This is a genomic window from Chryseobacterium sp. 27AL, from assembly GCF_057815395.1.
The window spans coordinates 57,672-140,391 of sequence record NZ_JBYRIW010000007.1 but is presented as its reverse complement, the minus strand read 5'-3'; the positions used below and the strand labels follow the sequence as shown (position 1 = coordinate 140,391).

Here is an 82,720-nt window from a genome sequence, read left to right as displayed (position 1 = left end):
CTATGCTACTGCTGATTTACAAAAAAGCAAATAATTTAGGCTACAAAACCGCAAAAAGGCGGATTACAATGGAGCTTCGAGATATGATTACTGCCATTCTAATCCTTTTTGCAGGAGGTGATCCTGCTAAAGTCTTCAAAACATAAACACAAAAATATGGCCGGAATTTCTTCCGACCATGACTAGGTTCGTCCCGGTTTTTTTATTGAATTGATATTTAACGAAAGTTTAACTAAAAACTTCTTCACTGCTTTTGTTGAATTAGTATTTTTGCTTTAAACAAGACACATTAAAATGATAAAAAAAATCTTACAAAAACCAATTTCTTTTCCGTATCCGGAATAAACTCCTGAAGAATCCAGAAAAATTAACTCTATTTAACGAATTTTAACTCTAAATAATATTTTCGTTATTTCTTCGTTCTGTGAATAAATGATATTTTTGAACCATAAAAATTAATAATCAAACTATGAAGAAAATGCTATCTTCATTTGCAGTGGTTTTCCTTTTTTCTGCAAATGCATTCGCACAGAATATTCCTATAGACCCTTCTGTAAGAATCGGTACTCTTTCAAACGGAATGAAGTACTACATCAAAAAAAATACATTACCCGAAAAGAAAGTAGATTTCAGATTGGCAATCAATGCAGGATCTATTCTTGAAGATGAAAACCAGCAAGGGCTGGCGCATTTCATGGAGCACATGAACTTCAACGGGACAAAAAATTTTCCAGATAACAAGCTGGTTGATTTTCTGCAGTCAATCGGAGTGAAATTTGGTCAGCACCTTAATGCTTACACAAGTTTCGACGAAACGGTATACATGCTTCCCGTTCCTTTGGATAAACCAGGAAATCTGGATGCAGGCCTTAAGGTAATGGAAGACTGGGCATTCAATGCAACACTTTCTGATGAGCAGATCAATAAGGAAAGAGGCGTTGTTCTGGAAGAATTAAGATTAGGTCTTGGTGCCGACAAAAGAATGTCTGACAAATATCTTCCTAAGTTATTGTACAATTCTCAGTATGCCAACAGACTTCCGATAGGAAAGAAAGAAGTGCTGGAAAATTTCAAGCCTGAAGTGATCAGACAGTTTCATAAAGACTGGTACAGACCCGATCTTATGGCAATCGTTGTTGTAGGAGATATTAATGTAGATGAGATTGAAAAGAAAATTAAAGATAATTTCAGCAAATACAAAAATCCTGAAAAACCAAGAGAAAGAAAAACCTTTGATCTGCCGAACCATAAAGAAACGCTGGTAGCTGTGGAAACGGATCCTGATGCGACAAGCTCAATGGTTCAGTTTATCATGAAAGATTCGGAAGCTTACCAGCCGGATGTTACAGTTGAGCAATACAATCAGAGCATCATCGAAAACCTTACTTCAACCATGTTGAATAACAGATTGAGAGAACTTGTAAATTCTACGAATCCTCCATTTACTTATGGATCAGTTTATCATGGAGGAACGTATGCAAGAAGCAAAGAAGGTTTCCAGGGATTTGCCATGGTTAAAGATGGTGGCCAGATGAATGCCCTCAAAGTGCTTTTGGAAGAAACAGAAAGAGCAAAAAGATTCGGATTCACTCAGACTGAACTCGACAGAGCAAAAGCTCAGGTTTTATCAAACTTGGAAAGATCTTACAATAACCGTGATAAAACGGAAAGCGATATGCTGGTCGATGAATATGTAAGAAACTTCCTGGAGCAGGAGCCGATTCCGGGTATTGCATGGGAGTATGAGGATACAAAGAAATTTTTACCTTCAGTAACACTCGCTCAAACGAACGAGGTTATTAAAAAATTCGTGAAAGACGATAGCAGGGTAGTCGTAATTACCGGTCCTAAAAAAGAAAATGTTCCGATGCCGACGCAGGCTATGGTTTTAAACATGTTTGAAAGTGTGAAAATGGCTGATCTTAAGCCTTATCAGGAGAAAGAAACGATTAAAAATTTAGTAAAGCCATTCAAATCAGAAGGAAAAATTGCCAAAACAGAAACTGATGCAAAACTGGGTACTACAACCTGGATATTAAGCAATGGAGCAAAAGTAACATTCAAAAAAACGGATTTTAAAGATGATGAAATTGTTTTCTCCGCAAGAAGTATGGGAGGAAGCTCTCTGATTAATGATGCTGATTACAATAAAACTCAGTTTGCTTTTCCTGCGCTTTCGGAAGCCGGAGTAAATGGCTTTTCAAAATCAGATCTTACGAATTATCTTGCCGGAAAACAGGTAAGTGTAAATCCTATAGTAAGTTCTTTATTTGAAGGAATTTCGGGACGTACGACACAAAAAGATCTTGGTACGGCGATGGAACTGATGTATGCGTATTTTACGGGACTTAATTATAATCCTGACGCATTCAACGCCTATAAAACAAAACAATCTGCTATGCTGGACAATCTGTTATCCAATCCTCAGTTTTATTTCTCAAACGAACATGCCAAATTTATGAATCAAAAAAATCCAAGATTTATAGGGATTGTTCCTTTAGAAAAAGAATGGGCCAATACAGATTACAAAAAAGCATACGATATTTATAAAGAGAAATTTTCCAATGCCGGAAACTTCCATTTCTATTTTGTAGGAAATATTGATGAAGCTAAATTTAAAAATGAAGTGCTGCAGTATATTGCCAGTCTTCCGTCTACAGGAAAATCATCCAACTTCAAGGATACGGGATACAGACAGATGACCGGAGATTTTACGAAAACCTATAAAAAAGGAAAAGATCCTAAAAGTATGGTGACGATCACCTATCTGGGCGAAGCTCCTTATAATGAAAAAGAAGCGCTTGCGCTGGAAGCTTTAGGAGAAGTAGCTACCATAAAAGTGATTGAAAAACTACGCGAGGATGAAAGTGGAATTTATGGCGGAGGAGCAAGAGGTGGAATGTACCGGGTACCTTACAACAATTACAGTTTCAGCATCAGTTTCCCTTGCGGACCTGAAAATGCGGACAAACTCACAAAAAGTGCACTTACAGAGCTGCAGAAGTTAATTGACAAAGGGCCTGAGCAAAAGGATCTTGACAAATACAAGGAAGGCGAATATAATGACCACAAAACAAGCCTGAAGGATAATATGTACTGGATGAATGCGCTTACTAAAAATCAGATGGATGGAAGCGATAAGTATGAAATCCTGAACTATGAGGAAAAAGTGAAAGCTTTAACGGTAAAAGATCTTCAGAATGTAGGTAAAAAATATCTTACAAAAGGCAGAATTGTAGCTACTTTAATGCCGGAAGACGGTTGGGAAAATGCTAAAAAAGATGAAGCAAAACCTGAAACAGCAGTAATTAAAGCCGGAGCTGCAAATTAATATTCGATTTAATATTCCAAATAAATCCCGTCCGATAAATCTACCGGACGGGATTTTCATTTATTGTCTATTAATTATAAAGATTAATGCTGATCTTTTACGCTATATGAATACGCATACACAAATCAACTCTCAAAACCCATTACGAGCCATATTCTTTCTTCCATTCTTCGGCAGCACCGCTCAGGACTTCATAAAATTCTTCTCCGTATTTTCTGATCAACGGTGTTTTCAGGAATTTATATACAGGTACCTGCAGTTCTTTTCCTAAAGTACAGGCGTCACTGCATACGCTCCATTCATGATAATTTAAAGCCGTAAAAGAAGAATATTCCGTTATACGGATCGGGTAGAGGTGACAGGAAATTGGTTTTTGCCAGTCTACTGCACCATCTTCGTAAGCTTTTTCGATACCGCATTTTGTAATTCCTTTTTCATCAAAGGTAACGTAGGCACATTCACGGTCTTCCACCATTGGTGTTACATACATGCCGTCCATAGGATCGGTGGTCCATGTCCCCTGTTCTTCCAAAGCTTTAATGCCTTCTGCGGTAAGATAAGGCCTAATTTTATCAAAAATATTATCTAAAATTTCCAGCTCGTCTTTATCCAAAGGAGCTCCTACGTCTCCTTCCACACAACAGGCACCTTTACATTTGGTAAGGTTGCAAACAAACTCTTCAGAAAAAATTTCTTCGGAGATCAATTTATCGTCTATCTGAATCATAATCTTTTAAAATAAATCAAAATAAGTTCCGGCTTTAAAACCGATTAAACTGAAAATTATTACCCAAAGGCTTACCTCCTGCATCCAGTACTTCGGTAAAAATCTCAACATCCGGCTGAGGATAATAGTAGAAGGAAATGCAAGAAGCAATAAATATTCATAATTTTTGTTCATATAAAGTACAATGGTAATCAGCTGGGCAAACGAAAAAACCAGTAAAAAAGTGTACTTGTATCTGCTTACCGGGCTTTTCTTATTATAATTTCTAAAGTGATCATAAACGGCGTAGATCAGCATCAGCACAATAGGAATCAATGGCAGCAGCCCTTCATAGTCCGTTACAAATTTCATCTTTCCGAAAGGGAAGTAATCCATATTCCATGAAGTGAAATCTAAAAAGAACATCACGGAGAAATAACTGAAAACAATCAGTAAAATTCCCAGCAAAAACCTGAAAATATTCAAGCCTATTCTTTCAGAAGTGGCAATAACATGGATGATCACAAAAACCGCCATCGGCCAGGTTGTCGGGAGAAAAATAAAATTCAAGGCTACAATAGATCCTACCAGAACATAAGATTTTTTTCTGATGTCTTCATTGGTGCTGGTAAGAAGCAGCAGAAGAAAAGAATTGGTGAGAAGTGCAATGGCCAGACCGATATCAAGCCTTCCGGGATATAATGCAAAAATAAAAAATGTATATAAAAATAAAGGTAAATGAGTCTGGTAATTCAGCGCAATGCTGTGAAAGCAAAAATATCCCAAAGCAATTCCCAGAAAGGTAATCACAGCGATAATTGCTTCATAGGTGTTGAAATTCAAAAAGTTAAAAGTTATTACTATTAACAGAAGAAAACCAATATAAACCGGTATTGAAAAAATATTGCTTTCTTTTGAAAGTAATTTAAACATTTTTTATAAATTTGTACAAAGTTAATTTAAAAAAGGAAAATAATGACGTCTTTCTTTCTATTCTTAAGCAAAGTTTTCAAATGGTCGTTTGGTTTTTTTGATGCATTCGGAAACGTATTAAACTGGATTTTATTTATTGTTTGCTGCGCATTGTTTACCTACTGGTGCTATGTATTGGTGGTTACACTTGGCAACAATAAAGATAAAGACTACTATTCTCCAACAGAAGGGAAGTTCCCTTACTATGATCCGAATATCTACAAAAAAGAAGGTTAATTAATTGGTTATATAGTAAAAAGCCGATCAAATTCTGTTTGATCGGCTTTTTTTATTGTTAACGATTAAAATTATAGCTATTCATGAATAGGCAATACCAGCACAGGAATATTAGAGTCTTTTGTAATTCCTTTTGTTAAGCTTCCCACAAAAACATCATATATCCCGCTTCTTCCGTGCGATCCCATCACAATGAAATCTGCTTTTTTTTCCTGAGCATGCTCAAGAATAATATCCTTCGCAATACCCTGTTTCAGAATATGTTCACAATCGACGTCATGGGCAAGAATCCTTTGCTGTATTTTATTAAGCTGTACCAGTTCTTCTCTGATCTCATTCTCTTCAACCTCCGGAAAATACTGGAATCCCATATCACCGATCGCAAAACCAATATCCGACGGCGCTACGTGGATAAGAAAAATTCTGCCGTTTACCTGCTTTGCAAATTTTACTGCACCTTCTATGAGCTGCTCTGTTTTGTCCCCAAAATCTACGGGCAATACAATATTTACCATAACCTTTAATTTTGTCTACTAAAGTTAAGAAAAATATGGCAGAAAACCGTATTAAATTATCTACAATATTCTGATATCAATCACTTTTTTATCCTCAAGATAAGCTTCCAGAATATCATTTTCTTCCACTTTACCAACGCCTTTTGGAGTTCCCGTAAAAATAAGATCTCCTACTCTTAAGGTAAAATATTGCGAAACAAAAGCAATAATATCATCAATACCGAACATCATATCTTTCGTATTCCCGTCCTGAACTTTTTCTTTGTTTTTTAATAATGAAAAATTCAAAGATTCAAGATTAAAATCCTCTTTTTTAAAGAAATTTCCAACAACTGCAGAACCGTCAAACCCTTTGGCCAGTTCCCATGGCAAGCCTTTTGACTTTAGTTCGCTTTGAAGGTCCCTTGCTGTAAAATCAATTCCCAAACCGATTTCCTCATAATGTTTATGAGCCGTTTCTTTCTGGATATATTTTCCTCCTTTTGAAACTTTTACGACCACTTCCAGTTCATAATGAACATCATTTGAAAACTCCGGAATATAAAAATCATTTCCCTTTAAAACCGCCGTGTCAGGTTTCATGAAAATGACTGGTCTTTCTGGGATTTCATTTCCCAGTTCTTTTGCGTGCTCGCTGTAATTTCTTCCTATGCAGATTATTTTCATAATTTTTTATTTTTGTCATTGCGAGAGAAAGCGACGAAGCAATCTCATCTCGACTTTATATTTTTAATTTTTTAGGAGCTATTTCCCGCTTTCCGCTCTATCTTTTGCTCCGCTCCGCTACACAAAAGGATGCCGCTGCAATCGGGGCTATGAGAGGTGAATAGTCAACTTTACGAATCATTTGTGAATTTTAACTATTCTGATAATTCACTTGCGAAGCAAAATCCACCATTCACTATTTTAAAAAGCACCCCGTCAAAAATTCTTCGAATTTTCGCCACCTCCAGAAGTGGGGAATTCTAGCATTCATTTCAATATTGTCTTTTTCATGACAAAGGTGTTACTCATTTGCTGAGTGAAACGCCATTGCGAACAAAAAACACACATTAAAACTAAAAAAACTTTGCGCCTTAGCGTTAAATATCATACCAAGCTTGTCAAGCATCAATGCGTAAATTCATTTCCGCAATAATAGCACACGAATTTATGGCTTGTCAGAATGGAAATACCAAAAAAGCTCGTCGCACTGTCATCCCTGTAAATATGATTAGATCCACATTTTGGGCATACAAAATCAAATTCTGGATCTGCAAGGGTATGTTCCACTTCCAGAGAAAATACTTCATTTTCTTTATAATCCTCCAAAACCTGATGCGCCTTTTCCAAGTCTTCTTCGAAAACCTGCAGCTGAATTCCTCCTACCGCCTGCGAAAGAAGCCAGTCTGACTGGATCAGCTGTTCATTGGCAATAAAGCTTTTGATGCCGACTTCAGCCAGAATCTGCTTGTCTCTGTTGGCCTGCAGTGCCGTTTCGTAAAATTTGAATTTAACAAGTTCACTCATTATTAAAATCTGCTTGATAATTGGATTTTAGTAAAGACTTTTTTAGTGTACAGCGGAAATTCTGCATTCTGAAGCCACCCGAAGTATCCCAGATCTTTCTTGAAAACAACTTTTACGCACTGTCCCTTATATTTTCCGAAGTTGAAAACTTCTTCTAGTTTTTCGTTATAACCGATAAATCCTGCAAGATCTGCATGTTTATTATGGAACGTAAATTCACTCAGCGGTCCGATCTCATTCGGAATATCATCATACTTTCCGACCTGTGCATCCAGCACTTCAAAAGTTGCCATCACATCAGCTTCAGCAGAATGGGCATTTTCTAATGTTTTGCCGCAATAAAACTGGTAGGCGGCGCTCAGATTTCTTGGTTCTTTTTTATGGAAAATAGTCTGTGCATCTACCAATCTGAATTTACTTAGATCAAAATCAATTCCTACTCTCAGTAATTCTTCTGCCAGTAACGGAACATCAAAACGGTTAGAATTAAAGCCCCCAAGATCACTTCCGGCAAGCATTTCCATAATTTTCGGAGCAATTTCTTTAAAAGTCGGAGCCTCTTTTACATCTTCATCATAGATTCCATGAATCTCGCTACATTCTTTTGGAATTGGCATTTCCGGATTTACCCTCCAGGTTTTGCTTTCTCTTGAAGCATCAGGATTCACTTTTAAAATACAGATTTCAACAATACGGTCTCTTCCGATGTTGGTTCCTGTTGTTTCTAAATCAAATATACAGAGTGGTTTATGTAATTTTAAGTTCATTTTTTTATAATTTGAAAATTTGAAAATGGGTTAATTTGAAAATGAAATCACGATAGAATCAATCCTATTTCAATTGTTTTTGAAAGATAAGTGAAATTAAGATATAATAAATGATAACTAAAGGAATTCCGACTGTTTTAAAAATAAGTAAAATAATGATAGCGCCGATTAATAATGCAATTTTTGGATAATTATCCTGCAGCTTCATCGATTTGAATTTCATTGCGATCATTTTGATCGGTGAGATCAGAAGCCATGATGAAAGTACTGTTAAAATAATCATTAACAAGCTGTTATTTAATAGAGAAGCAAAGACTTCTTCATGTCTAACAGTGTAATATAACCCAAAGATTAAAATGGTATTGCTTGGCGTATTCAATCCTTTGAAATAATATTTCTGCTCTTCATCCAAATTAAAAATAGCAAGTCGCAGGCAGGAAAACAGCGTAATCAGCAATCCGAAGTATTTAATTTCAAAAGGCAGTATAAATCCGGAAACAGTACTACCAAACGGTTGAAGAATTTTAAACATCGTCAAACCCGGAACCAGTCCAAAACTTACCATGTCTGCCAATGAATCCAGCTGAACGCCAAGATTAGAATTTGATTTTAAAGCACGGGCTACAAAACCGTCAAAAAAGTCTAATACCAAAGAAAAAATCAGGCAGATGGCCGTCGTCTGATAATCACCCAGAATAAGGTGAATGGCCCCTACACAGCCAGAAAACAAATTTCCCAGAGTGATAACGTTGGCTAAATTATTTTTAATAAAATTCATAGTCACAAAATTAATAAATTAATGTAACAATGTATCAATTTAACGGTGTATCAATTATTTCTTCACTTCCGAATCGTTGCACAGTTCCATTATTCCACTGGTACACTATTACATTGATATATCGATATATTGTTTAACTGTTGCATTATTTTGATAAATTTGCGCCATGAAATTGTTTAAAGAATTTAGGAAACAGGAACTTCTGGTATTGTTGTACCGGATTTTTTTAGCTTATTTTTTCTATCAGATTGCGCGGTTTTTATTTTGGTATTTTAACTGCGGATTGATTAAAGTTGATTCTGTATCAGATTATTTCAGTTTGTCTTTTCACGGAATTGCATTCGATACCACCGCAATTTTATATGTCAATGCACTTTTTATTTTGTTGAGTATTATTCCAATCATCATTAATACAAAAAAAGGATACCAGAAATTTCTCTTCTGGCTTTACTTTATCACCAACGGAATTGCTTATGCCATGAATTTCGGAGATATGGTTTATTTTAAATTTTCGCAAATGAGGCTGACTTCCGCCGCGTTTCAGGTCGCAAGGCACGAAAATAATATTTTTAAGGTTTTCACCTCATCGATTATTCAGAATCCTTTTGTACTCATTTGGTTTGTGATTTTGATGGCATTATGGATTTTCCTGTATAAAAAGGTAAAAATAACCGAACGCAGACCTGTAAAACTGGTTCCGTATTTTATTTGGTCAGTAATTGTACTTTGTATAACGACTGTTCTGGCAGTTGGAGGTATACGCGGCGATTTTAAACACAGCACAAGACCTATTAATTTGGTGGATGCCAACCGGTTTGCAAAATTGCCTTCCCAGGGAAATATGGTGCTGAACAGTACTTTTTCGTTTTTCAGGACTTTAAATACCAATAATTTTAAGGAAGTTCATTTTGTTGATGAGAAATTTATCGAAGAAAATATTCATCCTTATAAATTATATGAAAGAAAGGTTGCCGAGAAGCCTAACATTGTTATTTTTATTGTGGAATCTTTTGGCAGGGAGTATTCCGGAGCTTTTAATAAAGATAAAAATATTAAGGATTACGTTTCTTATACGCCTTTTATGGATAGCCTCGCCGGGCAGAGTCTTATTTTTCCTAATACTTTTGCCAACGGAAGGCAGTCAATTCACGGAATGAGCTCTGTTCTTGCAGGAATTCCGAGTCTGACGGACGCCTTTACAAGTTCGCCCTATTCAAACCAGAAAATACAGTCCATTGTATCTGTATGTAATGAAATGGGATATGACACCTCTTTTTATCATGGAGCACCGAATGGGTCAATGGGTTTTTTAGGCTTTGGTAATATTTTAGGCTTTAAACATTACTTCGGCAAAACAGAATACCAAAACGATAACGATTTTGATGGAATGTGGGCCATCTGGGACGAACCTTTCCTACAGTATTTTGCTAAAAATGTAGGAAAAGAACAGCCTTTCATGGCTACTGTATTTACGGCATCTTCTCACCATCCGTTTAAAATTCCTGAAAAATATAACGGGAAATTTAAAAAAGGTAAGAATCCAATGCATGAGCCTATTCAATATACTGATTACGCAATAAAAAAATATTTTGAAACCACCAAAAAGCAGCCTTGGTTTAAGAATACGATTTTTGTATTCACAGGAGATCATACCAATGAGGTATATTATCCTGAATATGAGAAAATTATGAATCGTTTTGCAGTTCCTTTACTATTTTATTCTCCAAATCCTGAATATCAATTAAAACGAGTGAATAATGAGTTTGCCCAGCAAATTGATATTTATCCTACTCTGGCGGATCTGATCGGGTACAATAAAAAATTCAGAAGCTGGGGAAGAAGTCTTGTTAGTGAAAAGCAAACTCCTCCGATCATTGCTAATTCAGATGGTTCCGTGGAACAATTTATTATCGGAAATTATATTTACCGTTTCGACGGGAAAGAAGTGATTGGAATTTTTTACAAGACAGATCTTGGACTGGAGAAAAACCTGATGGATCAACTGAAAAGCAATCAGGAAACTCAAAAAGGAATATTAATCGCTAAAGCATGGTATCAGGACTATATGAACAGGGTAATCAACAGAAAATTATATTGATCTGAAGGTTAAGTTTTATCAAGATCCGTTTTAACTATTTGACTTAAAGCATATCTATCTAATATATGTTCCGGATAATAAATGTTTTTGTTATTTGGAAATTAATTTCTATTTTTAGCATATATAGATAACGAAATTATTTTATTACAATTAAAACTATAAGAAAATGAGAAAATTATTATTAACCTTTATTCTTTCTTTCGTAGGTATCTTTTCATTTGCCCAGATTGAAGGAAAATGGAAAACGATAGATGACAAAACCAAACAGGCAAAATCTATTGTTGAGATCTATAAAAAAGGAGATCAGTACTATGGAAAAGTTTCACAGCTTTTAATAAAACCTGAAAATCCGAATTGTGTAGATTGTAAGGACGACAGAAAAAACAAGCCTATTCTTGGAATGGAAATCATCAGAGGTCTGAAAAAAGATGGAGATGAATTTACCGGAGGTACTATCACAGACCCTAAAGACGGAAAAACTTATAAGTGTACCATTAAAAGGGAAGGAGATAATCTGAATGTAAGAGGTTATATCGGTTTTTCTCTTATTGGAAGGACCCAAGTATGGCATAAAGTTAATTAATTACCATTAAATAAAATTAATAAACGGCATTTCAATAAATGAGATGTCGTTTTTGCTATGTGAATAATAAAAAAACACTATTTTTGTACTCTAAATTTTTCAAAAAGATATGGCAGAATATACTTTTCGTGAGGTAATTGCACAAGCAATGAGTGAGGAAATGCGTAAAGACGAATCTATTTATTTGATGGGTGAGGAGGTCGCAGAATACAACGGTGCATACAAAGCTTCAAAAGGAATGCTGGATGAATTTGGCCCTAAAAGAATAATTGATACACCAATCGCTGAGCTTGGTTTCGCAGGGATCTCTGTGGGAGCTGCAATGAATGGTAACAGGCCAATCGTAGAGTTTATGACATTCAATTTCTCATTGGTGGGGATTGATCAGATTATTAATAATGCTGCAAAAATCCGTCAGATGAGTGGTGGTCAGTGGAACTGCCCTATCGTTTTCCGTGGTCCTACAGCTTCTGCAGGTCAGCTGGGTGCAACGCACTCTCAGGCTTTTGAGAGCTGGTATGCCAACTGTCCGGGATTAAAAGTAGTGGTACCTTCAAACCCTTACGATGCGAAAGGATTGTTAAAAACAGCAATTCAGGATAATGATCCGGTTATTTTCATGGAATCTGAGCAGATGTACGGTGACAAAATGGAAATTCCTGAGGAAGAATATTATTTACCAATCGGAAAGGCTGATATAAAAAGAGAAGGAAGCGATGTAACATTGGTTTCTTTTGGAAAAATCATGAAACTGGCTATTCAGGCAGCTGAGGATCTTGCTAAAGAAGGAATCTCTGTAGAGGTGATCGATCTTAGAACAGTTCGTCCTTTAGATTACGATACGGTTTTAGCTTCTGTTAAAAAAACAAACAGATTAGTAGTTCTTGAAGAAGCATGGCCATTTGGTTCTGTAGCTTCTGAGATTACGTATATGGTTCAGCAGAAAGCTTTTGATTATCTAGATGCTCCGATCAAGAGAATTACAACTCCTGATGCGCCTGCTCCTTACTCCGCAGCTTTATTTGCTGAATGGTTCCCAAAACTTGAAAAAGTAAAAGAGGAAATCAAAAAAGCGATGTACGTGAAATAATTAACATAATTATAGAGAAAAACTTCCGAAAGGAAGTTTTTTCATTTATTATATTCATGAAGAAAAATTCTTAGGGTTGTAAATTTGATTTAAATTTGCGCGTTTAAAATAAAATTAGCTGATATGGCAGAAGTTACAGAAGGCGGTCATCATTTTGACATTAAGAAGCTTTCTTTTATTGGGGTCCTGGTTTCTCTGGGGATCGTTTTCGGGGACATCGGTACTTCACCGCTTTACGTAATGAAAGCAATCGTCAACGCAAGAGAAGGCGGAAGCACGATGCCTTTTAACGAATATATTGAAGGTGCTCTTTCCTGCATTATCTGGACACTTACTCTTCAGACGACAATAAAGTATGTTGTGATCGCTCTCAGAGCAGACAATAAAGGTGAAGGCGGGATTCTTGCGCTTTTTTCACTGGTTAAGAATCTGAAGAAAGGCTGGCTGTATCTCATCGCTATTGTAGGAGCTGCGGCACTTATTGCGGATGGTGTCATTACGCCTTCGCTTACCGTGATGTCGGCCATTGAAGGTCTTGAAATCTACAATCCTCATACGCCTGTTGTTCCTATTACAATCGCAATCTTAATCATTATTTTCTTTGTTCAGCAGTTTGGGACAAGCTTTATCGGGAAATTCTTCGGACCTGTAATGGTGATCTGGTTTGTGGTATTAGGCGGTTTGGGATTGTCTCATTTAAGCGAGAATATAGAAATTCTGAGATCATTCAACCCGTATTATGCTTATAAGCTTATTGTTAATTCACCAAGTGCCATTATCATTTTAGGCGCCGTTTTCCTTTGTACAACAGGAGCTGAGGCACTTTATTCAGATTTGGGGCACTGTGGTGCAAAAAATATCAGAGTAAGCTGGGGATTTGTAAAAATTATGCTGATCCTTAATTATTTAGGTCAAGGAGCATGGCTTTTAACGAATTATAATAAACCGGGCTTTTCGGTGGTTAATCCTTTCTTCGGAATCATGGAAGAATGGATGGTTATTCCTGGTGTTATTCTGGCAACAGCGGCAGCAATTATTGCGAGTCAGGCTTTAATCACAGGTTCATTCACCATTTTCTCAGAAGCAATGTCTTTGAATTTATGGCCAAACCAGAAAATTGATTATCCTTCGGGGGTAAAAGGCCAGATGTATATTCCGAGAATCAACTGGGGTCTTTTGTTATTCTGCATTATCGTGGTTCTGCACTTTAAGGAATCCGGGAAAATGGAAGCGGCTTACGGTCTTTCCATTACCGTGACGATGTTGATGACAACTGTACTTTTGGTATATTGGCTTTTAAAGCAAAGAGTGAGTAAAGTTTTAATTCTTGTATTTGCTTTGGTATACATGGCTATTGAGCTTGGCTTTTTCAGTGCCAATGTCATTAAATTCATGGAAGGAGGATGGATAACGGTGGTTCTGGCAGGTTCCATCGGAGTGTGTATGTATGCGTGGTACAATGGAAGGCTCATCAAGACCAAATTTATCAAATTTATCAAGCTGGAAAATTATATTCCTATCATTAAAGACATGAAACTTGATGAAACCATTCCTAAATATGCTACCAATCTTGCTTATCTCAGCAGAGCAAAGAGAAATGATGAAATAGAATCTAAAATAATTTATTCTATTATAAAAAAACAGCCGAAAAGAGCAGACCATTATTTCATTTTAAGTATTACCAATCAGGAAGATCCGTACACTTTTAAATATTCTGTTGATGAAGTGCTTCCGGGTACGATTTATAAAATCAATTTTATGTTAGGTTTTAAAATTGACCGAAGAATCAATGATTACTTTGATATGGTATTAAGGGATATGATGGCAGACGAAACAATCCCTTCAAGAAGTAGCCATCCTTCACTAAGAGCGCACAATATTCCGCCTGATCTGAAGTATGTGATCATAGATAATACCTATATCAACGATATACTTCTCACGGTAAAAGAGAAAATTATCCTTAATATTTATAATTTCGTTAAGTATATCGGCAGCGACGATTTCAAGGCTTGGGGGATCACTTCTCACAACGTAGAAGTGGAATCTGCGCCGATGACGGAAGATTGTGTAAGCAAGTCAAGAATAGAGCAGTGCGGTTTTATCCGTCATAATAGTTAAATTCTTTAACATTCGGGTACAATATGTATTTAAATAAAAATCAATAAATTTGTATATAATTTTTTTGATGGATACAATACAAAAAGAAAAAAATATTGCACTTATTAAAGATGTTTTAAGGAATTATTTGCTGGAAAAAGGCTTTCGCAATACTCCTGAAAGATATACAATATTAGAAGAGATTTACAGTATGGATCATCACTTTAATGTCGATGATCTGTACCTTTTGATGCTGCAGAAAAAATATCATGTTTCCAAAGCAACAATTTATAACACCATTGAGATTTTCCTTGATGCCGGGCTTATCCGTAAGCATCAGTTTGGTGAAAAAACGCTTACTTCTTCTTCCTATGAAAAGTCTTATTTTGATAAACAGCATGATCATTTGGTGATTTACAAAAAAGATTCTGATAAGGAAATTGAAGAAATTATAGAATTTTGCGATCCGAGAATCCAGGGAATTAAAGAAGCTATTGAAGAGGCATTTGGGGTAAAGATTGATTCTCATTCGCTGTATTTTTATGGTACAAAGAATGACTAACCTTTCCTTAAGGCTTTTCATCGGCCTTTTCGTTTGTATTTCTTCGCTTATTTTTGCACAGGACAATCAGAAACCTCTGCAGAAAGATCCCTATTTTACGCCTAAGACCGTTCCGCAGAAAAATGCCCCGCCTCCTGAAAAGGTAAAGCATATACACTCTGATGAATTGCGGAAGGATCCTGCCAAATACGACGGTAATAATTATTTTACGGGAAATGTACAGTTTGAGCATCAGGGATCTCTGCTGAATGCTGATCTTGTGATTGTTTATGAAGGTCAGAACTTTGTGAAAGCTGTCGGGAATGTAAAGCTGCAGAATGCGGATGGCTCAGTAATCACCGCTGATGAAATGGAATATGACGGCAATACCCAAAGAGGAATTGCAAGAAAAAACGTTGTACTTACAGATCCTAAAGGAACGGTGATCAAAACTGAAACCATGTATTACGACAGGATTTCCAATCAGGCCTACTACAATACCGGCGGGACAATCAATGACGGGAAAAGCACAACCTATTCGAAATCAGCAACCTATTTTCTTACAACAAGAACCATTGATCTTTCGGGAAGAGTAAAAATTGAAGATGCACAATATATTCTGGAAGGTGATAATGTTGTTCAGAATCAGAATACAAATATTGTAAACATCAACGGACCAACTACGATTATCAATAAAAAGAACCCTAAAAACCGTATTGTAACGGATAAAGGGAATTATAATACGAACACGAAAGAAGCTTTTTTATATAAGAATTCAAAAGTGTTTTATAATGATAAAATCCTTACCGGAGATGAAATGTATTACAATCAGCTTACCGGCTTCGGCAAGGCGACTGGAAATGTAACACTGGATGATCCTAACGAAAGAAGATGGATCAAAGGCGGGTATGGAGAGATTTTTGAAAAGAAAGATTCTGCCATGATGACTAAAAATCCCTACGCTGTAAAAGCTCTGGAAAAAGATTCTATGTATTTTGCGGCTGAAAAGATCATATCATTCCAAAAACCGGATTCTTCAGATGCTACCGTTAAAAAAAGTTTTCTGAGAGCATTCAGAAAAGGCAGATTTTATAAATCAAATGCCCAGGGTAGAGCAGACTCCATTGCCTTTAATGAAACAGACGGCGTGCTGCATATGTACAGAGAACCTATTCTGTGGAGCAACGGTAAACAAGTGACAGGTAATAAAATAGAGGCCTATTTTAACACGCAAAAGGAAAATATAGATTCTCTCAAAGTGATTGGAAATGCTTTTGCAATCAGTAAGGTAGATTCGCTGAATATGAAAGATGAATTCAATCAGGTGAAAGGAAAGCTGATGACGGTATATTATGGAGAAGGAAATAATATCAGAGAAGCAAAAGTAATCGGAAATGCCCAGGCAATTACCTATTCTGATGATGAAAATGCACAAACCAAACAAAAAGAGAGGATAGGAATTTCCGTAAGCACTTGTGGAATCATTGATGCGATCTTTGAAGAAAAGGCACTGTACGTGGTGGAGTGTAATATTGGTGCATCTTCAGATACATTTCCCATGAGTATGATAGAGCCCTCTAAGCGTAAATTCCCGGATTTCAACTGGAATACCAAAGACCGTATTTTAAAATGGCAGGACATTTTGGTAGACTCTCCGAATTATCCTGTAATAAAATATGAGTCGGATACTGCTTTGTATGATTCGGCACAAAAAGTAATCGAAGACGAAAAAGCCAAAGAGGAAGCCAAAAAGCCGAAACGCGTCAGAAAATAAGACTTTGTAAATAATAAGATAACCCGCTATTATAGGTAGTGGGTTATTTTTTTTACTTCAAAATTGATGAAATAGACTTTTGTAAGTTTCAGATTTTGTGTTAGTTATTTAAACATCTCTAAAATGTGATATCTTCATATTATTGCCGGTTTATTAGTATTTAAATAATTAAATCAATCATTTGCTTTAATTATGAATATTAAATTTTAATTTTTTTTATTAAATATGTATTTGAATTGTTTTTTTGCATATATTTGAATGAGAAAATAATTAAGCTATATTAATATTTTGTGATTTGGTGGTGTCGCTTACAGTAAAAGCTGTAAGCGATTTTTTTATTCTATCGGTTTAATTTCGGCATTTGATGAATGTTTTTTAGCTTTGCTGAAAAATTTTCAATGGATAAAATGCAACAGGATTTTTTTACATATCAGGCACAAACCACAAAATTTGCCGCAGGTTTTGAAGTGGAAAAGGCAGAAGGGAGTTATATTTACGGTACCGACGGAAAAAAATATCTTGATTTTGTAGCCGGTGTTTCTGCGAATACATTGGGACATTCGCATCCGAAAGTCATAAATGCCATTAAAGAGCAGGCAGATAAATATCTTCACGTGATGGTGTATGGCGAATATGCTCAGGAAAAGCCGGTAGCTTTATGTAAGCTTCTCGCAGAATCCACACCTGATCCATTAGAAATTACTTATTTGGTAAACAGTGGTGCAGAGGCTATCGATGGCAGTCTGAAACTTGCAAAAAGATATACGGGAAGAGAAGAAATTGTATCATTTAAGAATTCTTATCATGGGAATACTCACGGGGCATTAAGTGTTTCCGGAAATGAAAATCACAAAAGAGAATTCCGGCCGCTTCTGCCGATGGTGACATTTATTGAATTCAACAATGAAAATGATTTTGATAAAATTACCGAGAAAACAGCCTGTGTTATCATGGAAACTATTCAGGGAGCTGCAGGCTTTCTGGTTCCTGACCGGAATTATTTAATCAACCTTAAAAAAAGATGTGAAGAAGTCGGCGCATTGCTGATTCTTGACGAAATACAGCCCGGATTCGGAAGAACCGGAAAATTGTTTTCTTTCGAACATTTCGGAATTGTTCCCGACATCGTGGTAATGGGAAAAGGAATGGGTGGCGGAGTGCCGGTGGGCGCATTTATGAGTTCAAAAAAAATAATGGAAACACTCTCGCATTCCCCGAAATTGGGCCATATAACTACCTTTGGAGGAAATCCTCTGATTGCAGCTTCAAGCTATGCTACCCTTAAGGAAGTTTTGGAAAGCGGATTGATGGATGAAATTGAAGAGAAAGAAAAGTTATACAGAGAACTTTTAGTTCATCCAAAAATTCAAAATATTAATGGAAAAGGATTAATGTTGGCTGTAAATCTTGGTTCGCCGGAATATACTTTACATGTTGCAAAAAAATGTATGGAAAAAGGATTGATAGTTTTCTGGCAGCTCTACAGAAATGAATATCTCAGAATATCGCCGCCTCTTACAATTTCAAAAGAAGAAATTACCGAAGGCTGCAAAATTATCCTGGAAGTTTTAAACGAAAATTAACAAGAATTAATACGACAAGGACATCGAAGTTTTTCGATGTCCTTTGTTTTGCTTCTTATTCAAGCATTAATTATTTGATTTGCATATTTCTAAATATTTTTAGTTGTGAAATCATTCCGGAAAGTATATTTATGATATAATTTTAAGTAAAACAAATATTTGAAAATCTCTGACAAATGTCATGAAGATTGTGTAAAAAAATAAACACATTTTTGTGTAATAAAAAAATTAATTTATATATTGCGGGACGATTAAAACAAAGATTATATGGCGAAACATAAAGTCCATTACGAATTTCCAATGCATTGCTTATCAGAGATTTTATACGAATATCTGGCTACTGCAGAGGGATTGTCTGAATGGTTTGCGGATGAAGTAATAGAGAAAGGAGATGATTTCTTTTTTAGTTGGGGAGGAGGTCCTGCCGAGAAGGCAACTTTAATCAGATATAAGCCTGAAGGTTTCGTGCGTTTTAGATGGGAAGAAGATGAAGGGACGAAGCATTTCTTTGAAATGACAATTACAATCGACGATATTACAGAAGATCTTGCCTTAAATATTACAGACTTTTGCGAAGAAGGAGACGAAGAAGAAAACGCAATGTATTGGGAAAATCTTATCGAAAACCTTAGAATAAAATTAGGTGCCGCTTAAACGTAAGCAGTATTTGCAGATAAAACTGATGAACGATTTATCGTTCATTATTTTTTTATAATAAATCAGATTAAATTGGAGAATCAATATTTTACATCGGGAGAATTAAATATAGAGAACAGAGCATTCCTGCTTGGAGATGCGGTGAAGGTTTCATTCTTTATAAGAAATTCAAAGTTAATCATGGATGAAGAATGCTATTTTTTTCTGATGGCTTCCATGAGGAAAATGAGGCTCAATATTCCTTTGTCATACACGTTAGAATTTTTTCAGTCGATTTTTAATAAAGATATTATTGAAGGAAAAGGAATTGAGAACGGGATCATCAATTTTCAGGTCTTCAGAAATAGGGATGGTATTACTTTGTCCAAATCTTCCGTATCATATTATTATGAAGTTAAGGAAATGAGTGATGTTTTATCAATCCATGAAAGACTGCTGGAACTGGATTTAATCAAAGAAATTAGCGTTAATAACAATCTTCTGAGCAATATCCGTGTCCACAGTCCGGAAAATATTTACGGTGAAATTTACGCGCAGGAGAATGATCTTGATGACGTAATTTTCCTAAATCCGAACAAAAGAATTGCAAGGGCGATATCCGGTAATCTTTTATTTCTGGAAGGGGATATGATTAAAATACCGAAACAAACCGAAGGAGCATACATCTCGCCTTTGATGGAAAACTTTGTTACCTTTTTACATAAAAATAATCTTGCCGATATTCAGGAGCATGAAATTATTGCATTTGAATCTCAGAAGGCTGAAGAAATTCTTTTGATATCTGATGAAAAGGGGATTTTTTTGGTAGGTAAAATAAGAAATAAAACTTTTGGAAGTGCAAAGTTCTCAGGATTGGTAGAGGCCTGGAAAAACAGCTTTTAAAATTGACAAACCCGGTAAACAACAAAAAATTTTCAAAGTCCTTTACCGGGTTTTATTCCGAAATTATCAGAATTGTTTCTTATTTAGTATTCATTAAAAACTTCAATGAATTTTTGAGCAATTTCTTTTTGGCCGTTTTTGCTGGTTAAATACTCTCTGTCTTTTGTATTGTTCATAAAGCCCAGCTCTACAAGAACAGTAGGTGCTTTAGATTCTCTTAAAATGTGAAGGTTTTTTTCTCCCGCAATTTCACAAGGATTAAGTTTTTGAGAAATTTGCTGAGCCAGTTTTTTTGATGCTTCCGTACTTTGAGTGTAAACTTCCTTTCCAAATCTTACAGATTCCTGATGCGGACTGCTGTTCATGTGAAGAGAAACCACTATTTCAGGATTTAATTTGTTGATCAGGGCGCTTCTGTCAGCCAGTTGGAAATAGGTGTCATTATCTCTCGTTAAAATAACTTCGTATTTATCCTGTACACTATTGAATTCCCGAATTTCCTTAGCGATATTAAGAACAACATCTTTTTCGTAGATGCCATCTCTGTTAGTGCCCATGTCGTTACCACCGTGGCCGGCATCGATGATAATTATTTTTTTGTTTTCAGGAGTGAAAGATAGAAAAGCAGCAGAAAATACTGATATAGCGAGTAGTTTGATTCCTTTCATATCGGCTGAGTTTTTGGTTAAGCAAATAACGGAAATTATTTGCTTAAAATTGGTTAACGTATTCCCAAAAATTTGTTAAATTGTAAAGAATGAATTGTAACCTTTTCTAGTTGAGTGAGATATCTTCAGGGGAATTTGCCCAAAGTAAGTATTCGCCTCCCAGATTCTGCATGATAGATTTCCAAAGCGTCTGATCGTTCGGCAAAGTGTAGTCAAGATTATAGACGTCAACTACGGTCCACATTTTTCGCTGTATCTCGCTGTCGAGCTGCATTGATGTCCATCCTGAATAACCTGAAAATATTTTTACATCATTGATATTCAGTTCGCTGTTTAAAATGGCGCTGATAATATTTTCAATATCTTCTGTCAGATAAAATTCAGGAGTAATTTCTACAAAAGTTTCCGTTACTTTTTTCCCTTTAACGATAAAGAAAACCTTATCATTTTCCACGGGACCTCCATCGTAAACTTCAATCTTAAATTCAAACAGGTCTTTGAATTTGTCGCTCATCTGGCTGTTTTTTTTATTTAAGATTAAGCCGAATGCACCCTGTTCGTTATGTTCAATAACCAATACTACCGATCGGGAAAAAATATCACCGGAAATGTCAGGTGTGGAAATTAATATTTTACCTTTGTAGGAGTAATTCATACTCAAATTTAATAAAAAATATTTATGGAAAACCTGCACGATAAAAGAAAAGTGTACGAGAGATCCCAACTTATTGAAAGTGAGATAAAACAAAATCCCATTGAGCAATTTCGAGACTGGTTCATCGAAGCGAGCGATAATCCCAGTATTTCTGAGGCTAATGCAATGGCGGTTTCGACAATAGAATCAGATGGCTGTCCGCGTACGAGAATGGTGCTGCTGAAGGCATATACATACGAAGGATTTATTTTTTATACCAATTACGACAGCAGAAAAGGAAAGGCAATTGAGAATACACATAAGGCATGTCTGCATTTTTTCTGGCCAAATCTTGAAAGGCAAATCATTATTAAGGCAAATCTTGAACGTGTTGCTGAGAACCTGAGTGACGGATATTTTCATTCAAGGCCGAAAGGAAGCCAGCTTGGAGCGGTGGTCTCACCACAAAGTCAGGTAATTCCGGATCGTTTTTTTTTGGAAGAAAAACTAAAGGAGCTTGAAAAAGAATATGAGAATGCAGAAGAAATTCCAAGACCGGAAAACTGGGGCGGATATATTGCAAAACCGTATGAAATAGAATTTTGGCAGGGAAGGCCCAACCGTTTGCACGACCGGATTATCTATGAATTAATTGACAATCTCGACTGGAAAATTTCGAGGCTGGCACCTTAGGTATCATAAAGCCTTCAAAGCCATTTTCCACAAAAAAACCTCATCACATGATGAGGTTGCTTTTTTACTTAATCTGAATGATTATTTTTTCTTAGCTCCTGAAACTGCGTTTGAAAGGTCAGCTCCTGCTTTGAATTTAGCAACTTTTTTAGCGGCAATTTTGATTGGTTTTTTAGTTGCAGGGTTAATACCTTGTCTTGCAGCTCTTTCTGCTACTGAGAAAGTACCGAATCCTACTAAAGAAACTTTTCCGTCTTTTTTCTTTAAAGTAGTCATTACGTTATTGATGAATGATTCTAAAGCAGCTTTGGCTGCAACTTTAGTGATACCTGCATCTTTTGAGATTGCGTCGATTAATTCAGACTTGTTCATAATTTTTCTAATATTAAAGTTAGTTCGTAATAATAGCAAATATAATACTATTTTCTATATGTGCAATTTTTTTATAAAAAAATAAATAATTTTTTTGTTTTTACGTGAAAATGATTAAAATATGATAATTCGTTTTTTTACGTAAAATGTACGTTACACGTTACTAAAATCATGCCAAATGCTTATGTATATTGACTTTATGAGAATCTTGATATTATTTTCTGTATTTATTAAATCCTAAATTTTAACTAAAGTATTAACAGTTTTCGGATATATTTACTGATTTTACAATTAAAAACTCCAAAAATTATATTTAAAAAAATTAAAATGCTGTGGCTCTGACAGTTTTAAAATAAGTCTAAAAAATCGTTTTATTGATTTTTATTAATAAATTTGCAGTATGTTAATAGAAGTTTTTAAGTCTAAGATTCACAGGGTGAGAGTTACGGCTTCTGACCTTAATTATATCGGAAGTATTACCATAGATGAAGATCTTATTGAAGCAGCTGGTCTTGTCGTAGGAGAAAGAGTATATATCGTAAATGTAAATAATGGTGAGCGTTTTGATACGTATGTGATCAAAGGTAAAAGAAAATCAGGCGAAGTTTGTCTCAACGGTCCTGCCGCAAGAAAAGTGCAGAGAGACGACATCATTATCATCATTGCTTATGCGCAAATGACTCCTGAAGAAGCCAAAGATTTTCAGCCTAAAATTGTTTTCCCGGATGAAAAGACCAATCTTTTGACCTAAACTGATGGAGAAAAATACAAAGAGCCCTTTAAAATCAATTCTTACAATAGTAATTTCGCTTGCTTTTGCAGGCTTTTTTTTATGGCTTGCCCTGAAAGATTTTGATTATGAATCATTCCAGAAGTCTATCTCAAAAGCAAACTACTGGTGGGTTTTATTAGCAGCATGCTTCGGGATCGCGGCTTACTGGTTCAGGGCAATACGCTGGAATCTGATGCTGGAGCCCATGGGACATACAATCTCAAATTCCAACTCGTTGTGGTCTATTTCTTTTGGATATTTAATGAACCTTACCATTCCCAGAAGTGGTGAAGTCGCAAGAGCAACAGCTTTATACGGTGTAGAGAAAGTTCCTGTAGATCAGTCTTTCGGGACTATTATTCTGGAAAGGGTAGTGGATCTGGTTTGTATGGTGGCATTTCTGGGGCTGACTTTATTATTTAAAGGAGAAGCTATTTATTCTTTTTATAAAAATTCAGGAATAGAATTTAACCCTGATAAAATTTTAATCATTCTGGGAATTCTGATTGTCGGAACGGTTTTATTTTTTGTTTTTAAAAAAAGATTGGCAAATATTCCTGTTTTAGATAAGATCATCAGATTTATTGATGGGGTTTTTGAAGGTTTGACTTCCATATTTAAATTAAAGCAAAAAGGAAAATTTATTATTTATACTATTGGAATCTGGGTTTCATATTATTTTGCAGCCTACCTTGTATGTTTTGCACTACCGGAAACTTCAGATTTTACTTTTGATGACGGATTTTTAATTCTTGTGGTAGGAACCCTCGGAATGATCATCCCGGCAAGTGGCGGAATCGGTGCTTTCAATCTTGCGATGAAATATGGTTTTATGGCATTATTCATTTCCATGGGTAAGAGCGGCGCGTTAGGAGGAGAAATAGGATTAACCTATTCTTTTATTTCATTGCCGTTGCAGATCATTATCATGTTGACGATGGGACTTATCTCCATTCCGATGCTGGCCAGAGCGAGAAATAGTATGGTCTCAGAAAAAGAAATTGCCTTATAATTTTATATTCTAAAATAGAAAACGATCGCTTAAAAAAAGTGATCGTTTTTTTGACTTTTAATTTACATCCTCAGATATTTAATGTTTATATTAGAGCATTAAGGGTATCTAAATGGTAATTACCGATCCTTTATAAAACTTTGTACAATCATAAAGATCTGAAAAGTACTGATACATTTCCGGTTGTAAAGAAATTCCATATCTTTTTTCACTATACCCTTTTTCTGCCAGCGAGTAGAGCACATTGTGGTCTTGCTTTAAAAAATTGAACAGATATTTTTCTTCAGGATTTGCCATTCCCGTAAAAAAGATGGCATAAATCAAAAAATGGTTGAAAGCTTCGGAATTGATTTTGAAAGAAAGTTTACTTTGTAAATAATCTTCATATCCTGAAAGAATGTGTTGGAAATTTTCAATACATAGCGGATTTGAAATATCGTAAAATATATCAATTCCATGGATGAAAAGCTGAGTTTCCAGCTCTTCGGGATCGGAATTGTATTTGGTATTAAACCAATTAAAAATGCCGACAAATTCTTCCTTAGAAAAGTTCTCAATATTATCAAGTGCCTTTCTTTTTATGATCTCAAGACTTGCTTTTTTGTCATCTTCAAGGTAAGGAAGCATTCCGTTTTCTTCGTAGCAGAGTTTATTATAAAGATTGATCTTTGCGCTGACAGGATCTGTTTTTATAAAATATAGTTGATCTTTCATAATATTGTGCAGTACCTTGTTTTTTGATTTTATTAAAGGTAATGAAAATAAAATGAAGTTAATAACTAATATTCCTGACTTTTAACCATTATCTAATAATTTACAACTACATGCAAATTGAAGACTGATAACGGAAACAATTATGTCCCTATTATCAGTCTGATTTTATTAAAATGATTATCCAAAAGCTCGTTTAAGCAAACTTTCCACTTTCGGTTCGCTTCCTCTAAAGCTTTTGTACAGCTCCATCGGATCTTTTGTTCCGCCCGAAGAAAGCAGGATTTTATATTTTGCGGTAATGTCAGGATTGAAAATTCCATTTTCTTTAAAATACTGAAAAGCGTCAGCATCCAGAACTTCCGCCCATTTGTAAGAATAATATCCCGCAGAATATCCACCCTGGAAAATATGCGAAAAGCTTGGGCTCATCGCCGTTTTAGGATTTGTAGGGTAAAGTTGAGTTGCTTTTGTATACTCATCTTCAAACTCCTTAACAGTCTTATTCTCCAGTTCTTCAACTTTCGTATGGTAATTCATATCCAGTAATCCGAAACCAAGCTGTCGCAAGGTCTGATAGCCTTCCATAAAGTTTTTCGATTGTGCTATTTTCTCGATTTTTTCATCGGGAAGAACTTCACCGGTTTTATAATGCTTGGCAAAAGTTTTTAGAAATTCCGGTTCATAGCAGAAATTTTCAAGGAATTGTGATGGTAGTTCCACAAAATCCCATTTTACAGAAGTTCCGGAAAGGGTCGGATAGAGTGTATTGGCGAGCATTCCGTGAAGAGCATGACCAAACTCGTGGAATAAAGTGGTCACCTCCTGGAACGTCAGTAAACTTGGCGTATCTTTCGTTGGTTTGGTAAAATTACAAACAATAGAAATATGCGGACGGGAATTTTCTCCGTTCTTCTGATACTGGTTTTTATAGCTTGTCATCCATGCACCGGCTCTTTTGCCTTTTCGCGGAAAATAATCTACATAAAGTAAAGCTTTGAAATTTTTTTCAGGATGGGTACTTCCATCTTCTGACTTTGTGCCTCCTGCCTCAAAAACCTCATACACTTTTACGTCTTCATGATATTTTGGGATGTCATTTCTTTCCACGAAAGTAAGTCCGAAAAGCTTGTTTGCCAAGCCAAAAACAGCATCCTGAACCTGATTTAATGGGAAATAAGGCCTTAATTCTTCATCATTGAGATCAAATTTAGCTTTACGGAGTTTTTCGGCATAAAAAGCATGGTCATACGCCTGAATTTCATCGATTCCGTCTGCTTTTGCTAATGATTTTAATTCTTCGATTTCTTTGTCGGCATAAGGTTTTGCTTTGGTTAAAAGTTCATTTAGAAAATCAATAACTTTTGTTGGAGATTTAGCCATTCTTTCTTCCAGAACATAATCTGCATAGTTTTTATAACCTAATAATTCTGCCTTTTGCTGCTTTAAAGTAAGAAGTTCCTTAATTAAATTCTGATTATCAAACTCGCCACCATCAAAAGATTTCTTTCCATTGGCTAATGCCAGCTCTTTCCTTAATTCACGATTTTCTGCGTACGTCATAAAAGGAATATAGCTCGGATACTGCAGGGTAACTACCCAGCCTTCAAGATTTCTTTCTTTTGCTTCTTCGGCATATTGTTCCATGATAGCATCAGGAATTCCTGCGAGATCTTCTCTGTTGGTGATATGTTTGAAATAACTGTTGGTGGAAGCCAGCACATTTTGCCCGAACTGTAGGGATTTTACAGACAGCTCCATACTGATTTTTTTCAGTTTTTCTTTGTCTTCCTCATTGAGCAAGGCCCCGCTTCTTACAAAACCTTTATACGTCTCATTTAAAAGCATTTGTTGTTCGTCGTTTAGATTGTATTTCTCTTTTTCGTCGTAAACTTTTTTAATTTTTTTAAATAAAGCTTCATTTTGAGAAATTTTTGAAGAATATTCAGTCAGAATCGGCGAAACTTCCTGAGCGATTTGTTGTAATTCATCACTTGTTTCTGCTGAATTTAAATTGAAAAATATATTGGAAACCACGTCCAGTTGCTCACCAGAATAAGCCAGTGTTTCAATTACGTTTTCAAAAGTTGGCTCTTCAGGGTTACTGACAATGCCATCAATTTCTTCTTCTGATTTTTTAATTAATTCCCTGAAGGCAGGAAGATAATCTTCATTTTTAATTTGATTAAAAGGTGCTGAATGATATGGTGTATTAAACTTTTCTGTTAAAATATTCATGTTCAAAATTTTAATTCTTGTAAATTTAATGATTCTCTTGAATCGACAGCAAAATTGCTCAAAAATGATGCCTGAATAAGAAGATGTGACAGAATTACGGTAGTTGATAAATCTTGTCATATGCGAAGTGGAGATTATGGTGAATTGATTATTTTTAACAGCTATTTCAAACACTATCACTGAAAAAAAATTAATCTTAAATAATATGGCTATGAAAACAATTTTAAAAATTCTAGGTGTCATTATTCTTCTCCTTGTAGTATACGCAGTAATTGCCATAATTGCTTTTGGCGGTAATTATCACTATGAAAAATCTATGGTTGTTAAAGCTCCGAAAGAAAAAGTCTGGCAACAGATAAGTTCTATGAAAGCTTTTAATCAATGGAATCCATGGATGAAGCTGGATTCGAATATGAAAATTACGTATTCGGGAAACAGCGGTGAAATCGGTGATAAATACTGTTGGGACAGTAAAAATGATGACGCAGGAGCAGGTTGTCAGGAAATCAAAGATCTGGTAACAAACCAAAAACAGAAAACAGAAATGATTTTTAAAAGGCCTTTTGACGGGCAGGCCACTTCCGAAATTACACTTTCTCCTGAAGGAAATGCTACAAAAGTAACCTGGACGATGGACACGGAACAAGACGCCATGATGAAAATAATGAGACCAATGATGGATTATCAGATGCGGAAATCTTATGAAGAAGGTCTTACTAATCTTAAAAACTTAGTTGAAAAATAAAACTAAAGCCCTGCAAAACTTCTGCAGGGCTTTTTTAAGCGTATGGAATTTCAAAATATGTCTATAAAAACATCTGCTAATTCATAATCGCATAGGCACTTATTACAAGTTTTTAACATATTCAAAAGTATGAATTATGTAAAAAATATTATCTTTATATAAAGATTAGATGTATGGAGAAGACAGTATTTGAGAAAAATAACATAAGAGATTATGTAAAAACCGTGATTGCCGAAAAAATAGAAAGGCTAAAAAACTTTATCGAATTTACTTTAGAAGCAAGCCGCGATATTAAAAAAACTCCGAAATATGACAGCATGCGTGAGGAAATGCAGGAAGAAATTTACCAGATGCAACGTCAGTTAGGAGCCTTAAATGATCTTAGAAGAAATATGGCCAAAGTCCTGAACAATTCCACGGAAAGGGTTCAGCTCGGTTCTTTGGTTATCACCAATAAAGCAAGGTTTTACATTTCCGTTTCTTTGGGAGAATTCTTTTTTGAAGGCGACAGATTTTATGCGATTTCCGCTGAAAGCCCTATGGCAAAAAAGATGATGGGCATGAAACCTGGTGATGAATTTACCTTAAATAAGATTCACCAGAAGATTATAGAAGTCATTTAATTTCATTATCCAAAAAAAATAACTTCAATTTTATTGGAGTTTTATTTTTATTTAGTACCTTGCAATACATATTATATAACATAAACTATTATTATGAAATTCGAAAGACTAAGAACAAACACTTTCAATCAATGGATTATTATTCATTTACGTTATCTTGTGGGTTTTGCCTTTTTTCCTTCCGGACTTGTGAAGGTCATGGGAGAGAGATTTACAAGGGTTTCCACTTCAGAGCCTATCGGTTATTTTTTTGAAGCTTTATACCAATCGGGATTTTACTGGAATTTTCTCGGGCTTACACAAGTGATCGCAGGAATATTGCTGATGACCCAGCGTTTCGCAACTTTAGGAGCGCTTATGTTTCTGGCAATTTTGAGCAATATTTGGATTATTACACTTAGTTTGTCTTTTCAGGGTACATGGATTATTACTTCTTTGATGATGATCGCTATTCTTGTACTGCTGATTTGGGATAAGCATAAGATTTTGCCATTACTCAGCTATAATAAATCATATTTAGTAGAACAGTATTCCGATCCGGATCGTCTCTGGATCATTTCAGGAAGCATTTATGCAATTTGTTTCATCAGCCTTCAGCTGTTGGGGCCTGCCAATGCAAATGTATTCACCCGCTGGTTTTCTCTGTTTCTTGGTGTTGTGATACTTATAACTTTCTTTACAAGTAATATAATGGCTTACAGGAAAAGGAGATTGTTGTTGAATAATTAAAAAATAAGTAAAACATAAATAAAGTATCAGGGAACATATTGTAAATTTGTTGTTATGAATAAATCAGAAGTTTTAAAAGAAATCATAGCGCAAAGAAGAAGCATTTTCCCTAAAGATTATACAGATACTGAAATTTCTCAGGAAGTTATAGATGAAATTGTAAATTCGGCAGCCTTTGCACCCAACCACAAGCGTACAAAACCCTGGCGTTTTAAAATATTCAAAGGTGAGGAAAAATCAAAATTAGCCTCAGAAATGCAGGCTATTTACAAATCAACCCAGCCGGAACAGCTCTTTTTAGAAAAGAAATACAATGATATTGGTTTTAAAATCAATAAAGCGGATGCTGTGATTTCTATTGTGGTTAATTTCAGCGGAATGGTTCCGGAATGGGAAGAAATTGCTGCTGTTTCCATGGCGGTTCAGAATATGTATCTTACCTGTACGGCCAACGAAATCGGCTGTTACTGGAGTTCTCCTAAAATTGTAGATCACCTCAAAAATTCTTTAACGATCGAAGAAAACCAGAAGTGTCTGGGATTGTTTTATATGGGAAATATGATATAAAGAAAAAAATAAATTTATATAATTGATTTAGTTTAATTAAAAAAAATAAAGCATATTTTCATTTTGTTTTATAATTTTTTTTCATCAATTCTAAATTAAAGAAAAATATCAGATCTGATTCATTATGAGGCAGATCTGTTTTTTTGCCGGTAAAAAATAATTATGTAATTTCAAAAATTAAAAGCAATTGTATGAAAAAAAAATTATTACTTCTTAAAGCAGTATCTGCTATTCTGTTAGGTGTTGGCTATATTCAGATTAACGGTCAATGTGCCAACCCTGCAAATGTGTATTCTTTTAACTATAACGGGAAAACGTATCAGGTCGTTAAAGAAAAAAAGAATTGGATTGATGCTGCGGCTTGTGCCGTGGAAAAAGGAGGCTTTCTGGCCGAAATCAATGACCAGAACGAACAAAATGCTGTTTTTTCAGGAGTTCAGAATGCCGGCATTATCAACAGTAATACTATGGCTCCGGATGGTGGAGGGGCTTCTTATGTATGGTTGGGAGGAAATGATATGGCCGTTGAAGGAACGTGGATCTGGGATGGAAATAATGACGCAACAGGAGCGGAATTCTGGCAAGGTGATTACACGGGAAGTCCTGTCGGAGGGCTTTATAATAATTGGGGAGATGAGCCTGATAATTTTAATTTTTTCCAACATGCTTTAGGCCTTGCTCTTACTGATTGGCCTTTTGGAGTAGCAGGGCAATGGAATGATGTGTCTCAGGATAATACATTGTATTACGTTATTGAGTACAATACTTTATTGGGAACTCGCGATCTGTCTGGCTCTTTTGAAAAACCTGCTGTCTATCCTAATCCAGTTACGGATTTTCTCACCATTGACAGTCAGGATAATATGAAAGAAATCTTAATAATGGATGCTTCGGGAAAAAGAATTAAATCAATTCAAAGCAGTGACTTATCTGATAAAATAGATTGCAGGGGTTGGACCGCTGGGATTTATTATCTAAGGATAAACTATCAGAATAAAAACTCACTATTATATAAGATCGTAAAAAAATAATCTTAAAATTATCGTGTTACCTATATTGGATTTTAAAAATTTATGTATCTTTGCACTCTTAAAATATTTAACTGGGACGAGCTCCCTTAAAATTCAAACATTATGTCAGTAAAAATCAGATTACAAAGACACGGTAAAAAAGGAAAACCTTTCTTCCACATCGTGGTTGCAGATTCTAGAGCTAGAAGAGATGGTAAATTCATCGAGAAGTTAGGAACTTACAACCCAATTACTAACCCTGCAACAATCGATTTAAATGTTGATTCTGCTGTAAAGTGGTTAAACAACGGTGCTCAGCCAACTGATACGGCAAGAGCTATTCTTTCTTACAAAGGTGCTCTTTACAAAAAACACTTACAAGGTGGTGTTGCTAAAGGAGCTTTTGATGAGGCTGAAGCTGAAAAAAGATTCAATGCTTGGGTAGAAGCTAAAGAAGCTAAGGTTCAAGGTAAAGTTGAAGGTTTGTCTAAAGCACAGGCTGATGCAAGAAAAGCTGCTTTAGAAGCTGAAGCTAAAGTAAACGAAGCAAGAATCGCTGCTGCACAGGCTGAAGCTGATGCTAAGGCTGCTGAAGAAGCTGCTAACGTACCTGCTGAAGAAAATACTGCTGAAGGAGAAGCTGCTGCTGAATCTACAGAAGAAAACACTGAAGCATAAGAAAGCCCTGTATGCGTAAAGAAGATTGCTATTTATTAGGAAAAATCACACGCAGACACGGACTTGCGGGAAACGTAATCCTTAAACTGGATACCGATCAACCCGAGCTTTACAATAAACTGGAATCAATATTCGTTGAAATCAACGGATTATTGGTTCCTTTTTTTATTGCAAAAACAACCTGGAGCAAATCTGATGCGCTCAATATCTTATTTAAAAATTCTACCGAAGCTTTGGTAGATCAGTCTTTAGGCAAAAATGTCTATTTGCCGTTATCCACATTACCTAAACTTTCAGGAAAACAGTTCTATTATCATGAAATCATCGGCTACAATATTGTTGATGAAAATGATAACGACTGTGGTGTAATCAGATCTGTAAATGATCAGACTGCACAAACGTACTTTATTACCAATCTCGACGGAAAAGAAGTCGTGATACCTATGATCAAAGACTGGATTCTTGAAGTGAACAGAGAAGAAAGATTCATCAAAATGCAGCTGCCTGAAGGTCTTATCGATGTTTTTCTGGTTCCTTCCAAAAAGGATGAATAATTTTTTCACATAAAGGAATTCACTTTTAACGATTCACTTTTTCATATATCCTTTCAATCTGTACATACATTTTATTGAAAAATATTTTCCGGTCCCGATTGCCGGAAGTATTCAGTGACTTTGAATTTTTGATCTGATGCTCAAAGTAATTCTGTGTTTCTTTACAGGTTTTTTCATCGTTAATTAAAATATATCCAAACATATTAGTAGGAATCGCAAAAAGAGATTGCTGCGGGTGATGGAAGAAAATGTCATTCGAAAGATGCATTAGTTCATTTTCATATAAATGAAATTTTGGATTGCTTTCTGTTTTCTGTTCAATATATTCTATTAATTCCTTCAGTTCTTTTAGGATGATCTGTGCTTCATGATTTTTCAGAAGGCCGGTTTCGTAATAGTAAATAATCTGCTGTAAAATACTAGAAACCGTCATGTCGTTCCATAATTCAATCACATTTTGTTCTTCATATTTTTTTCTTAGCTCTTTAGTATTTAGGTGGAAATTTGGAGAAGAGAATTGCAGGAAAGGGACGAAAACCTGTTTGGCATTCAGCAGATTCATCCAGACATAAATTTTAAAACGGGAAAGCAATGTATCGGAAAGCGTATAAAAAAACGGAATGTCTTTCGCTGAATAATAGATTGTCATTTCATCGCTGAGGGGAAGATTTTCGAAAACATGAAGGTTGTTTTTAAAGAAAGATTCCAAATCCTCAGTTTTAGCTACAGCAGAAGTTTTTCTCACAACGATTTGATGATCAGAAGCCTGGAACTGATCTAATGAAATCTGAAAATATTTTGCCAGTTCTAGAGCTTCCTCAAAACTGAATTTCGCTTTCAGGGAAGTTCTCCGGTGAGCAGCGTCATAACTTATATTAAGAATATTTGAAATTTCGTCATTAAGAGACTTATCACCAATCTTTCTCCGAATCTGCCTGAGTAAAAGTTCCTGATGCATGTTTTGCGATTTTCACAAATTTAGAAATTTATTTTAATTTTTTCCGCATTCATTTGCGCAGTTTCTGCTAATAATTTTGAATCATCAATTTTTAAATAATGAATTATGAAAATACGGATTTTATTAATAATGAGCCTTTTAATAATTAATTTTATTAAAGCACAGGAGGATACTTTGAAGATACAAAACGCAAAATTAATCGCTTTAACTCCTTTAAATAAAAAAACAGATAAAGTAAATGGTTTGGCTTTTGGGTTAGGTTTTGATTCAAAATACATTGTTAAAAAGCAAGATACCGAACTACTTCAAAAAGTAAATGGCTTAAATATAGAGGTTAACCCGTTAGGTATTTTATTTTGGATGTTGTACGATCCGGAAAAAGATCAGGATACAGAATTTATAAAGATTAACGGACTTAATATTTCAGCGGCAGGCTATTTAAAAGGCATCAGTCATAATGGACTCACCCTTTCTCTTTATAATTACGGGCATACAATGAATGGCATTTCAGGAACTTTTTTTACTACTTATATTGAAGCAGGAAACGGTTTTTTTGTCTCAACTTTAGGTGTTCATTCCAAAAAATTGAATGGTGTGAGTATTTCGATTTTTAATCATGCAGAAATAATGCGGGGGATACAAATTGGAGGATATAATTCCAACAAGGATGGAAAAGGCATGCAGATAGGTCTTATCAATAAGTCTGAAAAATTGAAAGGGCTGCAAATCGGCTTGTGGAATAAAAATGGAAAAAGAAGTTTACCAATTATTAATTTTTAGAACCATGAAAACTATACCCTATATTTTAATTGCTATAAGATTTATTCTTGCTCCGATTATCATTTTATTAGCTTATTTCAAAGGAGAAGTGTCTGGATTTTTTATTTTAAGTTTAATGTATTTCGGACTATTGACTGATATTTTTGACGGAATCATCGCCCGGAAAGTTGGCGTGTCTTCTGAAAAATTGCGGAGGCTGGACAGCCAGACCGACCTGATTTTCTGGCTTTCATTAGGATTTGCAGTGTACTTTTTAAACCCTGACTTGATAAAAGATGAATGGATCGGCATTCTTTTAATCCTGAGTATGGAAGCGCTTTGCTACATCATAAGCATTCTGAAATTTAAAAAAGAAACCTGTACCCATGCTTTTTTATCTAAAATGTGGGGAATAAGTTTGCTGATTGCTTTTACCTATCTCATCGGATTCCAAGAAGCTGGATGGGCATTTTATCTTACAGCTATTTTAGGATTTATCGCGCATATTGATGTAATTCTTATTATCCTGATTCTCCCGAAATGGCAATATGACGTTCCGAGTTCCTACCATGCATGGAGGATCAGGAATGGGAAAAGTATTAAGAAAACAGTTTTATTTAATTAAACCAAATTTTAAAATAAAATAATTATGAAAACTTTAAAATTGAAAATTATTCTCATTCTACTTTTTGTTGCATCTAGAATAGGTATTAATGGGCAGTTTAAAACAGTCGAAGATAGTCTGGATTATGAATTACATTATAAGAAATATTATGATTGTAAATATGAACCGGGATATGTTTTAATTATTCAGAAAAAAGGAAAAATAATTGATCCTGCAAAAAGCTGGAAACCCACAAAAGAAGGATTTGCCATTAGAATGGAAGGAATTTATGATCTCGAATTTAATGATGGAAAACGTTACAGATCAGGCGTTATCAAAAATATTACAAAAGATTCTCTCACCATTTCTTCCACGATGAATGAAAATTGTGCAAAATACGAAGGAATAAAATATGAGCTTTTTACGTATTCCATAAAGGATATTATGATCGCAAGATTTATAAATGACAGATCATTAGGAATTTTCAGCAGGAAGAAAATAAATGACGATTATGAAGTCTTCGCTATGAAAGTTGATAAGGCGAAATTGTGCCCTGCGGTATTAACATTTCCGAAAAGAAATAATGAAGTAAAAGTCTGTCACTATTATTTAACGGATCAGGGCTACGATATACTTTTCGAAACAAACGGTTTTCTGGATTATATGCAATACCCTGTTTACTGGCAATAAATATAAAATTAAAAGAGGATAACTATTTAAGTCTTAAAACGTTTTTTGTACCTTTGCACTCATTAATTTTTATACAAAAATTTAATCAACAAATGAAAAAGCAGACAATTAAGGAAATCCTTGAGGATTACAAGAAAGTATTACATCATGACATTACGGTTTACGGCTGGGTGAGAACATTCCGTGCCAATCGTTTCATTGCTCTTAATGATGGTTCTACAATTAATAATTTGCAAATTGTTGTTGATTTTGAAAATTTTGATGAGGAAATCATTTCTAAAATCAGTACGGCATCTTCTCTGAAAATTGTTGGTGAAGTCGTTGAAAGTCAGGGAGCAGGGCAGGCTGTAGAAATTTTAGCTAAGAAAATTACGGTTTTAGGAGACAACTTTACGGAAGAAAGAGATAAAACGATTCTTCAGCCAAAAAAACATTCACTGGAAACTTTAAGAGAGCAGGCTCACTTAAGGTTCAGAACAAATTTATTCGGAGCGGTTTTCAGAGTGCGTCATGCCGTGAGTTTTTCCATCCATTCGTTCTTCAACCAGAATCAGTTTTTTTACATCAATACACCTGTCATAACAGGAGCTGATGCGGAAGGAGCAGGGGAGATGTTTGGTGTTACAAATTTCGATTTAAACAATATTCCGAGAGACGAACAGGGCGATATTGATTTTGCACAGGATTTCTTCGGTAAAAAGACCAACTTAACGGTTTCCGGACAGCTTGAAGGAGAAACGGCAGCGATGGGATTGGGAAGAATCTATACATTTGGACCAACTTTCCGTGCAGAGAACTCGAACACCACAAGACACCTTGCAGAATTCTGGATGATCGAACCTGAAGTTGCTTTCAATAACCTTGAAGATAATATCGATCTTGCGGAAGATTTCCTGAAATATGTGATTCAGTATGTTTTGGATAACTGTAAAGATGATCTAGACTTCTTAGACAAGCGTTTTGCGGAAGAACAAAAATCAAAACCGGAAAAAGAAAAGGCGAAAGAAGGTCTTATTGAAAAGCTTGAAAATGTGGTTTCCAAACGTTTCAAGAGAGTGTCTTATACAGAAGCGATTGAGATTTTATTAAACTCTAAAGAGAATAAAAAAGGAAAATTTGTATATCCTGTTGAAAAATGGGGAACAGATCTTCAGTCAGAGCACGAAAGATATCTGGTAGAAAAACATTTTGAAAGCCCGGTGGTTTTGTTTGATTATCCGAAGGAAATTAAAGCTTTCTACATGAAACTCAATGAAGATGGTAAAACTGTTGCAGCGATGGACGTACTTTTCCCTGGAATCGGTGAAATCATCGGAGGTTCTGAGAGAGAAGCCAGATTGGATGTTCTAAAGCAGAAGATGGCAGATATGCATGTTGATGAGCATGAGCTTTGGTGGTATTTGGATACCAGAAAGTTCGGTTCTGTACCGCATGCCGGTTTCGGTTTAGGATTGGAAAGATTAGTTCTTTTCGTAACGGGAATGACGAACATCAGAGACGTAATTCCTTTCCCGAGAACGCCAAAGAATGCAGAATTCTAAATATTATTTTCTAAAAATATCAAAATCCTTCTGAATGATACAGAGGGATTTTTTTATTAACTTTACTAAAATTTTGGAAATGAATACTATTACGATACATACGGATAATGAAAATCAAATTAATCTGCTTACAGCTCTTTTAAAGGAATTGAAAATTAATTTTGAAATTAATAAAGAAGAGCATCTAACAGAATGGCAGAAAAAAAAATTGCTTGAAGGTATTGATCAGGCTGATCGTGGAGAATTTGTTACCGACCAGGAAGCTAAAAAAATTCTGGATCAATGTTTCAAATAAAATGGACAAGAAATGCTTTGTTTTCTTTTGCTGATACTTTAAAATTCTGGAATATCCATAATTCTTCTGAGAAATATTCCAGGAAATTAAGAATGGAGGTCGAAAAGAAGGAAAGGCTCATTTCTAAGAATCCAAACATTGGTTCTTTATCAGAAATTGAAGGAGTACGCTATGTATTGATTGATAAAAATTTTTCTCTTTATTATAGAATTAATGATGATGTTATTGAAATTCTCGCATTCTGGGACAACAGAAGAAATCCTGATTCACGAAGTCTAGAATATAAGAAAAAGCCCTGAAAATAATACTTCAGGGCTTTTCTGTTTATTTTTAAATAGCTTATTATGCACAGTGTAATGCAAAAATCGTGCTAAAATTTATTTTTGTCAAAATATTTTACTAAATTCGTACAATATGTTATGTTAAAACACAATCTAGTAATATGCTTAAACAACACTTACAACTCAAATTAGGACAAAAGTTGGCACCTCAGCAGATCCAGTTGATGAAGCTGATTCAGCTTCACACGTTGGAATTTGAAGAGGAACTTGAAAGAGAGTTAGAAGAAAATCCTGCATTGGAAATTGTAAAAGAAGAATCTAAAGAGGATGATTTTTCCTCTCTGGAAGATAACTATGAAGCTGAGGGTACAGAAAGCATTGAGACAGATTTTGATGTAGACCAATATCTTTATGATGATGAGCCGAGCTATAAAACAGCTTCCAGCAACTATTCTCCCGACGACGAAGAATTTGATAATGAAAGTCTTTTAACAGAAGGTCAGTCTCTTTACGATTATCTTCTTGAGCAAATCCATTTGGTAAATATCAGTGAAGAAGACGAAAAAATCGCAGAATACCTTATCGGAAACCTTGATACAGACGGATACCTGAGAAGGGAAATTAAATCGATTGTGGATGATCTTGCTTTTTCCCAGGGAATTTATACTACAAAAGAAAAGGTAGAAGATATTCTCGAAAATTATATCCAAAAACTGGATCCACCTGGAGTGGGAGCGAGGGGCTTACAGGAATGTCTTCTCCTGCAGATTGAGAAAAAGGTGAGCTCTGACAAAGCTGTTTCTCTTGCTGCCAACATCCTGAGATACCAGTTTGATGCGCTTACCAACAAACATTATAATAAAATCATTCAAAAATATGATATTGAGGAAGAGGATTTGAGGGATGCACTGGATGAAATCTCAAAATTGTCTCCTAAAGTAGGAGGAAACTTCGATACACAAACCATTACGATCAATCAGGAAATTATTCCGGATTTTGTTATACAGGTAAAGGACGGGCAGGTTGTTCCGATGTTGAACAGTAAGAACGCTCCAACGTTAAGGGTTTCCGAAGAATATAAAGATATCCTGACAACCTATTCTCACGATAAAAACTCATCAGAACACAAGCAGGCTGCTTTATTCATTAAACAGAAGCTTGATGCTGCAAAATGGTATATTGATGCCATCAATCAGCGCCAGAATACTTTATTGCAAACGATCACAGCAATTGTAAAATTCCAGAAGGATTATTTTATTACTGGAGATGAAAAGTCTTTAAGACCAATGATTCTGAAAGATGTAGCAGATATCACAGGCTTTGATATTTCTACGATTTCAAGGGTGGTAAAAAGTAAATATGCCGATACACCAAACGGAATTGTTTATCTTAAAGATCTGTTTTCAGACAGTCTTACGAATGATGACGGGGAAGAAGTTTCTACAAAAGAGATTAAAACTCATCTTCAGGAGGTGATCAGTAAGGAAAATAAAAGAAAGCCTCTTACTGATGATGCTTTGGTAGTGATTCTGAAAGAGCAGGGATATAATATTGCCAGAAGAACAATTGCCAAATACCGTGAACAGCTCAATATTCCGGTAGCACGATTAAGAAAAGAACTTTAAAATATAGTAAAGCACTTCAGAACGAAGTGCTTTTTTACTATTGGCTTTAAGTTTTGCCTGAAACTTAGGATGCAATTTAAGCTTTAATATGCTCAAGACCAAGTTCTTTAATGGAGATTTCTCTCATTTCAACTTTTCTTATTTTACCTGAGATGGTCATGGGAAATTCATCTACAAACTTCCAGAATTTCGGAACTTTATAATGGGCTATCCTTCCCTGACAGTAATCTACAAGCTCTTTTTCGTGTACTGTAAAACCTTTTCTTAGTTTTACCCAAGCCATTACTTCCTCTCCGAATTTCTCACTAGGAACTCCTATGATCTGAACATCCAGAATATTGGGATAGGTGTAAAGAAAATCTTCAATTTCTTTAGGGGAAATGTTCTCTCCTCCACGGATAATCAGGTCCTTTATTCTTCCTGAAATCGTAATATATCCTTCTTCATCCATTGTGGCAAGATCTCCCGTGTGCATCCAACGGGAATCATCGAGAACTTTCTTTGTGTTTTCCGGGTCATTCCAGTATTTAAGCATGACCGAATATCCCCTGGTGCAAAGTTCACCATGTTCTCCTCTTTTAACGGTTTTTCCATTTTCATCAATGATCTTGATTTCCAGATGATCCTGAACAGTTCCCACGGTATGAACCTGCTTCTCAAAAGGTGTCCCGATTAAAGTCTGCGTTGAAACCGGAGAAGTTTCCGTCATTCCGTAGCAGATGCTCATTTCTTTAATATTCATAAGGCTTTCCATCTTTTTCATAATTTCGGGCGGACATACTGAGCCGGCCATTACACCCGTTCGCAGGCTGGAAAAATCAAAGCTATCAAAATTCTTTACGGCCAGTTCGGCAATAAACATCGTCGGAACGCCATATAAGGAAGTACATTTTTCATCAGAAACAACTTTCAGTGTAATTTCAGGATCGAAACTATCATTAGGAATCACCATACAGGCGCCATGCGCGGTACAGCACATATTTCCGATTACCATTCCGAAGCAGTGATAGAATGGTACAGGAATACAAACCCTGTCTTTGTCAGAATATTTCAGCCTTATTCCTATAAAATATCCGTTATTTAAAATATTATGATGAGAAAGCGTAACGCCTTTTGGAAATCCTGTAGTGCCGGAAGTGTATTGAATATTTACCGGATCATCAAACTGTACATGTTCTTCGAAGCTGTGCAGCACATCGTCTGAAATATGCTGTCCGTTATTAAGGAAGTCCTCCCAATTGTCGTCAAAGAAAATCTCTGATTGTAAAGTTGAGCAAAATTCACGGGCATCGGCGATCATATTCTTGTAATCGCTTGATTTAAAATGTAGCGAAGAAAAAATATGTGACATTTCCGATTGATTAATCACGAAAATCAACTCGCTGGTCCGGTACGCAGGATTGATATTGACGAGAATGGCTCCTATTCTTGCGGTAGCATATTGTAAAAGTACCCATTCATAGCGATTGGCCGACCAGATTCCGATGCGGTCGCCTGCCTTTGCACCCAGAAAGATTAATGCTTTAGCGACGGCAGTGGTCTGATTATAGAATTCCTGATAGGTCGCGCGGTAATCTTGGTGCACACAGACCAATGCTTCATTATTAGGGAATTTTTCTACGGTCCTTTTAAGATTATTTCCAATGGTTTCTCCTAACAAAGGAATGTCAGAAGCGCCATGAACATAGGATATTTGCATAAGGTGGAGATTTGATAAAATAAAATTAACAATTATATCTTAAACTCCTGCTTTCTAAATTACATTTCCTGAGAATCAATTTCCTTAAGCTGTTTGAGGTTTTTATCGAGCTTGCTCATAATAATTCCGTATACCAGCCTGTAATAAAGCCAGATCAGCAATACTGAAAATGCTGTTGTAAGAATAACTCCTACCACAAATATTATCATCGCAGAGTTTTTAGGCTCTACGTTCTGTGAGTTTAAAGAATAAAATATAAAAATGGTAAAAATAGAAGTAAAAGCCACCAGTAAAAGAATACTGATTAAGATAAAAGCATTTACGGTTTTTTTGAATTTAATAATCCTTGTAATCAATCCTTTAAGGTTTTCTTCAATTCTTATTTTGCGGTAATTCAAATAAAATTTATAAACAAAATAAGCCGTAACGCTAATGCTTAATACTTTTAATATCCAGTAAATAGTATCAAAACTGCTTTCAACTTCAGGCGTCTTCTGCGCTCCCAGCTTTTCCAGAATATTCAGAAAACCATTATCTTCTTCTGTCTGAAAGAAATAAAATATCCCCATTACCGAAAACAGTAAAAATTCTGCTACGCTGATCCAGAAAATGTATTTCACATAATTTCGTGATTTTCTGTTGAGCATCTGAAGGATTTCATTATCGTCGTATTTCTGCTGAACAGGTTGTTCCTGCCATGTTTTCTTAAAGCTGTCTAAATCAAATTCAGGCATATTTTTCCATCTTTTCTTTAAGGGTTTTCTTTAATCTGTTCATTTTCACACGAGCATTGACTTCGGTGATCCCGAGGTTTTCTGCAATATCCTTGTAAGGCAAATCATCCAGATACATCATTACGATCGCTCTTTCTACGTTCGGGAGCGTTTTTATTACAGTATACAAAAGTGATACCTGCTGTTGTTTTTCGTCATCATCTTCAATAAAATCTGCATGATTGATGTCCAGCTCGTTGGTAGGCAGGCTTTTGCTTTTTTTCCTGAAAAGGGTAATGGCTGTATTAAGGGCAACACGGTACATCCACGTAGAGATTTTGGAATTTCCTTTAAATGAGTCGTAACTTCTCCATAACTGTAAAACAATTTCCTGGAAAAGATCTTCTTCATCCTCCAAAGAATTCGTATAAAGACGCGAAACCTTGATAATCAGACCCTGATTATCTTTAATAAGCTGCGCAAATTCTTTTTCCTTTGAAGCCAATGCAGATGTATAATTTAGTGGTACGAAGATAAAGAAAATATCAATTTAATAATGTAATAATTTAACAATCTAGCAATTATTAAAGTCAGCGTAATTTTTCATTGTTATATTGTTACATTGCTAAATTGTTACATTAAATTGTATCTTTGCACCCACGAGAAAGTCGGCTTGTTGATTCCTGCTTCGGCAGGGGTAGGAAAGTCCGGACACCGTAGAGCAGCAAAGCGGATAACATCCGTCACCCGCGAGGGTAGGACAAGTGCAACAGAAAGGATGTACAGTTCGGCTGTAGTGAAATCAGGTAAACTCTTTGTGGTGCAATGATAAGTATATCGGTTCTTTTCAGCAATGAAAATAGGAGTTGCTCGCTCTGAAAGCCGAGGGGTAATCAGCTAAAGTTTTGCAGCAATGTAAAACACAGATAAATAACAGGCACTTCTTCGGAAGAACAAAATCCGGCTTACAGATTTTCTCGTGGTTTTTTAAAAAGCTGGAAGTTAGAAGCTTGAAGAGGGAAGTTTTTAACATAGTAATTTTAAACCTCCAGCTTCTGTCTTCCATCCAAATTTATTCACTTTCCAGTTGTTTTTTAGCTTCCTCTAATCCGGCTTTATCTTCTTCAGAAAGTTCAGGATATTTAAGATTCATTTTCTCCAGCGCATCAATAATAATCTGAATGGCGGCTACTCTTGCAAACCATTTATCATCTGCCGGAAGTACAAACCAGGGCGCATAATCTTTCGATGTTTCGTTGATGGCGGTTTCGTAACAGTCCATATATTTATCAAAAAGTGCTCTTTCAGGCAGGTCGGCAGCAGAAAACTTCCAGTTTTTTTCCTGTTCATTAATTCTGTCAAGAAGTCTTTTCTTCTGCTCATCTTTAGAAACGTGTAAAAATATTTTTACGATGGTTGTTCCGTTTGTAGTCAGGTGCTTCTCAAAATTTCTGATGCTTTCATACCGGTTTTCCCAAAATTTTTCATCAAAATCTTTTACGGATTTCCATGTTTTTTCGTTCAGATTATATTCGGGGTGAACTTTACATACCAATACGCTTTCGTAATGGGATCTGTTAAAAATACCGATCATTCCCTTTTTAGGTAAAGCGAGGTAATGTCTCCAAAGGAAATCGTGTGAATATTCTCTTGAGCTCGGAGTTTTAAAACTTACAACATTACATCCCTGCGGGTTTACCCCTCCGAAAACATGTTCGATCATGCTGTCCTTTCCGGCGGCATCCATCGCCTGAAGTACCACTAAAAGTGACTTACTGTCATCGGAATATAATCTTTCCTGAAGCTCACGAAGTTTTACTTTTTCAAGAATAAGCAACTTTTCGCCTTCTTCTTTCGTTAGTTTTCCGTTATATGATGTTGAATGTTTTTTTATTGAAAATTTTCCCTTTATCAAAAAGTCATCTGAAAAGTTGATATCCATATTATTTAATTAAAGATTAAATCAGTTACTTAAATATAATAAAAAACCGCCTCCATGAGACGGTTCCTTTATTTTTTGAGTAGAAATTACTTTGCGGCAGCAACTTTTTTAGCATTTTTAGCAGCTTTTTTGTCAGCCTTAGCTTTAGCTTTTAGTTCTGCAGGAGTTAATGGTTTTGGATCCGGAGCATTTGGATCTACATTTCCTTTGATGTAAATTACGCTTCTGCTGTTAACAGGGTCATTAGAAAATACTTCGATCATTTTGTTGAATCCGCCATTGATAGCCGTGTTGTATCCAACCTTGATCTGAGCAGATTTTCCCGGCATAATAGGATCTGTCTTAAATTCAGGGGTTGTACATCCGCAAGATGCTTTTACGTTTGAAAGAACAAGAGGCTTGTCACCTGTATTCGTTACTGTAAAAAATCTTGTACCATCTGAGCTAGGCTTGATTGTACCGTAGTCAAAAGTAGTTTTGTCGAATGTAATAGTTTGTGCAGATGCTAATGCGAATGTTCCGAATAATGCAATTCCTGCGATTAATTTTTTCATATTCTTGAATATTAAATATGTTGTTAGATAAATTTTAAGAAACAAAGTTAAAAATTATTTTAATTCATACTTAAAATTTTTTTTCTTTAGACTATTTTTGCAAATTGTAAATTAAAGTAATAGAATTTATGCAGATTTCAGAAAAGTACAATCCACAGGAAACAGAACAAAAGTGGTACAATTACTGGTTGGAGAATAACTATTTCCATTCAGAACCGAATGAAAAGCCGCCTTACACTGTTGTCATCCCTCCACCAAACGTTACGGGGATTTTGCACATGGGGCATATGCTGAATAATACCATTCAGGATGTTCTGGTCCGCCGTGCAAGAATGCAGGGATTCAACGCCTGCTGGATTCCGGGGACAGACCACGCCTCCATTGCTACGGAAGCGAAGGTTGTTGCCAAACTGAAGTCTGAAGGAGTCAATAAATCCGATATTACCCGCGAAGAATTCTTAAAACATGCCTGGGACTGGACCGACAAATACGGAGGAACAATCCTGGAGCAGCTAAAAAAGCTGGGTTGCTCTTGCGACTGGGACAGAACGCGGTTTACCATGGAACCAAAACTTTCTCAGCAGGTTATCAAATCTTTTGTTGATCTTTATAATAAAGGATTGATCTATCGCGGTTACAGAATGGTAAACTGGGATCCGGAAGCAAAAACCAATATTTCCGACGAAGAAGTAATCTTTAAAGAACAAAACGGAAAATTATATTTCCTGAAATATGCCATCGAATCTTCGACAGGCTCAGATACCGACGAATATTTGTCGGTTGCGACAACCCGTCCCGAAACTATTTTCGGAGATACTGCTATTTGTATCAATCCTAATGATGAAAGATATGCTCATTTAAAGGGGAAAAAAGTAATCGTTCCGATTGTAAACAGAGTAATTCCGATTATTGAAGATGAATATGTGGATATTGAATTCGGAACAGGTGCCTTGAAAATTACGCCGGCTCACGATGTTAATGACTACGAAATCGGGCAAAAGCACAATCTTCAGATGATTGATGCTCTGGATGATGACGGAAATCTTAATGAGTACGGGTTACATTACGCCGGAAAAAACAGATTTGAGGTAAGAAAGCAGATCGCAAAAGAATTAGAAGAAAAAGATCTTTTGTTAAAGGCAGAAGATTATGTAAATAAAGTGGGAACTTCCGAAAGAACGGGTGCGGTGATCGAACCTAAAGTTTCTGTACAATGGTTCTTGAAAATGTCTGAAATTGCAAAACCAGCTTTGGATGTTGTAATGGATGATGAGGTTAAATTTTATCCTGAAAAATTCAAAAATACCTACAAGCACTGGATGGAAAACATCCGCGACTGGAACATCTCCCGACAGCTTTGGTGGGGACAGCAAATTCCTGCTTATTATTATGGTGATGGAGAAAATGACTTTGTCGTTGCAGAAAACATTGAAGAAGCATTAAAACTTGCAAAACAAAAAACCAACAACGATCAACTTACAACCAGCAACCTAAAACAAGACGAAGATGCGCTTGATACCTGGTTCTCATCATGGTTGTGGCCAATGTCAGTTTTCGACGGACTGCTTGATCCTGAAAATAAAGATATTAACTATTATTACCCAACTTCAGATCTGGTGACGGGTCCTGATATTATTTTCTTCTGGGTAGCAAGAATGATCATGGCAGGTTTGGAATACCGAAAAGAGGTTCCGTTCAAAAATGTCTATTTTACAGGAATTGTAAGAGATAAGCAGAGAAGAAAGATGTCAAAATCTTTAGGAAATTCTCCGGATCCGCTTGAATTGATGGATAAATATGGAGCAGATGGCGTTCGTGTCGGAATTTTGTTAAGTTCTGCGGCAGGAAACGATCTTCTTTTTGATGAAGATTTAATGTTGCAGGGAAGAAATTTCATGACGAAGATCTGGAATGCTTTCCGCTTGATCAATATGTGGAATCATGAAGATAAATCTGCAAATGATACTGAAAATCAGACAATCGAATGGTTTGAAAATAAATTAAATAAAACCATTGCTGAAATCAGCGATCAGTTTGAAAAGTTCAGAATTTCTGATGCCTTGCATTTGATTTATAAATTAATCTGGGATGATTTCTGTGGTTGGTATTTAGAGGCCATTAAACCAAATTATGGAGAAGGAATTTCTAAAGAAGTTTATCATAAAACCATTTATTTCTTTGAGGAATTAATGAAATTGCTTCATCCGTTTATGCCTTTCTTAACAGAGGAATTATGGCAGACAATTTCTGAAAGGAATACTGAAGAAGCACTGGTTATTGCTCAGCAGAAAAAAGCAGAAGCTTTTAATGAAGAAGTTATTAAAAACTTTGAAACTGCAGCAGAACTGATTTCCGGAGTTAGAAATTACCGTCAGACAAAAGGAATTTCGCCAAGAGAAGTCGCTGAAATTTATACCAATGCGACAGCTTTTGCGAATGAAGCTGTCATCAGAAAGCTGGCCAATGTTTCAGAAATTCATTTCGAAACAAAAACCGACAAGCCAAGTTTCACATTTTTGGTAGGAGCGACAGAAATTTCGATTCCTTTAAGTGAAAACCTTGATTTGGAAGAAGAAAAAAAGAAGACTGAGGAAGAATTAAAATACTTAAAAGGATTTTTAATCTCTGTAGACAAAAAGCTTTCCAACGAAAAGTTTGTTGCCAATGCAAAACCTGAAATCGTAGAAGTTGAGCGCAAAAAACAAAAAGATGCACTTGATAAGATTGCAATTTTAGAAGAGAAATTAAAAAGTTTATAATAAAAGGTTTAGGTTAAGGTTGAGTCTCGCTTAGCCTGAACCTTAATCTTAGCCTGAATATAACATGACACATTTAGAAAACATAAAAAAACTATTCTCCAGAAACTTCATAGAAAGTCCTTTGCTTGAAAGTTTTGAGGCGGGTAAAATTTATCTTTCCAGCGGAAAGCTTGTTGCTTGTGATCCGTTGATTACAAACGATATGAAACCTTTTACTACCGAATTTCCTAAGGGAGATTTTTCAGTTCTTGTGCATAAAGAAAGGGAAAGCAATTGTGTAGCATACGCAGAAATTATTTTCAGTCAGGAAGCGATTGCTGACTGGAAGCTTGCTACGACAGAAGGACAAAATGTAAAGGAGCTGGAGGAAGGAGAAGTTTTCGGATATCCTGTAGAAAGTGGGATGGGATGTTTCATGGACACGGATACACAAAATACGCTTAATGATCTTGAGCAAAGATTATATCACAGTAAAGGAGTAGATTTCATGGGTATTTACGAAGAGTTTTTCCACGAATATTTTTTTGATGAAAACGGAGCGATTGATCAATATGCATTTTTAAAACCTTCTGAAGATCATCCTGGAACTATTTTTGCCTTTGAAACCGGATATGGTGAAGGATTTTACGCAAGCTATATTGCTTATGATAAAAATAGTGATCCGGTAAAAATTGTGACTGAATTTATAGAAATCAGCTAAAGTTATTCATCATCATAATCAACACCAACACACAAATTATTAAAATATGAATTTCTCATCAGAACAACCGAAAATTGTAGTTGTAGGAAGCTCATCAATAGATCTTATTCTGGAAACCGGAAAGCTTCCCGGAAAAAACGAAACAGTCATTGCTGCTACTTCAGAAAGTTTTTTTGGAGGAAAAGGAGCCAATCAGGCTGTTGGTGCTGCAAGATTGGGGGCCAGTGTGCACTTTATCGGTTGTGTGGGAATGGATCCGCTCGGACAGCAGATCATGAGAAATATGATCAGTGAAAATGTGAACGTCGATTTCGTTTTTGAAACAGATCATGATGCAAGTGGTACAGCTTATGTGACAACTTCGGCTGGAAATTCGGCTATTGTTGTGGTTCCGGCTGCGAATAATTATTTAAGTACACAGCATGTAGAATCTGCAGACCGATATTTTCAGACGGCAGATCTCGTTCTTCTCCAGCTGGAAGTTTCTATGGATGTTGTTGAGTATACCATTAAAAAAGCTAAAAATTACGGCAGAAAAGTTGGACTTTACGCATCACCGGCTCAGCGGCTCAAAGATGAAATCATTGAAGATCTTGATTTTATTATCGTAAAGAGTAACGAACTGCATATTCTTTTTGGGGAAGATCAAAGAGAAGAGATTCTGAAAAAATACTTTAATAAAGTTTTTGTGCGTGACGACATCAATTCGACCGTATATTTCGATGGCACCGAAATGAAATATTGCAGGAATGACAAAGACAGTGCAATCTATAAATTGGGAATGGGAGATGCTTTCACTACGGGATTTTCCGTTGCATTGTGTCATAATAATGATATTCATGACTGTGTAAAATTCGGAAATGAAGTTTCTGCAAGAGTTTCTGCAAAAAAAGGTTCTCAGACAGGACTTCCCAGATTATCGGATTTTACTTCATAAACTATTTGTTACATATCGAAGTTTTAAGATTTAGCTCAAAATTTAAACTAATATTTCCACTTTTATAGTGGATTTTTTCTTTTATCTATGGAAAAGTTAGTTCTTACTACAGAAGATTCTTTCTTGATCGCAGCTCATATTTTTTTGCCTGAAAAAAGCAATCATAAACTTTTGCTTATCAATTCTGCAACAGGGGTTAAGCAGCATGTTTACTTTTCTTTTGCGAAATATTTTTCCGAAAAGGGATTTACCGTTCTTACTTACGATTATCGTGGGATCGGACTTTCAAAGCCGAAAAATATGAAAGGTTTCAAAGCTTCTATGAGAATCTGGGGATCGAAAGATTATAAAGCATTAACGGACTATATTAAAATTAATTTTAATGATTATCAGAAATTCTGCCTTGGCCATTCTGTCGGTGCTTTAATTTTAGGAATGAATAAAGACTCAGATATTTTTGACGAATTTGTCTTCGTAGGAACTCAGAATGCATTTGTAGGAAATTTAAAATTCAGAACAAAAATAGAAGCGTATCTTGGCTTTGGGATCGCACAACCGGTAATGACAACATTATTAGGCTATTTCCCGGCGCAATGGTTTGGATTGGGAGAAAGTCTTCCGAAAAATTGCGCATATGACTGGAGAACCTTAATTTTAAACAGAAAATCAACCAACGGTTTATTAGAAAAAACCGATGATTATTCTGAAATTTTAACACAGAAAGCATTCGTGATCAGGGCTGAAGATGATGTATGGCTTACCGAAAAAGGCGTGAAGAGTCTTCTCAATGATACTTATCCTAATTTGAGGCCTACTTACAGATTGATCAAAACTTCCGAATCCGAAAAAGGAGAGATCGGGCATGTTAACTTTTTTAGAAGCTACAATAGAAAGCTCTGGAATATTATTATTTTAAATGAATTGATATAAATGAAGAATCTGATTGAAAACACCGTAGAATTTGTCAAAGAAAAGCTGAAAGGCGCCGAAGCCGGCCACGACTGGTATCATATTGAAAGAGTTTGGAAACTGTCTAAAAATATTGCCGAAACGGAACAATGCAATATTGAAGTTGTCGAATTGGGAGCGCTCCTTCATGATATAGCCGATCCGAAATTTCACAATGGTGATGAAACGGTTGCTCCTAAAGTTTCACGTGAGTTTCTGGAAAACCAGGACGTCCCGGAAAATATTATTGAGAAAGTTTTATTTATTATTAAAAATATTTCGTTTAAAAACAGGGCAGAAGCTCCTGAACATCTTCCTGTTGAGCTCAAGATCGTTCAGGATGCCGACAGGATTGATGCAATTGGTGCAATCGGAATTGCCAGAACATTCAATTTCGGAGGTTTTAAAAATAATCTGATGTATGATCCTGAAATTAAGCCCAAACTGAATATGTCGAAAGAGGAATATAAAAAGTCGAATGGAACAACTGTAAATCATTTCTACGAAAAACTTCTCCTTTTGAAAGACCTCATGAATACACAGAAAGGAAAGGAAATTGCTGCTGAAAGACATGAATTTATGCTGCAGTTTCTCGATCAGTTTTATAAAGAATGGAACGTCAGCTGATATTTCTGCTGAAAGCTTATTAAAATAAGTATCTTTGCAGTATGGTATTCATTGTTTTGGCTATCTTCTGGGCTTTGGTAATCTCTCTTCTTTTGTCTAAAATTAAAAGAGGGAAAGGAGCCGAATGGGCAAAATTGTTCCGTATTGTCAGTATCGTATTTTCAATTTCTATTTTTACGTATTGGTTTATTAAGAAAAGTTCCGTAGGAATTGTAGAGAATTCTTTGGCGTTGCAGGTGATCAATAAACTTCCTCAACCAATTGATTTCTATGTGATAACGCTTAACGATTCTGAGGTAGGTAAAGTGATTGATACAAAACACATCGGGAAAGTACGACCTGAGTATTACAGGATTGAATATCTTACAATGGATAAGTCTGATGAATACTGGATTGTCGGTTATTTAGGGAAAAATCTTGTGTATTTTTCACAACATGCACTTCCTAATAAAAATATAGACCAGATCATTGAAACAAGGAATTATATCAATCAAAGTGTAAAGCTTTCAGATCTGGCTAAAAAGCAGATAGAAGCTTATAATTATGAGAACATAAAGGTAGGAATCTGGGTGACACTCGATTTTCTTCTTTTATTTCTTAATCTTATGCTGCTGATGAGAAGAAAATAAATATCCGGCTTGCGAAGCAAGCCGGATATTTTATGAAAACTTTATTGAACTAAAAAATTAAGGATAATCTAAAATCAGCATTATTCTTTCCTTAAATTCTTCAGGACATTTTCTGATAATTTTATCTTTGTTTTGTTTACTGATTTGCTTAGGTTCCAGCCATTCTGTGACATCGGAGCTTAAGCTGTTGTTATCATAAACTCTTTTGATTTTGTCGTTTTCGTAAAAAATATACTCATCTCCAAGAAAGCTTGTTGAGATGCTTATTTTGCATATTTCCTTTTCCATATTTGTTGTTTTTAAAAGTATTATTTAATTAAAGTTATCATACTTTTAAATTAATAATTTTTATGATATGAAAAAGGTTTTAGCGACTAATTTTTTTTTCGGCAAAAAAGGTTAATTTTTTTTATTTAAAATATAATTCCAGTTAAAAATATTCCACTAAAAAGTGAGTAAAGTTAAAATAGACCAGCTGTTAAAATAATGTGCCTGTACTTTCCGTCGCCATTTTTGGGATGTGAAGGTCCGTTTTCCACTCTTCATTCATTTTTTTTATAAAATAGGCAGATAATAAAGGTGAAGCTTTTTCAATATTTTGGTGTACAAAAAAGTAAACATTTTGAAGTCCTTCTTTTTTCCATTTTGTAAGACGTTTCATCCAGCCATCCAACCTGTCATAATCACTTTCTGCATTGGCTCCTACATAACGGATAAACGCTGTAGGTGTTGTAAGGCGCATATGAAGCATATCTCTTCTGCCGGCCGTATCTACAATGATATTCGTAATATTATTGGCTTCAAAAAGCTCGCAGGTGGTATTGAAAATATTTTCATCGGTAAACCATTCGGTATTTCTTAGCTCAATAGCTAATGGTACTTCTTTCGGCCAGTCCTTAACGAATTTTTCCAGTCTGTCATAGTCTTTAGGTTTAAAGTTATCATGAAGCTGAAGAAATACCATTCCCAACTTTTCATCAAAATTCAGCACCGAAGTAGCAAATTGAGTTACTGGTTCAGTAACATCAATTAATCGTCTGAAATGAGAAACCGTATTCGTAATTTTAGGGAAGAATTTAAAATTTTCAGGCGTTTTCTCTTTCCAGGTCTGTACCTGATCAGGCGTGGGCATTCCATAGAACGTCGCGTTCAATTCGATAGAGTTGAACTGGGTTGCGTAATACGTCAATTCATCCTTTGTCCCTTTAGGATAAAATCCTTTCAGATCGGTTTTGTTCCATTTGGCACATCCGATGGAAATGTTTTCGAGCCCTTTTTTATTATGGCTTAAAATTTCTTTGGTTGACGGGTGATCTTTGGGTAATGTAAAATCTATCTTTGAAGGATCCTCTACTTGTCCGAATTTCATATCTTATTTTTTTAGTGTTATTCTTTAAACAAATTTAAAATAAAAAAGCACGCCGTAAAAGCGTGCTCAATTGAATATGTAGTGTTTATTATTTGAGAATCTTAAGCTTCGCAAGCGGTGCAGGTAACAAAGTTTACCATCATCTCTTTTGAAACAGAAGAACTTCTTTGATAATAAAGAGTTTTTACCCCTTTTTTCCATGCTTCGATGTAAAGATAATTCACATCTTTCACCGGCATTGTAGAAGGAATCTGCAGGTTCAATGACTGAGCCTGGTCAATATACTGCTGTCTTTGTGCAGCCTGTGAAATAATTTCCATCGGAGAAATTTCTTTAAATGTTTTAAATACTGCTTTCTCTTCATCCGTTAATTCTTTCAGGTGCTGTACAGAACCGTGGTTTAACATAATAGTTCTCCATGTTTCCTCGTTATCCAAACCTTTTTCAGCCAATAATTTTGCCAGGTATTTATTCTTACGCATAAAGTTTCCTTTTGCAAGACCTGCTTTAAAGTAGTTCGATGCAAATGGCTCAATTCCAGGAGAAGTTTGTCCCAATATAGCAGAACTTGAAGTAGTAGGCGCAATCGCCATTGTCGTGGTATTTCTTAGTCCGTAACCTTTCAGTAATTCTGGTTCTCCATAGATATTTGCCAGTTCTCTGGAAGCCTGCTCTGCCTGTTCTTTAATTCTTCTGAAAGCCCTTGCGTTGAATTGTGTAGCCTCAAAACTTTCAAAAGGAATCATATTTTTCTGAAGATAAGAATGATATCCTAAAACACCCAGTCCTAATGCTCTGTGTCTCATAGCAAAATTTCTCGCTCCCTGAAGATAATAATTTCCTTCGGTTTTATCGATAAATTCGGATAGAACGGCATCCAGGAAATAGATCGCCAGTTTCACCGCATCTGTATCTTTCCATTCATCATACAGCTCAAGATTCATGGAAGATAAACAGCAGATGAAAGATTCTTCCATCGTTGAAGGAAGCATGATTTCTGAGCAAAGGTTACTTGCATTAACTGTTAATCCTAAATCTTTGTAAACCTGTGGTTTATTTCTGTTTACGTTATCGGTAAAGAAAATATATGGAAGTCCCTTTTGCTGACGGCTTTCCAATACTCTTGCCCAGACTTTACGTTTTTCCATATCTCCGTCGATCATATCCTGCATCCAGTAATCCGGAACGCAGATTCCTGTAAACAGGTTCTGGATCGGACTTCCGATGTCTTTAATGGATAGGAATTCTTCAATATCTCCGTGATCGACATCAAGGTACGCTGCAAAAGCACCTCTTCTTACACCGCCCTGAGATACCACATCCATTGCCGTATCAAAAAGTTTCATGAAAGAAACAGCTCCTGAAGATTTTCCGTTATCTGTTACGGCGGTTCCTCTGTTACGAAGTTCCCCAAAATATCCTGACGTTCCTCCACCGATCTTTGTCTGCATGATGACTTCGCCCATTTTGTGGGTGATTCCTTCGATACTGTCCGGGATGTGAACGTTAAAACAAGAAATAGGAAGACCTCTCTGGGTTCCCATATTGGCCCAAACCGGTGACGAGAAGCTGATCCATCCTTTCGTGATCATTTCCTTGAAAGCCGGCTGAAGCTCAGGTTTATACAATCTTTTTGCTGCAGCCGTGGTAATTCTGTCGATAGCACCTTCTACTGTTTCCCCTTTCAGCAAATAGCCTCTGTTGAGCATTTGCTCGGACTCTTCATTGAGCCACCATATATTTGTATTTTGTTCCTCCATAGTTGTTATATTTTCGAAATTCCTGAACGGTTTTAAGGCTCAGGAATTTTGTGCTTTTTAATTATTTGTCATTCCAAAGAATGAATAGCTAAACTCTAATTTTACGCTTCAATTAATGTATCTTCTGAAGTTACTAATTCTGCTAACTTAGCAGCAATCTCTGCCATTGTTTCCTCTGAAGTACTTAAACCGCTTCTTGAACCAAGCAATGGACTAGCGTCACGTAAATGCTCATAAGTTGTATTATGAACAATTGGAATAAGTAAGTCACGAGCCAATAAAGCAGATAGCTCTTTATCTGCAATTCCCCCATTCTTGATGCGATTAAGAAATGAAGGCGTAACTAATACGATTCCTACTTTAGATTTTGCTAATCCTTTATCAATTTCACGTAATAAGGGTGAACCTAGTAGAACATTCTTTTCACTAAACCATACAGAAACACCTTTTGACTCTAATAGATCGTACAATTCTTTAGCAGACTCTTTACGATCATCCCAAGCATGACAAAGAAAAATATCACATAAGTCTGGTAAATTAGAACGTTTTTCAACATTTTCACGTATAGGTGTAAGAGTTTTTATCTCTTCTGGTGTATATAGTATAGTTGAACTGATTGAAGACCAACTAGCTTTTTTACTTCTTGATTTACTTCCGTTACTACTATTACTACCCGAACCGCTCGAAGAAGATGAGTATGAAGTAGAATAATAAGAAGGAGAGTAATAATTACGGCTATAACGACTACTACACGCAGGACAGTTTTCTGCTGCACTTGCTGAACGATGACCATGAACTGGTGCTGTACATCTTGCCATTTTTTAATTTAAGTTTTTGTTAAAATAAATCGTTCGCCGTAATACTCTTGTCGTGTTTTGTATAATCCACCGGTCTTTTGGCAAAAAAATCATCCATTGAATTGGCGAAAACTTCCTCTTCAAACCATACCATTGGGCGGTATTGTTCAGGAGACACATTATATCTTGTATTCATGTTGATTTTCTTTAAACTGTCGTCAACACGATATTTCATGAAGTTTAATAAATCTTCTTTTGAGAATACGTTTAATTCTCCCAATTCGAAGATCCAGTCAAGAATTTCTCCTTCCAGTTCAACAGATTGGTCAACAAGAGTATAGATATCTTCAATATCAGAATCGGTCAACAATTCAGGCTGTTCCTCACGGATTTTATTGATCAGGTAGATTCCGGCGTTGGCGTGAATCTGCTCATCAACGGAAGTCCATGCGATGATGTTGGAAACATTTTTCATGTATCCTTTAAACCTTGTGAAAGAAAGAATAATCGCAAATTGTGAAAAAAGCGAAACGTTTTCGATCAGGATGCTGAATAACAGAAGAGAAGAAACATATTCTTTCGGAGTTGCTGAATTGGCGTGTTTCAGAACATTTGACAAAAAGTCAATTCTCTTTTTTACAGCAGGGATTTCAATAACATTCAAAAATTCTTCGTTGTAGCCTAATACTTCCAATAGACGGGAATAAGCCTCAGAATGGCGGAATTCACATTCTGCAAAAGTTGCCCCTAAACCATTGAATTCCGGTTTTGGAAGATGGTTATACAAATTCCCCCAGAATGTTTTTACGGATACTTCAATTTGCGCGATGGCAAGAAGTGCATTTTTTACAGCGTGTTTTTCGTGTGGCTCCAACTGTGAATGAAAATCCTGAACATCTGCAGTAAAATCCACTTCTGAGTGCACCCAAAACGACTTGTTGATCGCCTCTACGAATTGAAGAACCTCAGGGTATTCAAATGGCTTATAGCTTACTCTTTTATCAAAAATTCCCATATTTTAGAATGTCTTAAAAATTAAATAATAGATCGATGTGGATAAAGTTCAAAAAAATATACAACGTTTTGATTTGTTGTCACTTAGGGTTAAAAGTTATTAACCCGAAAAGTGTTTTATTTTTTGTGATGTACAAGTACAAAGTTAGAAAACAAGAACTGTATTTAAAAGGGTGAAACACTAAATGATTGAGTTTTAACCGTAAAAGTTTTCCACATTTACATGAAAACCGCTTAGATACTGGCTTAGAAAAGAATATGCCGCAAAAATACATCGTATCAGTGATTTAATATTAAACATTAATTTGTAATGTATTATAAATAAAGGCGAAATACATTAAACGGTAATTTAATTAAAGAATTTTCCATTCTGCGTAACAAATTAAAATTTATATCTACTTATTGGATAAAACATACCACTTAATGTTAGTAATTCAGGATTTACATAAGTCATACGATACCGGGAAAAGTAAGCTGCATGTTCTTAAGGGAATTAATCTTACTATTTCCGAGGGTGAATTTGTTTCGATCATGGGAAGTTCCGGTTCCGGAAAATCGACCCTGCTTAATATTATCGGTATTCTTGATGAAAAAGATTCAGGTATTTATGAGCTGGATGGTGTTCCAATTGAGCATCTTTCGGAAGTGAAGGCTGCAGAATACAGAAGTAAATTTTTAGGATTCATTTTCCAGTCTTTTAATCTGATTGGTTATAAAACAGCTTTGGATAATGTTGCCCTTCCTTTATATTATCAGAATGTTCCCAGAAAAGAACGGGAGCGTAAAGCAATGGAGTATCTGGAAAAAGTCGGACTTGCACAGTGGGCCAATCACTTGCCTAATGAGCTTTCCGGAGGACAGAAACAAAGAGTTGCCATTGCAAGGGCATTGATCACGGATCCTAAAGTTGTACTTGCCGACGAACCGACAGGAGCTCTGGATTCTAAAACAACGCACGATATCATGAAACTTCTGCAGGATATCAATAATGAAGGAAAGACCATTATCGTGGTAACTCACGAACCTGACGTGGCTGCACAAACCAAACGAAACGTTATTTTAAAAGACGGCATCATCGAAAGTGATGAGTTTATTAAGCAGCTGGTGCTTTAAGGTGAATAGTGAATGGTCAATTTTGCTTCGCAAGTGAATTTTTTGCCGGATAAAATTTGACAATAGACCAAAATAAAAATACACAAATGAACACGAAAAAAAAGAAAAATGTTTTTAAATCTAAATCATTATAAACTTGATGTTTATAAATCTGCAAGGGATTAAGATCTGAATATTATAAAGTTTTAATGCAACTTCCGGAATGCGAAAGATTTAATTTAACAGATCAAATAAGAAAGGCTTCAACTTCTGTAGTCTTAAATATAACGGAAGGTTGCTCATGAAAATATGAACTGGAAAGAAGAAGATATTTTGAAATAGCAAGAGGCTCTGTAATTGAACTAGATTCATGCTTTGATATTATTATTGAATGTAATTATATCAAAATGGAGGATTTAGATCAAATTGGAAAGTTGATAAAGACAACATTTATATTATTAAGTGGAATATTAAAAAAGTAAACGGTGAATAGTCAGGTTTGATTTGCAATTTAATTTTGGATGGTAAAATTGACAACGAAGTTAATTGACTTGAAGAAAATTCACAGCTTAGCTAATTCACTTTTTTACAACGTAAAAATAAAAACTATGTTCGACCTAGATCGTTGGCAGGAAATATTCAGTTCGATTCGCAGTAATGTATTGCGGACGGTGCTTTCCGGCTTTACTGTTGCTTTGGGATTGTTTATTTTCATTGTTCTTTTCGGAATCGGGACGGGGCTTCAGAATGCCTTTACGCAAGGCTTTGCACGGGATGCACAAAATCTGATTTCTATTGTGACAGGCAAAACAACAGTGGCTTACAAAGGACTTCAGTCCGATAGAGTCGTGACAATGAATAATGACGATTATGATTTTCTTGTCAACATTGATAAAGAAAAAGTAGGAAGCTCAACACCGCGCTATACCGCAAATTTATTAGTGAAATACGGCAAAGAAAGTGGTAATTATCAGATCAACGGGGCGCAGCCGGAAGAACAGGTTATTGAAAACCGGAAAATGCTGGACGGCAGATACCTAACGCCCACCGATCTTGAAAGAAAACAAAATGTAGCGGTAATCGGAAGAATGGTGCAGCGTGATTTAATTAAAAACGGAAGTCCCATTGGTAAAGAATTAAACATTAACGGAACCATGTTTAAAGTGGTTGGTGTTTTCTCTGATGACGGTGGAGACTGGGATGAAAGGCATATTACGGTTCCCATCACTACTTTACAGCAGATGAAAAAAGGCTCAGATACCGTGAGTATCAATTACATCGCTTATAATGATAAGCTTACGCCTCAGGAAGCCATTAAATACGGTGATGAAATTAAAGAAAAATTAAAAGCCAGAAAAAATGTTGCCCCAAGTGATGAAAATGGAGTAAGGGTCTGGAACAATGCCCAGAATATGGAAGATACTTTTGCCTTTATGGCGGTACTTACCGGAATCGTAGGATTTATCGGCTTGGGAACCCTCGCAGCAGGGATTATCGGGATCAGTAATATCATGGTGTATATTGTAAAAGAACGAACGAAGGAAATCGGAGTAAGAAAAGCGATCGGCGCCAAACCGCGAAGTATTGTTGCGCTGATTGTTCAGGAAAGTGTTGTCATTACTGTTATTTCAGGCTTTGTGGGAGTGGGACTGGGTGTTTTAGCTTTACATCTGATTGGTGACAGCCTGGAAGAATATTTCATAAAAGATCCGAGTGTAGGCTGGGGTTCTATCTTCATGGCATTTATTGCACTTGTATTTTCGGGTTTAATAGCTGGTTTTGTTCCGGCATACAGGGCATCGAAAATTAAACCAATTGAAGCACTGAGAACAGAATGATGGATGATGAATCTGCTTTGCAAGTGAATTTAGTCTAAGAAAGATTGACCATTGATTCGCAGAGATTGACTATTGACATTATTAAAAAGATTGACAGTTAGAAAATGAATATAATATTTAAAAAAGATACTTGGCAGGAAATTTATTATTCACTCAGGAATAATAAGCTTCGAACATTTCTTACCATGATTGGGGTAGGCTGGGGTATGTTTTTATATGTAAGCCTGCTTGGCGCCGCCAAGGGAATGGAAAACGGTTTCGACAAATTATTTTCAGGCTTTGCTACCAATTCCATCTTTCTTTGGGCACAAAATACATCGATTCCTTACGAAGGTTTTCCCAAAGGACGGCAGATGCATCTCCATCTTTCCGACATCGATATGCTGAAAAGGAAAATTTCAGATATTGATTATATCTCGCCTCAGAACTCCAGAGGAAGCTTTACCGGAACACCGGGAGAATCAATGTCAAGGAACGGTAAAAGTGGCACGTATTCCTTAACCGGAGATTATCCTGTAGGAAATAAAATATCAGAGAAAAAACTGATCTATGGACGTTATATTAATGATGCTGACGTATCGGGAAATAAAAATGTAGCCGTTATTGGTGAAGAGATTTACAAAAACTTTTTTGATTCTAAAAAGAACGAAAATCCTCTTGGGAAATCAATCAATATCAAAGGGATTTTCTTTAATGTCGTAGGGGTTTTCCGTGTAAAAAAAGGAGGCGGATTTGAAAATGATCAGACGGTTTTTATACCGCTTTCCACGTATACGAAGATGTATAATGCAGCAGATCAGATCGATATGTTTGCGATTGTAAGCAAGCCTAATGTCAATGTAAATTCCGTAGAAGAAAATGTAAAGCTTGAATTGAAAACAAAAAATAAAGTTTCTCCAGAAGATACCAATGCTTTCGGAAGTTTTAACCTTGGAAAAGAATTTAAAAAACTTACCGGCTTTCTAACAGGAATGCAGCTTCTTACCATTATCGTAGGAACACTGACTATCCTCGCAGGGGTAATTGCTATTTCAAACATTCTTTTGATTACCGTAAAGGAAAGAACGAAGGAAATCGGGATCAGAAGAGCGCTTGGTGCCAAACCTTCTGAAGTAAGAAACCAGATTCTCCTTGAAAGTGTTGTAATTACGCTGTCGTCGGGACTTATCGGTTTTATGTTCGGAATTTTTGTTCTGATGATTTTAAATGTAGCAACGCAAGGTCAGGACTCATTCCCGTTCTATAATCCTACGGTAAACTACGGAAATGTATTTGCAGCGATGGCAGTAATGGTGGTTTTAGGGCTAATTATCGGGATGATTCCTGCGCAGAGGGCTGTGAAAATACGACCTATTGAGGCATTAAGAACAGAATAAATATAAGTTGTAATGTGCGATTGTCGCGACTAAAAAGCAGATGATTTTTAATTTAAATAATAAATAAACTATACATATGAAAAAGAAATTCACTTGGAAAAAAGCCATTTATATTATCTTGGGGCTTTTATTTGTAGTGGCATTGTTCTCAGGGATCGGGTATCTCGTAAAATCCAATTCTAAAGAGAGCGAAGCTTTCCTTACCCGTAAACCTACCGTTCAGAATATGGATGATAAGGTGATGGCTACAGGAAAAATTATTCCAAAGGAAGAAATTGAAATCAAACCCAATATAGCAGGGATTATCGATAAAATTTTAGTGGATGAAGGCGATAAGGTACAGGCCGGACAACTGATCGCAACAGTAAGAATTGTTCCGAATATTGCGGAAGTAAACAATGCTCAGCAGAATGTGAATAATCAGCAGCTTCAGATCAGCAATGCAAAACTGAATGTTGAAAACATGCGCAAACAGTTTGAAATGCAGGAAAGGCTTTACAAACAAGGCGTGGCCTCAAAGCAGGAGTATTTAAATGCACAACAGCAATTGTACACTACACAGCAGGCACTGAGAAATGCACAACAGCAGCTTGTAACCGCACAAAAGTCTTTACAGATCGCAAAAACAGGTGCTACTCCTGAATTGCAGGGGTTGGCCACTACGCAGATCCGCTCGAAAGCTTCAGGGACTGTTCTTGAAGTTCCGGTAAAGGTGGGAAGTCAGGTAATTGAAGCCAACTCATTCAACGCGGGAACTACCATTTGTTCGATCGCTGATCTTAATTCATTGATTTTCCAGGGAGAAATTGATGAGGCTCAGGCCGGCAAACTGAAACAGGGAATGGATATGAATATCGTGATCGGTGCTCTTCAGAATAAAACATTTCCGGGAAGATTGACGATGATCGCCCCAAAAGGTAAAGACAACAACGGAACCATCAAATTCCCGGTTGAAGGCGATGTTTTCAATCCGAATAACGAATATATCAGAGCTGGATTTTCTGCCAATGGTGAGATTGTACTGACGTCAAAGAAAAATGCGTTGCTCTTGGACGAGTCTTTAATTCAGTATGAGAAGAAAAATGGTAAAGATGTTCCTTTCGTTGAGGTGAAGCAGAAAGATGGTAAATTCAAAAAAACATATGTAAACCTTGGAGCAAGCGACGGAATCAACGTTGAAATCCTTTCAGGAATCGATAAAAATGCTGATGTTAAAGTTTGGAACCCTTCTGACAAAGACAAAGAAGAACTGAAAGATAAAGCCAAAAAATAGTAAACTAACACTATAAATTTTTTAGATGTAATTATCCTGGGATTTTTCTCAGGATTTTTTATTGCCATTCTTTAATTAATCTGTCATTTAAATATAAATAATTTTAAATTATTAATGCAACATTATTGCATTAAAGAAATCTTTTTTTAATTTTGCCTGATAAACGGTTCATTACTTGTACTTAATGGAAGCAAACAACGATTTTATGGAAAATAACTTTGATGTAATAATAATAGGAGGAAGCTACGCGGGATTATCGGCAGGAATGTCTTTGGGAAGGTCTTTAAGGAAAGTCTTAATCATAGATAGCGGCAAGCCGTGCAACAAACAGACGCCTCATTCACATAATTTTCTGACACAGGATGGGAAAGCTCCAAAAGAGATTGCTGATGTGGCAAAAGAGCAGGTAATGAAATACGAGACGGTATCTTTCCTTGACGGTACGGTTTTAGGAACGTCCGGGAATTCCAATGGTTTTACTGTAGAAACTAAAAACGGAGAAAAATTTTCCGCTAAAAAAATAATTCTCGCTTCTGGTGTAAAAGATCAGATTCCTGATATTCCAGGATTTTCAGAATGCTGGGGAATATCTGTAATCCATTGTCCGTATTGTCATGGCTACGAAGTAAAAGGCAAAAAAACAGGAATACTTTCCAATGGCGATCTTGCATTCGAATTTTCAAAGCTGGTTTTTAATTTATCAAAAAATCTTATTTTATTTACTAATGGAGAATGTACATTCAGTGAAGATCAAAGAAATAAATTTAACCAAAATAAAATCGTCATTGCTGAGCAGGAAATACAAAAAATAGTGCATGAGAACGGTCAGATCCGGAAAGTTGTATTTAAAGACGGTCAGGAGGAAACACTTGATGCTTTGTATGCCAAAATACCTTTTGAGCAGAACATTAATATAGATGATCTCAAACTTGAGCTTACCGAACACGGTTTCATTAAAATAGATCATTTTCACAAGACGAGCATAGATGGTGTTTTTGCCTGCGGTGATAATACCACGATGATGAGGTCTGTTGCGAATGCTGTAGCCCAGGGAAACTTTACAGGTGCTATCGTTAATAAGGAACTTTCTGATGAAGGGTTTTAATTTTCTTCATATCGAATATTTTTATTCCTCTCAATTTTATTGTGAGGAATTTTTTTAATTTTTAAGATTAAAATGAAAGTGGAAATACCCGGAAAATATTGTCTTAACATCATTTAAAAAGGAATATCTTAACAAATTAAACAATTTTAAGGATGAAAAATCATATTTGTTAATACCATAATCTTGCTCAAAATTTCGTACTTTTGGGGTGAAAATTTCAAAACTAAAAGTAAATGGACATTATTTTCGACCTGATTGAAAAAGAAAGACAAAGACAAACCCACGGGATTGAGATGATTGCATCAGAAAACTTTGTTTCTGACAATGTGATGAAAGCTATGGGGAGCGTACTTACCAACAAATATGCGGAAGGATATCCCGGAAAAAGATACTATGGAGGATGCGAAGTTGTAGATGAGGTTGAAACTTTGGCCATTGAAAGAGCAAAGCAGCTTTTTGGTGTAGATTATGTTAATGTGCAGCCACATTCAGGATCTCAGGCGAATGCAGCTATTTATCTTGCCGTTTTAAAGCCGGGCGACAAAATCATGGGAATGGATCTTTCTATGGGAGGGCATCTTACACATGGTTCGGCCGTTAATTTTTCAGGAATTCAATATGATGTCGTTTCTTATGGAGTTCAGCAGGAAACAGGTCTTATCGATTACGACCAGATGAGAGAGGTTGCTTTGAGAGAAAAACCAAAAATGATGATTGCCGGTTTTTCAGCATATTCAAGAGATCTTGATTATGCTAAATTCAGAGAGGTTGCCGATGAGATTGGTGCGACACTTTGGGCAGATATCGCGCATCCTGCAGGTTTGGTGGCAAAAGGATTATTGAATTCACCATTTGAGCATTGTCATGTAGTGACCACTACGACACATAAAACGTTGAGAGGCCCAAGAGGCGGTATGATCATGATGGGGAAAGATTTTGAGAATACATATGGTCACAAAACGCCTAAAGGTGAAATCAAAATGATGAGTCAGGTTCTGGATGGAGCTGTTTTTCCAGGTATTCAGGGAGGTCCGTTGGAACATGTGATTGCAGGAAAAGCGGTAGCTTTTGGGGAAGCTTTGGATTCTAAGTTCGAAACATATGCAAAACAGGTTAAATCTAACGCTCAGGCATTGTCAAAAGCAATGATTGACAGAGGATTTGATATTGTAAGCGGAGGAACCGATAATCACCTGATGCTTGTTGACCTGAGAAATAAAGGAGTAAACGGTAAAGAAACAGAAAAAGCATTGGTATTGGCAGATATTACCTGCAACAAGAATATGGTACCTTTTGATGATAAGTCACCGTTCACAACCTCCGGAATCAGATTGGGAACTGCGGCAATCACAACCAGAGGATTGAAAGAAAACGATATGGATACCATTGCAGGATTGATTTCTGAAGTAGTGGATAATATTAAAAATGAAGAAATAATTGCTACCGTAAGAAAGAAAGTAAATGAATTAATGGAAGGTAAGGCATTATTCAACTATTAGAATTTATTTAAATACAATATAAAGAATGGGCATTTGCTCATTCTTTTTATATGATATGGAAAAGAAATCGTTTACCTTTGATGAGATTAAGCAGAAGCTGGTGAACTATTGTGTATATCAGGATCGCTGTCATTATGAAGTGGAACAGAAAATGAAGGAATTTCTCCTGATTGATGAAGCGAAAGAAGAGATCATGCTTTATCTCTTACAGGAAAATTATTTGAATGAAGAAAGATTTACACGGAGCTATATCAGAGGGAAATTTTATATTAAACACTGGGGGAAAACAAAAATTAAAATCCACCTTAAACAAAAACAAATTCCGGAAAAGCTTATCAATGGATGTTTCGATGAAATTGATGAAACAGACTATAATAAAACCATCCGGAAAATATATGATGACTATTATTCAAAACAAAAAGGGCTTAAAGAATATCAGCGTAAATCAAAAACAATAAAATATTTAATGAGCAGGGGATTTGAATATGAAAAAATAAATGAAGTTTTTGAATAATATATATTTAATAAAATTGAGTAAAGAAAAAATAGTTTGATTCACAATATGTTTTATAATTTATTAATAATAGAAAAGATTATTGTTGATATGTGGTATGTTTTTTGCCACGGTTTTTTGTCAATTATTCAGACTTATTTATCTCCAAAGAGAGAAATTTGCTCAATATTATTTCTTAATTAAATTTATTTTTAAATATTAATAATAGATGAAATTTTATTTTAAATTTGCATCAATACTTTCAAACAGGAAGGTGAATTTATACTTTTTTACACACATGAATACCATTAAAGACAATGTACAACTCTTTTAGAAAGAAAATGTTCGGAGGAGATAATGTTGTCAATCTCTCGGATGTAAGATATCTGCCAAGGTGGATAATTCTTGTAATAGATATTATCATTTTGGTTATATCTCTGTTTTTATCTACCTACATTATAGAAAAGATCACACAAGCTGAGTTTGTCTATAACAGAGACCGGCTTATCGTATTTGCAGGCATCATACTCTCAAATGTCATTTTTATGTACATTTTTAAAACGTATGCAGGTATTATAAGGCATTCTACCTTTATTGATCTTTTCAAACTACTAATATCGTGCTTCTGTACGCTATTTACGGTAGGGGCTGTAAACTTTATTTGTTTATGGATCACGGGCATAAAATTTATCATTAATCCTTTTTTGGTTCTGTATTTTATTATTTCTTTTATGGGCCTTTTTCTTTTCAGGCTCTATGTAAAAGAATTTTTCCATATAGTAAGAGAATACAGAAGGAGTACATTGAAGAAAAGAATCCTTGTGTTGGGGATAGATGAACAGTCTATTGCTATAGCAAGAGCTATTCTAGATAATCCGAGTCTTCCTTATCACGTAGTAGGATTTCTTACCCAGCGTACGGATTCCAGAAGAGCATATCTTCTCGGGAAACCTATCTTTAGTAAAGAAAAAATAGAACGTCATCCAAAAGAAGAGCTTCTTGTTGACGGTGTCATCATTATAAAGGAGATGATGTCAAAAGATGAAATGAATTCCTGGGTCAATCTATTCCTGGAAAAAGATCTTAATATATTTAAAGCACCTTCCGTACAGAAACTTAGAGATAGTGATTTTGGAGGATCTATCCGTAATCTCCAGATTGAAGACCTTTTGAACAGGAAACCTATTAAAATCCAGAATGAGGAGATCAGAAGAAGACATTTTAACAAAAACATACTGGTAACAGGTGGCGCTGGATCTATCGGAAGTGAAATTGTACGCCAGGTTGCTCAATTTGACCCTTCTTTGATCGTTGTATTAGATCAGGCAGAAACACCTTTATATGATATAGAGCTTGAAATGAAGGAAAAATTTCCTCATATCAGATTTAAGTTTGTTTTGGCGGATGTTTCGAATAAACATCGAATAGAACCATTATTTCAGACTTATAATTTCTCTATGGTATATCATGCGGCAGCATACAAACATGTTCCGCTGGTTGAAGAAAATCCACATGAAGGAATTCTGGTAAATGTATTGGGATCAAAAATTATTGCCACCTTATCGAGCAAATATCAGGTAAACAGATTTGTAATGATATCTACCGACAAGGCTGTAAATCCTACCAATGTTATGGGGGCCTCAAAAAGAGCTGCGGAGCTATTTGTACAGTCATTACAGAATGTTGAAGGCAACAGTACCAAATTTATTACCACCAGATTCGGAAATGTTTTAGGCTCTAATGGGTCGGTAATTCCACATTTTAAAAGACAGATTGAAGCAGGCGGACCAGTGACAATTACCCATCCGGATATTGTGAGGTATTTCATGACAATTCCTGAAGCATGTGAGCTTGTATTGCAGGCAGGAACGATGGGGCAAGGAGGGGAGATCTTTGTTTTCGATATGGGAGAACCTGTGAAAATATTGGATTTAGCCAGAAGAATGATCAAATTATCAGGATTTGAACCTAACATTGACATCAAAATCATTTATACAGGACTAAGACCGGGAGAGAAACTATATGAAGAACTTCTGAGCGATGATGCCAAAACGTTGCCTACCCATAATGAAAAAATCATGGTTTCCAAAGATCCGACGATGGAATTTCTGGAAATAGAAACCTTGGTGAATTCCATAACTAAAGCTTCTCTGAGAAGGGACAAAGTTGAAGTTGTAAAGCTTCTGAAGATAATTGTTCCTGAATTCCGAAGTAATAATTCAATATATGAATCATTGGATAAGTAGAAAAGATTTAAATGTATATATTTGTACAATTTTAAAATAACGATGAAAGGTAAAATATTGGTTATAATATCAGCATTTATAATGGTTTCATGTAAAACTAATCCTAATGCTAAAAATGATCTTAATTATTTGCAAAATATTGAAAAAGTAGCAATTGAATCATCTGCTAAAAACTCTGTTAATACAATACAAAAAGGGGATCAGCTTGTTATTCTTATCACAGCGAAAGATATGGATGTGGTAAAACCTTTTAACCAAAACTACTCATCATCAGAATTTGTACAGACCAATGCATTAGCTGGTGGTAATACTCCTAATCAAGGTGTGACTACTGTTTCAGGCCCTACCTATATAGTAGATAATAGTGGTAATATTGATTTTCCAATTTTGGGTATTATCAATACAGAAGGAAAAACTTTAGTAGATCTGAAAGAAGAACTTAGGAATAAGATGCTGAGATATGTAATTAATCCTACAGTTAATATCAGACTTACCAATTTCAAAGTGACTGTTTTAGGAGAAGTAAACAGACAGGGCGATTATATTATTTCAAACGGGCAAGGAACTATTCTAAATGCGCTTGGATTGGCTGGTGATCTCACTATGTATGGTAAAAGAGATGATATACTGATCATTAGAAGTGAAGATGGCCAGATTATTCATGGTAAAGTAGATTTACATGATGCTAATCTAATTAATTCACCTTACTATTACTTAAAGCAAGGAGATGCTATTATTGTAGCTTCGAATAAAACAAGAGATCTCACAGCAAAGCAAAACCCAAATACAGGACTTTATTTAACGGCAATTTCGATTGGTATTACAGCCATTGCCGTAGTAGTAAGTTTATTTAAGAAATAAAAATTAATGGTCAACCAAAATAAGTCTTATTTTTCTGAAGTGGAAAATAGTAGTTCAAACGAGATTAATATTAACGAAATATTAAAACCTTATATTCGAAAATGGCAGTGGTTTGTTGCATCAGCATTAGTTTGTGTTTTTCTCAGCTATTTTCTATTAAAATATGCTACAACCGTATATAATATAAAAACCACAATTCTTATCAAAGACGCGAAAAATTCTCCATCAAATGGGGATTTGAATATCCTTCAGGATTTATCAGGTTTTGGGGGAATGAAAACCAATAGTATTGAAAATGAAATTGAAATTTTAAAATCTAAAAAACTAATGAGAGATGTCGTTGTCTCTCAAAATTTTCAGGTTGATATTTTTTCAAAAAGTAAATTAAAAAAAATAGAATTATATAAAGAATCTTCTCCAATAAGTGTTAAAGTTATTAATGAAAAGCCATTTAGTCAATTTCCATTAAAGCCTATCAAACTTCAAATAAAATCAAACCAATTAATATTAAATTCTGAGGAACTAAAAAGAGATATTGTAAGCTCATTTAATAAAACAATCAGCTTGCCATATGCCAACATTATTATTGTTAAGAATTCTTCTTATAATCCTGAGACAAGTAAGGGAATTGATGTTAATAACTTGGAGCTTTATATATCATCTTTGGAAAGCAAAGTGACAACTCTGCAAAGTATGTCAAAAATTGCTGTTGTTAATAAAGATGCAACAGTAGTGGGCTTAGAAATGAACTATCCACAGGTTGATAAAGCTAAAGATCTACTTAATTCATTAGTTATTGCATATAACAATGATGCTATTACCGATAAAAATTTGGAATCTAAAAAAACGCTAGATTTTATAGAAGACAGAATTAAAAAGCTTTCAGTAGAGCTTAACCAAGTTGAAGATGAGAAAGAAAATTTAAAATCTAAAAATAATCTTGTTGATTTAGAAACAGAAGCAAAAATAGATTTAGAAAGCTCAGCTTCTGCAAGAGCAAAACAGTTGGATGTTGATGCTCAATTAGAGTTAACAAATTCATTAATGACTTTTGTTAATAAACAAGGACCTTATCAAACATTACCTGTTAATATTGGTTTAAGTAATTCAGAAACAGTAAGTGAAATTTCTTCTTATAATCAATTAATATTACTTAGAAATAGATTATTAGAATCGGCTACTCAAGAAAACCCTGCAGTTTTTGATATTACAAAACAAATTGCGACAATGCGTTCCTCCATTATACAAAGCCTTCAAAAAAATAGAGACGGATTAGAGCTGGCTAGAAATGAATATCAGAATGAGCAAAATATGGTTGCTCAAAAGATATCTAAAATTCCAGCGATAGAAAAAATGTTCAGAGGGATTGAGAGACAGCAACAAATAAAGGAAAACTTATATTTGCTTTTACTTCAGAAAAGAGAAGAAACCGCAATTGGACAGTCTATTACGGCTCCTAAAGCAAGAGTTATAGACACTGCATATATTTCAAATGGTATCGTTTCACCGAAGAAGACTGTCATTTTAATAATTGCTTTATTTTTAGGTTTGCTAATTCCTTTTATTGCTGTTTATTTATCACAACTATTTAATAATAAAATTGTTACTAAACATGATTTGGAAAAACTTATCCATGCTCCGGTCATTGCAGAACTGCCAAGCATTGAAAAAGGAGATTCCGAAATTGTAAAAGTTAATGATAATACTCCAATGGCTGAGGCATTTAGAATTCTGATTACCAATATGAATTTCATGCTTTCCAAAAGTAATAAAGGAAAGGTAATTTTTGTTACATCAACCGTGAAGGGAGAAGGAAAGACTTTTACTTCTGTTAATTTGGCTTTAACGCTTGCAAATCCAAAAAAGAAAGCAATTATTATTGGATCGGATATTCGAAATCCACAGTTACAGAGATATAATCCTTCAAGAAAAGGTCTTACAGGCCTTACAGAATTTTTATACTCGGATCAGACTAATCTTGAAGATATTATTCATATCTCTTCAATCAATGAGCATTTAGATGTAATTTATTCAGGAATGCTTCCACCAAATCCGACCGAACTGCTTTCTAATGGACGCTACGACGTTCTTATTGAAGAATTGAAGGCTAGATATGACTATATTATTCTTGATACAGCTCCGTTGCTACTCGTAACAGATAGTTTCCTGATTGCAGAAATGGCAGATATTACTATCTATGTATCTAGATCTAAATATACAGAAAAATCTTTACTTGACTTTGCTAACACAAATATTGACCAAAAGAAGATAAAAAACGTTGGATTTGTTTTAAATGATGTAAGCAGAGAGAATCTAGGATATAGTAACAAATACGGTTATGGATATAGCAGTCATCGTGAATATACATTATTTGAAAAGATTAAAAATAAATTTAGCTAATAATAAGACTGTGAAATACCTTAAAAGATGGAAACTTATAGAAAATACAAATTAAAATTTGATTTTTCGTATTGTAAATGGTAGGCAAAGAAATGATCAATTTAATGCTAAGCTTAAGTTAGTTACCCAACAGTTTAAGATAAGCAAAGAATAGAAAAAGTTTTTTCACGAAATTAATTATGATATTTAATAACCTTAAAACCATTACAGTCGCTAATATAGTTTCTTTCTTTAAGAAAGGAGATGTTAGAAGCAAAAAAGCAAAAAAAAATATATTAATTCTTTTTTTTATTCGTATTCTTTCTCTTCCAATATCATTTTTATTATTACCTATTACAATAAAATATGTTGATTCTGAATCATATGGAGTATGGCTAACTTTAACTTCTCTTGTAGCATGGATGAGTTTTTTCGATATTGGTTTAAGTAATGGCTTAAGAAATAAGTTAGGTGAAAGTTTAGCGACAGGTGACATTAATTTAGCTAAGCAGTATGTCAGTACCACCTATGCTGTCTTGGCTATTATATCTGTTTTAATATTTCTAATATTTTTAGTTGCAAATACCTTTGTTGATTGGTCAAATCTGCTAAAAGTTTCACCACATCTTTCTTCTGAATTGAGCAATGTGGCAATTATTTTAGTAGGATATTTTTGTATCAGATTCATTCTTTCGACAATACACATAATTTTTTTAGCTTATCAGTCCCCGGCACTCGCTTCTATTCAAACACTTTTGGAACAAGTGATCTCATTGGTTATTATTTTGGTTTTGACTAGATATACGAAGGGGTCTTTACTCCATCTCTCTTATGGACTATGTATAGCACCTGTGTTTGTTTTAATATATTTCAATTTTTTTTATTTCCATAATAAGCTTAAAAGCATAAGACCGTCATTTTCCTCTATTAACTTTTCATTAACAAAAAATCTGATGGGAGTTGGTTTTAAATTTTTTGTAATACAAATAGCAGGTATTATTCAATATCAAACTGCAAATTTTATTATTATAAGAAATTTTGGGGCTGAAGATGTAACAGTATATAATATTGTTTTTAAATATTTTAGTGTATTAACACTTTTAATGACAATTTTTATGACTCCTTTATGGTCTGCTGTTACAGATGCATATGTTAAACAAGATTACGATTGGATTAGAAATGCTGAGAAAAAATATCGAAAAATTGCATTTGCTCTTGCTGTAGTAGGATTCATTATGCTAATATTTTCAAAAATCGTCTATGATCTTTGGTTAGGAAAAGATCATGTAAATATTTCATTTTCTGTATCATTATGCATGTTCATTTTTACAGTATTGTCTTTTTTGGGCAGTGTATATTGTATTATTTTGAACGGAATCAGTGCTCTGAATGTACAGTTTAAAGCATCTTTAATATCACCGCTTCTTTTTATAGGAATTAATTTTCTATTTATCAATAAATTTCACTGGGGAGTTGAATCTGTAATTATTGCGGCTATATTATCAAATTTTAATGCTATTATATTAGCTCCTATTCAATATGTAAAAATTTTTAATAATAAAAAGTCATAGATGATAAAAAGAATTCCTCATATAAAAATTCAGTTTTTTTTCTTAATAATATTGTCTTTATTTAATGTATTGGCACTAATTTTTGAGAATGCGAAAGTATTGCTGTATTTTGGGGGATTAGTAGGTACAATAGGCCTTTTTGGAGTGAATATATTCGGATTTTATAGGTTTAGAAAAAACAATATAAAATTTAGAAAAAATATAATTTATATTTTGTTATGTATCTGGACACTTTATATGATATTCATGGGTTTTCAATTTAATTATGATTATTTAAGAAATATATTTTTATCACCATATATGCTTCTTCCATATCTTTTTATATTTTTTGTACAATTTTTTAAAATAGAAGATTACAAAAATATTATAGGGGGAATACATATTATTAATATTCTGTTTTTATTAATATTTATCTTTACTTTAATTTTTAAAAATAGTAGTTTAATTTCTACTAACTATATTGAGGATTGTGTAAAATATTTATGCTATCCTAATTTTTTAATGTTCTTAGGTTTCTCTAAATTGTCCAGTAAACAAAAGGTAGTTTGTATATTAGTATTTGTGATAGGATTTTTAATGGCCGTGATTGGAGCTCGGAGAAGTCTGGTTTGGGTATTTACTTGGGCATTAATGTTGTTTATATTTATTAATTATTTAAGCCGAAATGCAAGTAAACTGAAAAAACTGACTTTGATTGTGATGATTCTTATGATAGGATTTGGTATTACAATTTTATATAACTTATATTCTGAAAGCTTATTTGGAGGTCTGATTGAAAAAATTGATAAAGATACACGGGGGGCTGTTTTGAATGATTTTTATAAAGATATGGACACAAAAAGTTGGATTTTAGGTAGAGGTATCGGAGGTGAGTATAATCTTTATGAAACAGATTATGTATTTGGAGCAGATAATGAAATGTTGAAAACAAGGAATATTATTGAGGCAGGATATCTTAATTATATACTTAATGGAGGAATAATTTATTTGGTTCTATTTTCAATTTTAATTTTAGTTGCACTTATAAATGGTATTTTTAGATCAAAAAATTATTATATTAAAGTATGTAGTGCATTTATTGTACTGTATGTAATAGAATTTATACCAGCGGGAGTATCTATGTTTAATATTAGATTTTTTCTTTTATGGTTTTGTATTGCAATGTGTTGGAAGAAAATTGTTTTTGAAGCAGAAAACAAACAAATTGAAGAGAGTTTTGAATAATGGAGAATATTAAGATTTTATGGATTACAAATATCTTACTGCCTGATATATGTGAAAAAATGGATTTACCAATGCCGGTTGTTGGTGGATGGATGTTTTCGTTGGCTCACTATATTTCAAGACAACCTGGTATTTCATTAGCCATTGCTTCCGTTTATGATGGAACTACATTTGAGGAAGTTGCAGTTAATAATGTTACGTACTTTTTATTACCTAATAATAGACGTAATGAATATGATAATTTTTTGAGACCATTATGGAAAAAAATAAATGAATCTTACAAACCAGATGTTGTTCATATTCATGGAACCGAATTTCCTTATGGACTTTCTTATATTAGAGCTTGCGGTAGAGAAAAATGCTTAATCTCAATACAGGGACTTACTAGTGTTTATGCGAGATATTTTTTGGGAGGTCTAACCAAATCTGAAATAAGTAAACATACGTCAATATATGATAGTATTCGAAAAAATACCTTGTATGATCAGCAAAAGCAAATGACAAAAAGAGGAGAAATCGAAATAGAATATATAAAAACAGTAAGGAATATTGTAGGAAGAACAGATTGGGATAAAACGCATATTTGGGCAATAAACAAGAATGCTCAATATCACTTCTGCAACGAAACTTTGAGGCCGGGATTTTACAATAGAAAATGGGATTATGAAAAATGTGAAAAACATTCAATTTTTTTAAGTCAGGGAATTGTTCCCTTGAAAGGAATACACCAAGTTCTTAAATCGCTCCCTTTGATATTAAAAGACTATCCAGAAACAAAAGTATATATTGCCGGAAAAAATATTACTAAGAACAGTTCATTTAAAGATAAGATTACCATTGGCACTTATGGAAGATATATAAAAAATTTAATAAAAGAATTAAAATTAGAAAATTGTGTCATTTTTTTAGGTAATTTAGAAGAAGAACAAATGATACAAAGGTATTTAAAATCGAATGTTTTTGTGTGTTGTTCTGCTATTGAGAATAGTCCAAACTCTGTTGGTGAAGCTCAGCTATTAGGAGTTCCTGTTGTTTCAGCATATGCAGGAGGAACTCCTGATATGGTTATTGATGGAGAATCTGGCTTCTTATACCGCTTTGAAGAAATAGAAAAACTGGCGAAGATAATAATTGAACTATTTGCCTCGAAATCTTGTTCAGAGATATCATTAAAGGGTAGATCGATAGCAATGGAAAGACATGATATTGATACAAATGGACAAAGAATAATGAATATTTACCATTTAATTAAAAACAATGTCTAATACTAATTATCCAAAGGTATTAATTATCAGCGATTGTGATTTTCATTATGGTAATGATGCGACATCAATAACCTTACGAAATATTTTTAGCGATTGGCCTGAAGAAAAATTATCTTTCATTCAATTAATGTCAGATAATTATACTAAATCTTCAGTTGACAAAAAAATCATATTAGATACCGCAAACTTAAAATATGGGTACTTGTTCAGGAAGATTAAAAAGAAACCGAATAATTCTAAAAATAATATACCTGCTGTTGTTTTAGAGAAAAATGTAACCCGACAGTATAAAATTAAACATATAGCGAGAACCTGGATAGCCGCATCCGGTAATATGCTGAATTATAAAATAGATGATAGTCTTATAAAATTTATCCAAATCCAGCAACCGGAAATCATTTATGTTCTGCCTTACGGTAGAAGAATTATAAACCTTACTCTTAATATTCATCAGAAATTTAATATTCCAATACTTCCACACTTTATGGATGATTGGCCTTCGACTATTTATGATTCATTAATAACATCCATACATAGAAAACTGACACTGAAATCACTTAGAAGTTTGTTAAAAGTTTGCAAAAAATCGTTGGTAATATCTGAAGCTATGAAAAGTGAATTTGAATACCGTTACAAAGGCACGCAGTTTATTCCTTTAATGAATGATGTAAGTTTATACAAACCTAAAGAAGTAGATTTCAAACATATAGTTGAAAACAAACTTTCTCTATGCTATGCTGGTGGCTTGCATCTCAACCGATGGTCTTCCCTACTTATCATTTGCAATCTTATGAAGAAGTTAGATAAAATAGAAAGGTTAGACATTTATACAAACAAAATGGATTGGGAATCTGTAAAAAACATGTTTGAGAAATTTCCTTTTGTACATTATAAAGAATTTCTGGTTCATGAGAAAGTTTTGGAATCTATAAGTGAATATGATTGTCTTTTATTTATAGAATCATTTGATTATAATGTGAAAAAATATACTAAGTTTTCGATCTCAACGAAGATTCCGGAATATTTATCTTTAGGAATGCCAATCATAACTATTGGCCCATCGGATATAGCTTCGATAGATTATCTTAACAAAAATGATTTAGCAATTATATGTAGTGAAAATGAGGATCAATGTAGTGATACATTACAAAAATCCTTGTCAAATGCTGAGATGTTGAGAAGAAAAATTGAAAACGGCAAAAGAATTTTCTTTAAAAATCATTACAGGGAAACCCAACACAAAAAGTTTCTTAAATTGCTATCTTCCATTTTAAGTAATTAATAGATGAAAATACTTATAGTAAGTCATAATCCATTTTCGAAAATTTCAAATAATGGAAAAACTTTAGAATCCATCTTTAAAGGTTTTGCAAAACATGAACTTTGCCAGATATATTTTGTAGAAGACATCGATATAGATAAAGAATATGCAGATTTCTATTTAAAGATTACTGATAAAGATATTATTTTAAGAAGAAAGCTGGGGCAATCTAATTTATCAGATAAATTTTCTCAAGAAAAGACTGTCGTAAAACCAGGTAATAAATTCTTTTCATATTTAAGAAAAAACAAGCATAAAATAGCATTTGTTAGAGATTATTTGTGGAAGGTCTGCAGGATACATTCAAATAATGAGATGCATGATTGGATCAAAAAACAATCTCCTGATTTAATCTTTTTTGTGGGAGGCAACCAAATATTTTCACACGATATAGTGAATAGCATCATAAGCCGTCATCAAATAAAGTCAGCAGTTTACTTCACAGATGATTATATATTTTCTACCCAGAAGAGTGGTTTTTTACAGCAAAAACATTACAAAAAGCTTTGTGAGGCATATTTCAGAACTATTAATAATGCTGATTTATGTTTTGGAATAAGTGATTTGATGTGCGAAAAGTATTCTGAATATTACAAGAAACAATTTATGCCTATCATGAATAGTATTAATTTGAATCTTTATAATGATATAATCAAAGAGCGTTTTTCTAAAAATGAAATAATTGTATCTTATTTTGGAAGTTTACATCTTAATCGTGATAAAATGCTTATTAGATTAGGAAATTTATTTTCACAGATAAAAGAAGTTAAAATAGTTATTCATTTATATACTGCTTCAGAAATTAACGTACCCTTGAACAATATTTTTAAAAATAATAATATAATTTTTAAAGGTAAAGTACAAGGTCATACTTTATATCGCGAAATCATTAATTCGGATATACTGTTGCACGCAGAAAGTGACGATCCCTTTAATAGAGCTCTTACTAAGCTTTCCGTTTCAACTAAAATACCGGAATATTTATTATCTAGAAATATGATACTAGCTTATGGTCCAATCGATATAGCTTCGATAAGACTGTTGAAAGATAATAATTTAGCCTTTATTTTAAATAGTGAAGATTCGGATAAAGAAAATATAAATAAATTATTGGATATTATCAATAATAAGAAGGAGAAAGATAGACTGATAGAAAATGCATATCAATATGCTATAAAAAAGTTCGATGAAGAAAAAATTAGCAGTAATTTTCGTTATATAATTGAAAGTGAAATTAGAAAATAAAAATATTACGTTTATTGGAGGAATATTTTTACCTCACAATATCGACTACTTTAAACACCATTCAAAAGGGATTTTTCAGTATGCCGCGGATACTATGCAAAAAAATATTATCAGAGGCTTACAAGAAAATCTTTCTCAAAAATTAAATATTATTACGGTTCCTTTTATTGGTTCATTTCCAGATTCTAGCAGTTTGAGATATGTTGAAAATCAAGTTATTGACCAGGATGGATGTTTTATATCGCAGGTAGGATTTAATAATATAAAAGTTATCAATGATTTTTCTAAGTACCAAAATTTAAAGAAAGAGATAGCCCAGCAGTTTATAGTCCTGAAAAAGCCATTAGATGCAATTGTTATATATGGGATGTTTCCGTATTTTCTGAAGATAGCATGTTTTATAAAAAAGAAATTGCCTGCTGTGAAAATATGCATGATTGTGCCAGATCTCCCACATCTTATGGGTGGTGATAATACGAAATTACATATAAAAATATATAATCGTTGTATTAAAAGAATCATTAAGAATAATATTAATTATATAGATTCTTTTGTGTTTGTCTCTAAATATATGGAAGATTATCTTAAAACAAGCAAACCTTTTGAAGTGCTTGAAGGGATTTACAATGTGGAAGAAGATAAAATAGTAGAAGATAAAGAGGCTAATCCTACAATTCTTTATTCAGGAACATTAGCATTAAGATATGGGATTGAAGAACTGTTGCAAGCTTTTGTATTAATAAAAGATCCAGAGTTAAAATTATGGATATGTGGAGCAGGAAATGGTGAAAAAGTTGTACAAGAATATGCAACCAAAGATAAAAGAATCATATATAAAGGGCAGCTTGATCGTTCAGAAGTTCTTAGATTGCAAAAAAAAGCTACCATATTAATAAACCCACGAAATGATAAAGAAGATTTTACTAAATATTCGTTCCCCTCAAAAACAATAGAATATTTAGGTTCAGGAACTGCAACCATTCTATACAAGTTAAGTGGTATTCCTGAAGAATATTACAATTATTGTTTTATATGTGAAGAAAATGGTATTGAAGGATTAAAAAATTCAATAATTGAAGTACTTAGTAAACCTGAGGAAGTTTTGAAAAGTATGGGAGAAAATGCCAAACAGTTTATTGTTAAAAATAAAAATGAAAGTACACAAAGCAGAAAAATTATCACTTTAATTAATAGTTTATAATGAAAATTAAATTTTTTTTATTTTCTGTACTAATTTTTAATGTTTTTGTTGTGGCGCAACAAAAACAAAAAATATTATTTTGTTCTGAATTAGATAATCCCATACAACAAAAATTTGTTAAAAACAATAATGTTCAGAATGTGTACATATTCTATCAGGACTTTATTATTGATAAGAATTTAATGTTGGATAAGATAAAGTTAATGAAAGAAATAATAAGACAGATCCCCAATAAATATGCCAAAGGCTATGCTGTATTGGATATTGAAGGAGAATCTTTGTTAATATTATTGAAAGAAAAAAAAACAGGTCGTGATGAATATATGAGAATATTGAATAATTATATACGTACTATTAAATTTGCAAAATCTCTGAGACCAAATATTAAGTGGGCTTTTTATGGATTTAATTTAACGAGTTATCCTTATGTGACTGACTCACATAAAAAGATTGTCCGTGATACCTATCCCTTACTAAAAGAACAAGATTTTTTAGCACCGAGTATGTATCTGCAGGACAAAAAAACAGATCAGAATCTTGTAAAAATTGATAAATTCGTTATTTCAAATATAAATTACTCTATTGAGATATCAAAACAACTAAGAAAGCCCATATATCCTTTTATATGGAATAGATATCATAATATAGAATCATCAAATACCTTAATAGATCCTGAAGAATTTAAATGGTATGTAAATAAAATTTTAAATACAGAATTTCAAGGAAGCAAAGTAAATGGGATTGTATTTTGGAATTCGGAAACCTATACTTACAAGACAAATAACGACAAAAATGTCAGAAAAGAATATGAGAAAGTACATAATTTTGATGAATACCAAATGAATTTGCTACAAACATATTGGAATAAATTAACCATAAAATAATAAGCTTAATACATGACTGAATTAAAAGACAAAACATTATTGATAACGGGAGGTACAGGGTCTTTCGGAACAGCCGTTTTAAATAGATTTCTTAAAACCGATCATTTCAAGGAAATCAGGATTTTCTCCCGCGATGAAAAAAAACAGGATGATATGAGAAATCAGTTTAGAAATGATAAACTGAAGTTCTATATCGGCGATGTGAGAGACTACAGGAGTGTTGAATCGGCGATGAGAGGGGTAGATTATGTCTTTCATGCAGCGGCTCTGAAGCAGGTTCCTTCATGCGAGTTTTTCCCCATGCAGGCCGTAAAAACAAATGTTGAGGGAACACAGAATGTTATTGACGCCGCAGCTCAGAATCATGTAAAGAAAGTAATTTGCTTAAGTACCGATAAAGCTGCTTACCCTATCAATGCGATGGGAATTTCTAAAGCAATGATGGAAAAGGTCGCCGTTGCAGCATCCAGAAACCTTGAAAATACAGTGGTATGCCTCACAAGATACGGTAATGTGATGGCTTCAAGAGGTTCTGTAATTCCTTTATTTGTAAAGCAGATTAAAAATGGGGGGCCGATTACCGTTACAGATCCCAATATGACAAGATTCCTGATGTCACTGGAAGAGGCGGTAGAACTCGTTTTGTTCGCTTTCGAACATGGAAATCCGGGAGATTTATTTGTCAATAAAGCTCCTGCAGGAAAAATCGGAGATCTCGCTCAGGCACTGAAAGAAATGTTTAAAGCAGATAACCCTGTAAAAGTTATTGGAACCAGACACGGTGAAAAGCTGTACGAAACATTGTGTACACGTGAAGAAATGATTAAAGCAGAAGACATGGGAGATTTTTATAGAATTCCGGCGGATAACAGGGATTTGAACTATGCCCAGTACTTTTCTGAAGGGACAAAGGATATTTCAAAAGTCGAGGATTATCATTCTCACAATACTCAGCAGCAGGATGTCGAAGGAATGAAAAAGCTTTTAATGAAACTTCCTCTCATCAGAAAAGAAGTGTTAGGAGAAGATATCATGCAGTATCCGGATTAAAAAATATCAATATGGAAGTTCCTAAAATTATTTCCGGAGGCAATCATCTGGATGAAAGAGGTACTCTTTTTTTCAATAATAATTTCGATGCTTCCGAAGTGAAAAGAATTTATTTTATCGAAAATAAAGATACACATTTTGTCAGAGGCTGGATAGGACATAAAATAGAGCAGCGCTGGTTTAGTGCAATAACAGGAAATTTTATCATAAGGCTTGTGAAAATTGACAGCTGGATAGAACCAGATAAACAAACTGAAATAATGGAATTTGAACTGGACAGCCGTCGGTTGAATATTCTGCACATTCCTCAGGGATATGCTACGGCTATTCAGGCAAAAGAAGAGGGATCAAGGCTGTTGGTAATGGCCAATTACTTATTGGGCGAAATAGATGACCAATATCGTTTTGAAATAGATTATTTTAAAAAATTAATATCATGAAAAGAATCGGAATTACAGGACAAAATGGGTTTGTCGGATCTCATTTATATAATACTTTAGGATTAACTCCGGACAAATACGAAAGAATAAATTTTGACAGAGAATTTTTTGATGATTCTGAAAAGTTAAATGAGTTTGTCAGACAATGCGATGTGATTATTCATCTAGCGGCAATGAACCGTCATCCTGATCCCGAGGTTATTTACCATAATAATGTAGATCTTGTTAAAAAACTGGTAACCTCACTTGAAAATACAGGCTCCAAAGCACATGTCATTTTTTCGTCTTCATCACAGGAAGAAAGAGATAATTTGTATGGAAAATCCAAGAAAGAGGGAAGAGAATTACTGGCAGACTGGGCGGAAAGAGCAGGAGGGAAATTTTCGGGGATGGTAATTCCTAATGTGTTTGGACCTTTCGGTAAACCTAATTATAATTCTTTCGTTGCAACCTTTTGCCATAAATTGACTCATGGTGAAAAACCGGTAATTGATAATGATGGTGAAGTAAGATTAATTTATGTAGCAGAGCTCGTTCAGGAAATCATCAGCCAGATTGAAAATGAGAGTATAAACACATTCTATGAAGTGCCTCATACTTCAGTAAATAAAGTGTCAGAGGTTCTTCAAAAGTTAGAAAACTTTAAAAGTTTATATTTTGACAACGGTGAAATTCCTGATCTGCAGAATAGTTTTGACTTAAATCTTTTTAATACGTTCCGATGTTATTTTGATATTAAAAATCATTACCCTGTAAAATTTACACAGCATACAGATCCCAGAGGCGCTTTTGTGGAAGTCATAAGGCTGGGCATTGGCGGCCAATGTTCTTTTTCAACGACTGTTCCGGGAATTACAAGAGGAAATCACTTTCATACCAGAAAAATAGAAAGATTTGCAGTAATAAAAGGAAAAGCGTTAATACAATTAAGAAAAATTGATACAGAAGAAGTATTAGACTTTTATCTAGATGGAAATGAGCCTGCATATGTAGACATGCCGATATGGTACACGCATAACATTAAAAATATTGGAGAAGAAGAACTGTACACCATCTTTTGGATCAATGAGCCGTTTAATCCTGAAGATGCAGATACCTATTTTTTGGAAGTCTGATTCTAATTGACTTAAAGCAGTTTCAATGTGTGATAACCAGAATTATAGGCTATAGCAAATTTTATTTTTATCACAACATCATGGGAATATCTATTTATCATTTGAATTTGGTATTTTTGGTGCTGCAAAAAAAAAATAATTTCAAAATTTACAAATGAAGAAATTAAAAGTAATAACTGTGGTGGGCACAAGGCCCGAAATTATTAGATTATCAAGAGTATTATCAGCTTTAGATAAATCTGAGGCTGTTGAGCATATTATCGTTCATACAGGGCAAAATTATGATTATGAGCTTAATCAGATTTTCTTTGAAGATTTAGGACTTCGTAAACCTGATTATTTCCTGGAAGCGGCCGGAAAAACAGCTACTGAAACCATCGGTAATATTTTGATTAAAATTGATCCTCTTTTGGAAGAGATAAAGCCTGATGCATTTTTAGTGTTGGGCGATACCAATTCATGTCTTTGTGCGATTCCTGCAAAAAAAAGACAAATTCCCATTTTCCATATGGAAGCTGGAAACAGATGTTTTGATCAAAGGGTTCCTGAGGAAACAAACAGAAAAATAGTGGATCATACAGCGGATATCAATCTTACGTATTCAGATATTGCAAGAGAATATCTTTTAAGAGAAGGGCTTCCTGCAGACCGGATTATTAAGACAGGTTCTCCGATGTTTGAAGTGTTGAATCACTATCTGCCGCAAATCGAAAGCTCAGATGTAGTAAGCCGTTTAAATTTAGAACAGGGAAAATACTTCGTGGTTTCTTCTCACAGGGAAGAAAACATCAATTCAGAGAAAAATTTTAATGGATTGATGGAAAGCCTTAATGCTATTGCGGAAAAGTTCGGATTCCCAATTATTGTTTCTACTCATCCAAGAACCAGAAATATGATTGATAAAATGAAGCTGACCATGAGATCTGAAATTCAGTTTTTAAAGCCATTAGGATTTCATGACTATAATGCATTGCAGATGAGAAGCTATGCGGTTTTATCAGATTCTGGAACCATTTCTGAAGAATCTTCAATCTTGAATTTCAGAGCCCTGAACATACGGGAAGCTCACGAAAGACCGGAAGCCATGGAAGAAGCTTCTGTGATGATGGTAGGGTTGTCACCGGAAAGAATCATGCAGGGACTTACCCAGCTTCAGCAGCAGGAAACCGGAAAAGAAAGAAATTACAGGCAGGTTGCAGATTATTCAATGCCAAATGTATCTGAAAAGATGGTAAGGATTATTCTCAGCTATACAGATTATATTAACAGAGTGGTGTGGAGCAAAAAATAATGAAAATACTTATTGTAACTCAATATTTTTTTCCTGAAAATTTTAAAAGTAATGATTTAGCCTTTGAATTAAAAAAAAGGGGGCATGATGTTACTGTTCTTACAGGCATTCCAAATTATCCTGAAGGTAAAGTGTTTAATGGGTACGGATATTTTAAAAAAAGAAAGGAAATTATTAATGGTGTTACAGTTGTAAGGTCATTATTGTTAACAAGAGGAAACGGCGGTGGTTTCAGATTATTTCTCAACTATTTTAGCTGGGCTTTCTTTGCTTCCTTGAAAGCAATACAACTATCGTCTAAAAAGTTTGACAGGATTATTGTACATGAGCCATCACCTATTACACAGTTTTATCCTGCATTAATAGTAAAGAAACTGCAAAAAACTCCCATTTACTTTTGGGTAATGGATTTATGGCCGGAAAGCCTTGAAATAGCTGGTGGTATTAAAAATAAATTTATAATAAGTTTTTTTACTAGAATGGTGAAGAGCTTTTACAAAGAATCAGAAAAAATACTTGTCACATCGAAAGGTTTCAAAAAATCTATTTTGGAAAAAGGCGATTTTGAAAGTAAAATCGAATATTTCCCTAATTGGGCAGAGCGTACTATATATTCAGGAAACA

General features: G+C 34.7%; 79 protein-coding genes, 1 other RNA gene and 1 pseudogene (1 of these 81 running past the window's edge). 58 read left to right on the top strand and 23 right to left on the bottom strand.

Translation table 11 applies throughout. From position 1 onward, the window contains the following. Nucleotides 1–469 precede the first annotated feature (469 nt). The gene (locus AC3WV0_RS12240) at nucleotides 470–3,331 is read left to right on the top strand and encodes a M16 family metallopeptidase (RefSeq protein WP_488846350.1); all 2,862 of its coding nucleotides are present in this window, start codon (nucleotides 470–472) and stop codon (nucleotides 3,329–3,331) included. 142 nt (nucleotides 3,332–3,473) lie between these two features. Here AC3WV0_RS12240 and AC3WV0_RS12235 read toward each other — a convergent pair whose 3' ends face one another. Both AC3WV0_RS12235 and AC3WV0_RS12230 read right to left on the bottom strand, forming a co-directional pair. Further along, the gene (locus tag AC3WV0_RS12235) at nucleotides 3,474–4,058 is read right to left on the bottom strand and encodes a DUF3109 family protein (protein WP_488846348.1); all 585 of its coding nucleotides are present in this window, start codon (nucleotides 4,056–4,058) and stop codon (nucleotides 3,474–3,476) included. Between the two features lie 6 nt (nucleotides 4,059–4,064). Next, complete coding sequence (locus AC3WV0_RS12230) at nucleotides 4,065–4,970, bottom strand: DUF6427 family protein (protein WP_488846347.1); 906 nt, start codon at nucleotides 4,968–4,970, stop codon at nucleotides 4,065–4,067. Between the two features lie 42 nt (nucleotides 4,971–5,012). On the opposite strand from AC3WV0_RS12230, the gene AC3WV0_RS12225 reads away from it, so the two are divergent. After that, on the top strand, nucleotides 5,013–5,246 hold the full coding sequence (locus tag AC3WV0_RS12225; protein WP_488846345.1) for a DUF6341 family protein: 234 nt from the start codon (nucleotides 5,013–5,015) through the stop codon (nucleotides 5,244–5,246). Between the two features lie 77 nt (nucleotides 5,247–5,323). Here the strand turns inward: AC3WV0_RS12225 and AC3WV0_RS12220 are convergent, their stop codons facing one another. The 5 genes from AC3WV0_RS12220 to AC3WV0_RS12200 all read right to left on the bottom strand — a co-directional run bounded on the left by AC3WV0_RS12220 (nucleotide 5,324) and on the right by AC3WV0_RS12200 (nucleotide 8,815). Beyond that, the gene (locus AC3WV0_RS12220) at nucleotides 5,324–5,761 is read right to left on the bottom strand and encodes a universal stress protein (protein WP_488846344.1); all 438 of its coding nucleotides are present in this window, start codon (nucleotides 5,759–5,761) and stop codon (nucleotides 5,324–5,326) included. A gap of 60 nt (nucleotides 5,762–5,821) precedes the next feature. Next, on the bottom strand, nucleotides 5,822–6,427 hold the full coding sequence (locus tag AC3WV0_RS12215; RefSeq protein ID WP_488846342.1) for a fumarylacetoacetate hydrolase family protein: 606 nt from the start codon (nucleotides 6,425–6,427) through the stop codon (nucleotides 5,822–5,824). Between the two features lie 444 nt (nucleotides 6,428–6,871). Next, nucleotides 6,872–7,270 (bottom strand): putative signal transducing protein, encoded by a 399-nt coding sequence (locus AC3WV0_RS12210; RefSeq protein WP_488846341.1) that lies wholly within the window; start codon nucleotides 7,268–7,270, stop codon nucleotides 6,872–6,874. 2 nt (nucleotides 7,271–7,272) lie between these two features. Then, nucleotides 7,273–8,037 (bottom strand): exonuclease domain-containing protein, encoded by a 765-nt coding sequence (locus AC3WV0_RS12205; protein WP_488846340.1) that lies wholly within the window; start codon nucleotides 8,035–8,037, stop codon nucleotides 7,273–7,275. 64 nt (nucleotides 8,038–8,101) lie between these two features. After that, nucleotides 8,102–8,815, bottom strand: coding sequence for a CDP-alcohol phosphatidyltransferase family protein (locus tag AC3WV0_RS12200; RefSeq protein WP_488846339.1), 714 nt, complete (start codon nucleotides 8,813–8,815; stop codon nucleotides 8,102–8,104). A 166-nt stretch (nucleotides 8,816–8,981) separates the two neighbouring features. Here AC3WV0_RS12200 and AC3WV0_RS12195 point away from each other — a divergent pair, with 166 nt between their 5' ends. The 9 genes from AC3WV0_RS12195 (at nucleotide 8,982) to AC3WV0_RS12155 (ending at nucleotide 20,120) form a co-directional block, all read left to right on the top strand. Continuing rightward, a complete protein-coding gene (locus tag AC3WV0_RS12195; RefSeq protein WP_488846338.1) occupies nucleotides 8,982–10,913 on the top strand; it encodes an LTA synthase family protein in 1,932 nt (643 codons plus the stop codon). Between the two features lie 166 nt (nucleotides 10,914–11,079). Beyond that, nucleotides 11,080–11,496, top strand: coding sequence for a DUF2147 domain-containing protein (locus AC3WV0_RS12190; protein WP_488846337.1), 417 nt, complete (start codon nucleotides 11,080–11,082; stop codon nucleotides 11,494–11,496). Between the two features lie 109 nt (nucleotides 11,497–11,605). Further along, entirely contained in the window at nucleotides 11,606–12,586 is a 981-nt protein-coding gene (locus AC3WV0_RS12185) for a pyruvate dehydrogenase complex E1 component subunit beta (protein ID WP_089998056.1), read from the top strand. A 123-nt stretch (nucleotides 12,587–12,709) separates the two neighbouring features. After that, entirely contained in the window at nucleotides 12,710–14,704 is a 1,995-nt protein-coding gene (locus tag AC3WV0_RS12180) for a KUP/HAK/KT family potassium transporter (protein WP_488846335.1), read from the top strand. A gap of 67 nt (nucleotides 14,705–14,771) precedes the next feature. After that, nucleotides 14,772–15,245, top strand: coding sequence for a Fur family transcriptional regulator (locus tag AC3WV0_RS12175; protein ID WP_029294631.1), 474 nt, complete (start codon nucleotides 14,772–14,774; stop codon nucleotides 15,243–15,245). Continuing rightward, complete coding sequence (locus AC3WV0_RS12170; RefSeq protein ID WP_488846332.1) at nucleotides 15,238–16,998, top strand: OstA-like protein; 1,761 nt, start codon at nucleotides 15,238–15,240, stop codon at nucleotides 16,996–16,998. The genes AC3WV0_RS12175 and AC3WV0_RS12170 overlap by 8 nt, the downstream gene beginning before the upstream one ends. Nucleotides 16,999–17,405: 407 nt before the next feature. Then, nucleotides 17,406–18,581 carry an aspartate aminotransferase family protein gene (locus tag AC3WV0_RS12165; RefSeq protein ID WP_488846352.1) on the top strand — a complete coding sequence of 392 codons (1,176 nt, stop codon included), beginning with the start codon at nucleotides 17,406–17,408 and terminating at the stop codon, nucleotides 18,579–18,581. A 267-nt stretch (nucleotides 18,582–18,848) separates the two neighbouring features. Continuing rightward, nucleotides 18,849–19,235 carry an START-like domain-containing protein gene (locus tag AC3WV0_RS12160; protein WP_089998053.1) on the top strand — a complete coding sequence of 129 codons (387 nt, stop codon included), beginning with the start codon at nucleotides 18,849–18,851 and terminating at the stop codon, nucleotides 19,233–19,235. A 75-nt stretch (nucleotides 19,236–19,310) separates the two neighbouring features. After that, nucleotides 19,311–20,120, top strand: a complete 810-nt coding sequence (locus AC3WV0_RS12155; protein WP_488846331.1) for an aminotransferase class IV — start codon at nucleotides 19,311–19,313, stop codon at nucleotides 20,118–20,120. Nucleotides 20,121–20,203: 83 nt separating this feature from the next. On the opposite strand, the gene AC3WV0_RS12150 is transcribed toward AC3WV0_RS12155, so the two are convergent. Continuing rightward, complete coding sequence (locus AC3WV0_RS12150) at nucleotides 20,204–20,788, bottom strand: N-acetylmuramoyl-L-alanine amidase family protein (protein WP_488846330.1); 585 nt, start codon at nucleotides 20,786–20,788, stop codon at nucleotides 20,204–20,206. Nucleotides 20,789–20,894: 106 nt separating this feature from the next. Continuing rightward, nucleotides 20,895–21,443 carry a YqgE/AlgH family protein gene (locus tag AC3WV0_RS12145; protein WP_089998050.1) on the bottom strand — a complete coding sequence of 183 codons (549 nt, stop codon included), beginning with the start codon at nucleotides 21,441–21,443 and terminating at the stop codon, nucleotides 20,895–20,897. A 24-nt stretch (nucleotides 21,444–21,467) separates the two neighbouring features. Between AC3WV0_RS12145 and pdxH the strand changes: the two genes are divergently transcribed. Then, nucleotides 21,468–22,115 (top strand): pyridoxamine 5'-phosphate oxidase, encoded by a 648-nt coding sequence (gene pdxH / locus AC3WV0_RS12140; RefSeq protein WP_488846328.1) that lies wholly within the window; start codon nucleotides 21,468–21,470, stop codon nucleotides 22,113–22,115. An 81-nt stretch (nucleotides 22,116–22,196) separates the two neighbouring features. Here the strand turns inward: pdxH and AC3WV0_RS12135 are convergent, their stop codons facing one another. Beyond that, nucleotides 22,197–22,487: an HU family DNA-binding protein gene (locus tag AC3WV0_RS12135; RefSeq protein WP_089998048.1), complete on the bottom strand. Its 291-nt coding sequence runs from the start codon at nucleotides 22,485–22,487 to the stop codon at nucleotides 22,197–22,199. Between the two features lie 400 nt (nucleotides 22,488–22,887). Between AC3WV0_RS12135 and panD the strand changes: the two genes are divergently transcribed. Beyond that, complete coding sequence (gene panD / locus AC3WV0_RS12130; protein WP_029294648.1) at nucleotides 22,888–23,238, top strand: aspartate 1-decarboxylase; 351 nt, start codon at nucleotides 22,888–22,890, stop codon at nucleotides 23,236–23,238. Between the two features lie 4 nt (nucleotides 23,239–23,242). Then, nucleotides 23,243–24,271 carry a lysylphosphatidylglycerol synthase transmembrane domain-containing protein gene (locus AC3WV0_RS12125; protein WP_488846327.1) on the top strand — a complete coding sequence of 343 codons (1,029 nt, stop codon included), beginning with the start codon at nucleotides 23,243–23,245 and terminating at the stop codon, nucleotides 24,269–24,271. Between the two features lie 108 nt (nucleotides 24,272–24,379). Here AC3WV0_RS12125 and AC3WV0_RS12120 read toward each other — a convergent pair whose 3' ends face one another. Together AC3WV0_RS12120 and AC3WV0_RS12115 are read right to left on the bottom strand one after the other, a co-directional pair. Further along, nucleotides 24,380–24,985 (bottom strand): hypothetical protein, encoded by a 606-nt coding sequence (locus AC3WV0_RS12120; RefSeq protein ID WP_488846326.1) that lies wholly within the window; start codon nucleotides 24,983–24,985, stop codon nucleotides 24,380–24,382. A 177-nt stretch (nucleotides 24,986–25,162) separates the two neighbouring features. Then, on the bottom strand, nucleotides 25,163–27,220 hold the full coding sequence (locus AC3WV0_RS12115) for a M3 family metallopeptidase (RefSeq protein WP_488846325.1): 2,058 nt from the start codon (nucleotides 27,218–27,220) through the stop codon (nucleotides 25,163–25,165). Nucleotides 27,221–27,431: 211 nt separating this feature from the next. Between AC3WV0_RS12115 and AC3WV0_RS12110 the strand changes: the two genes are divergently transcribed. The 7 genes from AC3WV0_RS12110 (at nucleotide 27,432) to rimM (ending at nucleotide 32,126) form a co-directional block, all read left to right on the top strand. Further along, nucleotides 27,432–27,965, top strand: coding sequence for an SRPBCC family protein (locus AC3WV0_RS12110; protein ID WP_488846323.1), 534 nt, complete (start codon nucleotides 27,432–27,434; stop codon nucleotides 27,963–27,965). 173 nt (nucleotides 27,966–28,138) lie between these two features. Then, a complete protein-coding gene (locus AC3WV0_RS12105; protein ID WP_488846322.1) occupies nucleotides 28,139–28,588 on the top strand; it encodes a GreA/GreB family elongation factor in 450 nt (149 codons plus the stop codon). A gap of 93 nt (nucleotides 28,589–28,681) precedes the next feature. After that, nucleotides 28,682–29,317 carry a DoxX family membrane protein gene (locus AC3WV0_RS12100; RefSeq protein ID WP_488846321.1) on the top strand — a complete coding sequence of 212 codons (636 nt, stop codon included), beginning with the start codon at nucleotides 28,682–28,684 and terminating at the stop codon, nucleotides 29,315–29,317. Nucleotides 29,318–29,371: 54 nt separating this feature from the next. Beyond that, the gene (locus tag AC3WV0_RS12095) at nucleotides 29,372–29,884 is read left to right on the top strand and encodes a nitroreductase family protein (protein WP_488846320.1); all 513 of its coding nucleotides are present in this window, start codon (nucleotides 29,372–29,374) and stop codon (nucleotides 29,882–29,884) included. A gap of 191 nt (nucleotides 29,885–30,075) precedes the next feature. Continuing rightward, a complete protein-coding gene (locus AC3WV0_RS12090; protein WP_488846319.1) occupies nucleotides 30,076–30,915 on the top strand; it encodes a T9SS type A sorting domain-containing protein in 840 nt (279 codons plus the stop codon). A gap of 102 nt (nucleotides 30,916–31,017) precedes the next feature. Then, nucleotides 31,018–31,572 (top strand): 30S ribosomal protein S16, encoded by a 555-nt coding sequence (locus tag AC3WV0_RS12085; protein WP_488846317.1) that lies wholly within the window; start codon nucleotides 31,018–31,020, stop codon nucleotides 31,570–31,572. An 11-nt stretch (nucleotides 31,573–31,583) separates the two neighbouring features. Further along, nucleotides 31,584–32,126, top strand: a complete 543-nt coding sequence (rimM, locus tag AC3WV0_RS12080; protein ID WP_488846315.1) for a ribosome maturation factor RimM — start codon at nucleotides 31,584–31,586, stop codon at nucleotides 32,124–32,126. A 25-nt stretch (nucleotides 32,127–32,151) separates the two neighbouring features. On the opposite strand, the gene AC3WV0_RS12075 is transcribed toward rimM, so the two are convergent. Then, on the bottom strand, nucleotides 32,152–33,084 hold the full coding sequence (locus AC3WV0_RS12075; protein WP_488846314.1) for an XRE family transcriptional regulator: 933 nt from the start codon (nucleotides 33,082–33,084) through the stop codon (nucleotides 32,152–32,154). 105 nt (nucleotides 33,085–33,189) lie between these two features. On the opposite strand from AC3WV0_RS12075, the gene AC3WV0_RS12070 reads away from it, so the two are divergent. From AC3WV0_RS12070 to rpoN, 7 genes are all read left to right on the top strand, one after another. Further along, nucleotides 33,190–33,864 (top strand): LA_2272 family surface repeat-containing protein, encoded by a 675-nt coding sequence (locus AC3WV0_RS12070; protein ID WP_488846312.1) that lies wholly within the window; start codon nucleotides 33,190–33,192, stop codon nucleotides 33,862–33,864. A gap of 4 nt (nucleotides 33,865–33,868) precedes the next feature. Next, nucleotides 33,869–34,468 carry a CDP-alcohol phosphatidyltransferase family protein gene (locus AC3WV0_RS12065; protein ID WP_488846311.1) on the top strand — a complete coding sequence of 200 codons (600 nt, stop codon included), beginning with the start codon at nucleotides 33,869–33,871 and terminating at the stop codon, nucleotides 34,466–34,468. Between the two features lie 24 nt (nucleotides 34,469–34,492). Then, nucleotides 34,493–35,137, top strand: a complete 645-nt coding sequence (locus tag AC3WV0_RS12060) for a hypothetical protein (RefSeq protein WP_488846310.1) — start codon at nucleotides 34,493–34,495, stop codon at nucleotides 35,135–35,137. Nucleotides 35,138–35,229: 92 nt separating this feature from the next. After that, nucleotides 35,230–36,678, top strand: a complete 1,449-nt coding sequence (gene asnS, locus AC3WV0_RS12055; RefSeq protein ID WP_488846309.1) for an asparagine--tRNA ligase — start codon at nucleotides 35,230–35,232, stop codon at nucleotides 36,676–36,678. A 79-nt stretch (nucleotides 36,679–36,757) separates the two neighbouring features. Further along, a complete protein-coding gene (locus tag AC3WV0_RS12050) occupies nucleotides 36,758–36,973 on the top strand; it encodes a DUF2683 family protein (RefSeq protein WP_488846308.1) in 216 nt (71 codons plus the stop codon). Next, nucleotides 36,961–37,272: a type II toxin-antitoxin system RelE/ParE family toxin gene (locus AC3WV0_RS12045; protein WP_488846307.1), complete on the top strand. Its 312-nt coding sequence runs from the start codon at nucleotides 36,961–36,963 to the stop codon at nucleotides 37,270–37,272. Before AC3WV0_RS12050 ends, AC3WV0_RS12045 begins: the two co-directional genes overlap by 13 nt. 143 nt (nucleotides 37,273–37,415) lie before the next feature. After that, nucleotides 37,416–38,879 carry an RNA polymerase factor sigma-54 gene (gene rpoN / locus AC3WV0_RS12040; RefSeq protein ID WP_488846306.1) on the top strand — a complete coding sequence of 488 codons (1,464 nt, stop codon included), beginning with the start codon at nucleotides 37,416–37,418 and terminating at the stop codon, nucleotides 38,877–38,879. 76 nt (nucleotides 38,880–38,955) lie between these two features. On the opposite strand, the gene AC3WV0_RS12035 is transcribed toward rpoN, so the two are convergent. From AC3WV0_RS12035 to AC3WV0_RS12025, 3 genes are read right to left on the bottom strand one after another with little or no spacing between them, the layout of a single operon-like run. Then, nucleotides 38,956–40,578, bottom strand: a complete 1,623-nt coding sequence (locus AC3WV0_RS12035; protein ID WP_488846305.1) for an AMP-binding protein — start codon at nucleotides 40,576–40,578, stop codon at nucleotides 38,956–38,958. A 59-nt stretch (nucleotides 40,579–40,637) separates the two neighbouring features. Beyond that, nucleotides 40,638–41,312: a DUF8845 family protein gene (locus AC3WV0_RS12030; protein ID WP_089998032.1), complete on the bottom strand. Its 675-nt coding sequence runs from the start codon at nucleotides 41,310–41,312 to the stop codon at nucleotides 40,638–40,640. Continuing rightward, nucleotides 41,305–41,796, bottom strand: a complete 492-nt coding sequence (locus AC3WV0_RS12025) for an RNA polymerase sigma factor (RefSeq protein ID WP_042722258.1) — start codon at nucleotides 41,794–41,796, stop codon at nucleotides 41,305–41,307. Before AC3WV0_RS12025 ends, AC3WV0_RS12030 begins: the two co-directional genes overlap by 8 nt. Nucleotides 41,797–41,951: 155 nt before the next feature. Here AC3WV0_RS12025 and rnpB point away from each other — a divergent pair. Beyond that, nucleotides 41,952–42,275, top strand: an RNA gene (gene rnpB, locus AC3WV0_RS12020) — RNase P RNA component class A. Between the two features lie 88 nt (nucleotides 42,276–42,363). Here the strand turns inward: rnpB and AC3WV0_RS12015 are convergent. Next, a complete protein-coding gene (locus AC3WV0_RS12015) occupies nucleotides 42,364–43,233 on the bottom strand; it encodes a polyphosphate kinase 2 family protein (RefSeq protein WP_488846303.1) in 870 nt (289 codons plus the stop codon). An 86-nt stretch (nucleotides 43,234–43,319) separates the two neighbouring features. Next, nucleotides 43,320–43,787 (bottom strand): DUF1573 domain-containing protein, encoded by a 468-nt coding sequence (locus AC3WV0_RS12010; protein ID WP_488846302.1) that lies wholly within the window; start codon nucleotides 43,785–43,787, stop codon nucleotides 43,320–43,322. A gap of 128 nt (nucleotides 43,788–43,915) precedes the next feature. Between AC3WV0_RS12010 and AC3WV0_RS12005 the strand changes: the two genes are divergently transcribed. From AC3WV0_RS12005 to AC3WV0_RS11980, 6 genes are all read left to right on the top strand, one after another. After that, the gene (locus tag AC3WV0_RS12005; protein WP_488846300.1) at nucleotides 43,916–46,546 is read left to right on the top strand and encodes a valine--tRNA ligase; all 2,631 of its coding nucleotides are present in this window, start codon (nucleotides 43,916–43,918) and stop codon (nucleotides 46,544–46,546) included. A gap of 64 nt (nucleotides 46,547–46,610) precedes the next feature. Continuing rightward, entirely contained in the window at nucleotides 46,611–47,246 is a 636-nt protein-coding gene (locus AC3WV0_RS12000) for a DUF4241 domain-containing protein (RefSeq protein WP_488846299.1), read from the top strand. Between the two features lie 46 nt (nucleotides 47,247–47,292). After that, complete coding sequence (locus AC3WV0_RS11995) at nucleotides 47,293–48,183, top strand: ribokinase (protein ID WP_488846298.1); 891 nt, start codon at nucleotides 47,293–47,295, stop codon at nucleotides 48,181–48,183. A gap of 87 nt (nucleotides 48,184–48,270) precedes the next feature. Then, a complete protein-coding gene (locus AC3WV0_RS11990; RefSeq protein ID WP_488846297.1) occupies nucleotides 48,271–49,113 on the top strand; it encodes an alpha/beta hydrolase family protein in 843 nt (280 codons plus the stop codon). Continuing rightward, nucleotides 49,114–49,758: an HD domain-containing protein gene (locus AC3WV0_RS11985; RefSeq protein ID WP_488846296.1), complete on the top strand. Its 645-nt coding sequence runs from the start codon at nucleotides 49,114–49,116 to the stop codon at nucleotides 49,756–49,758. 41 nt (nucleotides 49,759–49,799) lie between these two features. Continuing rightward, complete coding sequence (locus AC3WV0_RS11980; RefSeq protein ID WP_488846295.1) at nucleotides 49,800–50,387, top strand: hypothetical protein; 588 nt, start codon at nucleotides 49,800–49,802, stop codon at nucleotides 50,385–50,387. A gap of 57 nt (nucleotides 50,388–50,444) precedes the next feature. Here AC3WV0_RS11980 and AC3WV0_RS11975 read toward each other — a convergent pair whose 3' ends face one another. The 5 genes from AC3WV0_RS11975 to AC3WV0_RS11955 all read right to left on the bottom strand — a co-directional run bounded on the left by AC3WV0_RS11975 (nucleotide 50,445) and on the right by AC3WV0_RS11955 (nucleotide 55,328). Further along, on the bottom strand, nucleotides 50,445–50,675 hold the full coding sequence (locus AC3WV0_RS11975; RefSeq protein ID WP_488846294.1) for a hypothetical protein: 231 nt from the start codon (nucleotides 50,673–50,675) through the stop codon (nucleotides 50,445–50,447). Between the two features lie 190 nt (nucleotides 50,676–50,865). Beyond that, nucleotides 50,866–51,756 carry a DUF72 domain-containing protein gene (locus tag AC3WV0_RS11970; RefSeq protein ID WP_488846293.1) on the bottom strand — a complete coding sequence of 297 codons (891 nt, stop codon included), beginning with the start codon at nucleotides 51,754–51,756 and terminating at the stop codon, nucleotides 50,866–50,868. 101 nt (nucleotides 51,757–51,857) lie between these two features. Further along, entirely contained in the window at nucleotides 51,858–53,516 is a 1,659-nt protein-coding gene (locus AC3WV0_RS11965) for a ribonucleoside-diphosphate reductase subunit alpha (RefSeq protein ID WP_089998021.1), read from the bottom strand. A gap of 101 nt (nucleotides 53,517–53,617) precedes the next feature. Beyond that, nucleotides 53,618–54,334, bottom strand: a complete 717-nt coding sequence (locus tag AC3WV0_RS11960) for a toll/interleukin-1 receptor domain-containing protein (RefSeq protein WP_488846292.1) — start codon at nucleotides 54,332–54,334, stop codon at nucleotides 53,618–53,620. A gap of 19 nt (nucleotides 54,335–54,353) precedes the next feature. Next, complete coding sequence (locus AC3WV0_RS11955; RefSeq protein ID WP_488846291.1) at nucleotides 54,354–55,328, bottom strand: ribonucleotide-diphosphate reductase subunit beta; 975 nt, start codon at nucleotides 55,326–55,328, stop codon at nucleotides 54,354–54,356. 422 nt (nucleotides 55,329–55,750) lie between these two features. On the opposite strand from AC3WV0_RS11955, the gene AC3WV0_RS11950 reads away from it, so the two are divergent. The 23 genes and pseudogenes from AC3WV0_RS11950 to AC3WV0_RS11840 form a co-directional block, all read left to right on the top strand. After that, nucleotides 55,751–56,440: an ABC transporter ATP-binding protein gene (locus tag AC3WV0_RS11950; protein ID WP_089998018.1), complete on the top strand. Its 690-nt coding sequence runs from the start codon at nucleotides 55,751–55,753 to the stop codon at nucleotides 56,438–56,440. A 188-nt stretch (nucleotides 56,441–56,628) separates the two neighbouring features. Then, a pseudogene (locus AC3WV0_RS11945) lies at nucleotides 56,629–56,901 on the top strand (four helix bundle protein). Nucleotides 56,902–57,027: 126 nt separating this feature from the next. Continuing rightward, on the top strand, nucleotides 57,028–58,257 hold the full coding sequence (locus AC3WV0_RS11940; RefSeq protein WP_488846290.1) for an ABC transporter permease: 1,230 nt from the start codon (nucleotides 57,028–57,030) through the stop codon (nucleotides 58,255–58,257). Nucleotides 58,258–58,361: 104 nt separating this feature from the next. Next, nucleotides 58,362–59,633, top strand: a complete 1,272-nt coding sequence (locus tag AC3WV0_RS11935) for an ABC transporter permease (RefSeq protein WP_488846289.1) — start codon at nucleotides 58,362–58,364, stop codon at nucleotides 59,631–59,633. A gap of 76 nt (nucleotides 59,634–59,709) precedes the next feature. Then, a complete protein-coding gene (locus AC3WV0_RS11930) occupies nucleotides 59,710–60,906 on the top strand; it encodes an efflux RND transporter periplasmic adaptor subunit (protein ID WP_488846288.1) in 1,197 nt (398 codons plus the stop codon). 205 nt (nucleotides 60,907–61,111) lie between these two features. Then, nucleotides 61,112–62,011 carry an NAD(P)/FAD-dependent oxidoreductase gene (locus tag AC3WV0_RS11925; RefSeq protein ID WP_488846287.1) on the top strand — a complete coding sequence of 300 codons (900 nt, stop codon included), beginning with the start codon at nucleotides 61,112–61,114 and terminating at the stop codon, nucleotides 62,009–62,011. A 233-nt stretch (nucleotides 62,012–62,244) separates the two neighbouring features. Further along, complete coding sequence (glyA, locus tag AC3WV0_RS11920; RefSeq protein ID WP_488846286.1) at nucleotides 62,245–63,510, top strand: serine hydroxymethyltransferase; 1,266 nt, start codon at nucleotides 62,245–62,247, stop codon at nucleotides 63,508–63,510. 55 nt (nucleotides 63,511–63,565) lie between these two features. After that, entirely contained in the window at nucleotides 63,566–64,024 is a 459-nt protein-coding gene (locus tag AC3WV0_RS11915; protein ID WP_488846285.1) for a regulatory protein RecX, read from the top strand. A 296-nt stretch (nucleotides 64,025–64,320) separates the two neighbouring features. Next, a complete protein-coding gene (locus tag AC3WV0_RS11910; protein WP_488846284.1) occupies nucleotides 64,321–66,249 on the top strand; it encodes a polysaccharide biosynthesis protein in 1,929 nt (642 codons plus the stop codon). Between the two features lie 81 nt (nucleotides 66,250–66,330). Then, the gene (locus AC3WV0_RS11905; protein ID WP_488846283.1) at nucleotides 66,331–67,110 is read left to right on the top strand and encodes a polysaccharide biosynthesis/export family protein; all 780 of its coding nucleotides are present in this window, start codon (nucleotides 66,331–66,333) and stop codon (nucleotides 67,108–67,110) included. A gap of 6 nt (nucleotides 67,111–67,116) precedes the next feature. Next, nucleotides 67,117–69,510: a GumC family protein gene (locus tag AC3WV0_RS11900; protein ID WP_488846282.1), complete on the top strand. Its 2,394-nt coding sequence runs from the start codon at nucleotides 67,117–67,119 to the stop codon at nucleotides 69,508–69,510. A 179-nt stretch (nucleotides 69,511–69,689) separates the two neighbouring features. After that, on the top strand, nucleotides 69,690–71,060 hold the full coding sequence (locus AC3WV0_RS11895; protein WP_488846281.1) for an oligosaccharide flippase family protein: 1,371 nt from the start codon (nucleotides 69,690–69,692) through the stop codon (nucleotides 71,058–71,060). After that, complete coding sequence (locus AC3WV0_RS11890; RefSeq protein WP_488846280.1) at nucleotides 71,061–72,284, top strand: hypothetical protein; 1,224 nt, start codon at nucleotides 71,061–71,063, stop codon at nucleotides 72,282–72,284. Further along, entirely contained in the window at nucleotides 72,284–73,549 is a 1,266-nt protein-coding gene (locus tag AC3WV0_RS11885) for a glycosyltransferase family 4 protein (RefSeq protein ID WP_488846279.1), read from the top strand. The genes AC3WV0_RS11890 and AC3WV0_RS11885 overlap by 1 nt, the downstream gene beginning before the upstream one ends. Beyond that, nucleotides 73,542–74,831, top strand: a complete 1,290-nt coding sequence (locus AC3WV0_RS11880) for a glycosyltransferase family protein (protein ID WP_488846278.1) — start codon at nucleotides 73,542–73,544, stop codon at nucleotides 74,829–74,831. Before AC3WV0_RS11885 ends, AC3WV0_RS11880 begins: the two co-directional genes overlap by 8 nt. 3 nt (nucleotides 74,832–74,834) lie before the next feature. Then, nucleotides 74,835–76,115: a glycosyltransferase family protein gene (locus tag AC3WV0_RS11875; protein WP_488846277.1), complete on the top strand. Its 1,281-nt coding sequence runs from the start codon at nucleotides 74,835–74,837 to the stop codon at nucleotides 76,113–76,115. Continuing rightward, the gene (locus tag AC3WV0_RS11870; RefSeq protein ID WP_488846276.1) at nucleotides 76,099–77,316 is read left to right on the top strand and encodes a glycosyltransferase; all 1,218 of its coding nucleotides are present in this window, start codon (nucleotides 76,099–76,101) and stop codon (nucleotides 77,314–77,316) included. Before AC3WV0_RS11875 ends, AC3WV0_RS11870 begins: the two co-directional genes overlap by 17 nt. Next, nucleotides 77,316–78,200, top strand: coding sequence for a hypothetical protein (locus AC3WV0_RS11865; RefSeq protein WP_488846275.1), 885 nt, complete (start codon nucleotides 77,316–77,318; stop codon nucleotides 78,198–78,200). The genes AC3WV0_RS11870 and AC3WV0_RS11865 overlap by 1 nt, the downstream gene beginning before the upstream one ends. A 12-nt stretch (nucleotides 78,201–78,212) precedes the next feature. Beyond that, nucleotides 78,213–79,250 (top strand): polysaccharide biosynthesis protein, encoded by a 1,038-nt coding sequence (locus AC3WV0_RS11860; RefSeq protein ID WP_488846274.1) that lies wholly within the window; start codon nucleotides 78,213–78,215, stop codon nucleotides 79,248–79,250. A gap of 11 nt (nucleotides 79,251–79,261) precedes the next feature. Next, nucleotides 79,262–79,690, top strand: coding sequence for a WxcM-like domain-containing protein (locus tag AC3WV0_RS11855; RefSeq protein WP_488846273.1), 429 nt, complete (start codon nucleotides 79,262–79,264; stop codon nucleotides 79,688–79,690). Then, entirely contained in the window at nucleotides 79,687–80,805 is a 1,119-nt protein-coding gene (locus AC3WV0_RS11850; RefSeq protein ID WP_488846272.1) for a polysaccharide biosynthesis C-terminal domain-containing protein, read from the top strand. Before AC3WV0_RS11855 ends, AC3WV0_RS11850 begins: the two co-directional genes overlap by 4 nt. A 154-nt stretch (nucleotides 80,806–80,959) precedes the next feature. Next, complete coding sequence (wecB, locus tag AC3WV0_RS11845) at nucleotides 80,960–82,096, top strand: non-hydrolyzing UDP-N-acetylglucosamine 2-epimerase (RefSeq protein WP_488846271.1); 1,137 nt, start codon at nucleotides 80,960–80,962, stop codon at nucleotides 82,094–82,096. Next, nucleotides 82,096–82,720, top strand: partial view of a glycosyltransferase family 4 protein gene (locus AC3WV0_RS11840; protein WP_488846270.1) — the 5' portion only. It continues 578 nt past the right edge of the window; the window shows 625 of its 1,203 coding nt (coding positions 1–625); its start codon is at nucleotides 82,096–82,098; the stop codon falls past the right edge of the window. The genes wecB and AC3WV0_RS11840 overlap by 1 nt, the downstream gene beginning before the upstream one ends.

Bases quoted from the DNA above. Each gene is read 5' to 3' on its own strand.
- AC3WV0_RS12110 (WP_488846323.1), top strand. From the start codon at position 27,432: ATGAAAACAATTTTAAAAATTCTAGGTGTCATTATTCTTCTCCTTGTA.
- AC3WV0_RS12135 (WP_089998048.1), bottom strand. From the start codon at position 22,487: ATGAACAAGTCTGAATTAATCGACGCAATCTCAAAAGATGCAGGTATC.
- AC3WV0_RS12150 (WP_488846330.1), bottom strand. From the start codon at position 20,788: ATGAAAGGAATCAAACTACTCGCTATATCAGTATTTTCTGCTGCTTTT.
- AC3WV0_RS12190 (WP_488846337.1), top strand. From the start codon at position 11,080: ATGAGAAAATTATTATTAACCTTTATTCTTTCTTTCGTAGGTATCTTT.
- AC3WV0_RS12030 (WP_089998032.1), bottom strand. From the start codon at position 41,312: ATGCCTGAATTTGATTTAGACAGCTTTAAGAAAACATGGCAGGAACAA.
- AC3WV0_RS12165 (WP_488846352.1), top strand. From the start codon at position 17,406: ATGCAACAGGATTTTTTTACATATCAGGCACAAACCACAAAATTTGCC.
- AC3WV0_RS12175 (WP_029294631.1), top strand. From the start codon at position 14,772: ATGGATACAATACAAAAAGAAAAAAATATTGCACTTATTAAAGATGTT.
- AC3WV0_RS11900 (WP_488846282.1), top strand. From the start codon at position 67,117: ATGGTCAACCAAAATAAGTCTTATTTTTCTGAAGTGGAAAATAGTAGT.
- AC3WV0_RS12180 (WP_488846335.1), top strand. From the start codon at position 12,710: ATGGCAGAAGTTACAGAAGGCGGTCATCATTTTGACATTAAGAAGCTT.
- AC3WV0_RS11940 (WP_488846290.1), top strand. From the start codon at position 57,028: ATGTTCGACCTAGATCGTTGGCAGGAAATATTCAGTTCGATTCGCAGT.
- AC3WV0_RS12070 (WP_488846312.1), top strand. From the start codon at position 33,190: ATGAAAATACGGATTTTATTAATAATGAGCCTTTTAATAATTAATTTT.
- glyA (WP_488846286.1), top strand. From the start codon at position 62,245: ATGGACATTATTTTCGACCTGATTGAAAAAGAAAGACAAAGACAAACC.
- AC3WV0_RS11875 (WP_488846277.1), top strand. From the start codon at position 74,835: ATGAAAATACTTATAGTAAGTCATAATCCATTTTCGAAAATTTCAAAT.
- AC3WV0_RS12035 (WP_488846305.1), bottom strand. From the start codon at position 40,578: ATGCAAATATCCTATGTTCATGGCGCTTCTGACATTCCTTTGTTAGGA.
- AC3WV0_RS12000 (WP_488846299.1), top strand. From the start codon at position 46,611: ATGACACATTTAGAAAACATAAAAAAACTATTCTCCAGAAACTTCATA.
- AC3WV0_RS12060 (WP_488846310.1), top strand. From the start codon at position 34,493: ATGAAAACTTTAAAATTGAAAATTATTCTCATTCTACTTTTTGTTGCA.
- AC3WV0_RS12200 (WP_488846339.1), bottom strand. From the start codon at position 8,815: ATGAATTTTATTAAAAATAATTTAGCCAACGTTATCACTCTGGGAAAT.
- AC3WV0_RS12065 (WP_488846311.1), top strand. From the start codon at position 33,869: ATGAAAACTATACCCTATATTTTAATTGCTATAAGATTTATTCTTGCT.
- AC3WV0_RS12170 (WP_488846332.1), top strand. From the start codon at position 15,238: ATGACTAACCTTTCCTTAAGGCTTTTCATCGGCCTTTTCGTTTGTATT.
- AC3WV0_RS12225 (WP_488846345.1), top strand. From the start codon at position 5,013: ATGACGTCTTTCTTTCTATTCTTAAGCAAAGTTTTCAAATGGTCGTTT.
- AC3WV0_RS12095 (WP_488846320.1), top strand. From the start codon at position 29,372: ATGAATAAATCAGAAGTTTTAAAAGAAATCATAGCGCAAAGAAGAAGC.
- AC3WV0_RS11850 (WP_488846272.1), top strand. From the start codon at position 79,687: ATGAAAAGAATCGGAATTACAGGACAAAATGGGTTTGTCGGATCTCAT.
- AC3WV0_RS12050 (WP_488846308.1), top strand. From the start codon at position 36,758: ATGAATACTATTACGATACATACGGATAATGAAAATCAAATTAATCTG.
- AC3WV0_RS12240 (WP_488846350.1), top strand. From the start codon at position 470: ATGAAGAAAATGCTATCTTCATTTGCAGTGGTTTTCCTTTTTTCTGCA.
- AC3WV0_RS11990 (WP_488846297.1), top strand. From the start codon at position 48,271: ATGGAAAAGTTAGTTCTTACTACAGAAGATTCTTTCTTGATCGCAGCT.
- AC3WV0_RS12015 (WP_488846303.1), bottom strand. From the start codon at position 43,233: ATGGATATCAACTTTTCAGATGACTTTTTGATAAAGGGAAAATTTTCA.
- AC3WV0_RS11865 (WP_488846275.1), top strand. From the start codon at position 77,316: ATGAAAATTAAATTTTTTTTATTTTCTGTACTAATTTTTAATGTTTTT.
- AC3WV0_RS12125 (WP_488846327.1), top strand. From the start codon at position 23,243: ATGGAGAAAAATACAAAGAGCCCTTTAAAATCAATTCTTACAATAGTA.
- AC3WV0_RS11960 (WP_488846292.1), bottom strand. From the start codon at position 54,334: ATGGCAAGATGTACAGCACCAGTTCATGGTCATCGTTCAGCAAGTGCA.
- AC3WV0_RS12160 (WP_089998053.1), top strand. From the start codon at position 18,849: ATGGCGAAACATAAAGTCCATTACGAATTTCCAATGCATTGCTTATCA.
- AC3WV0_RS12210 (WP_488846341.1), bottom strand. From the start codon at position 7,270: ATGAGTGAACTTGTTAAATTCAAATTTTACGAAACGGCACTGCAGGCC.
- AC3WV0_RS11905 (WP_488846283.1), top strand. From the start codon at position 66,331: ATGGTTTCATGTAAAACTAATCCTAATGCTAAAAATGATCTTAATTAT.
- asnS (WP_488846309.1), top strand. From the start codon at position 35,230: ATGAAAAAGCAGACAATTAAGGAAATCCTTGAGGATTACAAGAAAGTA.
- AC3WV0_RS12105 (WP_488846322.1), top strand. From the start codon at position 28,139: ATGGAGAAGACAGTATTTGAGAAAAATAACATAAGAGATTATGTAAAA.
- AC3WV0_RS12230 (WP_488846347.1), bottom strand. From the start codon at position 4,970: ATGTTTAAATTACTTTCAAAAGAAAGCAATATTTTTTCAATACCGGTT.
- AC3WV0_RS12075 (WP_488846314.1), bottom strand. From the start codon at position 33,084: ATGCATCAGGAACTTTTACTCAGGCAGATTCGGAGAAAGATTGGTGAT.
- AC3WV0_RS12005 (WP_488846300.1), top strand. From the start codon at position 43,916: ATGCAGATTTCAGAAAAGTACAATCCACAGGAAACAGAACAAAAGTGG.
- AC3WV0_RS11880 (WP_488846278.1), top strand. From the start codon at position 73,542: ATGTCTAATACTAATTATCCAAAGGTATTAATTATCAGCGATTGTGAT.
- AC3WV0_RS12235 (WP_488846348.1), bottom strand. From the start codon at position 4,058: ATGATTCAGATAGACGATAAATTGATCTCCGAAGAAATTTTTTCTGAA.
- AC3WV0_RS12090 (WP_488846319.1), top strand. From the start codon at position 30,076: ATGAAAAAAAAATTATTACTTCTTAAAGCAGTATCTGCTATTCTGTTA.
- rimM (WP_488846315.1), top strand. From the start codon at position 31,584: ATGCGTAAAGAAGATTGCTATTTATTAGGAAAAATCACACGCAGACAC.
- AC3WV0_RS11955 (WP_488846291.1), bottom strand. From the start codon at position 55,328: ATGGGAATTTTTGATAAAAGAGTAAGCTATAAGCCATTTGAATACCCT.
- rpoN (WP_488846306.1), top strand. From the start codon at position 37,416: ATGCTTAAACAACACTTACAACTCAAATTAGGACAAAAGTTGGCACCT.
- AC3WV0_RS12115 (WP_488846325.1), bottom strand. From the start codon at position 27,220: ATGAATATTTTAACAGAAAAGTTTAATACACCATATCATTCAGCACCT.
- AC3WV0_RS12185 (WP_089998056.1), top strand. From the start codon at position 11,606: ATGGCAGAATATACTTTTCGTGAGGTAATTGCACAAGCAATGAGTGAG.
- AC3WV0_RS11980 (WP_488846295.1), top strand. From the start codon at position 49,800: ATGGTATTCATTGTTTTGGCTATCTTCTGGGCTTTGGTAATCTCTCTT.
- AC3WV0_RS12195 (WP_488846338.1), top strand. From the start codon at position 8,982: ATGAAATTGTTTAAAGAATTTAGGAAACAGGAACTTCTGGTATTGTTG.
- AC3WV0_RS11860 (WP_488846274.1), top strand. From the start codon at position 78,213: ATGACTGAATTAAAAGACAAAACATTATTGATAACGGGAGGTACAGGG.
- AC3WV0_RS11965 (WP_089998021.1), bottom strand. From the start codon at position 53,516: ATGGAGGAACAAAATACAAATATATGGTGGCTCAATGAAGAGTCCGAG.
- AC3WV0_RS11985 (WP_488846296.1), top strand. From the start codon at position 49,114: ATGAAGAATCTGATTGAAAACACCGTAGAATTTGTCAAAGAAAAGCTG.
- AC3WV0_RS11890 (WP_488846280.1), top strand. From the start codon at position 71,061: ATGATAAAAAGAATTCCTCATATAAAAATTCAGTTTTTTTTCTTAATA.
- AC3WV0_RS11995 (WP_488846298.1), top strand. From the start codon at position 47,293: ATGAATTTCTCATCAGAACAACCGAAAATTGTAGTTGTAGGAAGCTCA.
- AC3WV0_RS11885 (WP_488846279.1), top strand. From the start codon at position 72,284: ATGGAGAATATTAAGATTTTATGGATTACAAATATCTTACTGCCTGAT.
- AC3WV0_RS11925 (WP_488846287.1), top strand. From the start codon at position 61,112: ATGGAAAATAACTTTGATGTAATAATAATAGGAGGAAGCTACGCGGGA.
- AC3WV0_RS11970 (WP_488846293.1), bottom strand. From the start codon at position 51,756: ATGAAATTCGGACAAGTAGAGGATCCTTCAAAGATAGATTTTACATTA.
- pdxH (WP_488846328.1), top strand. From the start codon at position 21,468: ATGGAAAACCTGCACGATAAAAGAAAAGTGTACGAGAGATCCCAACTT.
- AC3WV0_RS12085 (WP_488846317.1), top strand. From the start codon at position 31,018: ATGTCAGTAAAAATCAGATTACAAAGACACGGTAAAAAAGGAAAACCT.
- AC3WV0_RS12120 (WP_488846326.1), bottom strand. From the start codon at position 24,985: ATGAAAGATCAACTATATTTTATAAAAACAGATCCTGTCAGCGCAAAG.
- AC3WV0_RS12215 (WP_488846342.1), bottom strand. From the start codon at position 6,427: ATGAAAATAATCTGCATAGGAAGAAATTACAGCGAGCACGCAAAAGAA.
- AC3WV0_RS12010 (WP_488846302.1), bottom strand. From the start codon at position 43,787: ATGAAAAAATTAATCGCAGGAATTGCATTATTCGGAACATTCGCATTA.
- AC3WV0_RS11910 (WP_488846284.1), top strand. From the start codon at position 64,321: ATGTACAACTCTTTTAGAAAGAAAATGTTCGGAGGAGATAATGTTGTC.
- AC3WV0_RS11935 (WP_488846289.1), top strand. From the start codon at position 58,362: ATGAATATAATATTTAAAAAAGATACTTGGCAGGAAATTTATTATTCA.
- wecB (WP_488846271.1), top strand. From the start codon at position 80,960: ATGAAGAAATTAAAAGTAATAACTGTGGTGGGCACAAGGCCCGAAATT.
- AC3WV0_RS12100 (WP_488846321.1), top strand. From the start codon at position 28,682: ATGAAATTCGAAAGACTAAGAACAAACACTTTCAATCAATGGATTATT.
- AC3WV0_RS12220 (WP_488846344.1), bottom strand. From the start codon at position 5,761: ATGGTAAATATTGTATTGCCCGTAGATTTTGGGGACAAAACAGAGCAG.
- AC3WV0_RS12145 (WP_089998050.1), bottom strand. From the start codon at position 21,443: ATGAATTACTCCTACAAAGGTAAAATATTAATTTCCACACCTGACATT.
- AC3WV0_RS11915 (WP_488846285.1), top strand. From the start codon at position 63,566: ATGGAAAAGAAATCGTTTACCTTTGATGAGATTAAGCAGAAGCTGGTG.
- AC3WV0_RS11975 (WP_488846294.1), bottom strand. From the start codon at position 50,675: ATGGAAAAGGAAATATGCAAAATAAGCATCTCAACAAGCTTTCTTGGA.
- AC3WV0_RS11895 (WP_488846281.1), top strand. From the start codon at position 69,690: ATGATATTTAATAACCTTAAAACCATTACAGTCGCTAATATAGTTTCT.
- AC3WV0_RS11855 (WP_488846273.1), top strand. From the start codon at position 79,262: ATGGAAGTTCCTAAAATTATTTCCGGAGGCAATCATCTGGATGAAAGA.
- AC3WV0_RS12205 (WP_488846340.1), bottom strand. From the start codon at position 8,037: ATGAACTTAAAATTACATAAACCACTCTGTATATTTGATTTAGAAACA.
- AC3WV0_RS11930 (WP_488846288.1), top strand. From the start codon at position 59,710: ATGAAAAAGAAATTCACTTGGAAAAAAGCCATTTATATTATCTTGGGG.
- panD (WP_029294648.1), top strand. From the start codon at position 22,888: ATGTTAATAGAAGTTTTTAAGTCTAAGATTCACAGGGTGAGAGTTACG.
- AC3WV0_RS12045 (WP_488846307.1), top strand. From the start codon at position 36,961: ATGTTTCAAATAAAATGGACAAGAAATGCTTTGTTTTCTTTTGCTGAT.
- AC3WV0_RS11950 (WP_089998018.1), top strand. From the start codon at position 55,751: ATGTTAGTAATTCAGGATTTACATAAGTCATACGATACCGGGAAAAGT.